General features: G+C 72.9%; 104 protein-coding genes and 4 pseudogenes (2 of these 108 only partly in view). 47 read left to right on the forward strand and 61 right to left on the reverse strand.

All coding sequences use genetic code 11. The annotated features are described in order from the left end of the window. Positions 1-884: the 5' portion of a threonine ammonia-lyase gene (ilvA, locus tag ACF07S_RS02130; RefSeq protein WP_391961598.1), read on the reverse strand. The gene continues 346 nt to the left of window position 1, outside the view; 884 of the gene's 1,230 nt are visible here — the first part of the coding sequence; the start codon lies at positions 882-884; its stop codon lies beyond the left edge, outside the window. A gap of 162 nt (positions 885-1,046) precedes the next feature. On the opposite strand from ilvA, the gene ACF07S_RS02135 reads away from it, so the two are divergent. Continuing rightward, a complete protein-coding gene (locus tag ACF07S_RS02135) occupies positions 1,047-1,568 on the forward strand; it encodes a MarR family winged helix-turn-helix transcriptional regulator (protein WP_391973328.1) in 522 nt (173 codons plus the stop codon). Between the two features lie 153 nt (positions 1,569-1,721). After that, positions 1,722-1,928 (forward strand): hypothetical protein, encoded by a 207-nt coding sequence (locus tag ACF07S_RS02140; protein ID WP_391973226.1) that lies wholly within the window; start codon positions 1,722-1,724, stop codon positions 1,926-1,928. A 57-nt stretch (positions 1,929-1,985) separates the two neighbouring features. On the opposite strand, the gene ACF07S_RS02145 is transcribed toward ACF07S_RS02140, so the two are convergent. Next, on the reverse strand, positions 1,986-3,143 hold the full coding sequence (locus ACF07S_RS02145; RefSeq protein ID WP_391961600.1) for a cystathionine gamma-synthase: 1,158 nt from the start codon (positions 3,141-3,143) through the stop codon (positions 1,986-1,988). Positions 3,144-3,250: 107 nt separating this feature from the next. Between ACF07S_RS02145 and ACF07S_RS02150 the strand changes: the two genes are divergently transcribed. Further along, positions 3,251-4,369 (forward strand): hypothetical protein, encoded by a 1,119-nt coding sequence (locus ACF07S_RS02150; RefSeq protein ID WP_391961601.1) that lies wholly within the window; start codon positions 3,251-3,253, stop codon positions 4,367-4,369. Between the two features lie 30 nt (positions 4,370-4,399). On the opposite strand, the gene ACF07S_RS02155 is transcribed toward ACF07S_RS02150, so the two are convergent. Next, entirely contained in the window at positions 4,400-5,440 is a 1,041-nt protein-coding gene (locus ACF07S_RS02155) for an NAD(P)-dependent alcohol dehydrogenase (RefSeq protein ID WP_391973227.1), read from the reverse strand. 174 nt (positions 5,441-5,614) lie between these two features. Here ACF07S_RS02155 and ACF07S_RS02160 point away from each other — a divergent pair, with 174 nt between their 5' ends. Further along, the gene (locus ACF07S_RS02160) at positions 5,615-6,532 is read left to right on the forward strand and encodes a helix-turn-helix transcriptional regulator (RefSeq protein ID WP_391961603.1); all 918 of its coding nucleotides are present in this window, start codon (positions 5,615-5,617) and stop codon (positions 6,530-6,532) included. A 136-nt stretch (positions 6,533-6,668) separates the two neighbouring features. Here ACF07S_RS02160 and ACF07S_RS02165 read toward each other — a convergent pair whose 3' ends face one another. From ACF07S_RS02165 to ACF07S_RS02180, 4 genes and pseudogenes are all read right to left on the reverse strand, one after another. After that, a complete protein-coding gene (locus tag ACF07S_RS02165; protein ID WP_391973228.1) occupies positions 6,669-9,944 on the reverse strand; it encodes a S8 family serine peptidase in 3,276 nt (1,091 codons plus the stop codon). A gap of 292 nt (positions 9,945-10,236) precedes the next feature. Next, positions 10,237-10,338: pseudogene (locus ACF07S_RS02170) on the reverse strand (ABC transporter ATP-binding protein); the annotation flags it as partial. A gap of 171 nt (positions 10,339-10,509) precedes the next feature. Next, positions 10,510-11,772, reverse strand: coding sequence for an Ig-like domain-containing protein (locus ACF07S_RS02175; protein WP_391961605.1), 1,263 nt, complete (start codon positions 11,770-11,772; stop codon positions 10,510-10,512). Positions 11,773-12,011: 239 nt separating this feature from the next. Continuing rightward, positions 12,012-12,368, reverse strand: coding sequence for a hypothetical protein (locus ACF07S_RS02180; protein ID WP_391961606.1), 357 nt, complete (start codon positions 12,366-12,368; stop codon positions 12,012-12,014). A gap of 109 nt (positions 12,369-12,477) precedes the next feature. Between ACF07S_RS02180 and ACF07S_RS02185 the strand changes: the two genes are divergently transcribed. Further along, the gene (locus ACF07S_RS02185) at positions 12,478-12,807 is read left to right on the forward strand and encodes an LAETG motif-containing sortase-dependent surface protein (RefSeq protein WP_391961607.1); all 330 of its coding nucleotides are present in this window, start codon (positions 12,478-12,480) and stop codon (positions 12,805-12,807) included. Positions 12,808-12,850: 43 nt separating this feature from the next. Here the strand turns inward: ACF07S_RS02185 and hutH are convergent, their stop codons facing one another. The 5 genes from hutH to ACF07S_RS02210 all read right to left on the reverse strand — a co-directional run bounded on the left by hutH (position 12,851) and on the right by ACF07S_RS02210 (position 18,925). After that, positions 12,851-14,416: a histidine ammonia-lyase gene (hutH, locus tag ACF07S_RS02190; protein WP_391961871.1), complete on the reverse strand. Its 1,566-nt coding sequence runs from the start codon at positions 14,414-14,416 to the stop codon at positions 12,851-12,853. Between the two features lie 76 nt (positions 14,417-14,492). Then, positions 14,493-15,644, reverse strand: coding sequence for a diguanylate cyclase domain-containing protein (locus tag ACF07S_RS02195; RefSeq protein WP_391973229.1), 1,152 nt, complete (start codon positions 15,642-15,644; stop codon positions 14,493-14,495). 68 nt (positions 15,645-15,712) lie between these two features. After that, complete coding sequence (locus ACF07S_RS02200) at positions 15,713-16,513, reverse strand: enoyl-CoA hydratase/isomerase family protein (protein ID WP_391961609.1); 801 nt, start codon at positions 16,511-16,513, stop codon at positions 15,713-15,715. A gap of 243 nt (positions 16,514-16,756) precedes the next feature. After that, positions 16,757-17,866: an adenylate/guanylate cyclase domain-containing protein gene (locus ACF07S_RS02205; protein WP_391961610.1), complete on the reverse strand. Its 1,110-nt coding sequence runs from the start codon at positions 17,864-17,866 to the stop codon at positions 16,757-16,759. 183 nt (positions 17,867-18,049) lie between these two features. Next, positions 18,050-18,925 (reverse strand): biotin--[acetyl-CoA-carboxylase] ligase, encoded by an 876-nt coding sequence (locus ACF07S_RS02210; RefSeq protein WP_391961611.1) that lies wholly within the window; start codon positions 18,923-18,925, stop codon positions 18,050-18,052. A gap of 109 nt (positions 18,926-19,034) precedes the next feature. Here ACF07S_RS02210 and ACF07S_RS02215 point away from each other — a divergent pair, with 109 nt between their 5' ends. From ACF07S_RS02215 to ACF07S_RS02230, 4 genes are all read left to right on the forward strand, one after another. After that, positions 19,035-20,624 (forward strand): acyl-CoA carboxylase subunit beta, encoded by a 1,590-nt coding sequence (locus ACF07S_RS02215; RefSeq protein ID WP_391961612.1) that lies wholly within the window; start codon positions 19,035-19,037, stop codon positions 20,622-20,624. Between the two features lie 9 nt (positions 20,625-20,633). Beyond that, positions 20,634-20,840 carry an acyl-CoA carboxylase epsilon subunit gene (locus ACF07S_RS02220; RefSeq protein WP_391961613.1) on the forward strand — a complete coding sequence of 69 codons (207 nt, stop codon included), beginning with the start codon at positions 20,634-20,636 and terminating at the stop codon, positions 20,838-20,840. Positions 20,841-20,949: 109 nt separating this feature from the next. Next, positions 20,950-21,078 (forward strand): morphogenic membrane protein MmpB, encoded by a 129-nt coding sequence (mmpB, locus tag ACF07S_RS02225; protein ID WP_391961614.1) that lies wholly within the window; start codon positions 20,950-20,952, stop codon positions 21,076-21,078. A 31-nt stretch (positions 21,079-21,109) separates the two neighbouring features. Then, positions 21,110-21,727 carry a Maf family protein gene (locus ACF07S_RS02230; RefSeq protein WP_391961615.1) on the forward strand — a complete coding sequence of 206 codons (618 nt, stop codon included), beginning with the start codon at positions 21,110-21,112 and terminating at the stop codon, positions 21,725-21,727. Here ACF07S_RS02230 and ACF07S_RS02235 read toward each other — a convergent pair. After that, complete coding sequence (locus ACF07S_RS02235) at positions 21,699-22,166, reverse strand: hypothetical protein (RefSeq protein WP_391973230.1); 468 nt, start codon at positions 22,164-22,166, stop codon at positions 21,699-21,701. The genes ACF07S_RS02230 and ACF07S_RS02235 overlap by 29 nt on opposite strands. A 396-nt stretch (positions 22,167-22,562) precedes the next feature. On the opposite strand from ACF07S_RS02235, the gene ACF07S_RS02240 reads away from it, so the two are divergent. Further along, on the forward strand, positions 22,563-24,335 hold the full coding sequence (locus ACF07S_RS02240) for an acetyl/propionyl/methylcrotonyl-CoA carboxylase subunit alpha (RefSeq protein ID WP_391961617.1): 1,773 nt from the start codon (positions 22,563-22,565) through the stop codon (positions 24,333-24,335). Between the two features lie 304 nt (positions 24,336-24,639). Here the strand turns inward: ACF07S_RS02240 and ACF07S_RS02245 are convergent, their stop codons facing one another. After that, on the reverse strand, positions 24,640-25,575 hold the full coding sequence (locus ACF07S_RS02245) for a DeoR/GlpR family DNA-binding transcription regulator (RefSeq protein WP_391973231.1): 936 nt from the start codon (positions 25,573-25,575) through the stop codon (positions 24,640-24,642). Between the two features lie 158 nt (positions 25,576-25,733). After that, entirely contained in the window at positions 25,734-27,182 is a 1,449-nt protein-coding gene (locus ACF07S_RS02250; RefSeq protein WP_391973232.1) for an NAD(P)H-quinone dehydrogenase, read from the reverse strand. Between the two features lie 96 nt (positions 27,183-27,278). Here ACF07S_RS02250 and ACF07S_RS02255 point away from each other — a divergent pair, with 96 nt between their 5' ends. The 3 genes from ACF07S_RS02255 (at position 27,279) to ACF07S_RS02265 (ending at position 30,728) form a co-directional block, all read left to right on the forward strand. Continuing rightward, positions 27,279-27,746, forward strand: coding sequence for a gamma-glutamylcyclotransferase (locus tag ACF07S_RS02255; protein ID WP_391961620.1), 468 nt, complete (start codon positions 27,279-27,281; stop codon positions 27,744-27,746). A gap of 101 nt (positions 27,747-27,847) precedes the next feature. Beyond that, on the forward strand, positions 27,848-28,672 hold the full coding sequence (locus ACF07S_RS02260) for a purine-nucleoside phosphorylase (RefSeq protein WP_391961621.1): 825 nt from the start codon (positions 27,848-27,850) through the stop codon (positions 28,670-28,672). Between the two features lie 424 nt (positions 28,673-29,096). Beyond that, positions 29,097-30,728 (forward strand): phospho-sugar mutase, encoded by a 1,632-nt coding sequence (locus ACF07S_RS02265; RefSeq protein ID WP_391973233.1) that lies wholly within the window; start codon positions 29,097-29,099, stop codon positions 30,726-30,728. Between the two features lie 61 nt (positions 30,729-30,789). Here ACF07S_RS02265 and ACF07S_RS02270 read toward each other — a convergent pair whose 3' ends face one another. After that, complete coding sequence (locus ACF07S_RS02270) at positions 30,790-31,524, reverse strand: PH domain-containing protein (protein WP_391961623.1); 735 nt, start codon at positions 31,522-31,524, stop codon at positions 30,790-30,792. A 112-nt stretch (positions 31,525-31,636) separates the two neighbouring features. Between ACF07S_RS02270 and deoC the strand changes: the two genes are divergently transcribed. The 3 genes from deoC to ACF07S_RS02285 are packed head-to-tail and all read left to right on the forward strand — an operon-like array spanning position 31,637 to position 34,966. Further along, entirely contained in the window at positions 31,637-32,590 is a 954-nt protein-coding gene (gene deoC / locus ACF07S_RS02275) for a deoxyribose-phosphate aldolase (RefSeq protein ID WP_391961872.1), read from the forward strand. 32 nt (positions 32,591-32,622) lie between these two features. Beyond that, the gene (locus ACF07S_RS02280) at positions 32,623-34,068 is read left to right on the forward strand and encodes an aldehyde dehydrogenase family protein (protein ID WP_391961873.1); all 1,446 of its coding nucleotides are present in this window, start codon (positions 32,623-32,625) and stop codon (positions 34,066-34,068) included. Continuing rightward, entirely contained in the window at positions 34,061-34,966 is a 906-nt protein-coding gene (locus tag ACF07S_RS02285) for an aldehyde dehydrogenase family protein (RefSeq protein ID WP_391973234.1), read from the forward strand. Before ACF07S_RS02280 ends, ACF07S_RS02285 begins: the two co-directional genes overlap by 8 nt. A 77-nt stretch (positions 34,967-35,043) precedes the next feature. Here the strand turns inward: ACF07S_RS02285 and ACF07S_RS02290 are convergent, their stop codons facing one another. Continuing rightward, positions 35,044-35,382: a hypothetical protein gene (locus ACF07S_RS02290; RefSeq protein WP_391961625.1), complete on the reverse strand. Its 339-nt coding sequence runs from the start codon at positions 35,380-35,382 to the stop codon at positions 35,044-35,046. 52 nt (positions 35,383-35,434) lie between these two features. On the opposite strand from ACF07S_RS02290, the gene ACF07S_RS02295 reads away from it, so the two are divergent. Continuing rightward, positions 35,435-36,151, forward strand: a complete 717-nt coding sequence (locus ACF07S_RS02295; RefSeq protein ID WP_391973235.1) for a uridine kinase — start codon at positions 35,435-35,437, stop codon at positions 36,149-36,151. 256 nt (positions 36,152-36,407) lie between these two features. Here the strand turns inward: ACF07S_RS02295 and ACF07S_RS02300 are convergent, their stop codons facing one another. Beyond that, positions 36,408-37,160 carry a SigE family RNA polymerase sigma factor gene (locus ACF07S_RS02300; RefSeq protein WP_391961627.1) on the reverse strand — a complete coding sequence of 251 codons (753 nt, stop codon included), beginning with the start codon at positions 37,158-37,160 and terminating at the stop codon, positions 36,408-36,410. Positions 37,161-37,403: 243 nt separating this feature from the next. Here ACF07S_RS02300 and afsQ1 point away from each other — a divergent pair, with 243 nt between their 5' ends. The 5 genes from afsQ1 (at position 37,404) to ACF07S_RS02325 (ending at position 41,385) form a co-directional block, all read left to right on the forward strand. Continuing rightward, positions 37,404-38,081: a two-component system response regulator AfsQ1 gene (gene afsQ1, locus ACF07S_RS02305; protein ID WP_006133375.1), complete on the forward strand. Its 678-nt coding sequence runs from the start codon at positions 37,404-37,406 to the stop codon at positions 38,079-38,081. Continuing rightward, entirely contained in the window at positions 38,078-39,685 is a 1,608-nt protein-coding gene (locus ACF07S_RS02310; RefSeq protein ID WP_391973236.1) for an ATP-binding protein, read from the forward strand. Before afsQ1 ends, ACF07S_RS02310 begins: the two co-directional genes overlap by 4 nt. Next, a complete protein-coding gene (locus ACF07S_RS02315; RefSeq protein ID WP_391961629.1) occupies positions 39,685-40,323 on the forward strand; it encodes a hypothetical protein in 639 nt (212 codons plus the stop codon). Before ACF07S_RS02310 ends, ACF07S_RS02315 begins: the two co-directional genes overlap by 1 nt. 220 nt (positions 40,324-40,543) lie before the next feature. After that, positions 40,544-41,125: a VanZ family protein gene (locus ACF07S_RS02320; protein WP_391961630.1), complete on the forward strand. Its 582-nt coding sequence runs from the start codon at positions 40,544-40,546 to the stop codon at positions 41,123-41,125. A gap of 59 nt (positions 41,126-41,184) precedes the next feature. Further along, positions 41,185-41,385, forward strand: coding sequence for a PspC domain-containing protein (locus ACF07S_RS02325; RefSeq protein ID WP_391961631.1), 201 nt, complete (start codon positions 41,185-41,187; stop codon positions 41,383-41,385). Positions 41,386-41,520: 135 nt separating this feature from the next. Here ACF07S_RS02325 and ACF07S_RS02330 read toward each other — a convergent pair whose 3' ends face one another. Continuing rightward, positions 41,521-41,868 carry an ATP-binding protein gene (locus ACF07S_RS02330; protein WP_391961632.1) on the reverse strand — a complete coding sequence of 116 codons (348 nt, stop codon included), beginning with the start codon at positions 41,866-41,868 and terminating at the stop codon, positions 41,521-41,523. 139 nt (positions 41,869-42,007) lie between these two features. Then, the gene (locus ACF07S_RS02335; protein WP_391961633.1) at positions 42,008-43,165 is read right to left on the reverse strand and encodes an adenosine deaminase; all 1,158 of its coding nucleotides are present in this window, start codon (positions 43,163-43,165) and stop codon (positions 42,008-42,010) included. Between the two features lie 113 nt (positions 43,166-43,278). On the opposite strand from ACF07S_RS02335, the gene ACF07S_RS02340 reads away from it, so the two are divergent. Further along, positions 43,279-44,040 carry an alpha/beta hydrolase gene (locus tag ACF07S_RS02340; protein ID WP_391961634.1) on the forward strand — a complete coding sequence of 254 codons (762 nt, stop codon included), beginning with the start codon at positions 43,279-43,281 and terminating at the stop codon, positions 44,038-44,040. A gap of 111 nt (positions 44,041-44,151) precedes the next feature. On the opposite strand, the gene ACF07S_RS02345 is transcribed toward ACF07S_RS02340, so the two are convergent. Beyond that, positions 44,152-45,114 (reverse strand): LysR family transcriptional regulator, encoded by a 963-nt coding sequence (locus ACF07S_RS02345; protein WP_391973237.1) that lies wholly within the window; start codon positions 45,112-45,114, stop codon positions 44,152-44,154. A gap of 63 nt (positions 45,115-45,177) precedes the next feature. Between ACF07S_RS02345 and ACF07S_RS02350 the strand changes: the two genes are divergently transcribed. Beyond that, entirely contained in the window at positions 45,178-46,458 is a 1,281-nt protein-coding gene (locus tag ACF07S_RS02350) for an MFS transporter (RefSeq protein ID WP_391961636.1), read from the forward strand. Positions 46,459-46,855: 397 nt separating this feature from the next. After that, complete coding sequence (locus ACF07S_RS02355; protein WP_391973238.1) at positions 46,856-47,893, forward strand: sigma-70 family RNA polymerase sigma factor; 1,038 nt, start codon at positions 46,856-46,858, stop codon at positions 47,891-47,893. 21 nt (positions 47,894-47,914) lie between these two features. Here ACF07S_RS02355 and ACF07S_RS02360 read toward each other — a convergent pair. Further along, positions 47,915-48,163, reverse strand: a pseudogene (locus ACF07S_RS02360) (hypothetical protein); the annotation flags it as partial. Between the two features lie 140 nt (positions 48,164-48,303). On the opposite strand from ACF07S_RS02360, the gene ACF07S_RS02365 reads away from it, so the two are divergent. Then, positions 48,304-49,224, forward strand: coding sequence for an AEC family transporter (locus ACF07S_RS02365; RefSeq protein WP_391973239.1), 921 nt, complete (start codon positions 48,304-48,306; stop codon positions 49,222-49,224). A 1-nt stretch (position 49,225) separates the two neighbouring features. On the opposite strand, the gene ACF07S_RS02370 is transcribed toward ACF07S_RS02365, so the two are convergent. The 13 genes from ACF07S_RS02370 to ACF07S_RS02430 form a co-directional block, all read right to left on the reverse strand. Next, positions 49,226-49,810 (reverse strand): Uma2 family endonuclease, encoded by a 585-nt coding sequence (locus ACF07S_RS02370; RefSeq protein WP_391973240.1) that lies wholly within the window; start codon positions 49,808-49,810, stop codon positions 49,226-49,228. Between the two features lie 95 nt (positions 49,811-49,905). Then, positions 49,906-51,183, reverse strand: a complete 1,278-nt coding sequence (locus ACF07S_RS02375; protein ID WP_391973329.1) for a thymidine phosphorylase — start codon at positions 51,181-51,183, stop codon at positions 49,906-49,908. An 89-nt stretch (positions 51,184-51,272) separates the two neighbouring features. Further along, positions 51,273-51,686, reverse strand: a complete 414-nt coding sequence (locus tag ACF07S_RS02380) for a cytidine deaminase (protein ID WP_391961640.1) — start codon at positions 51,684-51,686, stop codon at positions 51,273-51,275. Beyond that, positions 51,683-52,957: an ABC transporter permease gene (locus tag ACF07S_RS02385; protein WP_391973241.1), complete on the reverse strand. Its 1,275-nt coding sequence runs from the start codon at positions 52,955-52,957 to the stop codon at positions 51,683-51,685. The genes ACF07S_RS02380 and ACF07S_RS02385 overlap by 4 nt, the downstream gene beginning before the upstream one ends. Continuing rightward, entirely contained in the window at positions 52,954-54,078 is a 1,125-nt protein-coding gene (locus tag ACF07S_RS02390; RefSeq protein ID WP_391961642.1) for an ABC transporter permease, read from the reverse strand. The genes ACF07S_RS02385 and ACF07S_RS02390 overlap by 4 nt, the downstream gene beginning before the upstream one ends. Further along, a complete protein-coding gene (locus ACF07S_RS02395) occupies positions 54,078-55,637 on the reverse strand; it encodes an ABC transporter ATP-binding protein (RefSeq protein WP_391961643.1) in 1,560 nt (519 codons plus the stop codon). Before ACF07S_RS02395 ends, ACF07S_RS02390 begins: the two co-directional genes overlap by 1 nt. A gap of 195 nt (positions 55,638-55,832) precedes the next feature. Next, the gene (locus tag ACF07S_RS02400) at positions 55,833-56,882 is read right to left on the reverse strand and encodes a BMP family protein (RefSeq protein WP_391973242.1); all 1,050 of its coding nucleotides are present in this window, start codon (positions 56,880-56,882) and stop codon (positions 55,833-55,835) included. Positions 56,883-57,145: 263 nt separating this feature from the next. Next, a complete protein-coding gene (locus ACF07S_RS02405) occupies positions 57,146-58,192 on the reverse strand; it encodes a BMP family protein (RefSeq protein ID WP_391973243.1) in 1,047 nt (348 codons plus the stop codon). A gap of 271 nt (positions 58,193-58,463) precedes the next feature. Further along, complete coding sequence (locus ACF07S_RS02410; RefSeq protein ID WP_391961875.1) at positions 58,464-59,693, reverse strand: amidohydrolase; 1,230 nt, start codon at positions 59,691-59,693, stop codon at positions 58,464-58,466. Positions 59,694-60,143: 450 nt separating this feature from the next. Continuing rightward, complete coding sequence (locus ACF07S_RS02415; RefSeq protein ID WP_391961646.1) at positions 60,144-61,211, reverse strand: hypothetical protein; 1,068 nt, start codon at positions 61,209-61,211, stop codon at positions 60,144-60,146. 52 nt (positions 61,212-61,263) lie between these two features. Then, positions 61,264-62,199 (reverse strand): N-acetylneuraminate synthase family protein, encoded by a 936-nt coding sequence (locus ACF07S_RS02420; RefSeq protein WP_391961647.1) that lies wholly within the window; start codon positions 62,197-62,199, stop codon positions 61,264-61,266. 14 nt (positions 62,200-62,213) lie between these two features. Further along, positions 62,214-63,524 carry a cytidylyltransferase domain-containing protein gene (locus ACF07S_RS02425; RefSeq protein ID WP_391973244.1) on the reverse strand — a complete coding sequence of 437 codons (1,311 nt, stop codon included), beginning with the start codon at positions 63,522-63,524 and terminating at the stop codon, positions 62,214-62,216. Between the two features lie 32 nt (positions 63,525-63,556). Continuing rightward, on the reverse strand, positions 63,557-64,900 hold the full coding sequence (locus ACF07S_RS02430) for a DUF6716 putative glycosyltransferase (RefSeq protein ID WP_391961649.1): 1,344 nt from the start codon (positions 64,898-64,900) through the stop codon (positions 63,557-63,559). Positions 64,901-65,098: 198 nt separating this feature from the next. Between ACF07S_RS02430 and ACF07S_RS02435 the strand changes: the two genes are divergently transcribed. The 9 genes and pseudogenes from ACF07S_RS02435 to ACF07S_RS02475 all read left to right on the forward strand — a co-directional run. Then, a complete protein-coding gene (locus ACF07S_RS02435) occupies positions 65,099-66,085 on the forward strand; it encodes a glycosyltransferase family 2 protein (RefSeq protein ID WP_391961650.1) in 987 nt (328 codons plus the stop codon). Further along, positions 66,085-67,416: a polysialyltransferase family glycosyltransferase gene (locus ACF07S_RS02440; protein ID WP_391973245.1), complete on the forward strand. Its 1,332-nt coding sequence runs from the start codon at positions 66,085-66,087 to the stop codon at positions 67,414-67,416. The genes ACF07S_RS02435 and ACF07S_RS02440 overlap by 1 nt, the downstream gene beginning before the upstream one ends. Before the next feature lie 145 nt (positions 67,417-67,561). Beyond that, positions 67,562-68,818, forward strand: coding sequence for a hypothetical protein (locus ACF07S_RS02445; RefSeq protein ID WP_391961652.1), 1,257 nt, complete (start codon positions 67,562-67,564; stop codon positions 68,816-68,818). Beyond that, positions 68,815-71,040 (forward strand): polysaccharide pyruvyl transferase family protein, encoded by a 2,226-nt coding sequence (locus ACF07S_RS02450; protein ID WP_391973246.1) that lies wholly within the window; start codon positions 68,815-68,817, stop codon positions 71,038-71,040. Before ACF07S_RS02445 ends, ACF07S_RS02450 begins: the two co-directional genes overlap by 4 nt. Positions 71,041-71,088: 48 nt before the next feature. Continuing rightward, entirely contained in the window at positions 71,089-72,054 is a 966-nt protein-coding gene (locus ACF07S_RS02455) for a glycosyltransferase family 2 protein (protein ID WP_391961654.1), read from the forward strand. A gap of 3 nt (positions 72,055-72,057) precedes the next feature. After that, positions 72,058-73,413: a polysialyltransferase family glycosyltransferase gene (locus ACF07S_RS02460; protein ID WP_391961655.1), complete on the forward strand. Its 1,356-nt coding sequence runs from the start codon at positions 72,058-72,060 to the stop codon at positions 73,411-73,413. Between the two features lie 213 nt (positions 73,414-73,626). Continuing rightward, the gene (locus tag ACF07S_RS02465) at positions 73,627-74,718 is read left to right on the forward strand and encodes an acyltransferase (RefSeq protein ID WP_391973247.1); all 1,092 of its coding nucleotides are present in this window, start codon (positions 73,627-73,629) and stop codon (positions 74,716-74,718) included. 168 nt (positions 74,719-74,886) lie between these two features. After that, positions 74,887-75,813 (forward strand): class I SAM-dependent methyltransferase, encoded by a 927-nt coding sequence (locus ACF07S_RS02470; RefSeq protein ID WP_391961657.1) that lies wholly within the window; start codon positions 74,887-74,889, stop codon positions 75,811-75,813. 33 nt (positions 75,814-75,846) lie between these two features. Next, a pseudogene (locus tag ACF07S_RS02475) lies at positions 75,847-75,990 on the forward strand (hypothetical protein); the annotation flags it as partial. Between the two features lie 7 nt (positions 75,991-75,997). Here the strand turns inward: ACF07S_RS02475 and leuE are convergent. Together leuE and ACF07S_RS02485 are read right to left on the reverse strand one after the other, a co-directional pair. Further along, complete coding sequence (gene leuE / locus ACF07S_RS02480) at positions 75,998-76,648, reverse strand: leucine efflux protein LeuE (protein ID WP_391961658.1); 651 nt, start codon at positions 76,646-76,648, stop codon at positions 75,998-76,000. Between the two features lie 67 nt (positions 76,649-76,715). After that, the gene (locus ACF07S_RS02485; protein ID WP_391961659.1) at positions 76,716-78,296 is read right to left on the reverse strand and encodes a methylmalonyl-CoA mutase; all 1,581 of its coding nucleotides are present in this window, start codon (positions 78,294-78,296) and stop codon (positions 76,716-76,718) included. A gap of 322 nt (positions 78,297-78,618) precedes the next feature. Between ACF07S_RS02485 and ACF07S_RS02490 the strand changes: the two genes are divergently transcribed. Further along, a complete protein-coding gene (locus ACF07S_RS02490; RefSeq protein WP_391973248.1) occupies positions 78,619-79,467 on the forward strand; it encodes a L,D-transpeptidase family protein in 849 nt (282 codons plus the stop codon). A gap of 224 nt (positions 79,468-79,691) precedes the next feature. Here ACF07S_RS02490 and ACF07S_RS02495 read toward each other — a convergent pair whose 3' ends face one another. From ACF07S_RS02495 to ACF07S_RS02525, 7 genes are all read right to left on the reverse strand, one after another. Beyond that, complete coding sequence (locus ACF07S_RS02495; protein ID WP_391973249.1) at positions 79,692-80,726, reverse strand: hypothetical protein; 1,035 nt, start codon at positions 80,724-80,726, stop codon at positions 79,692-79,694. Further along, complete coding sequence (locus ACF07S_RS02500) at positions 80,726-81,400, reverse strand: RNA polymerase sigma factor (protein ID WP_391961662.1); 675 nt, start codon at positions 81,398-81,400, stop codon at positions 80,726-80,728. The genes ACF07S_RS02495 and ACF07S_RS02500 overlap by 1 nt, the downstream gene beginning before the upstream one ends. Before the next feature lie 415 nt (positions 81,401-81,815). Next, positions 81,816-82,913 (reverse strand): hypothetical protein, encoded by a 1,098-nt coding sequence (locus ACF07S_RS02505; protein ID WP_391973250.1) that lies wholly within the window; start codon positions 82,911-82,913, stop codon positions 81,816-81,818. A gap of 237 nt (positions 82,914-83,150) precedes the next feature. After that, positions 83,151-83,768, reverse strand: coding sequence for an RNA polymerase sigma factor (locus ACF07S_RS02510; RefSeq protein ID WP_391961664.1), 618 nt, complete (start codon positions 83,766-83,768; stop codon positions 83,151-83,153). Positions 83,769-83,976: 208 nt separating this feature from the next. Then, entirely contained in the window at positions 83,977-84,372 is a 396-nt protein-coding gene (locus tag ACF07S_RS02515) for a hypothetical protein (RefSeq protein ID WP_391973251.1), read from the reverse strand. A gap of 127 nt (positions 84,373-84,499) precedes the next feature. Beyond that, positions 84,500-85,060 (reverse strand): hypothetical protein, encoded by a 561-nt coding sequence (locus ACF07S_RS02520; RefSeq protein WP_391961666.1) that lies wholly within the window; start codon positions 85,058-85,060, stop codon positions 84,500-84,502. A 185-nt stretch (positions 85,061-85,245) separates the two neighbouring features. Then, entirely contained in the window at positions 85,246-86,838 is a 1,593-nt protein-coding gene (locus ACF07S_RS02525; protein ID WP_391961876.1) for a glycoside hydrolase family 20 protein, read from the reverse strand. A gap of 329 nt (positions 86,839-87,167) precedes the next feature. Between ACF07S_RS02525 and ACF07S_RS02530 the strand changes: the two genes are divergently transcribed. From ACF07S_RS02530 to ACF07S_RS02555, 6 genes are all read left to right on the forward strand, one after another. Further along, entirely contained in the window at positions 87,168-87,704 is a 537-nt protein-coding gene (locus ACF07S_RS02530) for a 2-oxo-4-hydroxy-4-carboxy-5-ureidoimidazoline decarboxylase (protein ID WP_391973330.1), read from the forward strand. Positions 87,705-87,903: 199 nt separating this feature from the next. Further along, complete coding sequence (gene sdhC, locus ACF07S_RS02535) at positions 87,904-88,284, forward strand: succinate dehydrogenase, cytochrome b556 subunit (RefSeq protein WP_391961667.1); 381 nt, start codon at positions 87,904-87,906, stop codon at positions 88,282-88,284. Positions 88,285-88,289: 5 nt separating this feature from the next. After that, on the forward strand, positions 88,290-88,772 hold the full coding sequence (locus ACF07S_RS02540; RefSeq protein ID WP_391961668.1) for a succinate dehydrogenase hydrophobic membrane anchor subunit: 483 nt from the start codon (positions 88,290-88,292) through the stop codon (positions 88,770-88,772). Positions 88,773-88,791: 19 nt separating this feature from the next. Then, positions 88,792-90,546, forward strand: coding sequence for a succinate dehydrogenase flavoprotein subunit (gene sdhA, locus ACF07S_RS02545; protein WP_391961669.1), 1,755 nt, complete (start codon positions 88,792-88,794; stop codon positions 90,544-90,546). After that, complete coding sequence (locus ACF07S_RS02550; RefSeq protein WP_391961670.1) at positions 90,546-91,325, forward strand: succinate dehydrogenase iron-sulfur subunit; 780 nt, start codon at positions 90,546-90,548, stop codon at positions 91,323-91,325. Before sdhA ends, ACF07S_RS02550 begins: the two co-directional genes overlap by 1 nt. Before the next feature lie 155 nt (positions 91,326-91,480). Beyond that, complete coding sequence (locus ACF07S_RS02555; protein WP_391961671.1) at positions 91,481-92,101, forward strand: Uma2 family endonuclease; 621 nt, start codon at positions 91,481-91,483, stop codon at positions 92,099-92,101. On the opposite strand, the pseudogene ACF07S_RS02560 reads toward ACF07S_RS02555, so the two are convergent. The 3 genes and pseudogenes from ACF07S_RS02560 to ACF07S_RS02570 form a co-directional block, all read right to left on the reverse strand. After that, positions 92,098-92,805 (reverse strand): annotated as a pseudogene (locus ACF07S_RS02560) (hypothetical protein); the annotation flags it as partial. The gene ACF07S_RS02555 and the pseudogene ACF07S_RS02560 overlap by 4 nt on opposite strands. A 134-nt stretch (positions 92,806-92,939) precedes the next feature. Next, positions 92,940-94,265, reverse strand: coding sequence for a metallophosphoesterase (locus ACF07S_RS02565; RefSeq protein WP_391961672.1), 1,326 nt, complete (start codon positions 94,263-94,265; stop codon positions 92,940-92,942). 24 nt (positions 94,266-94,289) lie between these two features. After that, a complete protein-coding gene (locus ACF07S_RS02570; protein ID WP_391961673.1) occupies positions 94,290-94,538 on the reverse strand; it encodes an SCO4848 family membrane protein in 249 nt (82 codons plus the stop codon). 91 nt (positions 94,539-94,629) lie between these two features. Here ACF07S_RS02570 and ACF07S_RS02575 point away from each other — a divergent pair, with 91 nt between their 5' ends. After that, the gene (locus ACF07S_RS02575) at positions 94,630-95,919 is read left to right on the forward strand and encodes a D-alanyl-D-alanine carboxypeptidase family protein (RefSeq protein WP_391973252.1); all 1,290 of its coding nucleotides are present in this window, start codon (positions 94,630-94,632) and stop codon (positions 95,917-95,919) included. Here ACF07S_RS02575 and ACF07S_RS02580 read toward each other — a convergent pair. The 4 genes from ACF07S_RS02580 to ACF07S_RS02595 are packed head-to-tail and all read right to left on the reverse strand — an operon-like array spanning position 95,867 to position 98,695. Continuing rightward, positions 95,867-96,796 carry a YihY/virulence factor BrkB family protein gene (locus tag ACF07S_RS02580; protein ID WP_391973253.1) on the reverse strand — a complete coding sequence of 310 codons (930 nt, stop codon included), beginning with the start codon at positions 96,794-96,796 and terminating at the stop codon, positions 95,867-95,869. The two genes, ACF07S_RS02575 and ACF07S_RS02580, sit on opposite strands and share 53 nt — an antisense overlap. After that, positions 96,784-97,221 (reverse strand): GtrA family protein, encoded by a 438-nt coding sequence (locus ACF07S_RS02585; RefSeq protein ID WP_391961676.1) that lies wholly within the window; start codon positions 97,219-97,221, stop codon positions 96,784-96,786. The genes ACF07S_RS02580 and ACF07S_RS02585 overlap by 13 nt, the downstream gene beginning before the upstream one ends. Then, on the reverse strand, positions 97,218-98,165 hold the full coding sequence (locus ACF07S_RS02590; RefSeq protein ID WP_391961677.1) for a decaprenyl-phosphate phosphoribosyltransferase: 948 nt from the start codon (positions 98,163-98,165) through the stop codon (positions 97,218-97,220). Before ACF07S_RS02590 ends, ACF07S_RS02585 begins: the two co-directional genes overlap by 4 nt. After that, positions 98,162-98,695 (reverse strand): phosphatase PAP2 family protein, encoded by a 534-nt coding sequence (locus ACF07S_RS02595; protein ID WP_391973254.1) that lies wholly within the window; start codon positions 98,693-98,695, stop codon positions 98,162-98,164. Before ACF07S_RS02595 ends, ACF07S_RS02590 begins: the two co-directional genes overlap by 4 nt. A 134-nt stretch (positions 98,696-98,829) precedes the next feature. On the opposite strand from ACF07S_RS02595, the gene ACF07S_RS02600 reads away from it, so the two are divergent. After that, positions 98,830-100,185 (forward strand): FAD-binding protein, encoded by a 1,356-nt coding sequence (locus ACF07S_RS02600; protein WP_391961679.1) that lies wholly within the window; start codon positions 98,830-98,832, stop codon positions 100,183-100,185. A gap of 33 nt (positions 100,186-100,218) precedes the next feature. Beyond that, on the forward strand, positions 100,219-100,974 hold the full coding sequence (locus ACF07S_RS02605; protein WP_391961680.1) for a decaprenylphospho-beta-D-erythro-pentofuranosid-2-ulose 2-reductase: 756 nt from the start codon (positions 100,219-100,221) through the stop codon (positions 100,972-100,974). Positions 100,975-100,995: 21 nt separating this feature from the next. Here ACF07S_RS02605 and ACF07S_RS02610 read toward each other — a convergent pair whose 3' ends face one another. The 6 genes from ACF07S_RS02610 to ACF07S_RS02635 all read right to left on the reverse strand — a co-directional run bounded on the left by ACF07S_RS02610 (position 100,996) and on the right by ACF07S_RS02635 (position 107,807). Next, positions 100,996-101,574 (reverse strand): 2'-5' RNA ligase family protein, encoded by a 579-nt coding sequence (locus ACF07S_RS02610; RefSeq protein WP_391961681.1) that lies wholly within the window; start codon positions 101,572-101,574, stop codon positions 100,996-100,998. Positions 101,575-101,774: 200 nt separating this feature from the next. Beyond that, positions 101,775-102,788: a tryptophan--tRNA ligase gene (gene trpS, locus ACF07S_RS02615; protein WP_391961682.1), complete on the reverse strand. Its 1,014-nt coding sequence runs from the start codon at positions 102,786-102,788 to the stop codon at positions 101,775-101,777. Positions 102,789-102,960: 172 nt separating this feature from the next. Next, positions 102,961-104,412 (reverse strand): glycine hydroxymethyltransferase, encoded by a 1,452-nt coding sequence (locus ACF07S_RS02620; protein WP_391973255.1) that lies wholly within the window; start codon positions 104,410-104,412, stop codon positions 102,961-102,963. A 284-nt stretch (positions 104,413-104,696) separates the two neighbouring features. Beyond that, the gene (locus tag ACF07S_RS02625) at positions 104,697-105,920 is read right to left on the reverse strand and encodes a glutathionylspermidine synthase family protein (RefSeq protein WP_391961684.1); all 1,224 of its coding nucleotides are present in this window, start codon (positions 105,918-105,920) and stop codon (positions 104,697-104,699) included. A 27-nt stretch (positions 105,921-105,947) separates the two neighbouring features. After that, positions 105,948-106,253: a hypothetical protein gene (locus tag ACF07S_RS02630; protein WP_391961685.1), complete on the reverse strand. Its 306-nt coding sequence runs from the start codon at positions 106,251-106,253 to the stop codon at positions 105,948-105,950. Between the two features lie 168 nt (positions 106,254-106,421). After that, a complete protein-coding gene (locus ACF07S_RS02635; RefSeq protein WP_391961686.1) occupies positions 106,422-107,807 on the reverse strand; it encodes a PLP-dependent aminotransferase family protein in 1,386 nt (461 codons plus the stop codon). A gap of 46 nt (positions 107,808-107,853) precedes the next feature. On the opposite strand from ACF07S_RS02635, the gene ACF07S_RS02640 reads away from it, so the two are divergent. Continuing rightward, on the forward strand, positions 107,854-108,390 hold the full coding sequence (locus tag ACF07S_RS02640) for a carboxymuconolactone decarboxylase family protein (protein WP_391973256.1): 537 nt from the start codon (positions 107,854-107,856) through the stop codon (positions 108,388-108,390). Between the two features lie 88 nt (positions 108,391-108,478). After that, the gene (locus tag ACF07S_RS02645; RefSeq protein WP_391973331.1) at positions 108,479-109,201 is read left to right on the forward strand and encodes an isocitrate lyase/phosphoenolpyruvate mutase family protein; all 723 of its coding nucleotides are present in this window, start codon (positions 108,479-108,481) and stop codon (positions 109,199-109,201) included. 3 nt (positions 109,202-109,204) lie between these two features. Here ACF07S_RS02645 and ACF07S_RS02650 read toward each other — a convergent pair whose 3' ends face one another. The 4 genes in view from ACF07S_RS02650 to ACF07S_RS02665 are tightly spaced (at most 1 nt apart) and all read right to left on the reverse strand, a layout consistent with a single transcriptional unit that may run on beyond the window. Next, complete coding sequence (locus tag ACF07S_RS02650) at positions 109,205-110,161, reverse strand: ABC transporter substrate-binding protein (protein WP_391973257.1); 957 nt, start codon at positions 110,159-110,161, stop codon at positions 109,205-109,207. Between the two features lies 1 nt (position 110,162). After that, positions 110,163-112,115: an ABC transporter permease gene (locus ACF07S_RS02655; protein ID WP_391973258.1), complete on the reverse strand. Its 1,953-nt coding sequence runs from the start codon at positions 112,113-112,115 to the stop codon at positions 110,163-110,165. Continuing rightward, a complete protein-coding gene (locus ACF07S_RS02660; RefSeq protein WP_391973259.1) occupies positions 112,112-113,323 on the reverse strand; it encodes a glycine betaine/L-proline ABC transporter ATP-binding protein in 1,212 nt (403 codons plus the stop codon). Before ACF07S_RS02660 ends, ACF07S_RS02655 begins: the two co-directional genes overlap by 4 nt. Continuing rightward, on the reverse strand, positions 113,323-113,672 hold the final stretch of the coding sequence (locus tag ACF07S_RS02665) for a GMC family oxidoreductase (RefSeq protein ID WP_391961691.1). The gene runs 1,192 nt beyond the window's last position; the window shows 350 of its 1,542 coding nt (coding positions 1,193-1,542); its start codon lies beyond the right edge, outside the window — the gene reads right to left on this strand; the stop codon is at positions 113,323-113,325. Before ACF07S_RS02665 ends, ACF07S_RS02660 begins: the two co-directional genes overlap by 1 nt.

A 113,672-nucleotide genomic window follows, 5' to 3' on the forward strand; every position in this document is an offset into this window, starting at 1 on the left:
AGCGCCGCGACCGGGCTGGCCCCGGCCGGTTCGACGACCAGCTTGGCCCGCTCAAGACACAGCAGCAGCGCGGCCGACAGCTCGTCCTCGGTGACCGTGCACACCTCGTCCACCAGCTCGCCCACGATCCCGAACGGCACGTCGCCGGGCCGGCCCACCCTGATGCCGTCGGCCATCGTCGCCGGGTTGCGCACCGGCACCGGACGCCCGGCCGCCAGCGAGGGCGGGTACGCCGCCGCGCCCGCCGCCTGCACGCCGACGATCCGCACATCGGGCCGCAGCGCCTTCACCGCGACCGCGATCCCGGCGGCCAGCCCGCCCCCGCCGACCCCGACGACGATCGTGCGCACCTCGGGGCACTGCTCCAGGATCTCCAGGCCCACCGTGCCCTGGCCCGCGATGACGTCCGGGTGGTCGAAGGGGTGGATGAACACCGCGCCCGTCTCGTGCGCGTACTCCGTCGCGGCGGCCAGCGTCTCGTCCACCACCTGACCGTGCAGGCGGACCTCGGCGCCGTACTCCCGGGTCGCGCTGATCTTCGGCAGCGGGGCGCCCTTCGGCATGAACACGGTGGAACGCACCCCGAGCAGCGACGACGCCAGTGCGACCCCCTGCGCGTGGTTGCCGGCGCTCGCCGCGACGACACCGGCGGCCCGCTCCTCGGGCAGCAGCCCGGCGATCCGCACGTACGCGCCGCGCAGCTTGAACGACCCCGTCCGCTGAAGGTTCTCGCACTTCAGGTGCACCGGGGCCGCCACCGTCCGGGACAGGTGCCTGCTGCCCTCCATCGCGGTCATCCGCGCCACGCCCGAGAGCATCTTCCGGGCGCCGCGCACGTCGTCGAGAGTGACGGTCCGCAGGGCTTCGGCCGTGCTGTAGCTCATGGCTCCAGCATCGCAGTTCGCGGACGGCGGCGGCCGGTGTGACCAACCCGCGGACTCGGCTTTGCGCAGCCCCGATACGACCTGCCTTCCATCCGCGTACCCTGTCCCCCAATGAGCAGCCCTCCACGAAGTGAGCCTCCGGCCATGCCCACAACACCTGAAATGTCGATGGACATGACGACGGACCTGTCGGCCGTCGGTGACACCGGTCTTCTCGACACGCTGCAGCACGAGGTGGCGTTGTTCGCCCGCCGCGCGGAACAGACGCGGCTCGGCGGGGTCGGCCAGGTGCGCAACTCGATGGACCGCGCCGCGTACCTGCTGCTCAACCGTCTCGACAAGGAAGGCCCGATGGGCGTCAAGGCGCTCGCCGCGAGCATGGGCATCGACTCCTCGACGGTCACCCGCCAGGTCGCCCCGCTCGTGGACACCGGCCTGGTCAAGCGGACCTCGCACCCCGAGGACGGGCGCGCGGTCGTGCTCCAGCTGTCCCCGCGCGGGCAGTCGCGTCTGGAGGAAGTGCGTTCCTCCCGGCGTCAGTTGATGGCCGAGCTGACACACGCCTGGGCGCCGGAGGAGCGCGAGGCGTTCTGCGCGCTCCTGACGCGCTTCAACAGCGCGCTGTCCGCGCGGATGTCGGTGCCGGGGGTCTCCGGCGGACCGGAGGAGCGGCCGGCCTCCTGAGCCGCGGCGTACGCGGGCCCGGTTCCGCGTGTCCGCGGCTCCTGACCGCGCGGTGCGCCCTGGCCTGACATGGGACCGGGTCCCCGTCGTACCCGGCCGGGACCGGCTCTCTCGTCTCCGGGGCGACGGAAGGCGCGGTTGCGGGAACGGCACGTGTCCCGGGACGTCCGCCGGGCCCGCGAGTTCGAGGCGTACGTCGCGGGCGCGGGCGGACGCCTGCTGCGCCGCGGGACGCTCGTCCGCCGCGCGATGTGGCTGCTGTTGCCCGTGGTGGCCGTGGCGTTGGTGGTGTGGACGCCGACGGCGCGCCCCCGGGGGGAGCCGCCCTCGCGGACGGCCCCGCCCCTGACGGTCCGGTGACCGGCCCCGGCCGGACCCGCCGGCCGCCACCCGCCCTCGTCCGGCCCCTGCCGGCTTTTACCGGCCGAGCGCCTGCTGGAGGTCTTCGAGCAGGTCGTCGACGTTCTCGATGCCCACCGACAGGCGCACCAGGTCGGCGGGGACCTCGAGCGCGGAGCCCGCCGCGGACGCGTGCGTCATCCGCCCCGGGTGCTCGATCAGCGACTCGACGCCGCCGAGCGACTCGCCGAGCGTGAACACCCGGGCCCGGTTGCAGACCTCGACGGCCGCCTCCTCGCCGCCCTCGACGCGGAAGGAGACCATGCCTCCGAAGGCCCGCATCTGCTTGGCGGCGACCTCGTGACCGGGGTGGTCGGGCAGCCCCGGGTACAGGACGTCCGTCACGCGCGCGTGGCGGGTCAGCATGTCGGCGATCCGCGTCGCGTTCGCGCTGTGCCGGTCCATGCGGACCGAGAGCGTCTTGGTGCCGCGCAGCACCAGCCAGGAGTCGAAGGGCCCGGCGACCGCGCCCATCGCGTTCTGGTGGAACGCCAGCTCCTCGCCGAGCTCGGCGTCACCGGTGATCAGCGCGCCGCCGACGACGTCGGAGTGGCCGCCCATGTACTTGGTCAGGGAGTGCACGACGACGTCCGCGCCGAGCGCGAGCGGCTGCTGCAGGTAGGGCGTGGCGAAGGTGTTGTCGACGACGAGGCGGGCGCCCGCGTCCCGGGCGACCTGCGCGACGGCGGCGATGTCGGTGATGCCGAGCAGCGGGTTGGAGGGGGTCTCCACCCACACGGCCTTGGTCCTCGGGGTGATCGCGGCCCGCACGGCGGCGGGGTCGCCGGTGTCGGCCACCGACCACTCCACGCCCCACCGGGCGACGACCTTGGCGAAGAGGCGGAACGTGCCGCCGTACGCGTCGTTCGGGATCACCACGTGGTCGCCGGGGCCGAGCAGCGTGCGCAGCAGGCAGTCCTCGGCCGCCAGTCCGGACGCGAACGCGAGGCCGCGGCGGCCGCCCTCCAGGGCGGCGAGGTTCTCCTCCAGCGCGGTCCTGGTCGGATTGGCGCTGCGGCTGTACTCGTAGCCGCCGCGCAGGCCGCCCACACCGTCCTGCTTGTAGGTGGACACCTGGTAGATCGGCGGGACGACCGCCCCCGTCAGGGGGTCGGCGGTGTTGCCCGCGTGAATCGCGAGCGTCTCGAAGTGCTGACTGATGTGCCTGTCGCTCATGGGCACCGAGGGTAGTGTGCGCGGGCCGCCGATGGCGGACCCGGAGTTTTCCACAGGTTCGGGGAGCGGGTTGGCCAATTGCCGGCGCGGTCTGGTTCGCTGGTGGCATGGAGATTCTCTGGGTGCTGATCGCGCTCGTCATGCTCGGCGTCGTGGTGTCGCCGTTCCTCAGGCGCCGGCGCGGCGCGGTCGGACTGGTCCCGCCCGGCCACCCGGACGCGGCGGACCCGGCGAACTACGGCTTCGCCCGCGAGGAGGAGCTGGACATCCGCGTGCCCGGCCCCGACCAGGACCTGCTGGACGTGCTGGAGGTGGTGCAGCGCACCCAGGACCACCGCGCGGCGCGGCAGCTGCTGGCCGGCACGGACGCGGCGGGCGAGCTGCGCTGGCAGCGCGTGCAGGCCTTCGCGGGCGCGGCCTCGCTGGAGCTGAGCCGGCGGCCCGGCAACGCGGGCGAGGCGCCCGGCGGACAGTGGCTGCGGGCGTGGCGGACCGAGGCGCCCAAGGACGCGGCGGGAGCCGCCGTGCACGCCGAGTTCCTGGTGCAGCAGGCGTGGCGGACCGCGGCGCCCGGGACGGACGAGTTCCGGATCATCATGGAGGAGGCGAAGGCGGCGTGCGGCGAGGCGGCTCTGTCGGCGCCCGGTGACCCGGTCCCGTACATCGTGGAGCTCTCGGTGGCCCGCGGGCTCGGTTACTCCCGGCAGGACTTCGAGCAGCTCTGGCTGAAGATCCTGGACCGCGCGCCGAACCACATGGGGGCGCACCTGGCGGCGCTGCACTACTGGTGCGAGAAGTGGCACGGCTCGCGGCAGCAGGCGTACTCGTTCGCGGAGGCCGCTGCGGCGCGGGCGCCCCGGGGCTCCCTGCTGACCGCCATGCCGCTGTTCGCGGTGTTCGAGCACCTGCCCGAGGTGAACCTGGTCACCGGCTTCTACCGGAGCGAGGTCGTCACCAAGGCGATCCACGGCGCGCTGCACGCGGTGCACTCCGCCCGCCCCGACGACCCGATGACGGCCCATGTGCGCCATCTGCTGGTCTTCTTCCTGGTGCGCGCCGAGCGCTGGGCGGAGGCCATGAGCCAGCTGATACACATCGACGGCCACGTCGGCGCCCTGCCGTGGAGCCTGTCCCCGGACCCCGCCGCAGAGTTCGCCGTCTACCGCGCCCTGGCGGTCGCCGGCTACGAGGCGAACGGCGGCAGCCCGGCGACCCTGCCGCACTGACGCCGGCGGGGCCGCCGGCCCGGTGGTGCGTCAGATCGTCGCCGTGTCGATCACGAAGCGGTAGCGGACGTCGCTGTTCAGGACCCGCTCGTACGCCTCGTTGATCTCCGCGGCGCCGATCAGCTCGATCTCCGCGCCGATGCCGTGCTCGGCGCAGAAGTCCAGCATCTCCTGGGTCTCCCGGATGCCGCCGATGCTCGACCCGGCGAGGGTCTTGCGGCCGCCGATCACCGAGAAGAGGTTGAGGGAGACGGGCTCCTCCGGGGCGCCCACGTTCACCAGCGCGCCGTCCGTCTTCAGCAGCGACAGGTACGCGCCGAGGTCGAGCGGGGCGGAGACGGTGGAGACGATCAGGTCGAGGCTGCCCCTGAGCTTCTCGAAGGTGGCCGGGTCGGCGGTGGCGTAGTAGTGGTCCGCGCCCAGCTTCAGGCCGTCGTCCTTCTTGCGCAGGGACTGCGACAGCACCGTCACCTCGGCGCCGAGCGCGTGCGCGATCTTCACGGCCATGTGGCCGAGACCGCCGAGGCCGACGATCGCGACCTTCTTGCCGGGGCCGGCGTTCCAGTGCCGCAGCGGGGAGTACGTGGTGATGCCCGCGCACAGCAGCGGGGCGGCCTCGTCGAGGGAGAGTCCGTCGGGCACGCGGACGACGTAGTTCTCGTCGACGACGATCTTCTGGGCGTAGCCGCCGTGGGTCGGCTCGCCGTCCCTGCCGATGCCGTTGTAGGTCATCGTGGCGCCGTTCAGGCAGTACTGCTCCAGGCCCGCCTCGCAGTTGTCGCACTCGCGGCAGGAGTCGACCATGCAGCCGACGCCCACGCGGTCACCGACCCGGAACTTCGTGACGCCGGGGCCGGCCTCGGACACCACGCCGGCGATCTCGTGGCCGGGGACCATCGGGAAGATCGCCTCGCCCCAGCCCTCACGGGCCTGGTGGATGTCGGAGTGGCAGATGCCGGCGAACTTGATGTCGATCAGGATGTCGTGTTCGCCGACCGCGCGCCGCTCGATGGTCGTGCGCTCCAGCGGAGCCTTGGCGGCGGGTGCGGCGTACGCGGCAACAGTGGTCATGCCGGGGTTCTCCTCGTGACGTCGTGCGCCCGGCTGCCCTGTGTCCGGCCGGGTGCGGATCCCAGCCTGCGACGGCGGCCGTACATCACCCAGCCCACGGCTTTGCCTACGTTGGCCGTGCGTACCACTGGCGGGGACAGGATGGTGGGCGTACGACCGGGGATACTGGGGAGCATGGACGAGCAGCACACCGATCCGGCCGCTCCTTCCGGCGGCGGCCTCGACCCGCGTGCGGAGCTGAGCGAGTTCCTGCGCACCCGGCGTGCCCGGCTGAAGCCGCAGGACGTGGGCCTGCCGGACTTCGGACGGCACCGCCGGGTGCCGGGCCTGCGCCGCGAGGAGCTGGCCCAGCTCGCCGGGGTGTCGGTGGCGTACTACACGCGCCTGGAGCAGGGCAACGGGCAGAACGTGTCGGCGGAGGTGCTGGACTCGATCGCGCACGCCCTGCGCCTGGACGACGCCGAGCGGACCCACCTCACGCATCTGGCGAAGCCCGGGCGCCACCGCAGGAAGCAGCCGGCCCGGGCCCAGCAGCCGCGCCCGGGGCTGCGGCATCTGCTGGAGTCGATGGAGACGGTCCCGGCGTACGTCGTGGGCCGGCGTTCGGAGATCCTCGCCTGGAACCGGATGGCGGCGGCGCTCTTCGGCGACTGGGGCCGGATGCCGGTGCAGGACCGGAACTGGGCCCGGCTGGTGTTCCTCGACCCGGACTGCCGTGACCTGTTCACCGAGTGGGACCAGAAGGCGGCCGACCTGGTCGCCTATCTCCGCATGGACGCGGGCCGCCGCCCGGACGACCCCCAGCTGTCCGCCCTGATCGGCGAACTCTCGGTCAAGAGCGAGGAGTTCCGGCGGCTGTGGGCGCACCACGACGTCAAGGAGAAGAGCCACGGCGTCAAGCGGGTGCGGCATCCCCTGGTGGGGGAGCTGACGCTGCTGTGGGAGTCGTTCCGCCCGGCCGGCGAGAACTCGGAGCAGTCGCTGGTCACCTACTTCGCCGAGCCGGGCTCGCCGTCGGCGGAGGCGCTGCGGCTGCTGGCCAGCTGGGGCACGGACGCGAGGCAGTCGGGAGCGGGAGCCTCGGCTCCCTGAGGCGGACGGGCCCCCGGTCCTGGGCGCCCGGGTCCTCCCGCACCGGCCCGCGCGTCGCCGGCAGCCGGGTCCCGGCCCGCTCGCAACGGAACGGCCCGCCGGAAGCACTGCTTCCGGCGGGCCGTCCGCTCAGGGTCTACTTGCCGTAGTAGGCGTTGTAGATCGAGATCGTGGACTTGTTGCCCTGCTTGTCGGCGATCTTGGCGTGGAAGGAGACGGCCTTCCCCTTCGCCGGGTTCTTGAAGGTGATCTTCCCCTTGGTGACCGTGGTCTTCTTCCAGGTCTTGCCGTAGTCGTAGGACACGTACACCGAGAGGGACTTGAGGTTCTTGCCCTTGGCGGTGCCCTCCACGGTGACCGGGACGGTGACCTTCTTGCCGGCCGTCACCTTGCTGTCCAGGCCCGTGGCCGCGTGGAAGCGGGCCGTGGAGGCGGGCAGCTGCTTGTGGCCGGTGGTCTTCTTGGAGCGGAAGGACCAGCTCGCGTCGATGCGCGTCGAGGCGGCGGCGACCTTGGCGCTCCGCTTGACCGAGGTGGTCAGCTTGTACGCGGCGTCCCCGGAGGGGACCTTGAACTCCTTCTCACCGAACAGCGGGTCGTCGTGCGAGCCGACCTTCTTGCCGTCGCGGTAGAGGCTGGTGGCGACCGAGGTGAACAGCGAGGACCCGACGTGACCCTTGCCGTCGGCGAACAGCGGGACGAGGCCGGAGATGCTGTTGCCGTCGCGGGAGAGACCGAACTCCCCGCCCAGACGCGGCCCGAAGACGGCCGTGTTCACGGTCTCCGCGTACGTCTTGCCGCCCTTGTAGGTCTTTTCGAAGCCGACCGTGTAACCGGCCTCGAAGATCGGCCAGCCGTCCGCGTCGACACCGCCCTGCTGCTCGAAGTCGAGGTCCCACTTGACCCCGTTCGCGGTGGACAGGTGCAGGGTGCGGGTGCCGGGCAGGGTCTGCGGGATGCCGATCGAGGAGGCTCCGCCGCTCGTCGGCAGCCACCCCACGGCGCTGACGGAACCCTTCTTGCCGCTGGCCGCCGCACCGAGGCCGACCTTCACCGTGGCCAGTTCGGCCGCCTTGTAGGCGCGGTTGTAACCGGTGGCGAGCTGCTTGACCTTGCCGCCGGCGACGGTGTCGTACTGCTCCTTGGCGCCCTTGCTCCAGTGGGCGTCCCACTGCTGGCTCAGCGAGCCGTCGGTGATCTGCGGACCGAGGTGGGCGGAGCGGAAGTTGTCGTACGAGTCCAGCCACCAGCCGAAGGCCTGGGCGGTGTTCTTCGTCTCGATGACGTAGTCGGCCGAGGCGAACTCCGGCTTGACACCCTTGGCGGGCACGGTGATCTTCACCGGCTTGGCCTTGCGGGCGTCCAGCGTGACCGTCGTGTTCCTGGTGACGCTCAGCTTCGGCTGGGCCAGCCAGTCGGCGCCCTCGTAGGTCTCCGGGTCGGAGCCGACGAAGATCCCGGTGTCCAGGACGTAACCGCCCTTGGGCACCCGGACGGTGACGGTGCCGTCGGCGTCGTAGGGCTGGTGCCACTGCCCGGCGCCCGGGCCGGAGAGGCCGGTGAGAGCGGCGACGTAGTTGCCGGCCGGCTTGCCCGCCCGGTCGAGGAACTTCAGCGTCACGTCGTAGGACTCGACCTCGCGCTGCACCGCGGCCGCCGTGCGCACGCTCTGCCCGTCGCCCGTCGCGACCACGTACGCGGAGTACGCGCCGTCGACGGTGCCGCCGAGCCGGGTGTCGACGGTCAGGCCGACGGAGGCCTTGCCGCCCGCGGGGACGGTGACCGTGGTGGCGTCCAGGGTGAAGAAGCCGGCCGGGGCCGCCTTGCCCCTGGGGTCGGTGGCGGTCGACGTCAGCTTCAGCGTGACGTCCTTGGTGCCGAGGTTGCGGTAGGTCAGCTCCTTGGTGGCCGGCTTGTCGTCGGCGTGCGGCCACTGCTGGACGCCGAAGCTCAGCGACACCGGGTCGGCGATCACGGTCTGCTGGACGGCCTTGTCGACCTGGATCCGCCCCGAACCCTGCTCGAACGGCGAGTACGTGCCGCCCTTCGTGGAGCCGGTGAGGGCGCCCTTCAGCTCCGCGTAGGTCCACTCCGGGTGCTGCTGCTTCAGGATCGCCGCGGCGCCCGCGACGTGCGGGGTCGCCATCGACGTGCCGGAGATGGTCATGTAGCCGGCCGGCTTCTCGCCGACCTCCTTGGCGATGTCGTTGCCCTTCGCCGAGGCGGCCGTGATGTCCACGCCGGGCGCGGTGACGTCCGGCTTGATGGCGCCGTCGCCGAGGCGGGGGCCGGTGGAGGAGAAGTCGGCGAGCGCGTCCTTGCCGTCGACGGCTCCGACGGTGAGCGCGGCGTCCGCGCTGCCGGGCGAACCGATCGACTGGGGGCCCTCGTTGCCGGCCGCGATGGCGAACAGGACGCCCTTCTCGGCGGACAGCTTGTTGACCGCCGCCTCCAGCGGGTCGATCTCGGCCGTGTCCATGCCGCCGAGGCTCATGTTGACGATGTCGGCGCCCTGCGCGGCCGCCCACTCCATGCCGGCGAGGATGCCGGAGTCGTCGCCGAAGCCGGAGTCGTCCAGGACCTTGCCGTTGAGGACCTTCGCGCCGGGCGCGACGCCCTTGTGCTTACCGCCCGACTTGGCGCCCGTGCCGGCCGCGATGGAGGCGACGTGGGTGCCGTGGCCGACCTTGTCGCCCGCGTCGGGCGCGGAGGTGAAGTTCTTGGACTCGGCCACCTGGCCCGTCAGGTCCGGGTGGGTGGCGTCGACACCGGTGTCCAGCACGGCGATCGTGACGCCCTTGCCGTCGTAGCCGGCGGCCCACGCCTTGGGGGTGCCGATCTGCGCGACGGACGTGTCGAGGCTGGCCCTGCGCACCCCGTCGAGCCAGACGTGGGCGACACCGGAGGCGGTCCGGTCGCCGTTGGTGACGGCGTCCCACAGCTCGGGCGCGTCCTCGTGCGGGGTCTGCACCGCGTCCGCGTTCAGGGACTTCAGGGTCCGGCGGACCGTGCCCGCGTCGCGGACCTCGGCCTTGGCGCCCGCCGCGCTGCCCTGGTAGCCGACGATGACCTTCAGGCCCCGCTTCTGGGAGCCGCGCGTCGTGGCCTTGCCGAGTTCGGTGATGTCGAAGAGCCGCTGGTCGAGCTTGCCGCTCGCGATCAGCCGGGAGACGTCCGCGGGCAGCACGAAGGTGTGACCGTCGGCCTTGCGTATCTGGACGGGTATGTTCTCCCGGCCCTCGGCCCGCTCCAGGCCGACGACGCGGCCCTTGGCGTCCACCGTGACCCGGTCACCGGTGATCAGCGTGATGTGGTGCGTGGCCTTGAGCGCGGACGCCTTCGAGGACGCCCCCGAAGACGTCTGCGAGCCGGCCGTCGAGCGCTCCCCGTTCGCCGACGCCGGACTGGTCATGCCCGCCGCGAGTGCCACGGCCGCTGCCGTGGCGACCGTGGCCGCACATGCTCTTTTCACTTGTCTGCGCAAGGTTCCCCCTAGCGAAGTCGCCGGGCGCACAACACGTCACCCGGCCGGGGGTGGTCTCGTACGCATGCGCGCACCCCCCGGAGCACGCAGTATGCCGAGGGGTGATCAAGGGTCTCAAGAGCGGTTCGGGGGCCTGCGGGAAAGGTGCGGAAGTCGACGGGTGGCTGTAACGCCACCGCCGGAACTTCGTTACCCAATCGCGCGGTTGACGTTTTTCGGGTCAGGTCCGGGTGTTCTCCCGCACGGTGATGCGCCCCTTGCGGATGGTCGCCGCGCGCGGTGCCCGCCGGGCGATGGCCGAGTCGTGGGTGACCATGACGAAGTCGAAGGACCGGAAGGTGAGGAACGTGGCGGCACGCTGGGGACGGTCCGTGAGGAAGCGCCGGGCACGGCTCAGGAGCGGCATAAGAAGACCGGTGCCGCCGTCCGCTCCTTCACGGAGCGGACGGCGGCACCGGCCGAGTGGGGTGAGGCTCTGCGTGCCCGTCGGGCGTCAGACCGCGGAGCCCGCCTTCCACTGCTCCCAGCTCATGTTCCAGCCGTTGAGGCCGTTGTCCGGGGCGATGGTCTTGTCGCCGGTGTTCTGCACGACGACCACGTCACCGATGATCGAGTTGTCGTAGAACCAGGCGCCCGGCGTGTTGGGGTCGTTCGCCCCCTTGGCGTCCTGCAGGCCCACGCAGCCGTGGCTGGTGTTGACGCTGCCGAAGATGGACTTGGCGCCCCAGTAGTTGCCGTGGATGAAGGTGCCGGAGGTGCTCAGGCGCATGGCGTGCGGCACGTCCTTGATGTCGTACTCGCCCTTGCCGTCGTCGTCGGTGAAGCCGACCGTCGCGCCGTTCATCCGGGTCTCCCTGAACTTCTCGGAGATCACCATCTCGCCCTCGTACGTCTTGTTCTCGGGCGACCCGGCGGAGATCGGGATGGTGCGGACGGTCTTGCCGTCCTGCGTGACCTTCATCTGCTTGGTCTTGGCGTCGACGTACGTGACCTGGTTGCGGCCGATCTTGAAGGTGACCGTCTTCTGCTGGACGCCGATGACGCCCTCGGCTCCCTCGACCCCGTCGAGCGCCAGCTTCAGGGTGACGGTGGCGCCCTCCTGCCAGTACTCGTCGGGCCGGCAGTCCATGCGGTTGGCGTTGAACCAGTGGCAGGCGACCTCCTGGCCACTGGTGGTGGAGACGGTGATGCCCTTCTGCACCTCGGTCTTGTTGGTGATCGCCTTGTCGAAGTTGATCGACACCGGCATGCCGACGCCGACGGTGGCACCGTCGTCCGGGGTGAAGGTGCCGATGAAGCTGTTGTCCGGGGCGACCGTGGTGAACGAGGCGTTCTCGTGGGCGGCGCGGCCCTCGGAGTCCTCGGCGGTGGCGCTCAGCTTGTAGGTGGTGGCGCGCTCCAGCTGGACGCTGGGCTTCCAGCTCGTCCTGTCCGCGGATATCTCACCGGAGACGGCGGTGCCGTCGGCGGTGGTCATCTTGACCTCGGTGAGCTTGCCCTTGCCCACGGTGACGGTGGCGGAGTTGTTGATCGAGGCGTTGTTCGAGCCGTCCTTCGGCGTGATCTTGATCTGCGCCTCGGAGGACTTCTTGGCCGCCGCCTCGTCGACCTGGGCCTGCGAGGTGTCGTTGCCGCCGTTGCCGCCGTCGCCGCCCGAGGCACTGTCGTCACCGCCGGAACAAGCCGAGAGCACCAGCACTCCGCCGAGCAGAGCGGACGCGGCCGCCAGACCCCTGCGCCGCTTACCGTCCGTCATCACACGCTTCTCCATCGTCGCCTAATCCCAACCCCACGAATCCCCGGCCGGAAGCCGAAGGACCTCGTCCACCACTTTCAACGCTACGACCGGGTGATCCGGTTCCCCACGGCCCATGGGTGTGGGACTCACCACGTCCGCCGGGGAGGACGGCGGGAACGCCGGCCCGTGCGCCGCGTGAGACGACGCGGCCCCGGGCGGCGGTTGCCTCCCGGGGCCGTGAATTTCCCGGGAACCCGTCAACCGGCCCTGTCCGCCCCGTCGTCGCCGTCGCAGGAGCCCTCGTCGTCCTCCTCGTCGAGGTCCCACTCCGGCGAGTCCGGGTCGTAGTCGATCCGTTCGCCGCTCCAGGATGCCTGCAGGAGCTCCACTCCCGGAACTTCGCCGACCAGAGCGAACGGATCCACGAGGTACGCGAGGGCTTCCGCGGCGTCCTCCGTCACGGCGCTCCGGGCGTGTACCCGTTCCGCGTCCGGCATATCGCCGTCGTCCGTGATTCTGCGCAGCGCGGCCCCGGTCACCGCGTCCTCGTCGCCGACTTCGAGAACGAGTTCCACGCGAAGCCGTACAAACCGTGATGTCTCCGGAGTGCTCATGCCCGGAGCGTACGGCCCCGCGCTCCCGCGGCTTTCCTGTGACCCGCGCCTTTCACTAACATCGCCCCACACGGCCAATTCGCCAGCGCCACAAGGGGATCGATATTCCGTGTCATCCGCGCTCCGTCCGTTGCTGACCGCCACCGCCGCGGGCACTCTGCTGTGCGCCCTGTGGTTCGTCCCGTCCGCGAACGCAACCTCGGTGGGAGAGGCGGGCCCGGCAAGCCCGGCAAGCCCGTCTCCGCAGGTCACGCAGCAGGCGAGAGGGGTGCCGAGCATCTCGTCGGCCTCACTGGAGGGCCCCGTCCAGGACGTCCGCCTCGCGGACACCGGCAGCTTCGACAGCACCCCGTACATCGTCGGCGGCACGGGGTGCCTCGTCCTCGGCGCCGGGTTCGTCGTCTACTCGGTGCGCCGGGAACGCCTCGGCCTGTACTGACCCTCCGGGGCCCCGCGCCGCCGCGGGGCCCCGGGCCGTCGGGTCAGCCCAGCGGTCCGGTGACCGCCTCCACGGCCGCGACCAGCCGCCCGTCCCGCACGAACGCCTCCGCCGCGGCGAGATCGGGCGCGAGGTAGCGGTCCGGTCCCGGGCCCTCCACCCCCGCTTTCCGCGCGGCCTCGATGACGGCCCGGGTCGCGGGCGCCGGGGTCAGTCCCTCCCGCAGCTCCACCGCGCGGGTGGCGGCGTACAGCTCGACGGCGATGACCCGGGTGAGGCAGTCGACGGCCGTACGCAGTTTGCGCGCCGCGGACCAGCCCATGGAGACGTGGTCCTCCTGCATCGCGGAGGACGGGATCGAGTCCGCCGACGCCGGTACGGCGAGCCGCTTCAGCTCACCGACCAGCGCGGCCTGCGTGTACTGGGCGATCATCAGCCCGGAGTCGACACCGGCGTCGTCGGCGAGGAACGGCGGCAGCCCGTGGCTGCGGTTCTTGTCCAGCAGCCGGTCGGTGCGGCGCTCGGCGATGGAACCGAGGTCGGCGACGGCGATGGCGAGGAAGTCCAGCACGTACGCCACCGGCGCACCGTGGAAGTTCCCGTTGGACTCGACCCTGCCTCCCGAGCCGGACTCCCCCGCGGTTCCCCCGGGCAGCACCACCGGATTGTCCACGGCGGCGGCGAGTTCGCGCTCGGCGACCAGCCGGGCGTGGGCCAGGGTGTCCCGTCCGGCGCCGGCGACCTGCGGGGCACAGCGCACCGAGTAGGCGTCCTGCACCCGGGGGGCGTCGCCCTGGTGATGCCCCGTCAGTCCAGAACCCCTCAGCACCGCGAGCATGTTGGCGGCGCTGGCGGCCTGTCCCGGGTGCGGGCGGACGGCGTGCAGTTCGGGGGCGAGCACCCGGTCGGTGCCGAGCAGCGCCTCCATGCTCAGGGCGGCCGTGACGTCGGCGCTCCGGTACAGCAGGTCGAGGTCGGCGAGGGCCATGATCAGCATGCCGAGCATGCCGTCGGTGCCGTTGAGGAGGGCGAGCCCCTCCTTCTCGCGCAGTTCGAGGGGCTGGATGCCGTGCTCGGCGAGCAGGTCGCCGGCCGGCCGCACGCGGCCGTCGGGGCCCTCCGCCTCCCCCTCGCCCATCAGGGTGAGGGCGCAGTGGGACAGCGGGGCCAGATCGCCGGAGCAGCCGAGGGAGCCGTACTCGTGCACCACCGGGGTGATTCCGGCGTTCAGCACGTCGGCCATCGTCCGGGCGACCTCGGGCCGGACGCCGGTGTACCCGGAGCAGACGGTCTTCAGCCGCAGGAACATCAGCGCGCGGACGACCTCCCGCTCCACCCGGGGCCCCATGCCGGCGGCGTGCGAGCGGACGATGTTGCGCTGCAGCTGAGCGCGCAGCTCCGGGCCGATGTGCCGGGTGGCCAGTGCGCCGAAGCCGGTGCTCACCCCGTACACGGGGTCCGGCTCGGCCGCCAGGGCGTCCACGATCTCGCGGGACGCGGCGAGTGCGGCCACCGCCTCCGCGGACAGGTCGATGCGGGCACCGCCGCGCGCCACGGCGAGCACGTCGGACGCGGTCACGCCGGAGGTCCCCACCACCACAGTGTGCATATCCATATTCAGGAGCGTACGCAGTGAATTCCACGGTGTCACCCCTGGAAGCGGGGTCCACCCCTTACCGAACACGTCACACCGGCCCCTGCCGCCCCCGGAACCGGCGCCGCTCCCCGCCCGGCGCCCGCGACGGCTCGTCGGCGAGCCGTACGACGGGATCGTCCGCCCCCTCCCGTCCGGCCACCACGGGACGGGCGGCCCGCTCGGCCTTGGCCCGGTACTGCGCCGCGTCGGCCAGCCGGAACAGCCGCCGGGCGGAGCGCACCGGTCCGACGGGATCCCCGGTGGACGCCACCCCGCAGGCCACCCCGTCCCCGATCCCCAGCTCCATGGCCCGGCGGCACACCTCGTCGGCCGCCTTGACGACCTCGTCGGCGGGCGGCCCCACCGCCAGCAGACAGAACTCGTCCCCGCCGAGCCGCGCCGCCAGGGCCCCCGGCAGCCGGGCCCCGCACAGCGACAGCACGCTCCCGAACCGCTCCAGGAGCCGGTCGCCCACGGCGTGCCCCAGCGTGTCGTTGACCCGCTTGAGCCCGTTCACGTCGCACACCACCAGGCTGACGACGGCCCCGTCCGCGCGATGCCGCTCGACCGCCTCGTCGAGTTGCGCGTCCACGGCCCGCCGGTTGGCCAGCCCGGTCAGGGCGTCCGTGTACGCCAGCCGCCGGGCCTCCTCCAGCCGCTCGGTCTGCGCGAGTCCGGCGGCCACCACGGCGGCCAGGACCGTCGCGAAGTCGGCGTCGCCCCGCCCGAAGACCGGCACCCCGGCCGGCCGGGCCACGTACAGCTCGCCCCACGCCCGCCCGTGCAGCACGATCGGGGCGACGACACAGCACCCGCGCCCCCGCCGCCTGAGCGCGGCGACCCGCTGATGGCAGTACCCGGCCCGCCCCGCCGAGGGCCCCTCGGCCGTCTCCACCCACGCGTCGGGCTCACCGCCCCCCGCCCACCGCTCGTGCAGGAACTCGGTGATCTCGGCGAACTGGTGCACCGGATAGGACTCGTCGTCCGGGAAGTCCTCCTCGCCCTCGGCGAGATCGCCGACGTTGACCAGCACCCGCAGCCGCCCGAGCTCCCGCTCCCACACCGACAGCGCCGCGAAGCTCCCGTCCAGAGCCCGGCGGGCCCCGCCGGCCGCGGCCCGCCAGGCCTCCCGCGAACTGTGTGCGGCTGCCATGCCCTGCGCGAGTGCCACCACGGCCGCCAGCCGGCTCTCCTCACCCATTCCCCCAGATTAGGTAGATTCTCCGCCATTCGGGACATCGAGGGCGTGAGTGCGGGAGGACCTTCCGGCTACTCCCCGGGCCACTCCGGCCTGCGCTTCTCGTTGAAGGCGGCGACCCCCTCCGCCCGGTCCCCCGAGAACGCCACCGACCGCCAGGCCGCGTCCTCGACCTCGAGCCCGGCGGCCAGATCCAGCCCGTGCCCGAGGCGCAGCGCCCGCTTGGCCGCCCGCAGCCCCACCGGCGAGTTCGCGGCGATCCGGGACGCCACGGCCAGGGCCTCCTCCCGGTCCCGCCCCTCCTCCACGAGCTCGTCGACCAGCCCCAGCTCCCGCGCCTCGACGGCCTCCACCCGCCGCGCCGTGAAGATCAGCTCGGCCGCCCGCGCCGCCCCCACCCGCCGGGGCAGCAGCTGCGTACCGCCCCCGCCCGGAATGACCCCGACGGACACCTCGGGCAGCCCCATGACCGCCGTACGGTCGGCCACGATCACATCGCACGACAGCGCCAGCTCGAACCCGCCCCCCAGCGCGAACCCGTGCACCGCCGCCACCGTGGGCACCGGCAGCTCGAGCACCCCGGTGTACGCCGCGCGCGCCACCGGCCGCTGACGCAGCAGGTCCGCGTCGCTGAAGGAGTTCCGCTCCTTCAGGTCCGCCCCCACGCAGAACGCCCGCTCGTGCGACGAGGTCAGCACCACCACGCGTACGTCACGGTCCCCCGCCAGCGCCGCGCAGGCATCGGCGACGCAGCGGGCCATCCCGGTCGACACGGCGTTCATGGCCTTGGGCCGGTCGAGGACGAGCTCCGCGACGTGCCCCCGCCCGTGCCGGCGCACCAGCACGAACTCCCCGAACCGTTCCTCACCCATGACAGCCTCCGGTTAACGCGGGTTAACACCACTCGCCCCGATCATCGCAGCCGACCACCCGCCCGGAAAAGAGGTGCCCGTCACCCCCCGCCCGCCCGTTCGAGTGACATCCCGCCGGCTTCGGCCACATCCCGCCGAGCCGGCCCCCGGCCCCCCACGCACCCCCGAGCGCCTCATCCCGTGCGTACCGGTCATCGGCCTGTGCGTGGACGACACTCAGACGCTCCCGGACGCAGGGCCGGGCTAAGCGGACGAGGACGCCCCGTTCCGGCGGGTGAGCAGCCAGGGCTCCACCACGCCGAGCCCGCGCACCGGCCGCTGCCACATCGGCTGGAGCGCGAACCGGTACGCCGGCGGTTCCTCGCCCTCCTTCTCCGCCGCGGCCACCGCCTCGGCCGCCGCCGCCTCGGAGGCGGGCGCGTCACCGGTGCGGATCAGCTCCTCGGCGAACGCGGTGTCGACGAGCACGGCGTCCCGTGGAGCTATGGAGGTCAGCCGGGAGGCGAGATTCACGGTCGTACCGAAGACATCGCCCATCCGGGTGGTCACCGTGCCGAACGCCATACCGACCCGCAGCTCCGGCATGGTCTCGTCGTGGGCCATGGTCTCGATCAGCCGTAGCGCGATCTCCGCGGCCGTGCCCGCGTCGTCGGCGGCGTAGAGCACCTCGTCGCCCAGCGTCTTGATGAGCCGCCCGCCCCGCGCGGCGACCAGATCGGCCGCGGTGGTCTCGAACGCCTCGACCAGCTCGCCGAGCTCCTCCTCCTCCATCCGCCGGGTCAGCCGCGTGAACCCCACGAGGTCCGCGAAGGCGACGGCGAGCCGCCGGTCGACCATCTCCTCGTCGTCGGCCCCCTGCACGACCCGCCCGGCCGAAGCGGCGAGCTGCCGCCGCCAGACGTACACGAGGAACTCCTCCAGCTCGGGCAGGAGCAGCTCGACGATCGGATACGTCACCTCGGTACGGGTCATCCCCGGCTCGGGCGGCTCGGTCAGCCCCTCCAGGAACGAGTCGATCTGCCACTCGGCCAGCCGCGCCGTGGTCTGCCCGGTGGACCGCGCCACCTGCACCGCCATGGCCTCGCTCAGCAGCCCCGCCTCCACCAGACCGGCCAGCCGGCGCAGCGCCAGTACGTCCGCCTCGGTCAGGGCCTTGGCCTGCCCGACGTCGGCGAAGCCCATGGCCCGCCAGAACCGCGTGGCCAGTTCCATGGTGACGCCCGCGCTGCGGGCCGCCTGGAACGGTGTGTAACGGCGCTCGGCGCCCAGAATGAGCTGTTCGAGGCGCAGAGCAAGCGGATCCTCGCCGGCGCCCTGCGCGTCCGTACCGGAACCGGAGTCGTCGACGGTCACGCGTTGCTGCCCTTCCGATCTGCCACGGTCATGTATCGACCGGCCACAACTCTACGGCAGGTGTGCGCCAGCTCACTCCGTCAGGCTGGGCCGTGGGGTGAGGCGACCGGCGTCCTCCCGGCACCCGCCGTCGGCGTGGACCGGGGGTGTTCCCGCAGCCGACACGGCACGGCCACCGGAGCGTCACGCACCCCCCGCGGCGCGCAAGTGCACGATGTCCCCCGCCCCCACCGGCGACTGCACGCCTTCCCCCGTCGCCAGCACCAACCGCCCGTCCCCGTCCACGGCGACCGCCTCCCCCACCAGCGCCCGGTCCCCCGGCAGCTCCGCCCGCACCACGCGCCCGAGCGTCGCGCACCCCGCCGCGTACGTCTCCTGCAGCCCGCACGCCCCCGCGTCCCCCCCGGCGGCCCGCCACCGCCCGTACCACTCCTCCAGCGCCCGCAGCACCCCCCGCAGCAGCGGGTCCCGGTCCGTACTCACCGCGCCCGCCAACGCCAGCGATCCCGCCGTCGGCACCGGCAGCTCATCCGCCCGCAGGCTCACATTGACCCCGACGCCCACGACGACACCCCCCGCCCCGGCCCCCTCCGCCAGGATCCCCCCGGCCTTGCGCTCCTCTCCCCCCACCGTCACGAGCACGTCGTTCGGCCACTTCAGCGCCGTATCGACCCCGGCGGCCCGCGACAGCCCCGTGGCCACCGCGACCCCCGTCAGCAACGGCAGCCACCCCCACCGGTCCACCGGCACCTCACGAGGCGTGAGCAGAACGGAGAAGAACAGCCCGGACCGGGCAGGCGCACTCCACTGCCGGTCGAGCCGTCCCCGCCCGGCGGTCTGCTCCTCCGCGACCAGCACCGTGCCCTCCCCGGCCGCCCCCGAGGCAGCCCGCGCCACCAGGTCGGAATTGGTCGACCCGGTCCGCTGCACCACGTCCACCTGCGACCACAGCGACCCCTCCCGCACCAGCCCCCGCCGCAACGCGCTCGCGTTGAGCGGCGGCCGGTCCAGGTCGGACCAGCGGTTCCCGTACGGATCTGATGCATCTCGCGGCGTCATGCAAGCCACCCTAGGTGTGGTAAACACCGCACTGCCGATCGGAAGGCCCCCCACTACGCTACGGATGAGTAACCGTCCCCCTTTTGAGCAGGCAGGGAGCCGCATCCCGATGTCCGAGCCGGAAGAGCAGCAGCCTGACATCCACACGACCGCGGGCAAGCTCGCGGATCTTCGACGGCGTATCGAAGAGGCGACGCACGCCGGCTCCGCACGCGCCGTGGAGAAGCAGCACGCCAAGGGCAAGCTGACGGCCCGTGAACGGATCGACCTCCTCCTCGACGAGGGTTCCTTCGTCGAGCTGGACGAGTTCGCCCGGCACCGCTCCACCCACTTCGGCCTCGACGCCAACCGTCCCTACGGCGACGGCGTCGTCACCGGCTACGGCACCGTCGACGGCCGCCCCGTCGCCGTCTTCTCCCAGGACTTCACCGTCTTCGGCGGGGCGCTGGGCGAGGTCTACGGCCAGAAGATCGTCAAGGTCATGGACTTCGCGCTGAAGACCGGCTGCCCGGTCATCGGCATCAACGACTCCGGCGGCGCCCGCATCCAGGAGGGCGTGGCCTCCCTCGGCGCGTACGGCGAGATCTTCCGCCGCAACACCCACGCCTCCGGCGTGATCCCGCAGATCAGCCTGGTCGTCGGCCCCTGCGCGGGCGGCGCGGTCTACTCCCCCGCGATCACCGACTTCACGGTCATGGTCGACCGGACCAGCCACATGTTCATCACCGGCCCCGACGTCATCAAGACGGTCACCGGCGAGGACGTCGGCTTCGAGGAACTGGGCGGCGCCCGCACCCACAACACCGCCTCCGGCGTCGCCCACCACATGGCCGGCGACGAGAAGGACGCCATCGACTACGTCAAGCAGCTGCTGTCCTACCTGCCGTCCAACAACCTCTCCGACCCCCCGGTCTTCCCGGAGGAGGCGGACCTGACGGTCACCGACGAGGACCGCGAACTCGACACCCTCGTACCGGACTCGGCGAACCAGCCCTACGACATGCACACCGTCGTCGAGCACATCCTCGACGACGCCGAGTTCTTCGAGACCCAGGCCCTCTTCGCCCCGAACATCCTCACCGGCTACGGCCGCGTCGAGGGCCACCCCGTCGGCATCGTCGCCAACCAGCCGATGCAGTTCGCCGGCTGTCTGGACATCACCGCCTCCGAGAAGGCGGCCCGCTTCGTGCGCACCTGCGACGCCTTCAACATCCCGGTCATCACCTTCGTCGACGTCCCCGGCTTCCTGCCCGGCGTCGGCCAGGAGCACGACGGCATCATCCGCCGCGGCGCCAAGCTGATCTACGCCTACGCCGAGGCCACCGTGCCCCTCATCACCGTCATCACCCGCAAGGCCTTCGGCGGCGCCTACGACGTCATGGGGTCCAAGCACCTGGGCGCCGACCTCAACCTGGCCTGGCCCACCGCCCAGATCGCCGTCATGGGCGCCCAGGGCGCGGTCAACATCCTGCACCGCCGCACCATCGCCGAGGCGGAGGACCCGGAGGAGACCCGCGCCCGGCTGATGCGGGAGTACGAGGACGCCCTCCTCAACCCCTACGTCGCGGCCGAACGCGGCTACGTCGACGCCGTCATCCTGCCCGCCGACACCCGCCGCCACATCGTCCGCGGCCTGCGCCAGCTGCGCACCAAACGAGCGTCCCTGCCTCCGAAGAAGCACGGCAACATCCCCCTGTAAGGAGCCGCTGTGATCAAGGTCGTACGAGGCAACCCGACCCCCGAGGAGCTGGCCGCCGCACTGGCGGTGGTCCGGGCCCGCGCCGCGGCGGCGTCCGCCGTGCCGTCCGGCGCGCCCGCCGTCCGCGACTCCTGGTCCGACCCGTCCCGCATCGCCGCCCACCGCCCGCCCCGGCCGGGACCGGCGTCCTGGGCCCGCACCTACTGGCCGAGCTGACGGCGGCCCGGCCCGGGCCGGGGAACCGCGCGGCGGGGGACGGCGCCGCGACCCGACTTGAGTACCCGTACTCAGGCGCCCTCCCCGGCCCCGGCCGCACGCTGGTGGCATGCTGTGGTCCGACCCCGAGAACGAGCCGCCCGAAGACCTGCGGGACACGCAGGAGATGCTGCGGCGGCTGGGTGTTCTCGTGGCGCTGGCCATGGTGCTCGCGATGCTCGTGATCGGCGTGAGGTGAGGCGTCCGGGCGACGTCGATACGCTGACCGCATGACAGATCAGCCGCGCCGCCGACTCGTGCTCGCCTCCCAGTCCCCCGCCCGGCTCGGGCTGCTCCGCCAGGCCGGGCTGGACCCCGAAGTGATCGTCAGCGGGGTCGACGAGGACGCCGTCACCGCCCCCACCCCCGCCGAACTGGCGCTCGCCCTGGCCGAGGCCAAGGCCTCCGTCGTCGCCGCGAAGCCCGAGGTCAAGGGCGCGCTGGTGATCGGCTGCGACTCGGTCCTGGAACTGGACGGCCAGGCCCTGGGCAAGCCGGCGGACGCCGGGGAGGCCACCGCCCGCTGGAAGGCGATGCGGGGCCGAGCGGGCACGCTGCAGACCGGCCACTGCGTCTACGACACCGTCAGCGGGCGGTACGCCTCCGCCACCGCCTCCACCGTCGTCCGTTTCGGTGATCCCACGGACGAGGAGGTCGCCGCCTACGTCGCCTCCGGCGAGCCCCTCCACGTCGCCGGGGCGTTCACCCTGGACGGCCGTTCGGCGCCGTTCATCGACGGCATCGACGGCGACCACGGCAATGTGATCGGCATCAGCCTGCCCCTGTTCCGGCGTCTGCTGGCCGAGCTGGGCGTCGGCATCACGGAGCTGTGGGCGCCGGAGGCGTGACCGGGGCGCCGGCGCCGCTCCCGGCGCCGGCGCCGGCAGGCTGTTCGGGACGGCCGTCGTACGTCATCAGCAGCAGCACGACGAGCCCGAGCACGACGACCATGCAGACGAACGCGGTCCGGCCGACCGGACCCCACGTCAAGGCGCCCAGCAGCCCGTGCACCACGGCCGCGCTGACCAGCAGCACCCGGCCGAAGCCGGCCGGCGCCCGGTCGCGCAGGGCGACCAGCAGGGCCACCAGGCCGCACAGCGCGAAGTAGAGCCCGAAGACGATCCCGCCGATCTTCGACGAGACCGACATCATGTGCGGGTCGAGGCCGGCCAGCGACATGTCCTGCCGGTCGACGACGAGGCCCAGGAACCAGTTCAGCGCGGCGATGCCGAACGCCTCGGCGAACAGTACGAGCGCCACGACCCACGCCACCGGTCTGCGCACCACCGGCCCCCACCCACTTTCGAGCACGACTGTGGTTACCCCGAGTATGTTCGGGCCGACGCGAACGCTACAGGGGGGTCCCCCCTGCTCGTGAAGAGCCCGGGGAAGAGCGGATCCGGGGACAGGAGTTCCGCGGAAGGCAAAGAATCACTGGGCCATTCGTAGGGACTCCACAAAGAAACGGAGTGGGCCGCAGCACGCTCTCACAGAGACCTTGACCACATGGGACGGCTAGGGTTTCCGGGAGGAGCCCTGCGTACCGAGGTGCGACAAGGGATTTCCCGGGACGAGCAAGCCCGGCATCACGCTCCGTGTGGGCAAGCTCACCAGTGGGGACGGGTCGAAGTGCCGTGTCGGCAGTCCCTAAACTCGGCTTGTTTCAAGGAGGGAGCCTCAATCGTGCGCAAGGTGCTCATCGCCAACCGTGGCGAAATCGCTGTCCGCGTTGCCCGGGCCTGCCGGGATGCCGGAATCGCGAGCGTTGCCGTCTATGCCGACCCGGACCGGGACGCTCTGCATGTCCGCGCCGCGGATGAGGCGTTCGCCCTGGGCGGTGACACTCCGGCCACCAGCTATCTCGACATCGAGAAGGTGCTGAGGGCCGCGAAGGAATCCGGCGCCGACGCGGTCCACCCCGGCTACGGCTTCCTCTCCGAGAACGCCGAGTTCGCCCAGGCGGTGCTGGACGCGGACCTGATCTGGATCGGCCCGCCGCCGCAGGCCATCCGCGACCTCGGCGACAAGGTCGCCGCCCGGCACATCGCCCAGCGCGCCGGCGCGCCGCTGGTCGCGGGCACCCCCGACCCGGTGTCCGGCGCGGACGAGGTCGTCGCCTTCGCCGAGGAGCACGGCCTGCCGATCGCCATCAAGGCGGCGTTCGGTGGTGGCGGGCGGGGCCTGAAGGTCGCCCGCACCCTCGAGGAGGTCCCGGAGCTGTACGACTCCGCGGTGCGTGAGGCGGTGGCCGCGTTCGGCCGCGGCGAGTGCTTCGTCGAGCGCTACCTGGACAAGCCGCGGCACGTGGAGACGCAGTGCCTGGCCGACCGGCACGGCAACGTGGTGGTCGTCTCCACCCGTGACTGCTCCCTGCAGCGCCGTCACCAGAAGCTGGTCGAGGAGGCTCCGGCGCCGTTCCTCTCCGAGGAGCAGCTCGCCGAGCTGTACCGCGCGTCCAAGGCGATCCTGAAGGAGGCCGGCTACGTCGGCGCCGGCACGGTGGAGTTCCTGGTCGGCGTGGACGGCACGATCTCGTTCCTGGAGGTCAACACCCGTCTGCAGGTGGAGCACCCGGTCACCGAGGAGGTCGCCGGCATCGACCTCGTGCGCGAGATGTTCCGCATCGCCGACGGCGAGGAACTCGGCTACGGCGACCCGGTGCTGCGCGGCCACTCCTTCGAGTTCCGCATCAACGGCGAGGACCCGGGCCGGGGCTTCCTCCCGGCCCCCGGCACCGTCACCCGTTTCGACGCGCCGTCGGGCCCGGGCGTGCGGCTGGACGCGGGTGTGGAGTCGGGCTCGGTCATCGGTCCGGCCTGGGACTCCCTGCTGGCCAAGCTGATCGTCACCGGCCGCACCCGCAAGGAGGCGCTGGAGCGGGCCTCCCGCGCCCTGGAGGAGTTCCGGGTCGAGGGCATGGCCACGGCCATCCCGTTCCACCGCGCGGTCGTGAGGGACCCGGCGTTCGCCCCCGAGCTGACCGGCTCCGCCGATCCGTTCACGGTGCACACCCGGTGGATCGAGACCGAGTTCGTCAACGAGATCCCGCCGTTCACCGCCGCGGTGGACGTGGACGCCGAGGAGGAGGCGGGCCGGGAGACGGTCGTCGTCGAGGTCGGCGGCAAGCGTCTGGAGGTGTCCCTGCCCGTCTCGCTCGGCATGTCCCTGGCCCGTACGGGTCTGGCGGCGGGTGCGAAGCCGAAGCGGCGGGCGGCGAAGAAGTCGGGCCCGGTGGCCTCGGGCGACACGCTCGCCTCTCCGATGCAGGGCACGATCGTCAAGCTCGCGGTGGAGGAGGGGCAGGAGGTCAAGGAGGGCGACCTGGTCGTCGTCCTGGAGGCCATGAAGATGGAGCAGCCCATCAACGCCCACCGGTCGGGCACGATCAAGGGACTGAGCGCGGAGGTGGGGGCTTCGGTCACCTCGGGCGCGGCGATCTGCGAGATCAAGGACTGAGCCGGACGCGATGCCCGTGGGCGCGACCGGGGCCCCGGTCGCACCCACGGGTGGTCCGGTGGGCCGGGGCCGGCACCAGCGGTCGGCCGCGGGCGGTCCGCGCCACCACGGCGGCCGGGCGGCCGGTCGCACCGCCTCCACCGCGGGCGGTCGTGCCGCAGGAGTGAGGGGGTCCCTGCTCGAGCGAGGTCGAGAGTTCGGGGAGGGCGGGCGCGGCGGCACCCCGGAAGCGCCGGACTGCGCAACGCCCCCGGCCCGCCCCGCACCGGGCCACCGGAGAACCTCACGCACGCCGCCTCAGGCGTCAGCGGCGCCGGAGATCCGCCACCCGCGCCCGCTGTTCGGCTCCCTGCCCCTGAGCCTGCTGCTCCGCCGCCCCCAGCCCCACGGCCGTACGCAGTCCCGGCCCCTGACGGCGCGGGCCCGGGAGGGAGACGTCCCGGCGCTGGCGTGCCGCCGGAGGACCCTCACCCGCCGACCCCCCGGGCGCCCCGGGCGCCCCGGCGGCAGTGATCTGCACACCCTGGTCGGCCAGCGCCTGAAGCTCCGTACCCGCACGATCGTCGTGCGCGGGCGGCTCGTCCGTCACCAGACGCGTGATCAGATCCGTCGGCACCGTCTGGAACATGGTGTCCGTACCGAGCTTGGTGTGATCGGCCAGGACCACCACCTCCGCCGCGGCCTGCACCAGTGCCCGGTCGACCGAGGCCGACAGCATGTTGGAGGTGGACAGCCCCCGCTCGGCGGTCAGTCCGCTCCCGGACAGGAAGGCCCGCGACACCCGCAGTCCCTGGAGGGACTGCTCGGCACCGCTGCCGACGAGGGCGTAGTTCGAACCGCGGAGCGTACCGCCGGTCATCACGACCTCCACCCGGTTGGCGTGGGCCAGCGCCTGGGCGACCAGCAGCGAGTTGGTGACGACGGTCAGCCCGGGCACCCGGGCCAGCCGGCGCGCCAGCTCCTGTGTGGTGGTACCCGCGCCGACCACGATGGCCTCGCCCTCTTCCACGAGACTGGCGGCGAGGTCGGCGATGGCGGTCTTCTCGGCGGTCGCGAGATGTGACTTCTGCGGAAAACCGGACTCGCGCGTGAAACCGCCCGGCAGTACCGCACCGCCGTGCCGGCGGTCGAGGAGTCCTTCTGCCTCCAGCGCGCGCACGTCCCGCCGTACGGTCACTTCGGAGGTCTGGACGACGCGGGCGAGCTCACGGAGCGACACGGCCCCGTTCGCTCGCACCATTTCGAGGATCAATTGGCGACGTTCTGCAGCGAACACGAAACTGACAGTAACGCCAGCGACCGTCTACTTTCAGCAGTTTGCGCTGAATAGCAGAAGCTGTTCGCACAGGCCCGCACCAAGTGGTATAAGCTCTCGAAGGACAGCCGTTCCGCCGGCCGTCAGGCCTCCCCGTCGGCCTTCCTCGTGTGCAACTGCCGTGCCACCTCGGCGATCGACCCCGACAGCGAGGGATACACGGTGAAGGCGTTCGCGATCTGTTCGACGGTCAGGTTGTTGTCGACCGCGATCGAGATGGGGTGGATGAGTTCCGACGCGCGCGGCGCCACGACCACGCCGCCCACCACGATTCCGGTGCCCGGCCGGCAGAAGATCTTGACGAAGCCGTCGCGGATGCCCTGCATCTTCGCGCGCGGGTTGCGCAGCAGCGGCAGCTTCACGGCCCGGGCGTCGATCTTGCCGGTGTCGACATCGGACTGGGAGTAGCCGACGGTGGCGATCTCGGGGTCGGTGAAGACGTTCGACGAGACGGTCTTCAGGTTCAGCGGGGCCACCGCGTCGCCGAGGAAGTGGTACATGGCGATGCGTCCCTGCATCGCCGCCACCGAGGCCAGCGCGAAGACACCCGTCACGTCACCGGCGGCGTACACGCCCGGAGCCGTCGTCCGGGAGACCTTGTCGGTCCAGATGTGGCCCGAGTCCCGCAGCCTGACCCCGGCCTCCTCCAGGCCCATGCCCTCGGAGTTCGGGACGGCGCCCACGGCCATCAGACAGTGCGACCCGGTGATGACCCGCCCGTCGGCGAGCGTCACCTCCACCCCGTCCCCGGCCCGCTTCGCGGACTGCGCCCGCGACCGCGCCATGACGTTCATGCCGCGCCGCCGGAAGACGTCCTCCAGCACGGCGGCGGCGTCCGGGTCCTCGCCCGGCAGCACACGGTCCCGCGACGAGACGAGCGTCACCTTCGAGCCCAGCGCCTGGTAGGCACCGGCGAACTCGGCGCCGGTGACACCCGATCCGACCACGATGAGTTCCTCGGGGAGCTCGTCGAGGTCGTACACCTGGGTCCAGTTCAGGATCCGCTCGCCGTCGGGCCGGGCGTCCGGCAGCTCGCGCGGGTGCCCGCCGGTGGCGATGAGCACCGCGTCCGCGACGAGCGTCTCCTCGCTGCCGTCCGCGGCCCGCACCACGACCTTGCGCGACCCGTCGAGCGCCTGCATGCCCTCCAGCCGGCCCCGCCCGCGCATGACCCGCGCGCCCGCCCTCGTCACCGACGCGGTGATGTCGTGCGACTGGGCCAGGGCGAGCCGCTTCACCCGTCGGTTGACCTTGCCCAGGTCCACGCCCACCACCCGGGCGGCCTGCTCCATGGGCGGGGTGTCGTCGGCGACGATGATGCCCAGTTCCTCGTACGAGGAGTCGAAGGTGGTCATCACCTCGGCCGTGGCGATCAGGGTCTTGGACGGCACGCAGTCGGTGAGCACCGACGCCCCGCCCAGGCCGTCGCGGTCGACGACGGTCACCTCCGCGCCGAGTTGTGCGGCGACCAGCGCCGCTTCGTATCCGCCGGGTCCGCCACCGATGATCACGATCCGAGTCACGTACTCCATTGTCCCGTACCCTCCGCCGTGCGACCGCCCGGGGGCCCCGGCCGTGGCTCCCCCGTTACCGGAGTGACCCCGTTCCGCCTGCCGTACCCTTCCCTCATGTCGCTCTACGCCGCGTACGCCGGCAACCTCGACGCGCGGCTGATGTCCCGCCGCGCCCCGCACTCGCCGCTGCGCGCCACCGGCTGGCTGAACGGGTGGCGGCTGACCTTCGGGGGCGAGCGGTGGGGGCCCGGGGCCGAGAGCCCGGGGGCGGGCTGGGAAGGCGCGCTCGCCACGCTCGTCGAGGACCCGATCTCACAGGTCTTCGTGGCCCTCTACGAGATCGCCCCGATGGACGAGGAACCCCTGGACCGCTGGGAGGGCGCGGGCGGCCTGGACCTCTACCGCCGCGCCCGCGTCCGCGCCCACACCCTGGACGGCGAGGAGCCGGCCTGGACCTACGTCCTGAACGGCTACGAGGGCGGCCTCCCGTCGGCCCGCCACCTGGGCGAGATCGCCGACGCGGCCGAGTCCGCGGGCGCGCCCCACGACTACGTGATGGAACTCCGCAAGCGCCCCTGCTGAGACCTCCGGCACCCGGTCCGCGGAAAACGACGGGACAACGATCACCAACGCGTCGCCCTCGACATCTACGCGCGTAGGCGAATACCGGCTACCCTCGTCGCGTGAACGCTTCTCTTCTTCCGGACGACATCCAGGGCGACCCCTACGCCGCAGCCGACGCCGCCGCCGCGCGCCTGCGCGAACTCACGGGCGCCGAGACCCACGACGTCGCCCTCGTGATGGGCTCCGGCTGGGCACCGGCCGTGGACGCCCTGGGTGCCCCCGAGGCCGAGTTCCAGGTCACCGAGCTGCCCGGGTTCCCGCCCCCGGCGGTCGAAGGGCACGGGGGCAAGATCCGCTCGTACCGCACCGGCGCCAAGCGTGCACTGGTCTTCCTGGGCCGCACCCACTACTACGAGGGCCGCGGGGTCGCCGCCGTCGCCCACGGCGTCCGCACCGCCGTGGCCGCCGGCGCCAAGACGATCGTCCTGACCAACGGCTGCGGCGGCCTGCGCGAGGGCATGCGCCCCGGCCAGCCGGTCCTGATCGGCGACCACATCAACCTCACCGCCACCTCCCCCATCGTCGGCGCCAACTTCGTCGACCTCACCGACCTCTACTCCCCCCGCCTGCGCGCCCTGTGCAAGGAGATCGACCCCACCCTGGAGGAGGGCGTCTACGCCCAGTTCCCGGGCCCGCACTACGAGACGCCGGCCGAGGTCCGCATGGCCCGCGTGATCGGCGCGGACCTGGTCGGCATGTCCACGGTCCTGGAGGCCATCGCCGCCCGTGAGGCCGGTGCCGAGATCCTGGGCATCTCCCTGGTCACCAACCTGGCCGCGGGCATGACGGGCGAGCCCCTCAACCACGAGGAGGTCCTCCGGGCGGGCCGCGACTCCGCGACGCGCATGGGCTCCCTGCTGGCCCAGGTCCTCGGCCGCCTGTAAGCCCGCGGGGCGGCGGCCCGGCACTGCCGGGCGGCCGCGCCCACCCGGCCGCCCTGCGACACGCCCCCCGGCGAGCGGCCCCGCGGCCGCCCACGAACGGCGGCACCGGCTCCACGGCCCTGACCGACGGTCCGCGACGGGCGACGCACGCCGCCCGCCCGCGGCCGCACCACGGCCCGCGGTGAGCGGCGTCTCCCGCCCGGGGCGCGAAGGGGACGGGCCGGGAGCGACCGCCCGCAGCGGCCGGCGCGTCGACGGGGAACACTTCCCGGTGACCGATCCCGACCGGACCGGGGACGGGCGCCCCCGCCCCGTCCCCCCCGACCCACCCGCCGGCCGCGGGCGCTGCCGCGGCCCCGCCGAACCGACAGCCGCGCCGCAGGACACACCGCGCGCACCCCACCGAACGAGAGGCTGACCGACCGTGCAAGACGCCCTCATCGCACAGGCCCGGACCTGGCTGGCCGAGGACCCCGACCCGGACACCCGTGAGGAACTCGCCCGCCTCATCGACGCCGAGGACCACGCCGAGCTCACCGCGCGCTTCGACGGCACCCTCCAGTTCGGCACCGCCGGCCTCCGCGGCGAACTCGGCGCCGGCCCCCGGCGCATGAACCGCTCCGTCGTCATCCGCGCGGCCGCCGGCCTCGCCGCGTACCTCAGGAAGCACGGGCACGCCGACGGCCTCGTCGTCATCGGCTACGACGCCCGCCACAAGTCCCTCGACTTCGCCCTGGACACCGCCGCCGTGATGACCGGCGCCGGCCTCCGCGCGGCCGTCCTCGACCGCCCCCTCCCCACCCCCGTCCTCGCCTTCGCCATAAGGCACCTCGGAGCCGTCGCCGGCGTCGAGGTCACCGCCAGCCACAACCCGCCCCGCGACAACGGCTACAAGGTGTACCTCGGCGACGGCTCCCAGATCGTCCCCCCGGCCGACGCGGAGATCGCCGCCGAGATCGGGGCCGTCGCCTCCCTCACCACGGTCCCCCGCCCCACCGAAGGCTGGGAGACCCTCGACGACACCGTCCTGAACGCCTACCTCGCCCGCACGGACGCCGTCCTGGCCGAGGGCTCCCCCCGTACCGCCCGCACCGTCTACACGGCGATGCACGGCGTCGGCAAGGACGTCCTCCTCGCCGCCTTCGCCCGAGCCGGCTTCCCGGAACCCGTCCTCGTCACCGAGCAGGCCGAACCCGACCCGGAGTTCCCCACCGTCGCGTTCCCCAACCCGGAGGAGCCCGGAGCGATGGACCTGGCCTTCGCCAGGGCCCGCGCCGCGGAACCCGACCTGGTCATCGCCAACGACCCGGACGCCGACCGCTGCGCCGCGGCCGTCAAGGACGGCGCCGACTGGCGCATGCTGCGCGGCGACGAGGTCGGCGCGCTGCTCGCCGCCCACCTGGTCCGCCGCGGAGCGACCGGCACGTTCGCCGAGTCGATCGTCTCCTCGAGCCTGCTCGGCCGTATCGCCGAGAAGGCCGGCCTGCCCTACGAGGAGACCCTGACCGGCTTCAAGTGGATCGCCAGGGTCGAGGGCCTGCGCTACGGCTACGAGGAGGCGCTGGGCTACTGCGTCGACCCCGACGGCGTCCGCGACAAGGACGGCATCACGGCGGCGCTCCTCCTCACGGAACTGGCCTCCGAGCTGAAGTCGGAGGGCCGCACCCTCCTGGACCTCCTCGACGACCTCGCCGTGGAGCACGGCCTGCACGCCACCGACCAGCTCTCGGTCCGGGTGCGGGACCTGTCCCTGATCTCCGCGGCGATGCACCGCCTGCGCACCGAACCGCCCACCGAGCTGGCCGGACTGGCCGTCACCGGCGCCGAGGACCTCACCGAGGGCACGGCGGCGCTCCCGCCCACGGACGGCCTCCGCTACACCCTGGACGGCGCCCGGGTGATCGTCCGCCCCAGCGGGACGGAACCGAAGCTGAAGTGCTACCTGGAGGCGGTCGTCCCGGTCGCCTCCAAGGCCGACCTCCCCGGGGCGCGCGCGCGGGCCGCGGCCCTGCTGGAGAACCTCAAGCGGGACCTCTCCGGGGCAGCGGGCATCTGAGGAGCCGGGGCGGGCGGGGAGAGCGCGGCACGTCCCCCGCCCGCCGCTCCGGCTCCCGCTCTCACCCCACGGCCAGGAGCACCGCCAGCAGCACCGCCCCGGCAACGGCGGGCCCCACGATCTCGTAGGCCCACCGCACGGTCACCTCGTCCTGCGCGGTCGCCCCGCCCCGCGCGGCCGGGGCGCCCTGCCGCAGCTCGTGCAGCTCCCGCATCTCGTCCATCGCCCGGTCGCTCTCGGCCCGCCGGGGCCCCGCGGGCACGTCCCCCGGACCTGCCGGGCCCACCGGATCCGCCGGCCCGGCGCCACCCCGGTTCCGTCCCCCCGCGTTCCCGCGCGCGGCCTGCGCCGCCGCCCGCGTCTCCTGCCGGGCGGCCCTGCTGCGGGCCCGCAGCGAGACCGGGAGCGCCCACAGCTGGTACTTCTCGCCGGAGTCGGCGAGGACCTCGTTGGAGAACCCCGACCGCAGCGAGGCCACCCGTGCCCACGGCAGCACGATCACGCGGAACGGGTTGCGGACGCGCAGCCGGTCGTCGTTGACGTAGACGGCGGGGCGCAGGGTGTAGGCGACGACCAGGGGCACGAGGAGGAGCATCGTGGCGAGGGCCAGCCACGGGGTGCGGCCCTCGCCGGCGACCACGGCGTCGATGCCGAGCCACCCGATGACGGCGAGCAGCAGCACCCCGCCGGCGAGCCCCGCGGGCGAGCGGTAGATCCGGTCCTGGTACTGGGTTGCCCCAGGCCCCGAGGGCTGCGAGGGCTCCGGGGCAGGCGACTGGGGCTCGGGGGTCGTCATGCTCCTGATTCTGCACGACGGCCGCGCGGACGTCGTACGCGGTGGACGCCCTCCTCGGCGGTGGGGAGGGCTGTACAGCCGCTACGCGCGTAGATATGCTCGTCTGGTGACCATGCCCACCACTGCACCACAGGCTCTCAGCGACGTCACCGCGTCCGGCAGCACGCTGCGCCGCTTCCTCCACGGGCTGCCCGGCGTCGACGCGGTCGGCCTGGAGGCGCGCGCCGCCTCCCTCGGCACCCGCTCGATCAAGACGACCGCGAAGGCGTACGCCATCGACCTCGCCATCTCGATGGTCGACCTGACGACGCTGGAAGGCGCGGACACCCCGGGCAAGGTCCGGGCGCTCGGCGCGAAGGCGGTCCGTCCCGACCCGACCGACCGCGCCACCCCGGCCACGGCCGCGGTCTGCGTCTACCCCGACATGGTGGCCACCGCCAAGGAGGCCGTCGCCGGCTCCGCCGTCAAGGTCGCCTCCGTCGCCACCGCCTTCCCGGCCGGCCGCGCCCCGCTCGCCGTCAAGCTGGCCGACGTCCGCGAGGCCGTCGCCGCCGGTGCGGACGAGATCGACATGGTCATCGACCGCGGGGCGTTCCTCGCGGGCGACTACCTGAAGGTGTACGACGAGATCACCGCCGTGAAGGAGACCTGCGGGACGAGCGCCCGCCTCAAGGTCATCTTCGAGACGGGCGAGCTGTCGACGTACGACAACATCCGGCGGGCGAGCTGGCTCGGCATGCTGGCCGGGGCGGACTTCATCAAGACCTCGACCGGCAAGGTCGCCGTCAACGCGACCCCCGCGAACACCCTCCTGATGCTGGAGGCGGTCCGCGACTTCCGCGCCCAGACCGGTGTCCAGGTCGGCGTGAAGCCGGCCGGCGGCATCCGCACGTCGAAGGACGCCATCAAGTTCCTGGTCCTGGTCAACGAGACCGCGGGCGAGGACTGGCTGGACAACCACTGGTTCCGCTTCGGCGCCTCCTCGCTGCTGAACGACCTGCTGATGCAGCGTCAGAAGCTGGCCACCGGCCGTTACTCCGGCCCCGACTACGTGACGGTGGACTGATCACCATGACCACGGAGAAGACCATGGAGACCATGGAAAAGCGGTCGTCCGCGTTCGAGTACGCACCGGCGCCCGAGTCCCGCTCGGTCGTCGACATCGCCCCGTCGTACGGCCTGTTCATCGACGGCGAGTTCACCGAGGCGGCCGACGGCAAGGTCTTCAAGACCGTCTCGCCCTCCACCGAGGAGGTCCTCTCCGAGGTCGCCGAGGCCGGCGAGGCGGACGTCGACCGCGCGGTGAAGGCCGCCCGCAAGGCCTTCGAGAAGTGGTCGGCGCTGCCGGGCTCCGAGCGCGCCAAGTACCTCTTCCGCATCGCCCGCATCATCCAGGAACGCAGCCGCGAGCTGGCCGTCCTGGAGACCCTCGACAACGGCAAGCCGATCAGGGAGACCCGCGACGCCGATCTCCCCCTGGTCGCCGCGCACTTCTTCTACTACGCGGGCTGGGCGGACAAGCTCGGCCACGCCGGCTTCGGCGCGAACCCGCGCCCCCTCGGCGTCGCGGGCCAGGTCATCCCGTGGAACTTCCCCCTGCTGATGCTGGCGTGGAAGATCGCCCCGGCGCTCGCGACCGGCAACACGGTCGTCCTCAAGCCCGCCGAGACGACCCCCCTCACCGCCCTCTTCTTCGCGGACATCTGCCGTCGGGCGGGCCTGCCCCGGGGCGTCGTCAACATCGTCACCGGTGACGGCCGCACCGGCGCAGCGCTGATCGCCCACCCCGACGTGAACAAGGTGGCCTTCACGGGTTCCACCGCCGTCGGCAAGGAGATCGCCCGCACGGTCGCGGGCAGCCGCAAGAAGCTGACCCTCGAACTCGGCGGCAAGGGCGCCAACATCGTCTTCGACGACGCACCCGTGGACCAGGCCGTCGAGGGCATCGTCAACGGCATCTTCTTCAACCAGGGCCAGGTCTGCTGCGCGGGCTCCCGCCTCCTGGTGCAGGAGTCGTTCCACGACGAGCTGCTGGACTCCCTCAAGCGCCGCCTCTCCACGCTCCGGCTGGGCGACCCGCTGGACAAGAACACCGACATCGGCGCGATCAACTCCGCCGAGCAGCTGGCCCGGATCACCGCGCTGGCCGACCGGGGCGAGGCGGAGGGCGCCGAGCGCTGGTCCCCGGCCTGCGACCTTCCGGAGAACGGCTACTGGTTCGCCCCGACGCTCTTCACGAACGTCACCCAGGCGCACACCGTCGCCCGCGACGAGATCTTCGGCCCGGTCCTGTCCGTCCTCACCTTCCGCACCCCGGACGAGGCCGTCGCCAAGGCCAACAACACCCCGTACGGCCTGTCGGCGGGCATCTGGACGGAGAAGGGCTCGCGCATCCTGGCGGTCGCGAACAAGCTCCGCGCGGGCGTGATCTGGTCCAACACGTTCAACAAGTTCGACCCGGCCTCGCCGTTCGGCGGGTACAAGGAGTCGGGCTTCGGCCGCGAGGGCGGCCGCCACGGCCTGGAGGCGTACCTCGATGTCTGAGAAGGAAAAGACCGGGCAGCGGCTGTCGGTCTTCAAGACCTACAAGCTGTACGTCGGCGGGAAGTTCCCGCGTTCCGAGAGCGGCCGGGTGTACGAGGTGACCGACTCCAAGGGCACGTGGCTGGCCAACGCCCCGCTCTCGTCCCGCAAGGACGCCCGGGACGCGGTGGTCGCCGCGCGCAAGGCGTTCGGCGGCTGGTCCGGCGCGACGGCGTACAACCGCGGCCAGATCCTGTACCGGATCGCGGAGATGCTCGAAGGCCGCCGCGACCAGTACGTCGCGGAGGTCGCGGACGCCGAGGGCCTGTCGAGGTCCGGGGCGGGCCTCCAGGTGGACGCGGCGATCGACCGCTGGGTCTGGTACGCGGGCTGGACCGACAAGATCGCCCAGGTGGTCGGCGGCGGCAACCCGGTCGCCGGCCCGTTCTTCAACCTCTCCTCGCCCGAACCGACGGGCGTGGTCGCCGTACTGGCCCCCCGGGAGTCGTCGTTCCTGGGCCTGGTCTCGGTGGTCGCCCCGGTGATCGCGACGGGCAACACGGCGGTCGTGGTGGCGTCCGAGAAGTCCCCGCTCCCCGCCCTCTCCCTCGGCGAGGTGCTGGCCACCTCCGACCTCCCCGGCGGTGTCGTCAACGTCCTGTCCGGCCGTACGGCGGAGATCGCCGCCCCGCTCGCCGCGCACCAGGACGTCAACGCGATCGACCTCGCGGGCGCCGACGGGGTGCTGGCGAAGGAGCTGGAGATCGCGGCCGCCGACAACCTGAAGCGCGTGCTTCGTCCACAGCCTGTGGACGACTGGTCGGCGGACCCCGGAACCGACCGCATGACGGCGTTCCTGGAGACCAAGACGGTCTGGCACCCGACGGGATCCCTGGGCGCCTCGGGCTCGGCCTACTGACCGGGTCCCGCACGGCCGGAGCGCCGTACCCCGCCACCGTCCGGGAGGGGTACGGCGCTCCGCCGTCGCCGTGCGGGTCAGCCGCGCAGCAGGTCCGTCGCCTCGCCGGCCCCCGGGACGCCGCCCACCGACGGCGCCTGGGCGACCGGTCCGGTCACCGCCCGGGAGTCCACCGGCCGGAAGTCGGCCACCTGTGTGCGGACGCCGTTGTCGAGCGGGTCCACTCCCGTGCCGGCGAGCGGATTGGGCTTGAGGTCCGCGACCGTGCCCACGACCTGACCGGCGCCCCCGGCGGGCGGCCCGGAGTCCGCGGCCGCCGCCGTGGTCGCGCCGGCTCCGAGCGCCGCTCCGGCGGTCGCGAGGACGGCCAGGGCGCGCCGCACGGCCGGCGTCCTGGGTGCGTTGTGTCGGGCCATCGCTGTGCCACCTGTCGCCTTCACTGGGTAATCGGTTCGACGCGCAGAGTAGTTGAGAGGTGACGTGCGCTCCAAAGCCGCACCGCGGGTCGTACACCGGCCGGAGGATGCCTCACACTGGTGTCCCGTGAGTTCCCAGTCCCCCATATCCGCGCGGGTCGTGCTGCTCTGCGGCCCCTCCGGCTCCGGCAAGTCCCTCCTCGCGGCCCGCTCCGGCCTCCCGGTGCTGCGCCTCGACGACTTCTACAAGGAGGGCGACGACCCCACCCTGCCGCTGGTGGCCGGCACCTCCGACATCGACTGGGACCACCCCGGCTCCTGGGACGCGAGCGCCGCCGTCGCCGCGATCGACCGGCTGTGCCGCACACGCCGTACCCGGGTCCCCGTCTACGACATCTCGCTCAGCGCGCGCACCGGCGAGGAGACCGTCGACATCGGCGGGACCCCGCTGTTCATCGCCGAGGGCATCTTCGCCGCGGAGATCGTCGCGCGCTGCCGGGAGCTGGGCCTGCTGGCGGACGCGCTGTGCCTGAACCGGGGGTCGGTGCGGACCTTCCGCCGGCGGTTCCTGCGGGACCTCAGGGAGGGCCGCAAGTCGGTGCCGTTCCTGCTGCGCCGCGGCTGGCGGCTGATGCGGCGGGAGCGGTCGATCATCGCCCGGCAGACGGCGCTGGGCGCGTACGCCTGCGACCGGGACGAGGCGCTGGGCCGGCTCGCGTCGGCCGCGGTCGCCGGGCGGGCCGCGACGGGTTCGGGGACGCCGGTGTAGCGGTGGCGTTCCGCGCCGGCGCGCATACGAAAGGCGGGACCGGACGGGCCCCCCGGCCCTCCAGTCCCGCTGTCCGCACTCCCCCGTGGTCCCCGTACCCCTGCGGTCCCCCCGGATCCGCAGAGGTCCCCCGTGGACCCCCTCGTGCTTCCCCCTCCGGTCCCCGCCGGTCACGGTGACGTCCCCCGACGCCCCCGCGGGTCCCCCGGGCCCCCGGGCCCCCGATCCCCCCGGGTCCCCGATTCCCCCCGAACCTTCAGGCGACCAGTTCGCCGAAGGCGTTCTCCTCGTCACGGCCGAAGCTGAGGACCTCGTCCTCGCGCAGCCGGCGGAGCGACCGCCAGATGCTGGACTTCACCGTGCCGACACTGATGCCGAGGATGTCCGCGATCTCCGGGTCCGTGCGGCCCTCGTAGTAGCGCAGGACCAGCATGGTGCGCTGGAGTTCGGGCAGCCGGGCCAGCGCCTGCCACAGGACCGCGCGCAGTTCGGTGCCGCGCATCGCGTCCGTGTCACCGGCCGTCTCCGGCAGTTCCTCGGTCGGGTACTCGTTCAGCTTGCGGCGGCGCCACGCGCTGATGTGCAGGTTGGTCATGGTGCGGCGGAGGTAGCCGCCGACCGCCGCCTTGTCGCTGATCCGGTCCCACGCCCGGTAGGTCGAGAACAGCGCGCTCTGCAGCAGGTCCTCGGCCTCGAAGCGGTCACCGGTCAGGTGGTAGGCGGTGGCGTACAGGGAGGCGCGGCGCTCCTGGACGTAGGCCGTGAACGCCGCTTCGGCGTCCGCCGCCCGCGCCGGGGAACGGCGCTCCCCCGGGTCCTCCCCGTACGCGTTTCCCCCGTTCGTCCCCCCCGTGGGCGCGTCGACCACCGTCATGATCGCGGTGTGCTGACGCCCGGTGCCGCGAGCGCACCCCCGCCCGCTCACCGCACCGGACTTCTCGGAACCCCGGTGCACGTCGTGCAGACGCGTGATCACTGCGCTGGTGCTGATGCCGTGCAGCGTGTTCATCTCGCGCCCCCCGTCGTGGACTTCCGGTGTTCGGTCCTGCTGCTGTGCTCGTGCCGAACAGCTTGCCGGGGTGACTTCATCGCCGTGTCCGCCGACTGTCACGGAGCTGTCACAGGGGACGGGCACCCCGGGGGCACAGATCCTTCACAGCCGTCGGTGCACGTAGCGCCACGTATGCGGGCCCAATGGGCATCTGTCGCCCACGGGTCGAACGGGGAGCCCTCCATGGGCCAGAATGAGCCCGTGCCTTCCCTGTTGCTGATCGAGGACGACGACGCCATCCGGACGGCCCTGGAGCTCTCGCTGACGCGCCAGGGCCACCGGGTGGCGACCGCTGCCAGTGGTGAGGACGGTCTGAAACTGCTGCGTGAGCAGCGGCCGGATCTGATCGTGCTGGACGTGATGCTGCCCGGCATCGACGGATTCGAGGTGTGCCGGCGCATCCGGCGCACGGACCAGTTGCCGATCATCCTGCTGACCGCGCGCAGCGACGACATCGACGTCGTGGTCGGTCTGGAGTCCGGCGCCGACGACTACGTGGTCAAGCCGGTGCAGGGCCGGGTGCTCGACGCCCGGATCCGGGCCGTGCTGCGTCGCGGGGAGCGGGAGTCCAGTGACTCGGCGACCTTCGGCAGCCTGGTCATCGACCGTGCGGCGATGACGGTGACGAAGAACGGCGAGGACCTCCAGCTGACGCCGACCGAGCTGCGGCTGCTGCTGGAGCTGAGCCGGCGGCCGGGCCAGGCGCTGTCCCGGCAGCAGTTGCTGCGGCTGGTGTGGGAGCACGACTACCTGGGCGACTCGCGTCTGGTGGACGCCTGTGTGCAGCGGCTGCGCGCCAAGGTCGAGGACGTGCCGTCGTCCCCGACGCTGATCCGTACCGTGCGCGGCGTCGGCTACCGGCTGGATCCGCCTCAGTGACACGGGAACACCGGGGGGAGGCCCGCGGCTGGTCCGCGGCGCGCAGGGGAGTCCGGTCACGGCTGCGGTTCACCAGCCTGCGGCTGCGGCTGGTCGTGGTGTTCGGACTGGTCGCGCTCACCGCCGCGGTGTCCGCGTCGGGCATCGCGTACTGGCTGAACCGCGAGTCCGTGCTGACCCGCGCGCAGGACGCGGTGCTGCGCGACTTCGAGCAGGAGATGCAGAACCGGGCCGGGGCGCTTCCCGAGCACCCGACGCAGGACGAGCTGCAGCGTACGGCGGGCCGGATGGCCAACAGCGGCCAGGGCTTCAGCGTGCTGCTGGTCGCCGACGACGCGGACGGACGGACGGTGTACGGCAGTTCGGGCGGGCTGAGCGGCTTCTCGCTGCGGGACGTGCCGGTCTCGCTGCGCGAGGCGGTGACCGAGCGGCAGAGGATCACGTCGAACAACAGGTACCCGCACCATCTGTACTGGCAGCGGATCGCGGACGGTGACGCCCCCTACCTGGTGGCGGGGACGCGGGTGATCGGCGGCGGGCCGACGGGCTACATGCTGAAGTCGCTGGAGCCGGAGGCCAAGGACCTCAACTCGCTGGCCTGGTCGCTGGGGATCGCCACCGGGCTCGCGCTGATAGGTTCCGCGCTGCTCGCGCACGCCGCCGCCACGACGGTGCTGAAGCCGGTGCAGCGGCTCGGGGCGGCCGCCCGGCGGCTCGGCGAGGGCAAGCTGGACACCCGGCTCAGGGTGTCGGGCACCGATGAACTGGCGGATCTGTCACGGACGTTCAACAAGGCGGCCGAGGCGCTGGAGAAGCGGGTGGCGGACATGGCCGCGCGCGACGAGGCCTCCCGCCGGTTCGTGGCGGACATGAGCCATGAGCTGCGTACCCCGCTGACCGCGATCACGGCGGTGACCGAGGTCCTGGAGGAGGAGCTGGAGTTCGAGGGCGGCGGCATCGATCCGATGATCGAGCCCGCCGTGCGGCTGGTGGTCAGCGAGACCCGGCGGCTGAACGACCTGGTCGAGAACCTGATGGAGGTCACCCGCTTCGACGCGGGCACCGCCCGGCTGGTCCTCGACGACGTCGACGTCGTCGACCAGATCACCGCCTGCATCGACGCGCGCGCCTGGCTGGACGCGGTCGACCTGGACGCCGAGCGCGGCATCCACGCCCGGATCGATCCGCGCCGGCTGGACGTGATCCTGGCCAACCTCATCGGCAACGCGCTCAAGCACGGCGGTTCGCCGGTGCGGGTGGCGGTGCGGGAGGAGGCCGCGGACGGGGACGGGGGCGCGGGGAAGGGAGGCACGGTGGTCATCGAGGTGCGGGACCACGGGCCGGGCATCCCCGAGGAGGTCCTGCCGCATGTCTTCGACCGCTTCTACAAGGCCAGCGCCTCCCGGCCGCGTTCGGAGGGCAGCGGCCTGGGCCTGTCCATCGCGCTGGAGAACGCCCACATCCACGGCGGTGAGATCACCGCGGCCAACTCCCCGGAGGGCGGCGCCGTGTTCACCCTGCGGCTGCCGCGGGACGTGTCCGCGCAGAGTCCCGCGGAGGAGACCGGGGACGCCGGGGACGAGGGCGCCGAGGGGGACGCCTGATGAACACGGGACGCGGGAGCGTGGGCCGGGGGGCCGGGCGGCGGACGGCGTTGCTGACGGCCGTCGGCGTGCTCGGCGGTCTGCTCGCCGGCTGCGGGATCCGGGCCACGGAGGTGCCGACCGACTTCGGTCCGGCGCCCTCGCGGGTGCGCTGTTCGCCGGCCGAGCCCGAGGTGTCCACGCAGGCCGGGCGGGGACTGCCGGTACGGGTGTTCCTGCTGTGCGGATCGTCGCTGGTGGCCCTCGACCGGACCGTACGGCTGCCGGACGGGACGGCGGACTCGCGGCGCGTGGTGGTGGCGCAGGGACTGCTGGACGAGTTGTCCCGGCAGCCGTCGGCGGCCGAGCAGGAGGCCGGGTACACCACGCGCGTGCCGGGTGGGACGAGTGTGAGCGGTCCGCGGCCCGGCGATCCGGAGGACACGCTGCGGCTGAGCACCGCGCCGGGCGGCCTCGCCTCCTCGGGCCTCGCGCAGATCGTGTGCACCTTCTCCGACTCGGCGGCGGCCGAGGGTGACGGCTCGGTGATCCTGGGCGGCCCCGACGACGGCCGGCCGCGCCGCTACGAGTGCACGGACGAGGTCCGCTCCCGCCCGGACGACGGGGAGCCGCCGTCCTCGGAGACCACCGGGAACTGAGCCGCACGGCGGTCCCGCGGGACGGGCACGCGCCGTGGGCACGCGGGGTGGGCACGCGGGGTGACCCGCACGGTGGGCACGCGGGGTGGCCCGCGCCGTGAGCGTGCGAGGGGGCCCGCGGGGCCGGCCCGCGCGGGGCGCCGTACTGTGGCGCATGCCTCATCCGCCGAACGGGTGACGTCCCGGAACCGATCGCGGGGGACGCCGCGTCTTGGGGGGCGTGCAGCGTCAAGGCTTCATCGTCGGCACCGCCGCGATCCGTATCCGTGTGACAGGAGGTCTCCTCCTGGCCGCGTATCTCGCGTTGGTCGCCTGGTTCACGCTGCGCCCGCTGGACGTCCCCTGGGTGATGCCCGCCAATCTGCGGCCCTTCGACGGCATCCGGGCCGGTTTCGCGCTGGGCTGGGTGGAAGGTCTGCGCCGGGTCGGCGAAGGGCTGGCGCTGCTCGCGCCGCTGGGTGTGCTGCTGCCGTTGGCCGGGGGCCGGCTGGTCGTCTCGCGGCTGGGTTCGCTGATCCGCACCATGGCCGCGACCGCCCTGGTGTCGCTGGCGGTCGAGATGCTGCAGACCGCGGTGCCGGGGCAGGTCGTGGACGTGGACTCGCTGCTCCTGAACACCGTGGGCGCGGGGCTCGCGCATGCCGCCATGGTGCCCGCGGGCCGCACCCGGCTGTGCCGCCGGGCCGTGGCGGAGTCCGTCACCGCCGTCTTCCCCGAGGAGCCGGCTCAGGGTAGGACCCCGACGATTGCCAGGGTCGGGATCGCCCCGTGGAGCGACGCTCTGCCCCCTTCGTCTCCGTAGCGTGGAGTGCACGGAGGCAGCCGGTCAGGCAGCCTCGCACCGCTCACGAAGGAGCCGTCATGAGCCGCCTCGCCCGTCCCACCGACGACCGCATGATCGGCGGAGTGTGCGCCGCGCTGGCCCGGCGCTTCGGCACCTCCGCGACCACGATGCGGGTGATCTTCCTGGCCTCGTGCCTGCTTCCGGGCCCGCAGTTCCTGCTGTACCTGGCGCTGTGGGTCCTGTTGCCCTCGGAAAGCAAGGCGCGAACGGCCTGGTAGGCCCGCGCGGCACCGTCTCCCCGAGTACCGAGCGGGGGCCGTCTCCCCGCCGAGCGGAAGTCGTCCCCCCAGTACGCCGATGGGGCGCACCCCGAGTCCGGGTGCGCCCCATCGGCGGGTTTCCGCCGGGGTGGATCAGGCGCCAAGCGGGACACCGTTGACGGTGAGGCCCTGGGTGGGCAGTCCCTGCAGCGGCAGGCCGCCGAGAAGGCCGGCGCCCGGGACCTCGGGGGCCAGCTGCCCGGCGGCCGGCCGCGCGGTCGCCATGCCGGTGCCCGCCAGTTCCTGGCCCGCCGCCAGTGCCTGGCCGGAGCCCGGCAGCGCACCCGACAGCTTCTCCGCCGGGACGGCCCGGGTGACGGTGTCCAGCGCCGGGGCGGCCTCCGGGGCGGCCGGGGCCGCGTTGGCGGCGCCCGCGCCGGCGGCGGCGAAGGCGGCACCGAGCACGGCGACACCGAGGGTCTTGGCAGCAGACTGCTTCATGAAATACGTCCTCGAAATGGGATACGGGGATGTGAGCGGTGCCGTGACGGTAAACATCAGGCCCCCTCCGCCGCAAACCCCGAAATGCGGACGGTTTGTGAATACCGCCCGTGTTTCCGATTCCCCCGGACGCTCCCGATCAGTCCTCCGTCACCACAGAATCGCTGGTGGGGAAGGTCTGCCGGAACAGCCATTCGGATTTCAGCTCCGCATATCCGGGCTTGATGACGTCATTGATCATGGCCAGACGTTCATCGAAAGGAATGAACGCTGATTTCATCGCATTGACGGAGAACCACTGCATGTCGTCGAGCGTGTAACCGAATGCGTCGACAAGGTGCTCGAATTCCCGGCTCATACTGGTGTGGGACATCAGGCGGTTGTCCGTGTTCACGGTGACCCGGAAGTGCAGCCGGCGCAGCAGCCCGATGGGGTGCTCGGCGTACGAGGCGGCCGCGCCGGTCTGGAGGTTGGAGCTCGGGCACAGCTCCAGCGGGATGCGCTTGTCCCGTACGTAGGAGGCGAGCCGGCCGAGTTCGACCGTGCCGTCGTCGCGGACCCGGATGTCGTCGATGATGCGCACCCCGTGTCCGAGCCGGTCGGCGCCGCACCACTGCAGGGCCTGCCAGATGGACGGCAGCCCGAACGCCTCGCCGGCGTGGATGGTGAAGTGGTTGTTCTCCCGCTTCAGGTACTCGAAGGCGTCGAGGTGCCGGGTGGGCGGGTGGCCGGCCTCGGCGCCGGCGATGTCGAAGCCGACGACACCCAGGTCCCGGTAGCGGTTGGCGAGTTCGGCGATCTCCAGGGAGCGGGCGGCGTGCCGCATCGCGGTGAGCAGGGAGCCGACCCGGATGCGGTGGCCGTTCTCCCTCGCGCGCCGCTCCCCCCGGCGGAAGCCCTCGCCGACCGCCTCGACGACCTCCTCCAGGGTCAGTCCGCCGTCCAGGTGCTGCTCGGGGGCGTAGCGCACCTCGGCGTAGACGACACCGTCCTCGGCGAGGTCCTCGGCACACTCGGCGGCCACCCGGACCAGGGCCTCCCGGGTCTGCATGACCCCGACGGTGTGCGAGAACGTCTCCAGGTACCGCTCCAGGGAACCGGAGTCGGCGGCCTCCCCGAACCACAGGGCGAGCTTGCCGGGGTCGGTCTCGGGGAGGTGGGGGTATCCGTTCTCACGGGCCAGCTCGACGACGGTGCCGGGGCGCAGTCCGCCGTCGAGGTGGTCGTGCAGCAGGACCTTGGGCGCCCGGCGGATCCGGTCCGTGTCCGGGATGTTCGCATTGGCCTGGCTCGTCATTTCCGCACCCTAACTCCTACGCGCGTAGATCGCCCGGCGCGCCCTGTCGTCGATACGCAACGGTGACCCCGCGGACGGGTGGTGTACACCCGTGCTTCTGACACTGTTCTGTCATGGCACAGCAAGCGACGCCGGTTCGCAGGGCCCGGCTGGGAAGGGCTCTCGGCCCCGGGCCGACGGCGGTGAGCGGTGTGGTCCTGCTGCTCCCCGGGGGCGAGGAGGTCTCCGGCCGCAGACCGACCCCCGTGGTGGCGGCCGCCTCCGTACGCGGACTGGGACGCCGTCTCACCCGCGCGGCCCGGGAGCACAGTCTCGCCACCCATGTCGTCCACTACCGCTACCGGGGCTGGAACGGCAGCGAGGCACACCTCGCCCGCGACGCCGCGTGGGCCGCCGACGAGGCGGTACGGCGCTACGGGGACGTCCCCGTGTGCCTGGCCGGTCTCGGCATGGGCGGCAGGGCCGCACTGCGCGCCGGGGGCCACGAGGCCGTCAACTCCGTGCTGGCGCTGGCCCCCTGGCTGCCGGAGGAGGACGTGGCGGCGCCACCCGAACCGGTGAAACAGCTCACCGGGCGGCGCGTGCTGATCGTGCACGGCACGAACGACGCGCGGACCGATCCGGAGCTGTCGTTCCGGCTGGCGGCGCGGGCGAAGAAGGCGAACCGGGAGGTGTGCCGGTTCGAGGTCCACGGGGACGGGCACGGGCTGAACCAGTACCGGGACGAAGTGCTGGCGCTGGCCGAGGACTTCGTGATGGGGGCGCTGTTCGGGCGGGCGTTCTCGCGGCCGGTGCGGGATGCCCTGGCGGCGCCTCCGCCGTTGGGGCTGCGGATGCCGCTGGCGGCCGGGTTCGGCACGTCCCTGCGGCGGTGACGCCGGCGGGGCCGGACGCCCTGCCGCGACCACGGGCCGCCGGCGGCCCGCCGCGCGGTTCCCCGCGTCCCCGGGGGCGCTGCCCCCGGGCCGGGAGCGAGCCGGCCCTCCTCACGCCGGGAGCAGGGTGCCCCTCTTGGAGAGCAGGAACTTCTTGAAGGCTGCCACCGGGGGCGTGTCCGGGCGGCCGGCGAGCCAGGCGACACCGATCTCCCTGGCCGCCCTCGGGGCCGTGACGGTCAGTTCCACCACTCCGGGGCGGGGGAAGGCCGGCGGGGGCAGGAGGGCCACGCCCAGGCCGGCGGCGACCAGGCCGCGCAGGGTCTCGGCCTCCTCGCCCTCGAAGGCGATACGGGGTCTGAAACCGGCCTGTGCGCAGAGGTCGTCGGTGATGCGGCGCAGCCCGTAGCCGGGTTCCAGGGTCACGAAGGTCTCGTCGGCGGCCTCGGCCAGACGGATGCGGCGGCGGCCGGCGAGGCGGTGGTCGGCGGGGACGACCAGGCGCAGCTTCTGCTCGTCGAGCCGGCGGGCGACGAGGTCGGGGGCGTCCGGCACCGGGGAGGTCAGGCACAGGTCGAGTTCGCCCGCGCGGAGGCGTTCCAGCATGGCCTCGCCGTAGTTCTGCACGAGGCTGAAGCGGATGCGGGGGTGGTCGGCCCGGAAGGCGTGCAGCAGGCCGGGCACGGTCTCGGCGCCCATGGTGTGCAGGAAGCCGAAGGCGACCTTGCCGGTGGCGGGGTCGGCGTCGGCGCGGACCTCGTCGGCGGCGCGTTCGACCTCGGCGAGGGCGCGTTCGACGGAGGTGAGGAAGGTGCGGCCGGCGGGGGTGAGCGAGACCGTGCGGCCGTGCCGGGCGAAGAGGTCGACCCCCAGGTCCTGTTCGAGGCGGACCATGGCCCGGGACAGGGTGGACTGCGGGACCTGCATCTCCTGGGCGGCACGCGTGACGTGCTCGGTGCGGGCGACTCCGGCGAAGTAGGCGAGGCGGGGTGCCAGCAGCCGCGCCATGTCCGCCGTGTCGTGTGTGTCACCGGTCCGTGACAGGCGACTGTGTGACCTGTGCTCATGCGCCATGGGAACGATTATGGCAATTCCGTGCATTGGACGGATGAGCGGGGGCGTCCGTAGCTTCGAAGCATGACTCCCGCCAGTACCGGGGCGTCCACCAGCGTGGACGCCGTCGCATCCGTGTCCCCCGCCCCGTCCCCCGCCGGGACCCGGATGTCTCCCGGCGGTCCCGGTTACCGCCGGATGAGTCTCGCCCTGTTCCTCGCGGGCGTCGCGACCTTCGCGCTGCTGTACTCCACCCAGGCCCTGCTGCCGATGATCTCCGCCGATTTCGCGGTGAGCGCGGGCGACGCGAGCTGGACGGTGGCGGCGGCGACCGGTGCCCTGGCGGTGTTCGTGCTCCCGATGAGCGCGCTGTCGGAGCGCTACGGGCGGCGTGCGGTCATGACGGCGTCCCTGGCCGTCGCGGTGACCGTCGGGCTGCTGGTGCCCCTCGCCCCGTCGCTGGGCTGGCTGGTGGCGCTGCGGGCGCTCCAGGGCGCGGCCCTGGCCGGACTGCCCGCGTCGGCGACGGCGTACCTCGCGGAGGAGGTCACGCCCAAGGCGCTGGTGACCGCGATCGGGCTGTTCGTGGCCGGCAACAGCGTCGGCGGGATGAGCGGCCGGGTGATCACCGGCTGGGTGGCGCAGGAGTGGGGCTGGCGGGTCGCCGTCGGGGTGATCGGCGTGGTGGCGGTGGCGTGCGCGGTGGCCTTCCGGCTGCTGCTGCCGGCGCCGAAGCACTTCCGGCCGGGCTCGCTGCGGCCGCGCGTCCTGGCGCGCACCGTCCGCGACCACCTCGCCAACCCGCTGCTGCGGCGGCTGTACGCGATCGGCGCGCTGTTCATGACGGTGTTCGGCGGCGTCTACACGGTCATCGGTTACCGACTGACCGAGGCGCCGTTCTCGCTCCCCCAGGGCATCGTCGGCTCGATCTTCCTCGTCTACCTGGTGGGCACGGTCTCGGCGTCGGCGGCGGGACGGCTGGTGGGGCGGCTGGGCCGCCGGGGCGCGCTGTACGCGGCCGGCGGAACCACCGCGGCCGGTCTGCTGCTGTCCCTGGCGGGCTCCCTGCCGCTGGTCCTGCTGGGCCTGGTGCTGATCACCGGGGGCTTCTTCGCGGGGCACGCGGTGGCGTCCTCGGCGGTCGGCAGGACCGCCACCGAGGGACGCGCCCAGGCCTCCGCCCTCTACCAGTCCGCCTACTACGTCGGCTCCAGCGCGGGCAGCACGGCGGGCGCGCTCGCCTTCCACGCGAGCGGCTGGGCCGGGACGGTCGGCGTCGGCCTGGTGGCGGTGGCCGGCGTCGCGGCGATCACGCTGGCCGGCACCCGGGCGGCCCGGGTGGAGCGGCGCCTCGCGACCGCGTGAAACCGGCCGGTCCAGAGGCCCTGCCCCCTGGCTCCCCGCTCCTCGGACGCCGGGAGGGCTGAATCGAGCCCGTCCGGCGTCCGAGGACGAGGCCGGTGCCGAGGCCGGTACCAAGTCTGACACCGAGGCCGGGGCCGAAGGCCGAAGGCCGACAGGGGGGTCCGGGACGAAACGCTTGGGGACGGGACGGGGGCGGGGAAGGACGGCGGGGCGAGGGGCTTCCCGGTGGCACCACCACGGCCGGTGGTCCCGTGCGGCGCGGGGGCGACGGTGCCGAACACCACCCTGACCTGTGCTTTCGCGCGGCCGAGGGGCCGTTGTCAGTGGGCTGGGGTAGCTTCCGAAGTGCCGGGTGCGATGGCGCGCCCCGATAGACGCCACATGGGGTGGGTGGACGATGACGAACGGCACGGCGACAGACGGCACGGCGACGACCGACCTGGACGCCAGGCTGGAGGCGCACCGCGTCGAGCTGACCGGGTACTGCTACCGGATGCTCGGCTCCTCCTTCGAGGCGGAGGACGCGGTGCAGGACACGCTGGTCCGCGCCTGGCGCAGCTACGACAGGTTCGAGGGCCGCTCCAGTCTGCGCTCCTGGCTCTACCGCATCGCGACCAACGTCTGTCTGGACATGCTGACGGCGGGCAACAAGCGCGCCCGGCCGATGGACCTGACGGACTCCACCCCGCTGGCGCGGGCGGCCCTGTCGCCCCGCCCCGACAACACCTGGCTGGAGCCGATGCCCGATTCCCGGGTGCTGCCCACCCCCGCCGACCCGGCGGAGGCCGCGGTCGCCAAGGAGTCGGTGCGGCTCGCCTTCATGGCCGCCCTGCAGCAGTTGCCGGCCAAGCAGCGGGCGGTGCTGATCCTGCGCGAGGTGCTGGCCTGGAAGGCGAGCGAGGTGGCCGAGTTGCTGGGCACCTCGGTCGCGTCGGTCAACAGCGCGCTGCAGCGGGCCCGGGCGACCCTCGCCGAGCGGCGGCAGCCGGGCGCCGACGCGTCCGTCTCCGACCCGCTGGACGAGGGGCAGCAGAAGCTGCTCGAGCGCTATGTGGCGGCGTTCGAGGGCTACGACATGTCCGCGCTGACCGCGCTGCTGGCCGAGGACGCCATCATGACGATGCCGCCGTTCGACCTGTGGCTGACCGGCAGCGAGGACATCACGGGCTTCATGACGACGCTGGGGGCCCCGTGCGCGGGCTCGCGGCTGGTGCCGGTGGAGGTCAACGGCCTGCCGGGGTTCGCGCAGTACAAGCCCGACCCGGAGACCGGCGGTTTCGTCCCGTGGGCGGTGCAGGCACTGGAGATCTCAGACGACCGGATCACCGGGTTCCACTGCTTCCTGGACACCCAGCGGTGGTTCCCGCTGTTCGGGCTGCCCCTCCGTCTCGAAGCGGAGGCCGATGAGACCGAGCAGGGCGCACAGGGCAGGTGAGGGATCGCGCAGCCGGATCCGTCCCCCCGCCCGCCGTGCCGTGAGCTGGAGCCGCGCGAGCAGGTCCACGGCGGCGAGCCCGGGTGGGCCGAGGCCGCCGACGTCGCACACGACCACCCCGCCCGATCCGCCGCCACCGCTGTCCAGCAGGGCCCGCAGCGCGTCGCAGGGCCCGCTCACCTCGTCCCGGGTGAGGGGGCCGCTGATCACGAGTACGGGCGGTGTCTTGGCGTCCACGACCGGTAGACCGGCCAGGAACGCGTAACTCATCGCGGCGCCGGTGCGGGCCGGCCGGCGCCGCGAGGATCACATTGACCTGGGCGCGTCCTTCCCCGGAGGGTTGGCTGTATGCGCCACAGATCTTCCCCGCCCCCGGTGTCCGGTGCCCCTCGCCGCCGCGAGGAGCCGCTGTGCAGGGGGTGCTGAGCGGCTTCCTGGTGATCGCCGTCGTCATCGGCGTCGGCTACGTCATCGGCCGGCGGGGACATCTCGGCGCGCAGGGCCGCGAGGTCCTCACCGGACTGGCGTTCCACGTGGCGTCCCCGGCCCTGCTGTTCACCACGCTCGCCCGGGCCGACCTGTCGGTGGTCTTCTCCGGCCGGCTGCTGGTGACCGCGCTGAGCACGGCGGCGGTGGCCGGCGTCTTCGCGGCGGTGGGCGTGGCCCGCGGCTGGGGAGTGGGCCGCACCACCATCGGCGCCCTGTGCTCCAGCTACGTCAACTCCGGCAACCTGGGCATCCCGATCGCGGTGTACGTCCTCGGGGACGCCTCCCTCGTGGCCCCGGTGCTGCTGTTCCAGCTGGTCGGGGTGACGCCGGTCGCGTTGACGATCCTCGACCTGTCGGCGTCGGGCGAGAAGCAGCCGTTGTGGCGGCGGATCCTGACGCCGCTGCGCAATCCGATCGCGGTGGGGTCGCTGGCGGGGGTGGCGGTGTCGGCTACCGGCATCGGGATACCGGGGCCCGTCTGGGACCCGGTGACCCTGATCGGCAACATGGCCGTCCCCGCCGTGCTCCTCGCCTTCGGCATCTCGCTGCGGGGCAGCGAGATGCCCCTGCGGGGCGGCGAGCGGGGACCGGTGCTGCTCGCCGTGGCGCTGAAGGCGGTGGGGCAGCCGCTGGTCGCCTGGGCACTGGCGGTGGGCGTCTTCGACCTGCGCGGGACGCACCTGCTGGACGTGGTGGTGACGTCGGCGCTGCCGGCCGCGCAGAACCTCTTCACGTACGCGAGCAGCTACCGCGTCGGCGAGAAGCTGGCCCGCGAGGCGATCCTGGTGTCGACGGTGCTGTCGGTGCCCGTGCTGGTGGTGGTCGCGGCGTTGCTGGGGTGACTCAGGTCTCGGGGAACTCCGCGGTGTCGATCACGAGGTCGAAGGGCGCGGGGAGCTTGATCGGCTCACCGAACTTCGCCGTGCTCAAGGGGCGGTAGACGTCACCCTGCGGTTCACCGTAGAGCGTCACGGCCGGGCCGTCGGGGGCCCAGCGGTCGACGAGGAGGTACAGCGGGATGCCCGCGCCGGCGTAGGCGGCGGGCTTGCCGACGCGGTCGTCACGGGCGTTGGACTTCGAGGTGACCTCGACGACCAGCTCGGCCAGGGCGGCGGGGATGTGGGTGTCCGACTCCGTGTGGTCGCGCCTTGGGGCCACCACAAGATCTGGGATGAGCATGCCCATGCGCGAGGGCACGGCGATCGCCAGCGTCTGGAAGATGCCCCAGTCCTCTGGCATCACCGAGTAAAGACGACGCTGAATACTTTCCGCGATCAAGTTGTGACGGTACGCGGGAGCAGGTGACACGGTGATGATCCCCTCGATGATCTCCACCTTGCTGCCCTCGGGCCAATCCATCTCCTCCCAGAACCGGACGAGGTCGTCCCAGCTCTGCTCGGGGTCCTGGCTCACGGTGAGTGCGCTCACGGCGGTCTCCAATCGTTGCGTCACCGAGTCCAGCATGCCGAACGGGACCAGTGGGGGTCCACCGGTCCCGTTCACCCGATCGGGGAAACTCCAGGTCAGGCGATACGTTCCAGCACCACCGGCGAGGCGGCGAACCCCGTGCCGGGGGCCGCGATGTCGTACGAACCCTCCACCGCCTGCAGGGCGTACGCGAAACGCTCGGGGGTGTCCGTGTGGAGGGTCAGGAGGGGCCGGCCCTCGGTGACCGTGTCGCCGGGCCTGGCGTGGAGTTCGACGCCGGCGCCCGCCTGGACCGGGTCCTCCTTGCGGGCGCGGCCCGCGCCGAGCCGCCAGGCGGCGACGCCGATGCCGTAGGCGTCCAGGCGGGTCAGGACGCCGGAGGACGGGGCCTTGACCACGTGCTGTTCGCGGGCCACCGGCAGTTCCGCGTCCGGGTCGCCGCCCTGCGCGGTGATCATGCGGCGCCAGACGTCCATGGCGGAGCCGTCAGCGAGGGCCTTCGCCGGGTCGGCGTCCTTGACGCCGGCCGCGTCGAGCATCTCGCGGGCCAGGGCCAGGGTCAGTTCGACGACGTCCGCCGGGCCGCCGCCGGCCAGGACCTCCACCGACTCGCGGACCTCGAGGGCGTTGCCGGCGGTCAGGCCGAGCGGGGTCGACATGTCGGTCAGCAGGGCGACCGTCCTCACTCCGGAGTCGGTGCCCAGGCCGACCATCGTCCGCGCCAGCTCGCGCGCGTCCTCGATCGTCTTCATGAAGGCGCCGGTGCCCACCTTCACGTCCAGGACCAGGGAGCCGGTGCCCTCGGCGATCTTCTTGGACATGATCGAGGAGGCGATGAGCGGGATCGCCTCGACCGTGCCGGTGACGTCGCGCAGGGCGTAGAGCTTCTTGTCGGCGGGGGCGAGGCCGTCGCCCGCCGCGCAGATCACCGCGCCGGTGGTGTCCAGGACGTGCAGCATCTCCTCGTTGGAGAGCAGGGCGCGCCAGCCGGGGATCGACTCCAGCTTGTCCAGGGTGCCGCCGGTGTGGCCGAGGCCACGGCCCGACAGCTGCGGGACGGCCGCGCCGCAGGCCGCCACCAGGGGGGCCAGCGGGAGGGTGATCTTGTCGCCGACGCCGCCCGTGGAGTGCTTGTCGGCGGTCGGGCGGGACAGCGAGGAGAAGTCCATGCGCTCGCCGGAGGCGATCATCGCGGCGGTCCAGCGGGCGATCTCGCCCCGGTTCATGCCGTTGAGCAGGATCGCCATGGCGAGGGCCGACATCTGCTCGTCGGCCACCTCCCCGCGGGTGTACGCGTCGATGACCCAGTCGATCTGCTCGTCGCTGAGTTCGCCGCGGTCCCGCTTGGTGCGGATGACGGAGATGGCGTCCATGGCCATGACTGGCGTTCCTTCCGGGGTGCGAAGGGTGCGGCCCCCGCGGACGACGGTAACGGCGGTCGCTCGCGGGGGCCGTACGGGAATCACTTGGTGAGGTACTGCGGGCCGAAGGCCTGCGGCAGCATCTCCGACAGCGGCAGGATGCCCGCCGGGGTCTCGAGGAGCAGTCCGGGGCCGCCGAACTCGTACAGCAGCTGGCGGCAGCGGCCGCACGGGACGAGGATCTCGCCCGCGCCGTCCACGCAGGTGAAGTGCGTGAGCCGGCCGCCCCCGGTGCGCTGGAGCTCGGAGACCAGTCCGCACTCGGCGCACAGGCCGAGGCCGTACGACGCGTTCTCGACGTTGCAGCCGGAGACCGTGCGCCCGTCGTCGACCAGAGCCGCGACACCGACCGGGTAGTCCGAGTAGGGGGCGTAGGCGTGGGACATGGCGTCCCGCGCCACCGCGCGCAGCGCCTCCCAGTCGACGCCGGCGGCGGTGGGCCCGGACGCGGTCACTTGCCCTGCCCCTTCCGGTACGGCATGCCGTTGGCCCGGGGCATCCGCAGCCGCTGCGCGGACAGGGCGAGGACGATCAGGGTGATGACGTACGGCGTGGCGGAGACGACCTGGTTGGGGACCTCGTTGGTGCCGGCGTACCAGGCGAAGACGAGGGCGCCGATGACCAGGGTGATCACCGCCTGGACGTACTTCTTGCGGATCACCAGCCAGATCGCGCCGATGAGCAGCAGCAGCGCGCCGAGCAGCAGCAGCGCGTGCACGTTGGCGGAGCCGCCGCGCAGGTTGAGGCTGTCGGTGTAGCCGAAGAGGCCGGCGCCGATGGCGAGGCCGCCCGGCATCCAGTTGCCGAAGATCATCGCCGCGAGGCCGATGTAGCCGCGGCCGCTGACCTGGCCCTCCAGGTAGAAGGGGTTGGCCACGATGGAGAGGAAGACACCGCCGAGGCCGGCCAGACCACCGGAGATGATCACTGCCAGGTACTTGTACTTGTAGACGTTGACGCCGAGGGACTCGGCCGCGACCGGGTTCTCGCCGCAGGAACGCAGCCTGAGGCCGAAGGCGGTGCGCCACAGGATCCACCAGGTCGCGGGGACGAGCGCGACGGCGATCAGGGTCAGCCAGGAGACGCCGGTGACCAGTCCGCCGAGCAGGCCCGCGATGTCGGAGACGAAGAACCAGCCCTTGTCGTTGAGATCCCGCAACCCGTCGGACAGGCCCGGCACGGTGAAGTGGCCGAGGGACTCGACCGCCGGGGACTGCTTGGCGGAGCCGCCCTGCCGGCCCTCGAAGGCGAGCGGGGCGAGGTAGCGGGTGGCGCCGAGGGCGAGGATGTTGATGGCCACACCGGAGACGATGTGGTTGACGTTGAAGGTGACGGTGACGATCGCGTGCAGCAGGCCGCCGATCGCGCCGCCGATGATGCCGACCAGGACGCCGGTCCACGGGCCCCACTGGAATCCGGCCCAGGCACCGAACCAGGTGCCCATGATCATCATGCCTTCGAGGCCGATGTTGACGACGCCCGCCCGCTCGGCCCACAGACCGCCGAGGCCGGCGAGGCCGATCGGGACGGCGAGCTGGAGGGCGGTGGACATCTGGCTGACGTTGGTGATGCCGTCGGCGCCGGTGATGATGCGGACGATCGAGGTCAGCGCCAGGGCTCCGGCGATGACCAGGAGCAGCACGGGCCACGACAGACGGCGGCCGGTCGGTGCCGTGGGCTGCAGCGAGGGCTGGTTGACGTCGGTCGCTGTGGTCGGGGCGGTCATCGGCCGGCCACCTCCTTCGTGGTGTTGTTGTCGGCGCCCAGGACGTGTCCCGCGGCGAGCTCCGCGCCGACCCGGCGCTGCTGGCGGCGCAGGCCCCACTCGCGGACGGCCTCGTAGGAGACGACGACCGAGAGGACGATCAGGCCCTGCATGATGACCGCGATCTCCTTGTCGTAGCCGTGGAAGTCCAGCTCGGGGGAGGCCTTGTCGAGCCAGGCCCACAGCAGGGCGGCGAAGGCGATGCCGACCGGGCTGTTGCGGCCGAGCAGGGCGATGCCGATGCCGAGGAAGCCGATGCCGGTGGGGAAGTTGAGGCTGTAGGTGTGGGTGTCGCCGAGCAGGATCGGCAGGCCGGCGAGTCCGGCGACGCCGCCGGAGATGAGCATGGCGGTGAGCACCATGCGCTTGGGGTCGACACCGCTGGCCGCGGCGGCGGACTCCGAGGCACCGGAGGCGCGCAGGTCGAAGCCGAAGCGGGTGCGGTTGAGGACGACCCAGTAGCCGATGCCGAGCAGCACGGCGAGGATCACCAGGCCGTAGATCTCGCCCGCCTCGCCCATGTCGAGGCCGGGGACCCAGCCCGACTCGTGCATCTCGCCGGTGGTGTTGTTGTTGCCGACCTTGACGCCGAAGACGGTGGGCAGCCACAGGTAGCCGATGACGGAGGTGGCGATCGCGTTGAGCATGATCGTGGCGACGACCTCGCTGACCCCGCGGGTGATCTTGAGGACGCCGGCGATGCCGGACCAGAAGGCACCGGTGAGCACGGCGGTCAGGAGCAGCAGCGGGATCTGCAGGGCGGCCGGCAGTCCGGCGTGGGCGCCGACGACGGCGGCCATCATGGCGGCGAGCTGGTACTGGCCGTCGACGCCGATGTTGAACAGGTTCATCCGGAAGCCGATGGCCACCGCGAGGGCCGCGATGTAGTACATCGAGGCCTGGTTGACGATCAGGACCTGGATGTCGGAGAACCCGGCCTGCTCGAACATCAGGGCGAACGGCTCGACCGGGTTCTTGCCGGAGGCGAGCAGCACGATCGCGCTGAGGGCGAAGGCCACGGCGAGCGCGATGACCGGACCGGCCACCGCGAGGAGCACACGCTCCCTGTCGAACTTCTTCATCAGCGGGCCTCGTCTTCCGCACCCCGGCCGCCGTCGGCCGGGGTCTCTTCGTGCTCCAGGTGGCCGGAGGCGGCACCGGTCATGGCGGTACCCAGTTCCTCCGGGGTGATGGTGGCCGGATCGGCGTCCGCGACCAGCCTGCCGTCGTAGATCACCCGGAGGGTGTCGGACAGGCCGATGAGCTCGTCCAGGTCGGCGGAGATCAGCAGCACGGCCAGGCCCTCGCGGCGGGCCTCGCGGATGTGGTCCCAGATGGCGGCCTGCGCGCCCACGTCCACACCGCGGGTGGGGTGGGCCGCGATCAGGAAGCGCGGCTCGTGGCTCATCTCGCGGCCGACGATCAGCTTCTGCTGGTTGCCGCCGGACAGGGAGGCGGCGGTGACGTCGATGCCGGGGGTCCGCACGTCGTACTCCCGGACGATCCTGCGGGTGTCCTCCTGGGAGGCCTTCGCGTCCAGCCAGACGCCCTTGGCGTTGGGCCGCTCGGTGACGTGACCGAGGATGCGGTTCTCCCAGAGGGGGGCCTCCAGGAGCAGGCCGTGGCGGTGGCGGTCCTCGGGGATGTAGCCGATGCCCTCCTCGCGGCGCCTGCGGGTGGGCCAGGCGGTGATCTCCTGGTCGGCCAGCCGGATGACGCCGGAGTCGGCGTGCCTGAGGCCGATGAGGGCGTCCACCAGCTCGGTCTGGCCGTTGCCCTCCACACCGGCGATGCCCAGGACCTCGCCCGCGTGGATGGTGAAGGTGATGTCGTCGAGCAGGGCCTTGCCGCCGGGGGCCGCCAGGCGCAGCTTGTCGACGGTGACGACCGGGCGGTCGGTGACCGTGGACTCGGCCGTCTCCGGGGTGGGCAGCTGGCTGCCGACCATCAGCTCGGCGAGCTGGCGCGGGGTGGTCTCGGCGGGGACGGCGGTGCCGACCGTGGTGCCGCGGCGGATGACGGTGATGTCGTCGGCGACCGAGAGGACCTCGCCCAGCTTGTGGGAGATGAAGATGACCGACAGGCCCTCGGCCTTCAGCTCGCGCAGGTTGTCGAAGAGCGCGTCGACCTCCTGCGGGACGAGGACGGCGGTGGGCTCGTCGAGGATCAGGGTGGTGGCGCCGCGGTAGAGGACCTTGAGGATCTCCACGCGCTGGCGGGCGGCGACGCCGAGCTCCTCGACCAGGACGTCGTGACGTACGCCGAGGCCGTAGCGGTCGGAGAGTTCCTTGATCTTGCGGCGGGCCCGGCCGCCGATGCCGTGGAGCTTCTCGCTGCCGAGGACGACGTTCTCGAGGACGGTGAGGTTGTCGGCGAGCATGAAGTGCTGGTGCACCATGCCGATGCCGCGGGCGATGGCGTCGGCGGGCGAGGAGAAGCTCACCTGTTCGCCGTGGATCGCGATGGTGCCCTCGTCCGGCTTCTGCATGCCGTAGAGGATCTTCATCAGGGTCGACTTGCCGGCGCCGTTCTCGCCGACGAGCGCGTGGACAGTGCCCTTGCGAACGGTGAGGTGGATGTCGTGGTTGGCCACGACACCCGGGAAGCGCTTCGTGATCCCGGCGAGCTCGACGGCGGTCACCGATTCGTTGACCGCCGCTCCGGCCGGAGGGCTGCTGGACGCGTTGATGGCGCACTCTCCTGGGGACGGGGGCCGTCTACGCGCGTAGTGCCCCTATGGCATGCAAAGGGGTGGCGCACCGAACCGACGGGGCACGGGGAGCCGGGCTCCCCGTGCCCCGTCGAGCGGACGCGACCCCGCGGTTACTCAGGGTTGTCAGCTCGACTTGACCTTGATCTCGCCGCTGATGATCTTCTCCTTGGCCGTCTCGATGGCCTCCTGGAGCTCGGCGTCGTCCGCGAACTTCGGGTTGGAGTTCGACAGGCTCACCTCACCCGTCTTCAGATCGCCCCTGACGATACCGGTCTCGGGCTTGCCGTCCTCGACCGACTTCGCCAGGTTGTGGACCGCCTTGGCGACGTCCTTCATCGCCGAGGTGAGGATCGAGTCCTTGTACCGGGCGAGGGCTTCCTGCCGGTACTGGTCGGAGTCGACGCCGATCGCCCACACCTCGTTGGCGGCGGCGGCCTCGATGACACCCTGACCGGACAGCCCCGCCGCCGCGTAGACGACGTCGGCCTTCTTCTCGATCTGGCCCTCGGCGGCCGTCCTGCCCTTGTCCGGGCTGGAGAAGCCGCCCTCCTCCGCGGTCTGCGTCAGGTACTGCGAGATCACCCTGACCTTGGAGTCGGTGTCCTTCACGCCCTGCTCGAAGCCGGCCTGGAACTTGTGGATCAGCGGAATGTCCACACCGCCCACGAAGCCCACGGTCCCGGTCCTGGTGGCCTTGGCGGCGGCGACACCGGCCAGGTAGGACGCCTGCTCCTCGGAGAAGACCAGGTCGGCCACGTTCTCCGCCTCGATCGTGGCGTCGTCCACGATGCCGAAGGTGGTGTCCGGGAACTTCTCCGCGGCGCCCTTCACGGCGGCGGCGTAGGCGTAGCCCACACCGATGACCGGGTTGTAGCCCTGCTTGGCCAGCGACGCCAGGCGCTGCTCCTTGTCGGCGTCCGTCTCGCCCTCGGTGGGCTCGACGTCGGCCGTCTCGTAGCCGAACTCCTTCTTCGCCCGCTCCAGGCCCGCGTAGGCGGCGTCGTTGAAGGACTGGTCACCCTTGCCGCCGACGTCGTAGGCGATGGCGAGGCCCTTGTCGCCCTTCGACTCCGAGGAGCTCGAGGAGGTCGACGTCCCGCCGCAGGCGGTCAGGGCGAGGGCCAGGGAGGCGGTCGCTGCGCCTGCGACCGTGATCCGGGAAATCCGGCGCATGAGTGGTGCTCCTAGAGTCGTACAAGCGCCGGGGACAGGTCGGCTACGGCGCTGGCTTCGCCGCAGATTAACGCGCGTAGACCTGCCTGAAAACCCCTTCTGTCCACCTTGTTATCCGCCCGTGGCCAACCCGGCTCCGAGCCATGGGCCCGACGTTGCCGATCGCGAACGGGGCGTGGCGGTGGGTGAGCGGACACCGGTACGACGAAGCGGGCGGAGCCGTGGGGCGCCCGCCCGCCTTCCGTTCGTCCGGCCGCTGCCGCCTACTCGGTCCTGACCTTGACGGAGCCGTCGATGATGCCTTCCTTGGCCTTGGCCACGGCGTCCGACAGGCCCGCGACCTCGGCCATCTTCGGGTTGCTCTCCGACAGGCCGACGCCGTTCACCTTCAGGTCGAAGACCTGGGTGCCGGTCAGCGGCTTGTCGTCGTGGACCGACTCGGCCAGGGTGTACACCGCGCCGCCGACGTCCTTCAGGGCGGAGGTGAGGATGTGGTCCTTGTACGCGGCCAGGGCTTCCTGCCGGTACTGGTCGGAGTCGACGCCGATCGCCCAGACCTTCGCCTTGGCGGCGGCCTCGATGACGCCCTGACCGGACAGCCCCGCCGCCGCGTAGACGACGTCGACCTTCTTCTCGATCTGGCCCTCGGCGGCCGCCTTGCCCTTGTCCGGGCTGGAGAAGCCGCCCTCCTCCGCGGTCTGCGTCAGGTACTGCGGGATCACCCTGACCTTGGAGTCGGTGTCCTTCACGCCCTGCTCGAAGCCGGCCTGGAACTTGCGGATCAGCGGAACGTCCACACCGCCCACGAAGCCCACGGTCCCGGTCCTGGTGGCCTTGGCGGCGGCGACACCGGCCAGGTAGGACGCCTGCTCCTCGGCGAAGACCAGGGAGGCGACGTTGTCGCCCTCGACCACGGAGTCGACGATGCCGAAGGTGGTGTCCGGGTACTTCGCGGCGACGGCCTTCATCGCGGGGCCGTAGGCGAAGCCGACGCCGATGACCGGGTTGTAGCCCTGGCGGGCCAGCGAGGCGAGCCGCTGCTCCTTGTCCGCGTCGGTCTCGCCCTCGGTGGGCTCGACGTCGGCGGTCTTGTAGCCGTACTCGTCCTTGGCCTTGGTCAGGCCCGCGTAGGCGGCGTCGTTGAAGGACTGGTCACCCTTGCCGCCGATGTCGTAGGCGATGGCGAGACCGAGGTCCTCCTTGGAGCCGCTGTCGCCGTTGTCACTGCTGGTGCCGCCGCAGGCGGTGGCGGCGAGTGCGAGCGAGGCGACCCCCACCGCGACGCGGGTCAGTTTCGGTATCCGACGCATCTGAAGTTCCCCATTCCACAAAGCCCCGCAGTGGGTGCTCGGTTCGGCGCACATTAACGCGCGTAGACACTCCTGGGAACGGGGTACCCCGGGGCCGTTACCCATTCGTGCCGATGGCCGGTTACGCCCTTGTGAACCAGGGACCCGTAGCGGACGGAAGAGGACGGTCGGCCGACGCGCGTGCCCAGGGCGGCACGCGACTTACGCTGCCCCTCCCCCGCCCGGCGCGCAAGCGGAGCGGACGGGGAAGGAGGGTGCGGCTGTGGCGGCACTAGCGCAGGGCGTCCAGCAGGGCTGCGGCGGTGAAGAGCTCCACGCCCACGGTGATGGCGTGCTCGTCGACGTCGAAGTCGCCCTGGTGCAGGTCGCGCACGGTGTGCTCGCCCGGGGTGCGGACGCCGAGGCGGGCCATGGCGCCCGGGACGCGCTCCAGGTACCAGGAGAAGTCCTCGCCGCCGAGACTCTGCTCGGTGCCCTCGACCGACTCCACTCCGCGCCGGGCGATCATGGCGTCGCGCAGCAGCTCGGTGGCACCGGCCTCGTTGACGACCGGCGGGACGCCGCGGACGTAGTTGATCTCCGACTTGGCGCGGTGCAGATTGGCCACCTCGTCGATGGCCGCGACCACCAGGTCGGGGGCCTGCCGCCAGGTCTCCAGGTCCAGGCAGCGCACGGTGCCGGACAGCTCGGCGTGCTGCGGGATCACGTTGGGCGCGTGGCCGGACTCGATCCTGCCCCAGGTCACGGCGAGTCCGGCGCGGGTGTCGACGCGCCGGCCGACCAGGGCGGGCACGTCGGTGACCACGCGCGCGGCGGCGGTGACGAGGTCGGTGGTCAGGTGCGGGCGGGCGGTGTGGCCGCCGGGGCCGTCGAGGGCGATCTCCAGCCGGTCGCAGGCGGAGGTGATGGCCCCCTGGCGCAGCCCGATCTTGCCGGCGTCGACGCGGGGGTCGCAGTGCACGGCCAGGATCCGGCCGATGCCGTCGAGCGCGCCGTCCGCGATGGCGTCGGCGGCGCCGCCGGGCAGCACCTCCTCGGCGGGCTGGAAGACCAGCCGCACCGGGCGGGGCAGCAGACCCTGCCGGTGCAGCTCGGCGAGGACGAGGCCGGTGCCGAGCACCACGGTGGTGTGCACGTCGTGACCGCAGGCGTGGGCGCGGTCGGGCACGGTGGAGCGGTAGGGGCACCCGGTCTTCATGTCGGGGATGGGCAGGCCGTCGATGTCGGCGCGCAGGGCGAGCATCGCCGAGTCCGTGCCGGCCTCGCCGTCGGTTCCGATGTCACAGATCACGCCGGTGCCGCTGGAGAGCACGCGTGGCCTCAGGCCGGCCCGCTCCAGTCGTTCCTTGATCGCGGCGGTGGTGCGGAACTCCTGGTTGCCGAGCTCCGGGTGCATGTGCAGGTCGCGGCGGAACGCGACGAGCTCGGCACGCAGGGCCTCGGGCAACGCGCCGGGGAGCACTGCTCCCCCGGGGAGGTCGACCTCGGTCTCCAGTGACATCAGTGGTTTCACCCTTTGAAGGGTAGGGCGCCAAAGCCCCCGACCGACCCCCGATCAAGAAAAAATCATCCTGTCAGACGAAGAAAGATGGCGTCCCTACGCATAGCTGTCGACTCGGCTGGGTAAACTCGCCCGCCTTTCCGGCCGAGCCGATCACGCGATCCACCGGGAGTGACACCGCCCGCTCACCGGCACCCGTCCTTTCCCCACGGATACCACGCGACGCCCGCTCCACGCGTCCGGGTCCACCTGCCGGACGCGCCGGGGCGGGACCAACCGGCGTCGGCCGTCGAGGAGTTCCCGCGCGGCGTCGAGGAGTTCCCGCGCGGCACGCGGTCCCGGTGAGGACGTGCAGGAGGGCGTCGCGCAGGGTGTGCGGGTGCGGTGGGCCGAAGAGGTGAGAAGAGGTGACGGGACCACCGGGCGGGCGGGGCGTCCGGGGCGGCGCCGCTACCCCGCGGCCGCCACCGCCGAGAGCCGGTGGATGTCGCGCGCCGACTGCGTCACACCGGACAGGAAGCCCTGGGCGCGGGGGGAGGCGTTCCTGGTCAGCCAGGCGGGGTCTATGTCGCAGACCGCGACGCGGACCTCCGTACCGGCGAGGGCCAGCGGGAGGGTGTGGACGACCGTGGAGGGGAAGCTGAGGACGGTACGGCCGATGGGGCCGCGGCGGGCGATCAGTTCCAGGGGCAGTTCGGGGCGGACGATCTCCAGTCCCGTCTCGACCGCGAGCCGGTGGAGTTTCTCCGTGCTCTCGCGGCGGTGCGCGAAGTAGCGCTTCGCCCCGTGCTTGCCGACCAGGGCGCGTACGGCCTCCACGTAGGCGTCGACGTCCACCACGCCGGTCTCCACCAGGGACGTGCCGACCATGTCGGCGCCCTGGATGATCCGGGGCGGGCCGAAGCGCTCCCGGGTCCAGGCGAAGTCGTGGGCGGCGACGGTGACTCCGGAGGGGGTGTCCTTCATCGGCATCGAGGTGAAGACCTCCACCGTGCGCTTGCCGCCCGGGGTGAGCCGGCGGCGGGCGACGGCGGAGACGGGCGCCATCACCAGGTCACGGGGGCCCGGGCGGCCGCCCTTGCGGTGCCAGCGCACCAGGCGCTCGCCCCGGGCCAGCTGGCCGACGAACTCCATGGTCGCCGTGCCGTCGTCGACGACGACGACCTCGCGGGCCCGGGTGATCGTCAGCAGCAGCTGCACGTACCGCGAGAAGGGGTCGCCGAGGACGACCCGGGCGGCCCGGCGGAGCGGGACCGCCAGTCCGCCGACCGTCTGCAGCGGAGCGCCCGCTCCCCCGCGCGCCTCCTCCCAGCGGACCTCGTGTCCCTCCTCCCGGGCCAGCTCGGCCATCCGGCGCAGCTGCCCCCGGGTCATCGGGTCGACCGGGGACAGCACCACGAGGGTGAGCCCCACGCCGGGCGCGTGCGCGTGCGCCCACTCCAGCACGTTCAGCAGCTGTACCGGGCTCTCGACGAAGGCGAGAGTGTGGGGGCCGGGCTTCCCGGCGCGGGGGCTCATCGACGTACGACCGTTCCCGTCGTCGTAAGGGAGGGTGGAGGGTGACGTGCGCTCAGACCGACAGCGGCTCGCCGGCCGCCGCGGCGATCTCCGCCTCGGCGACGGCACCGGGGACGCGGCGCAGCTTCTTCATCGGGCCCAGCTCGGACTCGTAGACCTTCTTGACGCCGTCGCCGAGGGAGGCCTCGATGGTGCGGATGTCGCGGACCAGGCGGGACAGGCCCCCCGGCTCGACGGAGGCGGCCTGGTCGGAGCCCCACATGGCGCGGTCGAGGGTGATGTGGCGCTCGACGAAGACGGCGCCGAGGGCGACGGCGGCGAGGGTGGTCTGCAGGCCGGTCTCGTGGCCGGAGTAGCCGATCGGGACGTTCGGGTACTCCTGCTGCAGGGTGTTGATGACCCGCAGGTTCAGCTCCTCGGCCTTGGCCGGGTAGGTGGAGGTGGCGTGGCAGAGCAGGATGTTGTCGCTGCCCAGGACCTCGACCGCGTGGCGGATCTGCTTCGGGGTGGACATGCCGGTGGAGAGGATGATCGTGCGGCCGGTGGCGCGCAGGGCGCGCAGCAGCTCGTCGTCGGTGAGGGAGGCGGAGGCCACCTTGTGGGCGGGGACGTCGAACTTCTCCAGGAAGGCGACGGCCTCGGTGTCCCACGGGGAGGCGAACCAGTCGATGTTCTTGCTCTTGCAGTACTCGTCGATCCGGCGGTACTCGTCCTCGCCGAACTCCACGCGGTGGCGGTAGTCGATGTACGTCATCCGGCCCCAGGGGGTGTCGCGCTCGATGTCCCACTGGTCGCGCGGGGTGCAGATCTCCGGCGTGCGCTTCTGGAACTTGACCGCGTCGCAGCCGGCCTCGGCGGCGGCGTCGATCAGCTTGAAGGCGTTCTCGATGTCGCCGTTGTGGTTGATGCCGATCTCGCCGGTGACGTAGACGGGACGGCCGGGGCCGGCTTCGCGGGAACCGAGGGTGCGGATGCGGGAGTTGCTCATGACAGGGGGTTTCCTTACTTGGGGAGGGAATCGAGAGAGGGACCGAGGATCCAGCCGGCGATCTCCCGGATCGCGCCGTCGCCACCGGGCAGGGTGGTGACCGCGCGTGCGGCGCCGCGCACGACGTCGTGGGCGCTCGCGACCGCCACGGGCCAGCCCACGAGGGCGAAGCACGGGAGGTCGTTGACGTCGTTGCCGACGTAGAGCACGCGCTCGGGCGCGATGCCCTGCTCCTCGCACCACTGCTTGAGTGCGAGGTCCTTGCGGTCGATGCCGTGCAGCACGGGGAGCTTGAGCTTGCGTGCGCGGGCGGCGACGACCGGGTTCTGTTCCGTGGACAGGACCAGCAGCTTCAGTCCGCTCCTGCGCAGGGCGGCGATGCCGAGGCCGTCACCGCGGTGCACGGCGACGAACTCCTGTCCGGTGGAGTCGATCAGCACCCGGTCGTCGGTCTGGGTGCCGTCGAAGTCGAGGACGACCGCGTCGATGTCCTGCGCGGTCGGGAGGGCGCCGGGCCGCTCCGCGTCGAAGAGCGGCGCGAGGGCGCGGGCCCGGGCGAGGTCGTGCGGGTCGTCGATCTCCAGGACGCGGGCCGGGTCGGTGCGCACGAGCTCGGTGCGGCCGAAGAAGCGGTGCCCGTGCTCGCGGAAGCCGGCCGCGTCCATGGCGTAGGCGGCGCCGGTCTCCAGGAAGTCCTGGGGGCGGTCCTGGCGGCGCGGGCGGAAGGACTTGTCGTGGTTGACGCCGTGACCGCCGCCGGTTCCGGCCGGGCCGGCGCCGTCGGTGCCGTCGGTGCCGTCGGTGCCGTCGGTGCCGTCGCGCCAGACGAAGCCGTGGAAGGGGGCGACGGTGACCGCGGTGTCGGCGCCCTGCTCGACGACCGCGCCGGCCACCCCGTCGATGTCCTCGCGGACCAGGAAGGGGCTGGTGCACTGCACGAGCAGCACCACGTCCACCGGGGCGCCGTGCAGGGCCTCGTGGGACTCCATGGCGTGCAGGACGGCGGCCTCGGAGGTGGCGGTGTCGCCGGCGATGGCGGCGGGCCGCAGCACGACCTCGGCGCCGGCCTGCCGGGCGGCGGCCGCGATGGCCTGGTCGTCGGTGGAGACCACGACGTCCGTGATGTGGCGCGCGGCCCGGCACTCGCGCACGGCGCGCGCCACCAGGGGTACGCCGCCGACCGGCGCGAGGTTCTTCGCGGGGACGCCCTTGGAGCCGCCGCGGGCGGGGATCACCGCGAGCACCCGGTGCTCCCGCGGGCTGTCGGCCGCGCTCGGGCGGGGGGTGTTCCCACCGGCGGCCCGGCCGGCTTGCGGATCGGACATGGAATCAGCTCCTCGGGCGGAGTTCGGGACGGTCACAGCTCGCCCATCCGGCGGATCACCGGGGCCACGCGCTGCACGCCGTGCCGGTAGGCGCCGCGCGCCGCCCGGCGCACGATCTGCCGGACCGGTCCGGGCTCCCTGTCGGCGGCGGGGGCGCCGGGCAGCGGGGTGCCGTCCGGGCCGAGGTGGTGGCGGGCGAGGAGGCCGGGCAGATAGCCGGGCGCGGTGACGGGCGTGTAGTACGGGGTCAGCGGGTGCAGTCCGCCGGGGCGCCGGAGCAGCTCGGTGATGCGGTCGCGGGCCGCGTCGAAGGCCGTCTCGTACGAGCCGTCGGCGGCGACGCCCTGCCGCGCCACCCACTCCTCGTCGGGGTCGGGACGGTGCCCGGCGTCGAGCTGGTCCCAGGAGGCGAGGCAGCCGGAGCCGACGAAGTGGTGGTTGCCGAGCGCCTCGCGCACCCCGAGGTCGGTGAGGACCACGGTGGGGATGCGGCGGTGCAGCGACTCCAGGGCGGCCGTGGAGCTGACCGTGACGAGCAGGTCGGTGCGGTCGAGGACCTCGCCCATGTGCCCGTAGACCAGGCGGAAGTTGGGCGGGAGGTCGAGCCGCTGGGACAGCTTCTGGTAGGGCAGTTCCTCGATGTGCGTGGTGTGTTCGCCGGGCTTGGAGCGCAGCTTGAGCAGCACCTCGCGCTCGGGGTGCAGGCGGGCGTGCTGCACCAGCCGGTTCAGCAGGTACGTACGGTCCTTGCGGCTCTCCGGGACGGAGGGCTGGGCGGCGAAGACCACCGTGCAGGGGTCGTGTTCGCCGGTGTAGGCCGCCCCGCCGAGGAAGGGCAGCGCCACCTCGGTGACCGAGCCGGAGTCGGCGCCCACGCCGTCGTACACGGCGCGGAAACGGTCCGCGTCCTGGCGGGAGTTGGCCAGCACCAGGTCGGCGCCGTGGCGCAGCAGCAGGCCGTCGGCGAGCTTCTCGTAGACGACACCGACGTATCCGGTGACGACGACGGGCCGCTGCGGCCGGTCCTCCCAGATCCGCTTGAGGCCGTGCAGCATCGCCTGCACCCCGCCGCCGACCAGGGCGAGCACGAGGAGGTCGTAGGACTCCTCGCGCATGGCGCGCAGGAACTCGACCGCCGTGACCTCGCGGAGCGAGTCCGCGCGGACGCCGACCTCGCCGAGCTGACGGGCGGTGGGGGTGGCGCGGCCGCGCAGCAGATACCCGTCCAGGCGGATGTCGCCGCCGTCCGCCGTGTCCCCCGGATTCCCGGGAGCGGACGGCGCGATGCGGTTCGCGGTGAGCGCGCCCCATTTCCATCGGGTGTCGGAATCCGCGAGGACCGCCACCCTGAGGGGCTTCGTAGCACTTGCTGGCACGTCCAAGACGCTAGGAAGCGAATTCTAGGTACGGCCCAACCGTGAATCAACGAGAAGTTAACAACACCCCACCGAGAGCCGAACTGGCCCGCGGAAACAGGGGAAGTACACGTGGTGCACCGTACCGACACATGGAGTTCACCCTCTGTACGGTCACCGGAAAGTTGCCGAGCCGGGCGGCCTCCTAGTGTTTTGCGAGTGCCAAAGCTTTCCGTGATCGTCCCGTTCTACAACGTCCGGCAATACGCCCCGGACGCGCTGCGAAGTCTTCGCGCGAACGCCCGGCCGGACTTCGAGTTCATTCTGGTCGACGACCATTCCGAGGACGGAACGCAGGCGATTGTCGAGCGCGCGGCCGAGGAACTCTCCGATGTCGCCGAGGTGCGCCACGTCCGCCGTGGGGCGAACGGCGGGATCGCCACCGCGCGCAACACCGGGCTGGACGCGGCGCGGGGCGAGTACCTGACCTTCCTGGACGGCGACGACTGGCTGGCCCCGGGCCATCTGTCCCGTCTGGTGGCGGCCGTCGAGGAGCTGGGCTGCGACTTCGTGCGCACGGACCACGTACGGGTGAGCGACCGCGCCCGGTCCGTGCGCCGGGTCCCGGTCGGCAGGCGGAACGAGGTGCTCGACCCGCGGGAGGCGATCCTGCCGGCCGACCGGACGACCGCGGTGGACTACGCGTACGCCTGGGCCGGTGTCTACCACCGGCGGCTGCTGGAGCGCGGGCTGCTGCACTTCACCGACGGGCTGTGCACGGCCGAGGACCGGCCGTGGATCTGGAAGCTGCACCGCGAGGCGGAGTCGTTCGCCGTGGTCGGTCTGCTGGGCGCGTTCTACCGGCGGGGGGTCGCCTCGTCCCTCACCCGGACCGGCGACGTCCGCCAGCTCGACTTCATCCGTGCCTTCGACCAGGTGATCGAGGAGACGGCGGCGGACCGTGACGCCGGCCGGCTGCTGCCCAAGGCGGTGCGGACGTACTGCGCGGTCATCGCGAACCACCTGGCCGACGACGGCAAGTGGGAACCGGCCGTGGCCGGGCGGCTGCGGGCGATGAGCGCGGCGGCGGTGCGGCGCATGCCGCAGGACGTGCTCGACGAGGTACTGGAGACCATGGACATGGACCGTTCGGCCAGGCTGCGGCGGTTGCGGCGCCGGATCACCACGGCGAAGGGGGCCGCGTGATGCCCCGTACCACCCAGATCTTCTGCGCCTCGTCGCTGTACGGCCTCGCCACGCTGGCGGCCGCGATCGAGTCCGACTGCTTCGCGGAGGCGGCGCGGCGGGTGCTGCTGGTCTGCAACGACGCGGCGGCCCCGGAGGCCGCGCCGGACCTGGGCGAGCTGCCGGGTTTCGCGCCGCTGCGCGACCACTTCGACGACGTGCTCTCCTGGAACGAGACCATCCGTCCCTTCCATCCGGTGGCCTGGACGCCGCGCCCGGAGGACGTCCCGCTGCTGGAGCGGCATCTGCGGCTGCTGTGGGGGCTGGGCGAGGACCGGGTGGAGCTGGTCGTGGAGTCGCTCCAGGCTCCGCCGGCCCTGACGGTGGCCCAGTTGTTCACCGGCGCCCCGGTCCACGTCTACGCCGGCGGACTGTCGGGTTACGGCCCCACGCACCGCAAGCTCGACCCGCTGGTGGGCACACGGGTCCGGCAGCTGCTGCACCTGGACCTGGTGCCGGGGCTCACGCCGGTGCTGCTGTCCGAGTTCGGCGTGCCGGCGCGGGTGGTGCCGACGGGCGCCTTCCTGAAGGCGGTGGAGGAACTGGCGGAGTCGGCGGGCGAGCTGCCGGCGCTGCCGCGGGACGCGGCGCTGCTGGTCGGCCAGAACCTGTCCGCGCCCGGCGCCCTCTCCCCCGCGGAGGAGGCGGATCTGCACCTGCGGATGGTGCGGGCGGCGGCCGGACGCGGCCATCGCACCCTCGTCCTCACGCCGCACTCCTCCGCCCCGGCCCACCGCGGCCGCGCGCTGGCGACCGAGGCCGGGAAACTCGGCGTGGACCTCACCGTGGTGGACGTCCCCGTCCCCGCCGAGGTGCTCTTCGCGCGGATCCGGCCCGCGCTGGTCGTCGGCTGCTCCTCCACGGCGCTGTTCACGGCGTCCGCGTTCTACGGCCTGCCGGTGGCGCGCGTCGGCACCGAGCGGCTGCTGGAGCGGCTGACGCCGTACCAGCACGGCCACCGGATACCGGCCGTGCTGGCCGACGCGCTGCTGCCGGACCCGGCCCCCGGCGGGGACGGGGACGCGCTTCCCGCCGGCGAGCTGAACGACCTGGTCGCCGCGCTCTGCTTCACCATGCGGCCGCAGGTGTACCCGCCGCTGCGCCCGGTGGCGGAGCGCTACCTCGCACGGCACCTCGGCCCGCGCACCCGGCGCTACTTCAGGCGCAAGCGGCTCACCTCGCTGGGGCTGCCCGGCGGCATCCCCCGGCGGCTGGCGTTCCTGCCGCGCAACTCCACCGCGCGCCGGGTGGTGCGACGCGCGCGGGCGCTGAAGAAGGCCGTGCGGGGCTGAGGACCGCCCCCGGAGCCGGGCTCCCGCGACCTGCCGTTCGATCAGCCGTTGGAGGCGGAGTGTTCACCCACTGTCCATCAGGAGGCCACCGGCGGACCGTCGCGCTGGGGCACATTCGGCCTCCGATCCAAGGACGGTGGAACGGATGACGAACCCCCTGGCGGGACTGTTCAAGGCACGGCAGAAGGAGGCCGCCAGGCCGGCTCTGTTCGCCCGGGGCATGCGCCTGTGCGGTGAGTACCTCGCGGCGCAGGGCGACCGCTCCACCGCTCCGGACCCCCGCCTCACCCGGGCGATCGGCGCCTTCGCCGCCTCCCTCGACACCCCCTCGGCCGACCCCTTCGACGCCCTGCTCCAGGTCGGCGAGCGCGCGCTGGAGGCCGGCGGGGACGACGGGCCGGGCCTGGCCCTGGGCGTCGCCGAGACCTCGACGGCGATCCGGCAGCGGTCCAAGGGGGCGTGGCGGCTGCGCGGCCGGGCCCTGGACCGGCTCGGCCGCGACGCCGAGGCGCTGGAGTGCTACGACCGCTACCTCACGCTGCTGGGGAACGGCGACGCGGCCGAGGGCGTCGCCCGCAGGATCGACACGCTGAAGCGCCGGCGGACGTGCCTGGAGGAGGCCGCCGCCCTCTTCCCCGGTCCCGGCTCCGCCCTCGCTGCGCAGGCGGGACGGCCGACCCCGGTCACGGCACCGGAGTTCGCCGCGTACGTGCGGGCGCGGGTGGCCGAGCACGGTCCGGGCGACCCGGCCGTGCGCCGCCTGCTGGAGCTGCACGGCGCCTACCGGCGGCTCCTGGAGCGGTCCGGGATGCCGGACCCGCTGCTCGGCGGGAGCACGCCGGTCGACGTCGCGGGGCTGCGCAACCTGGTCGCGGGGCGGACGGTGTGCCTGGTCTCGGGCGCCGGGGAGGTCGCCGGGAGCGCGCTGGGTGCGGAGATCGACGGCTACGACCTGGTGGTGCGCTGCGACGCCTTCCGCATCCGCGCGGAGGGGACCGGCGGGCGCACCGGGCTGCACGCCGTCTCGCTGCGCGGCGACGCCCCGTGGGAGGGGCCCCTGTGGACGCAGCGGGCGGACGTCCGGCTGGTGTTCGGCGATCCGGCCGGGGCCTGGCGCCGCGCCGTGCGGCAGCGGCTGGTGGCCGGGGCGCAGGAGCACGTCGGTGACGCCTCCCTGCGCCGTCCCCTGGGCGACCCGGCGCTGCTGGGCGAGGACGGCTGGGAGCCGGGGACCACCACCGCCTTCACCGTGCTGCGGCTGCTGGACTTCCTGGATGTCAGCCCCCGCCTGGACCTCATCGGCTTCGACCGGCCCGGCCGGCTGCGGCCGAGGGAGACCGAGTGGGTCATGGACCGTGCGACGCGCGTCGACGACAGCAAGATGAGGATCGCCCTGCGATGACCCACTCCTCCGCGGACGACCGGAGCACCGTCACCGGCAGACGCCGGATCGCCTTCGCCGTCCACACCGACTCCGGCCGCCTGCCCGGCCTCCCCACGCTGCTGCGCAGCCTGGCGCTCACCAACCCGGGCGTGTGCGAGGACGTCGTGGTGCTGCACCCCGGGCTGCCCGACTCCTCGTTCGACGCGCTGCGCCGGCTGCACCCGCGGGTCGTCACCCGCCGCGCCGGGAGCCGCCTGGACGTCTTCCGGCTGCCGGGCTACGACACCGTCATCGCGCTCAGCCCGGCCATGGTGGTGCTGGGGGACATCGGCGAACTGCTGCGGATGCGCCGTGGTGTGGGCGCCGTGCCGCAGCCGTGGTGCGACGGGGAGGGCCGCGAGGGGCGCGCCGTCCGGGCGGACGGGCTGCTGGTCGTGCAGCGCGCCGACGTGGACGAGGCGACGGCGGCCCGGCTCGCCGCCGCTGGCGACGGCGGCTGGGAGACGGCGCTCGAGGGCGTCCTGCGCCCGCTCGACGCGCGCTACGACTTCCTCAGCCGCCGGCTGCACGACGACACGCCGGTGCCGGACCATGTCGCCGTCCTGCACTTCACCGGCCCGTTCGACGAAGCCGGGTACGGTCCGGCCGCCGGGGCGCGGCGCCGGTTCGAGATGGGCGACGAGGAGTTCCGGGCCGCGTACTGCGCCCTGCCCGGGGAGAAGCACCCCGATCTCCTGGCGCACCTCGCGCCGCCCCTGCTGGAGGCGCGTCCCTCCCTCGACCTGGCCCGTACGGTCGCCGACGGGTACCGCCGGCAGGGCCGCTACGACGAGGCCGTCGACGTCCTCGCCCCGGTCGTCGGCGACCGGCTGGACGCGCCGCGCTGCCAGGAGACCCTCGGCGTCTGCCTGATGGCGCTGTCCCGCTACGACGAGGCCGAGGCGCGGCTGCTGCTGGCCGCCGCGTCCCCCGATGTCGCGCCGCGTGCCTTCGCCCAGCTCGCCCGGCTGGCCTGGCTGTGCGGCCGGGAGGAGGACGCGCACGCCTACGCCCGCGACGGTCTGGAGGCCGACCCGACCGACTCCGGGTGCCACGCCTGGTACGTCCGCACCCGCCCGGAGGGTGCGCGGGAGCGGCCGGAGCCGGTCGCCGCCGGGGACCAGCTGGCGCATGTGGCGCTGTTCGCCGAGGGCCGGGAGAACGCGGGCGACAAGGTGCTGCCCGAGGCCGTGCGCATGTGCTTCGACACCGACACCGGTCCGGCCCGCTGGTACGGGCAGCCGGTGCACCGGCTGGTCGACGAGGCGGCGCTGGAGCGGCTGAACGCGCGGCGCGGGGTGATCGTGGGCGGCGGCGGGCTGTTCCTGCCGGACACCTCGCCCAACGGCAACAGCCACTGGCAGTGGAACGTGCCGGACGGCCTGCTGGCCCGGCTGACCGCGCCGCTGGCGGTGTTCGCGGTCGGCTACAACGTGTTCGACGGGCAGCTCTACCGCCGCGGCCGGTTCGCCGAGAGCCTGCGGGTCCTGGTCGAGCGGTCGGCGTTCTTCGGGCTGCGCAACCACGGCTCGATCGAGCGGGTCCGCGAGCTGCTCCCCGTCGGGCTGCGCGACCGGGTGCGCTACCAGCCCTGCCCGACCACGGTGGCCCGCCACCTCCTCCCGGGCTGGCTCGACCCGGTGGAGCGGACCGACACCGTCCTGGTGAACTGCGCGTACGACCGCGCGGGGCTGCGCTTCGGGCACGACTACGCCGACTTCCTCGCCCAGCTGGCCACCGCGCTGCGGGGCCTGCGGGAGCGGGCCGACGTGCGGTACGCGGCCCACATGCCCGCCGACGAGAGGTTCGTGCACGACCTGCGCCGGGAGCACGGCCTGAGCCTGCCCGTGGAGCCGCTGTACGACCTGACGAACGACGGGATCCGCGACCTGTACCGCCGGTCGCGGCTGGTGATCGGGATGCGCGGCCACGCGGGGATGATCCCGTTCGGCTGCGGCACCCCGATCCTCAGCCTCGTCTCCCATCCCAAGCTCGCCTACTTCCTGTCCGACATCGGCCGCGAGGAGTGGGGGTTGTCGGTGCACGACCGGGACCTCGGCCCCCGGCTGCTCGAGCGGGCGGCGGCGGTGCTCGACGACCATCCGGCCGCCGTGGCGGACGTGCACGGCGCGCAGGAGTTCCTGTGGGAGACCACGCGGTCCAACCTCGGGGAACTCCGGGAGACCTTCGGCCGGGCATGAGCCATCGAGAACCCACCGCTGTACGGCTGTACCGAAAGAGAGGCCCACGTGCCGAAACTGTCCGTCGTCGTCCCCATGCACAACGTGGAAGCGTTCGCCGAGAGCACGCTGCGCAGCCTCGCCCACAACGCGGACCCGGACTTCGAGTTCCTGCTCGTCGACGACTGCTCCACGGACGCCACGCCCTGGGTGATCGACCGCTGGGCGGAGCGGCACCCCGGCGTCAGGGTGATCCGGCACGAGACGAACATGGGCATCGCCCAGGCCCGTAACAGCGGTATCGACGCGGCCGAGGGCGAGTACGTCACGTTCCTCGACGGCGACGACTGGTACGCCCCCGGCCACCTGGCCGAACTGGTGCGTGCCGTGGAGGAGCTGGGCTGTGACTTCGCCCGCACCGACCATGTGCAGGCCACCGGGACCGAACGGGTGATCCGGCGGCCCCCGGCCCGGACCCGGGGCGCCGTGATGGATCCGCGGGACGGCATCGCGCCCGCCGACACGGAGACGATGGTCGACTACCCGTTCGTCTGGGCGGGGATCTACCGCCGGCACCTCTTCGCCGACGGCGGCATGCGCTTCGCGACCGAACTGCGCACGGCCGAGGACCGGTTGTGGATCTGGCGGCTGCACCTGAAGGCCAGGACGTACGCGTCCCTCGGTCTGCACGGGGTGTTCTACCGGCGGGGCGTGGCGACCTCGCTCACCCAGATCAAGGACTCCCGCCAGCTGGACTTCATCCCGGCGTACGACGCGCTGCTGCGGGACGTGCAGGAGGACGAGGAGACCGACCGTTTCCTGCTCAAGGCCGTACGCACCTACTGCGCCATGATCGCGTTCCACATCGGCAAGGCGAACGAGTACGAGTCCTCGGCGGCCCAGCGGCTGCGGCGGGAGGCGAGGGCCGCTCTCCACCGCATGCCCGAGCACGCGCTCGAGGAGACCCTGCGAACCATCGACAGCACCCGGAGCAGGTTGCTCAGCCGCCTGCGCGACGGGCGGAAGGCTGCCTGACCCATGCCCCACAAGACCCAGATCTTCCAGGTCTCGACGCTCTACGGAGCGGCCACCCTCGCCGCGGCGCTGGACGCGGGCCTGTACGGACCGCGTGAGGGGGCCCGGCGCGTCCTGCTGGTCTCCAACAACGCCGCCGTGCCGGAGACCGCCCTGCGCCTGGACGAGATGCACGGCTACGCGCCGATGGCCGACCGGTTCGACTCGGTGGTCAGCTGGAACGAGGCGATCGCCCCGTACCACCCGAGCACCTGGGGCCCGCGGGGCAACGACACGGTGCTGTGGCAGCGGGCGTTCCGCCTCCTGTGGGGCATCGGCGAGCGGGAGAGGATCGAGCTCGCCGTCGAGTCGATCCAGGTCAACCCGGCCCGCGCGCTGGCGGCGATCTTCTCCGAGGCCACCGTCGACGTGTACGCCGACGGCCTGATGAGCTACGGACCGACCCGGGAGAAACTGCCGCTGACCATCGCGCGCCGCATCCGGCGGCTGCTCCACCTCGACCTGATCCCCGGTCTGCGGCCGCTGCTGCTGTCCGAGTACGGCGTCGAACCCGTGGTCGTCCCGGACGAGGCGTTCCGCGGCGTGCTGGACGAGATCTCGGTGGACGCGGCGGACGATCCGCGGCTGGCGCCGGTGCTGGCCGAGAAGCCGACGGCCGTGCTCCTCGGCCAGTACCTGGCCGCGATCAACATCCTGAGCGCGCGGGAGGAGGAGGACCTGCACGTCCGCATGCTCACCGGGGCCGTGCGCGCCGGGCACCGGTCCATCGTCTTCAAGCCCCATCCGACGGCCCCGGCCGGCTACTCGGCGGCGCTGGGCAAGGCGGCGGCGGACGCGGGCGTGAAGCTCACCGTGCTGGACGCGCCGCTGCTCGCCGAGACGCTGTACCACCACTGCCGTCCGGCGCTCGTCGCCGGCTGTTTCTCCACGGCGATGGTCACCGCCTCCGCCTACTACGGCGTGCCCGTCGCCCGGGTCGGGACCGCGCTGGTGATGGAGCGTCTCAAGCCCTACCCGAACAGCAACCGGGTGCCGCTGGCCGTGGTCGACCACCTGGTGCCCGACCTGGAGCGCGGGGAGACCCCGGCGCTCGTCGGTCCGGCCCCCGGGACGCTGTCGCCGCTGGTCCGGGCGATCGGCTTCTGCATGCAGCCCAAGACGTACGCGGCGCTGCGGGAGCCGACGGCGGACTGGCTGCGCGCCCACCTGGCCGGCAGCCCCGGCTACTACTTCCCCGAACTGCGGCTGGCCGAGCTGGGCCTGCCCGGCAGCCGGCCGCGGTCGCGCGCCCGGGTCCGGGTGGGCCGGGCCAAGCGCGTGGTGGGCCGGGCGGTACGGCGCGGCACCCGGAAGGGATGAACCCGGCGGGACGGGGAAAGAAGCGGGAGGGGGAAGGGGACGGCCGGTGAAGCCGGCCGGCCCTCCGGCGCGGCCGGACGTCCTCACCGTCACCGGACGTCCTCACCGTGACCGGCTCCCCGCCCGCCCCCGGCGGTCAACCGAGACCCACCGGCCACGGTGGTGCCATCCGCTCTTCAACTCCCGTACACCGGGCCCACTGAGAGTTGCGCGGTGCCGACCGACATCGCCGTACGCCTGCCGCAGCAAAAGGGCAGCGCCAGCGCCTCCTCCGGACAGACCGCCGCGCCGCGGGAACACCGCTTCGACATCGACCTGATGCGGCTGATCTGCTCCGCCACCATCATGCTGGGGCACGTGGGGGCCCAGTTCATCCACTCCACCGGCAACGACCCGGCGAACGGGTCGGGGACGTACTGGGCGGGGCATGTGGCCGAGGCGCTCAACCCGTTCGCCGTGCCCGTGTACTTCGCCGTCGCCGGCTGGGCGGTGCTGGTCGGCGCGCCCCCGCGGGACAGCGCCCGGATGTGGCAGCGGATCGTCCGCAACACCGTCCCGCTCTTCGCCTGGACGGCGGTCTACCTGGTCTGGGCCTGGCTGCGGGACCGCAACGACCGCCCCATGACCGAGCTGGCGACGAACTCCCTGTTCGGCTCCGTGCAGCCCGCGTACCACCTGTGGTTCATGTACACCTACATCCCGATCATCGCGCTGCTCGCGTTCGCGATGCTGATCAAGGCGGGGAAGCGGCCCTGGGGACTGGGCGCGGCGCTGCTGGGCATCGCGGTCCTGCCGAGCGTCCTGACCACGGTCACCGAGCTCACGGGGCGCGAAACGCCGCCCGTGGCCTGGGGCTTCACCACCTATTCGCTGGTGTACGCGGTCGGCGGTGCGCTGCTGCTCGCCCTGCCGGCCGGGGTGGTGCGGCGGCGGTGGCCGCTGTTCGCGCTGCTGCTCCTCACCATGGCCGGGGCCCTCTGGTACAACACGCGGATCCACTACGTGATGCCCAACGCGCACCTGTTCGTCGCCGCGATGAGCATCTGCGTACTGCTGCTGGTCTCGCGGGCGCGGGTGCCGGAGAGGTGGCGGCCGCGGGTGCGGACGCTGGCCAATGCCGCGCTCGGCGCGTACATGGTGCACGTGCTGTTCGTGGAGGAGCTCGTCCCCCGCTCCGTGTCGCCGGACCTGAGCGGGCCCGTGGCGGGGCTGCTGCTGGCCGGTCTGCTGGTCACGGTGATGGCGCTGTCGTTCGCCACCAGTCTGCTGTGGGGGAAGCTGAACCTGCGGCGGCTGCTCGGCTGACCGGGGCGGCGCACCGGCGCCGCGTGGTCTCCACACGGAGTTCGCCGGTTGTCCGCGCGTCGCTCGGCTTCGCATCCCCCGCCCGGCGGCGCCGCGCGCCCAGCCCGTCCCCACCCGCGAGCCACCCCACTCACCCCGAGCTTCCGACGGATCGAGGTCTCCGGATCCATGAATCCCCGCTCCCTGCTCACCAGTTCGGCATCCCGGCGGCTGCTGCGCCCGATCGCCGACCTCATCGACCAGCGCATCGACCGGCGGCTCCGCGCGGCCGCCGCCGCGGACGCGGCGGTCAGGGAGGAGCAGCGGGAGACCGCCGAGACGGTGAAGCGCCAGCAGCTCACGCTCGACCTGCTGCTCGGCTCGCCCGGGCGCGGCCTCTCCCGGATCGTGAGCCCCGGCCCGCTGAACCGGCTGCAGTCCGAGGTGGCGGAGCTGGCCGGGGACCGGGACGCCGCCCTCCGCAACATCGCGACGGCGTACCGGCTGCTGATCGGGCTGGAGTCGCTCGGGGTCGGCCGGATCGCCGGCGGCACCATGAACATCTGCGGCAAGCTCGGCACGATCCCCCTGCTCGACCCGCCGAACGACGAGATCCTCGAGATCGGCACGCTGTACGGCATGTTCTCCGCCGGACTGATCCGGATGATGGAGCGTGACGGCCGCAGCCCCCGCGTGACGATCGTCGACCCGTTCGCCGGTGTGCAGCTCCAGCCCGGCACCCCGCGGCGCCCGGACCCCTCCGGCGCCCCGGTCGACGAGCTCGCCGTGCGCACCAACCTCGCCCTGGCCGGTCCGGCGGGCGTGGCCGCCCGGATCCGGCGGGGCTTCTCCGAGGACCCCGAGACCCGCGCGGCCGTCTCGGACCGGCGTTACGGAGTGATCGTCGTCGACGGCGACCACTCCGCCGAGGGCGTCGCCGAGGACCTGCGGTGGGCGGAGGAGATCGCCGCCCCGGGCGGGATCGTCGTCCTGGACGACTTCGGCGACCCCAAGTGGCCGGGCATCGAGCAGGCGCTGGACGAGCACCTCACGGGCGACACCCGCTTCACCTACCTCGGCAAGGCCTCCCTCTCGGCCTTCCTGCGGGCTGCCTGAACCCGGCCCGCCGCCCTGCGCGCCGGGGCGTACGAGGCGGTCCGGGTGGTGTCCGCACCGGCCCCCGAGCGCTACGGCGCGGGGCTGTTCCTCGTCCGCCCCGACGGTTACGTCGGCTGGGCCGGGGAGACGGCGGCCGGGCTGCCGGAGTACCTGGCCCGGTTCGGCGCGCGTTGACGGGCCGTCAGCCGCCGGCCAGCGACAGCTTGGCCGCGAAGCCCAGGAACAGGGCGCCTGCCGCCGAGGTCGCGCCCGCCGAGAGCCGGCGGCGGCGGCGGAAGGCCGCGGCGAGACGGGTGCCGCCGAAGATCAGGGCGCTGAGGTAGAGCACGCTGGCGATCTGGGCGAGGGTGCCCAGGACGACGAAGGAGAGCGCCGGGTAGGCGTAGCCCGGGTCGACGAACTGCACGAAGAAGGCGACGAAGAACAGGATCGCCTTGGGGTTGAGGAGGCTGACGGCCAGGGCCCGGCGGTAGGGACGCTCACCGGGCCCGGGCCCGGCCGGGGTCTCGACGAGGTCCCGGTCCCGCCGTGCCCGCCACAGGCCCCAGGCGGCGCGCAGCATGCCGACGGCGAGCCACGTCAGATAGCCGGCGCCCGCGTACCTGACGATCCCGAACAGCACGGCGTTCGCCTGGAGCAGCGAGGCGACGCCGGCGGCCGACAGCGTCATCAGCACGGTGTCCCCGCACAGCACTCCGGCCGCGGCCCGGTACCCGTCCCGCACTCCGCGGCGGGCGGCGACGGAGAGGACGTACAGCGAGTTGGGCCCGGGCAGCAGGACGATGAGGATCAGGCCCGCGAGGTAGGTGGGAAGGTCGACGACACCGAACATGGAGGGAGTGTCGCACGACGGTACGGCACCCGGCGTCGTGTTCCGGCCGTCGGGCGCCCCTCCCGGGTCAGAAGGCGTCGGAGGGGACGTACGTGCCCCACACCTCGCGGAGCGCGTTGCAGACCTCGCCGACGGTGGCGCGGGCGCGGAGGGCCTCCTTCATCGGGTAGAGGACGTTGTCGTCGCCCTCGGCGGCCTTCTTCAGGGCGGCCAGGGCGGTGTCGACGGCCGCCTGGTCGCGTCGTGCGCGCAGGCCGGCCAGGCGCTCGGCCTGCTGGGCCTCGATGGCGGGGTCGACGCGCAGGGGCTCGTAGGGTTCCTCCTCCTGGAGCTGGAAGCGGTTGACGCCGACCACGACGCGTTCGCCGGCGTCGGTCTCCTGCGCGATGCGGTAGGCGGAGCGCTCGATCTCGTTCTTCTGGAAGCCGTGCTCGATGGCGCTGACCGCGCCGCCGAGGTCCTCGACCTTGCGCATCAGCTCCAGCGCGGCCGCCTCGACGTCGTCGGTCATCTTCTCGACGACGTAGGAGCCGGCGAAGGGGTCGACCGTCGCCGTCACGTCCGTCTCGTAGGCCAGGACCTGCTGGGTGCGCAGGGCCAGGCGGGCCGACTTGTCCGTCGGCAGGGCGATCGCCTCGTCGAAGGAGTTGGTGTGCAGCGACTGCGTGCCGCCCAGCACCGCCGCCAGCCCCTGGACGGCGACGCGCACCAGGTTGACCTCCGGCTGCTGCGCCGTCAGCGCCACCCCGGCCGTCTGCGTGTGGAAGCGCAGCATCATCGACTTGGGGTTCCTCGCGCCGAACTCCTCGCGCATCACCCGCGCCCAGATCCTGCGCGCCGCGCGGAACTTGGCGACCTCCTCCAGGATCGTCGTCCGCGCCACGAAGAAGAACGACAGCCGCGGCGCGAAGTCGTCCACGTCCATGCCGGCCGCCACCGCCGTGCGCACGTACTCGATGCCGTCCGCGAGGGTGAACGCGATCTCCTGCGCCGGCGAGGCGCCCGCCTCCGCCATGTGGTAGCCGGAGATCGAGATCGTGTTCCACTTCGGGATCTCGGCCCGGCAGTACTTGAAGATGTCCGCGATCAGCCGCAGCGACGGCTTCGGCGGGAAGATGTAGGTGCCGCGGGCGATGTACTCCTTCAGCACGTCGTTCTGGATCGTGCCGGTGAGCTTGTCGGCGGGCACGCCCTGCTCCTCGGCCACCAGTTGGTAGAGCAGGAGCAGCAGCGCCGCCGGGGCGTTGATCGTCATCGACGTGGACACCTTGTCCAGCGGGATCCCGTCGAACAGCACCCGCATGTCCTCGACCGAGTCGATCGCCACCCCGACCTTGCCGACCTCGCCGTGCGCGATCGGCGCGTCGGAGTCGTGGCCCATCTGGGTCGGCAGGTCGAAGGCGACCGACAGCCCCATCGTGCCGTTCGCGATCAACTGCTGGTAACGGGCGTTCGACTCCGTCGCCGTGCCGAAACCCGCGTACTGGCGCATCGTCCAGGGGCGGCCCGTGTACATCGACGGGTACACGCCGCGGGTGAACGGGTACGCCCCCGGTTCACCCAGTTTCTCCGCCGGGTCCCACCCCCGGAGGGACTCCGGCCCGTACACCGGCTCGATGGGCAGTCCGGACTCCGACTCGCGCGCCATGCTGTGATGCCTCCCGCTGAGCAGCGTTGCTCGACTTGCCCGCCCGTCGCCCGCCACGTGTCCGGCAGTACAGGCCGACTTTCGACGGACTGTAGCGGTGCGCGTGCGGCCCGGTGGAGGGGACCCCGCTGGGACCTTCCTCACAGCGTCGGCGGGATCCCGCTCACAGTGCCCGCTCCGGTGGTGGCCGTCCCGTCACCCACCACGATGCCCCGTTGTTCGGGAGCCGTCACCTCCTGGGTACATCGGAGGTGGGAACCGGGCGCGGCCGGTGGGACGACAGGGGGCCGGTGTGGGGAGCAGGGGCATGGGGAGGAAGGGCATGGGGAGGAAGGGTGTCGCCGCCCTCGCGGCGCTCGCCGCCCTGACGGGCGGTGCGGCGGGCTGCACGGTGCAGCCCGCCGGCGCGGGCGGGAGCGGCGGCGGGCCGCCGGTGCGCGTGGAGGTGCCGGGCCGGAGCCCGTCCCCGCCGTCGTCACGGGCTCCCGACGGCGGCGGGAGCCCGTCCGCTCCCGGTGCTCCGTCGACGCGGCGGCCACCGCGCGTGCTGTGGTCCCCCGGAGCCTCCGGTCGCGCCGTACGCGAACTGCAGGCCCGGCTGCGCCAGGTCGCCTGGATCTTCCACGGGCCGACGGGGACGTACGACGAGCCGACGGCGAAGGCGGTCCGGGGCTTCCAGGGCAGGCGCGGACTGCCGGTGACCGGGGTGACCGACACCGTCACCTGGCAGCGGCTGCTCGCCATGACGCGCGAACCGGGCCGGTGGGAGCTGTACCTGATGGGCGGCCAGCCGGCCGACGCGCCCGACGCGCGCTGCCGGACGGGCCGGGTGCTGTGCATCAGCAAGTCGAGCCGCACCCTGCGGTGGATGATCGACGGGCGCACGGTGTCGACGATGCCGGTCCGTTTCGGTTCCGAGTACACCCCGACCCGCGAAGGCGTCTTCCACGTCTACTGGAAGTCCCGGCACCACGTGTCCACGCTCTACGACTCGCCCATGCCGTACGCCATGTTCTTCAGCGGCGGCCAGGCCGTGCACTTCTCGGCCGACTTCGCCGCACGGGGGTACGCCGGTTCCTCGCACGGTTGCGTCAACGTAGGGGACGAGGGGGCCGTCGCCCGGCTGTACGGGCAGGTGCGGGACGGCGACAAGGTGGTCGTGCACTGGTGAAGTCGTGCACGGGGAAGGGGCGATGGGGCGCGGGCGGGACCGGGGGAACGAGTCCCGCCCGCGCCGTGGTGCACGAGCCGTGGGTACGGGGGGAACCCCGGCTCCGTGCGACGGCCGATGACCAGTCGGCTCACTCATTACTGCGTCACGACGGCCAAAAATGTCACACCTGTCGACGGAAAAGTTTCACTGGTTGATAAATGCGCAGGTCAGGAGGCGGTCGATCAGGCTTTCCCTCCCTGCTTCCCCTGCCCCTGGTTCCCTTGGCCGCCCGCGTTCCCCTGGTTCCCCCGGCTCCCCTGATTCCCCTGGCTGCTTCCCTGGGCGCCCTTGTCGCTGTTGTTGTTCCCGCCGCCGTTGCCGCTCGCGCCGGTGCCGTTGCCGTTCCCGCTGCTGTTGCCGGTGCCGCCGCCATTGCCGTTGCCCGGGGAGGCTCCCTCGTCCGTGTCCGTACCGGCCGTGGAACCGGTGCCGGCCGTGTCGCCCGCGGCCGGCACGCCCGCGCAGTAGTCGGCGACGCGGGAGGGGCCGCCGGCCGCGTCCTCGAGGAGACGCCTGCGTTCGCCGTGCGGTCCCTCGCCGTCGCGCCACGCGCGGCAGGCCGAGGCCAGCTGCTTCCCGCGTCCGGAACGGGTCGCGGGGTCGCCCCCGTCCGCGCCCGCGTCCCCCCCGTCCCGGCTTCCCGCCGTACCGGCGGCACCCTCCGGGTGCCGGTCCCCGGGGGCCGCGCCGGTCGTCGGCGAGGGCGACAGCGGCGGACGTTCGGGGTGCGTACCGGTGGCCGTGACGGAGGCGGCCGGGTCGGAGCGGGAGCCGTCGGACGGCATCGGCAGGACCCCGGTTCCGGCCAGGACCGCCACGCCACCGGCCATGCCGACGGCCAGCGCCGCGGCCAGGCCGAGATGCAGGGGGCGCATCCGGCGCGGGCCGCCCCCGTCGCCGGAACGATCACCGCCCGGGGCGCCGATACGGACCGGTCCGAGCTCCGGGGGCCGCGTTCCGGCGTGGTGGCCGGCGCCCGTGTCCCCGGCGGCCGGTCCGTCCCGCTCCTCGCGCAGCTTGCGGAAGGCGGCCAGCGCGGCGGCTTCCCCGGGGAGTTCCCCGCCGTCCGCCGACAACGGGGAGGAGAGCGCGCGCAGGGTCGCGGCGAGCCGTCGGGCCTGGTCACGGGCGACGGGTTCGGCAGCTTCGGGAGGCTCTCCGCCCAGCAGACGCTCCGCTGTTTCGCGGTCCAGCCACCTGTACTGCTCGTCGGCCATCACATGTCCTTCTGCGTCCGCGTTCGCACCTGCGTCACACTCGCGGACCTCACCGTACGACGGCGTGGTCCCCTCTGGGGTGGAAGGGCACCGAGCGCCCCGGCGGGTTCCGCACGTGCTTCCGGATCGTCACCGAGCAGTTCCGCCAGCCGTTTCAGGCCCCGGTGCGCGGCCGTCCGTACGGCGCCGGGACGCTTGCCCAGCGTCTCGGCGGCGGTCTTGGCGTCGAGGCCCACCACCACGCGCAGGACGACGGCCTCCGCCTGGTCCTGCGGCAGCCGGGCGATGAGGGAGAACGCGCCGTCGGTGGCCAGCGCCTCGATGGCCTCGCCGGCGGTGTCGGACTCGGCGGCCCGTCCCGTGAGCTCGGTCTCGTCGCCGCCGATCGCGGGGCGCCGCCCGCGCATGCGGATGTGGTCCAGCGCGCGGTTGCGGGCGATACGGGCGGCCCAGCCGCGGAAGCGGTCCGCGTCACCGGTGAACCGCTCCAGGTCACGGGCGATCTGCAGCCAGGCCTCGGACGTCACGTCCTCGGCGTCGGGCTCGCCGACCAGTGTCCTCACGTATCCCAGCAGCCGCGGCTGCACCGCGCGGTACACGGTCCGGAACGCGGTCTCGTCCCCGTCCTGTGCCGCTCGTACCGCGGTGGTCAGCTCCGCGTCGTCCCCCAGCACCGCGTGCCTCTCTGCGCCTCAGCCGGCGCCGCTCTCGCGGACCGGGTCGCTCGCCCTCGTCGTTGCCGAAAATGGTGGTTGCGGCCTCGAGACCGCTGGTGGCTGTTGTGGTCGTTTGTCCTGGCGGCTCGGCGCGAAAGGCACGTTACGACCTGATACCTCTCCCCGTCCATGTCCGTCCAAGATGCAACCGACCCGTGACACAGGAGGGTGTGACAGAAAACGCACTCATGGCGCTGTAGAAAGTACGGGCCGCCGCGCGGCCCGTGCCGCGCGACGGCCGGGGCCTCTCCTGTGGGGGGTGGCGGCCTCGGCCGTTGCCACGGCGGCAGCCGTGCGGGCGCGTGCGCGAACCCGGGACCCCGCGTCCCGGCTGATCACCGGCTTCCGGGCAGGACAGGCGTCGAGCGGTGGGTCACCGGTCCCTGGCGCCCGGCCCGGCGGCCGTCTCCCCGGCGTCGGACGCGGTACCGGCCGCACTGCCGGCCGCACTGCCGGTGAAGTCGCTCACCGCACCGGCGGCCGCCCCGTCGCCCGTGACACTGCCCGTACCCGCGGCCGACCCACCGCCCACGCCACCCGAGGCGCCGGCGCCCGCGGCCGACCCATCGCCCACGCCGCCCGTGACACTGCCCGCACCCGCGGCCGACCCACCGCCCACGCCACCCGAGGCGCCGGCGCCCGCGGCCGACCCACTGCCCACGTCACCCGTGACACTGCCCGCACCCGCGGCCGACCCACCGCCCACGCCACCCGAGGCGCCGGCGCCCACGGTGCCCGCGGAACCGCGTCCGGTCCGGCCCGGCTGCCCGGTGTCCTCCGTCCCCGGGGCCGCGGTGTCCCCGGGACGTGCCTCGGCCGTGGCCCGTTCCAGCCGCTCGGCACAGTAGGCGTCGACCTTCGCCGCACCGCCCGCGACCTGGATCAGCCGCTTCCAGGCCGTCGCGTCCAGCGCCTCGCCGCGCCCCTCGGCCTGCTCGTAGGCACGGCACTGGGCCGTGGTGTCGCCGGCGGTGCCGGGAGGGTGCGCCTGGCCGGGGCCCGCGCCGATGGGCGCCCGGGACGACGGAGCGGTGCCGCGGGAGGGGACCTGCGAGGGGACGTGCGAGGGCTTGTCGTCCTTCGCCGGGCCGTCCGAGGACGAGCCCGCCACTCCCATGCCGGCGACCGCGACCCCGCTCAGGGTGAGTCCGGCGAACACCATGGAGAGCGTCGCCCTCAGCGAGTGGCCGCCGAGCCGCCGGCGGGCCCGCCAGTCGTCCCGGCACCTGGTGCGCGCCCGGTGCGCGGCCTCCTCCCGGGCGGCCAGGAACGCGGCGACGGCCCGCTGCTCGGCCCCGGCGTCCACGCCGTCGCGGATCAACGCGGCGGCGAGCAGCGCCTCCAGGCCGGCGGCGTCGACGACGCGGCGCCCGCCGGGGACGGAACCCGGGCCGCTCCGCAGGGGCGGCGCGCCCTCAGGGTGCGCACGCCGACGGCCGGCCGGCCCGTCGTCGTTCTGCCGTTCGCCCATGCCCGTTCCCGTCCCTGCTCGATTCACCTGATGCCCACGGTCCGCCGCGCCCGCGCGTCCCTCCGCCCGAGCGGCACCGCCCGGACCGACGGATACGTTCGGTTGCATTCCGCATGTCCGGCCTGTTCGGCCACCGGCCCGAAGGAGCCGCCGTGGACCGTCGTGGGCCGCCGGATGCGGCCGGCCCGCGTCGGACGCCGCCGTACCGCCCGGCGTGTACGCCGTCCCGGCCGGCCTTCATGTCGACTCACCCAGCGTCCGCGACGCCTCATCCGTCACACCCTCGGCGCCGAGCTGCCGGGCCAGGCGCTTCAGGCCCCGGTACGCGGCCGTCCGCACCGCGCCCGGCCGCTTGCCCAGGACGCGGGCGGCGGCCGGGCCGTCCAGTCCGACGACCACGCGCAGCAGCACGGCCTCGGCCTGGTCCCGGGGCAGCCCGCCGACCAGCTCCAGGGCGTACTCGGTGGACATGGCCTCCATGGCCTGGTCGTAGGTGCTCTGGGGCCCGGGGAGGTCCAGTACGTCCTGTTCCAGCACCGACGGCCGGGGCCGCACCCGTTGCCGGCGCAGATGGTCCAGCGCCCGGTGCCGGGCTATGGTCGCCGTCCAGCCCCGGAACCCGGCCCCGTCGCCCTTGAACCTGTTCAGGTCCCGGGCTATCTCCAGCCAGGCGTCCGACATCACGTCCTCGGCGTCGTCCCCGACCAGCCCGCGCACATAGGTGAGCAGTCCCGGCTGCACGAGCCGGTAGGCCACGGCGAAGGCGGCCTCGTCCCCCTTCTGGGCCCGCGCGACGGCCGTCCCCAGTTCCCCGTCGTACGCCTGTGCGCGGCGGGGTTCCCCTCCGTGGCCCAAGAACTGTCCTCGTCCGTACAGAGCGCGTGGCGCATGGCTCTCGCTTGGCGTGAGCACGTCCAATGGCGTCCACGCCCCCATGGTCATCAGCGTTCCGCGCCACGAAAATGTCACAGGTCCTCACCCGCGCCGTGCGGCACGTCCGAGCGGGCCGCCCCGCGCGGGAGCGGGTGACTCACGGATCCGGTCGCGGCGGGGCGGCATCGGGTCAGGCCCGGGCCGCCCCGCCGGACGCGTCCCGGCACAGCAGGCGCAGGGACCCGTCGCCCGAGTAGCAGCGCCGGGCCTCCTCGATGGGGTCCCAGAGCCGGCCGTCGGGGGTGCGGACCCAGTGGTCGCCGCCGGAGGACCACCACTCACCGCCGGCCTGACGGGCGATCACCTCGCCCGCGTAGGCGCCGAACCCGCGCAGCACCAGCTCGACGGCCTCGTAGGGGGCCGCCTCCTGGCGTATCTCCTCGATCATCCGGTCGACGCTCCACAGACTGCGCGCCGAGTAGTCGAGGCGCAGCCGTGCCCCCTCACGCATCGCCGCCACCGCGTCCGCCGCCCAGCGGACCGGCTTCGCCGACGCCGAGGGCCTGGTCTCCTGCTGTGTCGTCACAGTAGTCACACTCTGAAGAGCGCTCCGGCGAAGCGTTTCGTCACCCGCGGCCGGGGCGTTCCCGCAACCGGCGCAGGACCCCCGCAGGACGGTCACAGGTCCCACCCGGTCCGGGCGGCCCCGTTTCTCAGCCGGCCCTGCGGCTGCGGCGGGACACGACGGCGCGGAGCACCCGTCGCCCCTCCGTGGACACCTCCAGCGCTCCGCGCAGTCCCGCCGGGCCGTGGGCGGACAGCAGTTCCAGGACCGCGATCTGGCGGCGCAGTTCGGCGGCGAGCAGCGGCGAGAGGCCCTCCGCACGGCCCGCGCGGCGGGCGTCGTCGAGGTCCGCCGCGTCGGCGGCGGCGCCGTCCAGCAGCCGGTGGATCCGCAGCGCGGCGACCGAGCAGCCGTCGGCCCACGTCCGCAGAGCGGCGGCGGACCACCGGGCGGGGGCGGCGTCCAGCATCCGCCGTGCGAGCGCCGCGGCCTCGCCCCCGCCGTCGGCCGCCGCGTCCAGCGTGCCGCGCGTCCGCTCCAGCCGCGGCGCCCAGTCGCCGGCCGCGGCGTCCTCCGCGAGGCTCGCCCACAGCGGCCGCAGCACCTCGTCGTCGCCGCCCAGCAAGGGCACGCACCGATCCAAACAAGCCAGCCCGCTGACGGCCAGTCCGCGTTCGTCGGCCTCTGCGATCAGTTCCACCAGGCTCATCCACGCCTCCTCCGCGGGCCGTCCCGGGCCCCCGATGAGGCCGTTCCCCGGACGCCATCCCTGACGGGACCCGCATTTCCCCTTACTGCGTGCGAGAGCCCGGGAGTGTCACCCGGGCATCACGCCGAGCCGGCCCGGGAGGCGGAAGAGGGTGAGGTTTTCGGCCAGAGGGCCGGGGGCGGCGTTCAGTCCAGCTCGCCCGCCAGGGCGCGGAACTCCGCCCAGGACAGCCCGGGCCGCTCCGGATTCCACAGCTTCTGCACGGTGGCCCGCAGCGGCAGCCGGATCCCGGCGGCGACCTGGTCCTGGGTCTGGGAGCCGGCCAGATCGCACCAGACGGCGAAGGAGCCGCCGAGGATCCGGTCGTCGTACCGCTCGGGGACGGGGGTGGTGCCGCGCAGCACCAGCGGCGTCCACTGCTCGTAGATCCGCCGCCCCGTCGGATAGACGAAGGTCTGCGGCTCCCCGAGCACGTAGTAGAGGAACTCGTCGTTGTAGTTGACGACCTCGCGGCCCTCGGCCAGGTACTCGGCGGGCTGCCGCGCGCCGATCTCCTTGCCGGTCCAGTAGGCGGCCCGGATGTCCTTCGCGGCCCGCACCGACGTGTCGCGGAAGAAGCCGTCGTTCCAGGCGCGGAGGGTGCGGTCGTGGGCGCGGACGGTGGCGGCCCGGTCGTTGAGCCAGCCCGTGGTCAGGTCCTCCACGGTCGCGCCGGGGCCGTACTTCCGCCGCGCGGCGGCGGCCAGGCCCGGGAACGACGCCTCGGGGTCGGACACCACCAGCGCCTGGTACTCGTCGCCGCCGAGGTGCCACTGCGTGCCGGGGAACAGCCCGGCGTACTCGTCGAGCAGATCGTCGACGATCTCGGCGGCCCCGGCCCGGGAGATGTCGATCGCGCCGCGCACCGCGCCACCGCTCGCGTTGCGCAACTGCAGCTCCGGGTGGGCGGCGATGACCGCGCCGAGGTGCCCGGGCGAGTCGATCTCGGGGACGACGGTGATGTGCCGGCTCTCCGCGAGATCGACGATCTTCCTGACCTCGGCCTTGGTCAGGTGGTCCGCCGACACGATCTCCGGGTGCGAGTCGGACTCGATGCGAAAGCCCTGGTCGTCGGAGAAGTGCAGGCCGATCTCGTTGAACTTCAGGTCCCCGAGCTCGCGTATCCGGTCCTCGATCCAGCCCGCGGTGAAGTGCTTGCGCGCCGTGTCCAGCATGAACCCGCGCCGCTGCTTGGCGGGCTCGTCGCGCACCACGCCCTCGGGGGCGGCCCCGTCCGCGCGTACGGCCTGCTTGAGCGTGCGGGTGCCGTAGAACACGCCCGCCTCGCCGGGCGCGCCGACGGTCACCCGGCCGCCCCGCACGGTCATCGTGTACGACTCGGGGCCGGCGCCCGCGTCGCGGTCCAGCTCCAGCCGCAGGTCCCCGGCGCGCCGGTCGTCCTTCTCCCCCGCGTACGCCAGCCCCAGCTCGCCGGCGATCAGCCGCCCCTCGTCGGCCAGCGCCGGATCGGCCACGACCACCCGGTGGGCCCGCCGGGGGCGCCAGCCCGGGCCGCGCTCGGCGGTGTGCTCGCGGACGGCGGGTATGGTGCGCGGCGCCTTCGAGAGGGGGTGGGAGCGGGTGGGGCCCGGTGCCGTACCGGCGGCCTCGTCCGGACCGGCGGGGTCCGCCGCGGAGGACGCCGTCGAGCTCTTGGAGTCGTCCTCCGAGGCCGCCCAGAGTCCGAGGCTCACGCCGGACACGGCCGCCAGCGCGCCCGCGACGACGGCCACGACCAGCACCCGCCGCCGCCTCGCCGTCCGCGCCGCCCGACGCCTGTGCTGCCTGTGCTGTCCGCCGCGGTGCCTGTGCTGTCCGTGCCGCCCGCCGCGGTGCCTGTGCTGACTCACCCCGCCACCGTACGACCCGTTCGGGTGAAGGGCGTCGACGAGCCATTCCCAAACTCTGCCGTCCGAGTGAATGTGGGGTACCGAACGGACAGGTCTCGGCCTCACTCGATAACGTGGCGTCAGAACTCTCACAGCTTCTTCCACCGGCACACACGCGACGTCCACGAGGAACCACGCTGCCTGCGCACCGTTTACCCGACCTCCCCGACCGAGTGGCCATACCCGGGCAGTCCCGCGGCGCGCCCGGCACCCCCTCCGCGCTGGAGCGGTTCAACACCGCTCCCGCACCGGAGGCCGAGCGCGCCCTTCTGGCATGCCTGCACAGCGCGCGGTGGGCCCTGCTCGTCGCCGGCCACCGCCCCTACCCCGACCTGGCCTCCCTCCTGGCGGCCTCCGACGAGGCGGCGTACGACCTGTCCCCCGAGGAACTCGCCGGAGCCCTGGCGGCGGAGGCCCTGCCCGCCATCCCGGCGGACACCTACTCGGCGGCCCACACGGCCCTGAACGCGGCCCACACGGCCTACGAGACGAGATTCGGACACTCGTTCGTCATCTGTCTCGGCGGCGTGCCTCCCGAGGAGACCCTGGACCGCATCCTCGAGGACATCCGGTCACGATTGGCGAACGATCCGGACGAGGAACGCGCGGTCGCGGCCGAGGAACTCCGCCGGCTGGCGAAGGAACGGCTGGCGGACATGGCCGAGGGCGCGGGGAGCTGCGCGAACCGCCGCAACGGCACCGCACCCGGCGGGTAGCCGCACGCCCCGCCCCGGTGGCCGCGATAGCCCGTCCGTACCCCTTTCCATGCCAGTTCGATCACGCCTGCCCGACCCCGCCGAGGGCCGGCGCCGGCACCTCGCTACGATGCTGGGGGCCGGTGGACCGTACCCGGCCGGGCCCGACCGACAAGGAAAGCCGGCGCGGCCCCGAACCCCGCTCCCGGAGGAAACTTCCGTGCCGGCTGGAACGCTGTACCGCGGCCGGGAAGGAATGTGGTCCTGGGTGGCTCACCGAGTCACCGGCGTCCTCATCTTCTTCTTCCTGTTCGTCCACGTGCTGGACACCGCCCTCGTGCGCGTGTCCCCCGAGGCCTACGACACCGTCGTGGCCACGTACAAGACGCCGATCGTCGCGCTGCTGGAGTACGGCCTCGTCGCCGCCATCCTCTTCCACGCGCTCAACGGCCTGCGTGTCATCGCCGTCGACTTCTGGATCAAGGGTTCCCGGTACCAGAAGCAGATGCTCTGGGCCGTCGTCGCCCTGTGGGCCGTGCTGATGATCGGGGCCGTCTACCCCGTGCTCGGCCACGCCGCTCGTGAACTGTTCGGGAGCTGACGCCAATGTCCACGACTGAAACCTCCGCCTCGGGCGTCGGCCCCGTCGAGGGCGACTCCCTCTACTCCGTCGACAACCCGGCACCGGTCATCGAGCCCCCGCGCAAGCGGACCAGGAAGACCCCGAAGAGCACCCGGGGCAACTTCGAGCTCGTCGCCTGGCTGTTCATGCGCCTGTCCGGCATCGTCCTGGTCGTGCTGGTCATCGGCCACCTGCTGATCCAGCTCGTCCTCGACGGCGGCGTCTCCAAGATCGGCTTCGCCTTCGTGGCCGGCCGCTGGGCCTCCCCGTTCTGGCAGGTCTGGGACCTGCTGATGCTGTGGCTGGCGATGCTGCACGGCGCGAACGGCCTGCGCACGGTCATCAACGACTACGCGGAGCGCCCGAACACGCGCCTGTGGCTCAAGGGCCTGCTGTACACCGCCACGGTGTTCACCATCCTGCTGGGCACGCTGGTGATCTTCACCTTCGACCCGAACATCCGCTAGGCACGGGGCTGCGAGAATCATGAAGATCCACAAGTACGACACCGTCATCGTCGGCGCCGGCGGCGCGGGCATGCGCGCGGCCATCGAGTCGACGAAGCGCAGCCGCACCGCCGTGCTGACCAAGCTCTACCCCACCCGCTCCCACACGGGCGCCGCGCAGGGCGGCATGGCCGCCGCGCTGGCCAACGTGGAGGAGGACAACTGGGAGTGGCACACCTTCGACACGGTCAAGGGCGGTGACTACCTGGTCGACCAAGACGCCGCCGAGATCCTGGCGAAGGAGGCCATCGACTCCGTCCTCGACCTGGAGAAGATGGGCCTGCCGTTCAACCGCACCCCGGACGGCACCATCGACCAGCGCCGCTTCGGCGGTCACAGCCGCAACCACGGCGAGGCCCCGGTCCGCCGTTCCTGCTACGCGGCCGACCGCACCGGCCATATGATCCTCCAGACGCTGTACCAGAACTGCGTCAAGGAGGGCGTGGAGTTCTTCAACGAGTTCTACGTCCTGGACCAGCTGATCTCCGAGGTCGACGGCGTCAAGAAGTCCGCCGGTGTGGTGGCCTACGAGCTGGCCACCGGCGAGATCCACGTCTTCCAGGCGAAGGCCGTGATCTACGCGTCCGGCGGCACCGGCAAGTTCTTCAAGGTGACGTCGAACGCGCACACGCTGACCGGCGACGGCCAGGCGGCCGTGTACCGGCGCGGGCTGCCGCTGGAGGACATGGAGTTCTTCCAGTTCCACCCGACCGGCATCTGGCGCATGGGCATCCTGCTGACGGAGGGCGCCCGTGGTGAGGGCGGCATCCTGCGCAACAAGGACGGCGAGCGCTTCATGGAGAAGTACGCGCCGGTCATGAAGGACCTCGCCTCGCGTGACGTCGTCTCGCGCTCCATCTACACGGAGATCCGCGAGGGCCGCGGCTGCGGTCCCGAGGGCGACCACGTCTACCTGGACCTGACCCACCTCCCGCCGGAGCAGCTGGACGCCAAGCTGCCCGACATCACCGAGTTCGCGCGGACCTACCTCGGCATCGAGCCCTACACGGACCCGATCCCGATCCAGCCGACCGCGCACTACGCGATGGGCGGCATCCCGACCAACGTCGAGGGCGAGGTCCTGGCGGACAACACCACCGTCGTCCCGGGCCTGTACGCGGCCGGCGAGGTCGCCTGTGTCTCCGTGCACGGCGCCAACCGCCTGGGCACCAACTCGCTGCTGGACATCAACGTGTTCGGCAAGCGGGCCGGTATCGCGGCGGCGGAGTACTCCCAGAAGGCCGACTTCGTCGAGCTGCCGGAGAACCCGGAGTCCCTCGTGGTCGAGCAGATCGAGCGGCTGCGGTCCTCCACCGGCAACGAACGGGTCGCCACGATCCGCCGTGAGCTGCAGGAGACCATGGACGCCAACGTCATGGTGTTCCGCACCGAGCAGACGATCAAGACGGCGGTCGAGAAGATCGCCGAGCTGCGCGAGCGCTACCGGAACGTCGCCATCCAGGACAAGGGCAAGCGGTTCAACACCGACCTCCTCGAGGCCGTCGAGCTGGGCAACCTGCTCGACCTGGCCGAGGTCATGGCCGTCTCCGCGCTGGCCCGCAAGGAGTCCCGCGGCGGGCACTACCGCGAGGACTACCCGAACCGCGACGACGTCAACTTCATGCGCCACACGATGGCGTACCGCGAGGTCGGCGCCGACGGCTCCGAGACCGTCCGTCTGGACTACAAGCCGGTCGTCCAGACCCGCTACCAGCCGATGGAGCGTAAGTACTGATGGCTACCCCTGTTCTGGACAAGGCGGACGCGGCCGGATCCCCCGAGCCCGGTTTCGCCGACTCCCCCTACATCACCGTCACGATGCGGATCCGCCGGTTCAACCCGGAGATCTCGGCCGAGGCGACCTGGGAAGACTTCCAGCTGGAGATCGACCCCAAGGAGCGCGTCCTGGACGCGCTGCACAAGATCAAGTGGGATCTGGACGGCACGCTGACGTTCCGCCGCTCCTGCGCCCACGGCATCTGCGGCTCCGACGCCATGCGGATCAACGGCAAGAACCGCCTGGCGTGCAAGACGCTGATCAAGGACATCAACCCCGAGAAGCCGATCACGGTCGAGGCCATCAAGGGCCTGACGGTCCTGAAGGACCTGGTCGTGGACATGGAGCCGTTCTTCCAGGCGTACCGGGACGTGATGCCCTTCCTGATCACGAAGGACACCAACGAGCCGACGCGCGAGCGGCTGCAGAGCGCCGAGGACCGCGAGCGCTTCGACGACACGACGAAGTGCATCCTGTGCGCCGCCTGCACCACGTCGTGCCCGGTGTTCTGGAACGACGGGCAGTACTTCGGCCCGGCGGCCATCGTCAACGCGCACCGCTTCATCTTCGACTCGCGTGACGAGGCCGGCGAGCAGCGCCTGGAGATCCTCAACGACCGCGACGGCGTGTGGCGCTGCCGCACGACCTTCAACTGCACGGACGCCTGTCCGCGCGGTATCGAGGTCACCAAGGCGATCGCCGAGGTGAAGCGTGCGCTGATCACGCGCCGCTTCTGACGTCCGTCGCCGTACGTCCGCGAGGGCCCCGTCTCCGCCGGAGAAGGGGCCCTCTGGCATATGCCACACCTTCGGGTGAACGCGGCCGGGACGGACGTGAGGGCGTCTCCCGCCCTACGATGATGGTCTCGACACCAGCCCCTAGGAGGCACGCGATGTCCGCAGCATCCGTCGAGCGGCCCCACGACGAGCGTCCGCTGATCGCGGAGGCGAACCGTCTCATGGACCGTCTTCCGGGCTACCGCGTCGAGATCATCGGAGGCCAGCTCCTCGTGACCCCGCCACCGGACGTCCCGCACGCCCGCGCCCTGACCACGCTCATGCTCCCCTTCGTCACAGCCGGGCTGCACGGCGGGGAAACCGAAGTACTCCAAGGCATCGGCCTCTGGCTGCCCACCGACACCGAGGACTACGCCGTCCCCGACCTCGCGGTGGTGGACGCCGACGTCGACGACCACCTCATCGAGAACAACTCCTACGACCCGGTCTGCTTCCGCCTCGTGCTGGAGGTCACCTCCAGCAACTGGAAGAACGACCTGAAGACCAAGGTCGCCGCCTACGCCGAGGCCAAGGTCCCCGTCTACGTCGTCGTCGACCGTAAGCACCAGCGCGTCCACGTCCTGACCGACCCGGTCGAGAGCGAGTACGCCACCCACCGCTTCCACTCCCCCGGCCAGTCGGTCACCCTCCCCGACTCCATCGGCGCCAAGGTCACCCTGGACGTGGCCGAGATCCTCGAGGCCGGCCGTGCGAAGCGGACGCCTGATCAGAGCTAGAGCTGACTCAGGATCGTCGGGTCCGTGATGGCCGTGTCGTCGGCCAGCAGCATCGCCTTGCCGAGGATCACCGCCGGCGTCCGGTCGCCCTCGTAGGGCAGGTAACCGGCCCCCGTGGTCGCCGGGTCGGGCTTCGGGACGACGCACAGGTACCGGTCGTCCGGCGTCATGAGGATGTTGCCCGAGCCGAGGTGGATCTTGCAGGTGTGGCGTTCGCCCCGCACGTGCAGGAAGCGGCCCTCAAGGGCGCACCGGTCGGCTATCGCCAGCCGGGGGACCAGCCGCTCCAGCAGGGCCCGGCGGGTCCGCGCGCCCTGGTTCAGCTCGCCGAAGCCGTACGACGTCCAGTACTCCCGGAATCGGCCCCCGGGGCCGCCGTCCTGCCAGGTGGGATCGTTGCCGACGCTGGCCACGCCGACGAACAGGCCGACGTCGCGCAGCACCTCGGAGAGGACCAGGGGCGGGACCTCCTCCAGGGGGACCGGCTCCACCGGGTCCCGGCCGTCGCGCAGCCCCATGCGGTACTCGCCGCCCGAGCAGTGCGCCCGGTTCTCGGGGGCGTCGATCGGGTAGAAGCGGACCTGGCCGGTGCGCAGGCGCAGATAGCTGCCCGACCCGGTGGTGTCGACGCCGTACTCCCGGCCGTCGCCCTCGATCCAGTACTCGGCGCGCAGGCCCCAGGCGGGCAGGGCGCGGGTGGCCGGCCCTGAGCTCCTTCAGCTCCTGGGGCACGTGGAGGGCGGCCCGGTCTCCGACGCGGCCGGACCACAGGGCCCGGTGCCGTCCGCGCGGGCGGGGCACGGCCGGAACCGGCCGTGCCCCGCGGCCGGAACCGGCCTCACGCCTGCCGTGACGCCAGTTCGATCACCGTGATGTCCGACGGGGCGCCCACCCGGGTCGGCGGTCCCCAGGCGCCGGCGCCCCGGCTGACGTAGAGCTGGGTGTCGCCGTAGCGGTCCAGGCCGGCGAGGGTCGGGTTGACGGCGCCCGCGATCAGGTTGCCGGGCCAGAGCTGACCGCCGTGGGTGTGGCCGGAGAGCTGGAGGTCGACGCCGTGTTCGACGGCGTCGTGGATCATGACCGGCTGGTGGGCGAGGAGCACGCAGGCGCGACTCCGGTCGCGGTCGCCCAGGGCCTTCGCGTAGTCGGGGCCCTGGCCCCGGTCCTCGCCGGAGATGTCGTTGACTCCCGCCAGGTCGAAGTGCGCCAGCTCCGTGCGGTCGTTCTCCAGGGGACGCAGGCCGAGCCGGCGTACCTCCTCGACCCACTGCTCGGCGCCGGAGAAGTACTCGTGGTTGCCGGTGACGAAGAAGGATCCGTGACGCGCCGTCAGCTGCGCCAGGGGGGCGGCGGCCGGGCCGAGGTCCTTCACGCTGCCGTCCACCAGGTCGCCCACGACCGCGATCAGGTCGGGCTGGGTGGAGTTGACCGTGTCGACGACCTTCTGCGCGAAGCCCCTGCCGAGGACCGGGCCGAGGTGGATGTCGCTGACCACCGCGATGCGGTAACCGTGCGCCGCGCGGGGGAGCTTGGCGAGCGGCACGGTGATCCGCTTCACCCGCGGCCCGCTCAGCACGCCGTACGTCCCGTAGCCGACCGTTCCCACGGCCGCCGCGGCGGCGGCCCCGCCGACGACGCGGGAGACGAAGAGGCGGCGGGAGGGCGCGGCGGGCGTCCCGCGTCCGTCGGCGGCACCGCCGCCGGGGTCTTCGCCGGCGGCGGTCCCGGGGTGGTCGCCGGCGGATTCGGCGCGGGACGCGGGAGCCGGGACGCGGTCCGCGCCCTGCCCGGCCGGTATCGGTTCCGGCGTCGCCGGGACGGTCACCGCCTTGGCCGTCCTCGCCCGCCGCTCGAGGATCCGGCGCAGCACCGGGCGCAGCAGTTCACCGGCGAGCACCGCCAGCAGCAGGTACAGGGACAGGGCGAGCCACAGGAAGCCGGGCCAGGCCAGGACCTGCTGGAGCCGGAAGGGCGCCCCGGAGCGTTCGGCGACGAAAGCGCCGACGGCCAGCGCCCAGCCTCCGGCGATCACCACCGCGCCCGCGCGGCGCGCCGCGCCCGGGCCCCGTGTGGTGTCCCGGAACAGTCGCCGCCACACATACCAGTTGCCCGTCACCAGGACGGCCACGACCAGCAGTGCGATGAGTACGAAAACGATGGCCACGGTGCGGAGTTCCCCTGCTTCCCGTCAGGACGTCCGTGACGTCCGGCTCAGTGCGCGCAGCCCGCGCAACCCGATGCCGCCGATGACCGTCCCCCATACGAAGGACACCACGGCGAGCGTCAGATGAACGAAGAAGTACGCCGTGGGGTGCCCGTCCTCGAACGCGAGTCCACTGCCGTCCTTGACCAGGTTGTTGACGAAAGTGATCCAGATGACCCAGCTCCAGACCCCGAAGACGAGCAGGAACCAGGAGACGGGGCGGCTGAGCTTCATGCGTCCAGTATCACCGGCCGGTGACCGGTTCCTTGCCCCGGGTGGGGACCGGGGCGGGACTTCGCCGGAGAGGGCATGTACGTTTCCGACCGTGCCCGCACCCAAGAACGTTCTGTGGCGATCACTGTTGATCGCTTCCGCCGTCCTGTTGTCCACCGCGCTGACCGCACCCGTCGCGCCGGCGGCGCCCAGGCCGTCGCCGAGTCCGTCGGCCACTCCGCCGGCGGACATGTCGATCGTGGGCGGCGCCCGGCTCGGCCGGCCGGGCACCCAGGTCAATCTGGCCGCCGGGGTGCCGGTGCTGCCGAAGGACGTCTCGGCCCGGTCCTGGATCGTCGCCGACGCCGAGTCCGGCGAGGTGCTCGCCGCGCACAACGCGCACTGGCGGCTGGCCCCGGCGAGCACGCTGAAGATGCTGTTCGCCGACACGCTGCTGCCGAAGTGGCCCGGGACGACGGAGCACAGGGTCCAGCCGTCCGACCTGGCCGGCATCGGGTCCGGTTCCAGCATGGTCGGCGTCAAGGAGGACGAGACGTACACCGTCCACGACCTGTGGCTGGGCGTGTTCCTCCGCTCCGGCAACGACGCCGTGCACGTGCTGGCCGCCATGAACGGCGGTGTCAGGAAGACCGTGGACGAGATGAACGAGCACGCCGAGGAGCTCCAGGCCCTCGACACGTACGCGGTCAGCCCGGACGGCTACGACGCCGAGCGGCAGGTGTCCTCCGCCTACGATCTGACGCTGATCGCCCGCTCCGGGCTGCAGAAGAAGGACTTCCGGGAGTACGCCTCCACGGTGACCGCGAAGTTCCCGGGCGAGACGAGGAAGAACAAGAAGGGCGAGAAGGTCCGCGGGTCCTTCGAGATCCAGAGCACCAACCGGCTGCTGGCCGGCGACTACGACGTGCCCGTCTACCAGGGCATCGCGGGCGTGAAGAACGGCAGCACCACCAACGCCGGCGCCACCTTCACCGGGGTCGCCGAGCGGAACGGCAAGGTGCTCCTGGTCACCGTGATGAACCCGCAGGAGGACGAGCACAACCAGGTCTACAAGGAGACCGCGAGGCTCCTCGACTGGGGGTTCGAGGCGGCCGGGAAGGTCGAGCCGGTGGGCGAGCTGGTGCCGCCGAGGGGCGCCGTGCGGGCCGGTGCCCGGCCGGGTCCGTCGGCCTCTCCCGGGGAGGCCGGGGGCACCGGGGACGGCGTCACCGCGGCCGGGCCGAAGGCGGTGGCGAGCGCCACGGCGGGCAGCGGCACCGACGGCGCCGGCGTCGCGCTGGGCATCGCCGGCGGGGTGCTGGCGCTGCTGGCGGGCGGCGCGTTCCTGGTCAACCGGCGCTGGCCGCTGCCGGACCTGGTGCGCCGCCGCCCGCGTCCGTGACCCCGGTCCCCGCCCCCGCCCCCTCCTGCTCCTTGCTCCGCGTCGCCGTCCAGGCGGCGCAGAACACCACCAGCTTCACGGTGAAGTTGATCCACAGCAGCAAAGCGACGGGGACACCGAAAGCGCCGTACATGCTCTTCGCGGCCACGCCCTGCATATAGCCGCTGAGCAGCAGTTTCAGCAGTTCGAAGCCGATCGCTCCGGTGAGCGCGGCGACGATCAGGCGGCGCCGGGAGGGTTCGACGCCGGGCAGCAGGGTGAGGACGTACAGCAGGAGCAGGAAGTCGGCGCCCACGGCGACGGAGAACGCGGCGACGTGCAGCACCACCCCGCCCCAGCCGCCCTCCTCGAGGCCGATGGCGTCGCTGATCCGGCCCACCAGCGCGGAGGCGACGGCGGAGGCGACCAGGGTGACCAGGACCGCGCCGCCCAGCCCGACGAGGATGCCGGCGTCCTTGCCCTTGCGCAGCAGCGGGTTCTCCTCCTCGTCGGGCAGCTCCCACACCGCGCGCAGGCACTCGCGCAGCGAACCGGCCCAGGTGATGCCGGTGAACAGCAGGGCGGCACCGGCGATGAGGCCGACGGTGCCGGCGTTCTGCACCAGGCCCTCGATGTCCAGCTGCTCGGAGATGCCGGGCACCTGGTCGCTGATCCTGTCCTGGAGGGCGTCCTGCTGTTCCTGGCCGAGCGTGGCGGCGCCGACCGCGGCGGCCACGGTGAGCAGCGGGAACAGCGCGACGAAACTCGTGAAGGTCATGGCCGCGGCCAGTCGCGTCCAGTGCACGCGCTCCATCCGCTCGTACGACCGCCACGCGTGCGTGAGCATCAGCCGCGCCATCCACGGTCCGACGACCGGGAGCTTTCTCAGCCAGTCCATGAACCGACTCTGCCCCCGTTGCGGAAGACCAATGTCCTGGTGCCCCAGAAACGGACCCCGGTGGCCAGCGCCATGCCGACCACCGCGCCGGAGACGGTGTCCGCGCGCTGCGAGGTGAGGCCGAGCCCGTAGTGGCTGACGGCCAGGCACAGCAGCTGTACGGCGGCGCCGGCGAGGTTCACCGCGAAGAAGAGGGCGCAGGAGCGCGGGCCGCGCACGCGCGTGGCGCGATAGGTGCCGTGCGCGTTGCCCGCGTAGGCGACCGCGCAGCCCGCGAGGAAGGAGAGCGCCTTGGCGGTGAGCGGCCCGAGCCCTGCGGGGCCGCGCAGGAGGGTGAAGAGGGCGAGGTCGACGGCGTAGGCGAGCAGGCCGGCGGCGGCGAAGCCGAACAGTTCGCGCCGGTGCCGCAGCAGACGGCCTCTCACCAGTCCGCCACCGCCGCGGCGTACATCGCCGCCCACACCAGGCCGATGACGGCGAGCGCGCGGTCGCCCAGCACCACGTCCTCCGGTTCGCCGGCGGTCCCCCGGTCGGCGAAGACGGCGTACCGCAGGACGGCGAGGACGAAGGCGACCACCGACAGCTGCCGCCAGGGCAGCACGCTGGTGTGCGGGACCCCGCCCTCCTCCAGGGCCCACAGGCAGTAGCCGAGGACCGCGACGCCGGCCGCGAGCTGCCAGACGAAGCGGAGGTAGCCGGTGCTGTACTCGGTGAGCAGCGTGCGCGTGGCGCCCGCCGAACCGGCCGTCTGCACCGCCTCGGAGTAGCGCTTGGCCGAGACCATGAACAGCGCGCCGAACCCGGTGGTGATCAGGAACCAGCGCGACAGCGGGATGCCGAGGGCGAGACCGCCGATCACCGCCCGCATCACGAAGCCCGTGGTGACGACGAGGAGGTCGACGACGAGGACGTGCTTGAGGCTGACGCAGTACGCCAGTTGCATGCCGAGGTAGGCGATCAGCAGCGCGGCGGCCTCCGGCGGGCACAGCCTCACCGCGGCGACGGGCGCGAGGACGCCGAGGGCGGCCCCGGCGGCGTAGGCGACCGGCACGGGGACCTGGCCGGCGGCGACCGGGCGGCGGCACTTGACGGGGTGGGCGCGGTCGGCCTCGGCGTCGCGCGCGTCGTTGACGAGGTAGACGGCGGCGGCGCAGGCGGTGAACAGGACGAAGACCAGCGCGAGCCGGGTCAGGGTGGGGACGGAGAACAGTTCGCCGGCGGCGGCCGGGGCGGCGATCACCAGGACGTTCTTGACCCACTGCTTGGGCCGCGCGGTCCTGAGCAGGCCCAGGAGGAGGCCGCCCCGGGGAAGCGGTCCCGCCGGCCCGGGGCGGCCGGCGTGGTCGCTCACCAGGGCGGTGCCGGTCACGCGGGGCTTCCCGTCATCCAGCGGGCGCCGAGCCGGGCCGTCAGCGCGCCCAGGGCGGCGCCGGCCGCCACGTCGGAGGGGTAGTGGACGCCGGCCACCAGGCGGGACAGGCACACGGCGGCGGCGAGCGGGGGCACCGCGCGGGACCCGAGCGCGCCGAAGGCGACGGCGGCGGCCGCCGCGGAGGTCGCGTGCGCACTGGGGAAGGAGTGCCGGCCGGCCGTGCCGACCAGGGGGGTGACATGGGTGGGGCGCGGGCGGCGCACGACGCGCTTCACCCCCATGCCGACGACGTGGGCGCCCGCGGTCAGCGCGGTGCCGCGCAGCCAGGCGGCGCGCCGCGGACGGTCCACGACGGCTCCGGCGAGCCCGGACGCGAGCCAGAGCGCGCCGTGCTCCCCCGCCCAGGACAGGGCGCGCGCGGCACCGGCCACGCGCGGGTCCGCAGCGCGGGCTCTGAGGACCGAGACGATCCGGTGGTCCATGCCGTGGAGACCGCGGGGGTGGCGGGGGTCGTGGTGGTCGTCCATGGGGGACCACTGTTCACGTCCGGACGGCCCGGAACTCCCTCACACTCGAGCGACATACCATTAATCACCCGTTCCGGCGACGCGAGTGACGTTTCGCACACAATCAGTCACATCCGGGCGATACGGTCATCGGCATGTCTGCCGACACCGTTTGCGTCACGGGATGGGGCCGCACCGCTCCCACCGCCGCCCGGCTGATCCGCCCGCGGACGTACCAGGAGGCGGCGCTGGCCGTCCGGGACTGCGGGGCGCGCGGCGGCATCGCCCGGGGCCTGGGACGGGCGTACGGGGACGCGGCGCAGAACGCGGGGGGTGCCGTGCTCGACATGACGGGCCTGGACCGCGTCCACGCGATCGACGCCGACGGCGGCACCGTGCGCTGCGACGCGGGCGTCTCCCTGCACCGGCTGATGGAGGTGCTGCTGCCGCTCGGCTGGTTCGTGCCGGTCACGCCGGGCACGCGCTACGTGACCGTCGGCGGGGCGATCGGCGCGGACATCCACGGCAAGAACCACCACGTCTGCGGGTCCTTCTCCCGCCACGTCCTCTCCCTGGACCTGCTCACCGCCGACGGACGGGTCCGTACGGCCGTGCCGGGCACGCCGCTGTTCGACGCGACCGCCGGCGGCATGGGCCTGACCGGGGTGATCCTCACCGCGACGGTCCGGCTCCAGCCGGTGGAGACCTCGCTGATGCGCGTCGACACCGAGCGCGCGAGCGACCTCGACGACCTGATGGCCCGCCTGGCCGGCGCCGACCACCGCTACCGCTACTCGGTCGCCTGGATCGATCTGCTGGCCCGGGGCGGCGCCACCGGCCGCGCGGTGCTCACCCGCGGCGACCACGCGCCCCTGGACGCACTGCCCCGGCGCATCCGCGCGCGCGGGGGGCCGCTCTCCTTCCGCGCCTCCCGCCTCCCGGCCGCCCCCTCCCGCGTCCCCGAGGGCCTGCTCAACCGCACCACCGTGGGGCTGTTCAACGCGCTCTGGTACCGCAAGGCGCCCCGCGCGCGGACGGGGCAGCTCCAGCGGATCCCCGCGTTCTTCCACCCCCTGGACGGCCTGCCCCACTGGAACCGGGTCTACGGCCGCGGCGGCTTCGTGCAGTACCAGTTCGTCGTCGGTCACGGCCGGGAGGACGCCCTGCGCCGGATCGTGCGCCGGATCTCGCGGCGCCGCTGCCCGTCCTTCCTCGCCGTCCTCAAGCGCTTCGGCGAGGCCGACCCGGGCTGGCTGTCCTTCCCCGTGCCGGGCTGGACCCTGGCCCTGGACATCCCGGCGTCGCTGCCCGGCCTCGGCGGTTTCCTCGACGCACTCGACGAGGAGGTGGCGGACGCCGGCGGGCGCGTCTACCTCGCCAAGGACTCCCGGCTGCGCCCGGAACTGCTCGCCGCCATGTACCCCCGTCTGGACGACTTCCGCGCGCTGCGCGCCGAACTGGACCCGCGCGGGGTGTTCACCTCCGACCTGTCCCGCCGGCTCCACCTCTGAGAAACCGCCGCCCCCTCCTCCCAAGGAGCTGCCGTGAAGGACGCCTTCGGCCTCCCCCAGTCCCTGCTCGTCCTCGGCGGTACGTCCGAGATCGCGCTGGCCACCGCGCGGCGGCTGATCGCCCGCCGCACCCGCGCGGTGTGGCTGGCCGGCCGCCCCTCCCCCGCGCTGGAGCGGGCCGCCGGAGACCTGCGCGGCCTCGGCGCCGAGGTGCGCACCGTCGCCTTCGACGCGCTCGACCCCGCCGCCCACGAGGACGCGCTCGGCAAGGTCTTCGCCGACGGCGACATCGACATGGTGCTGCTGGCCTTCGGAACCCTGGGCGACCAGGCGCACGACGAGCGGGACCCGCGGGCCGCGGTGCGGGTCGCCCAGACCAACTACACCGGCGCGGTCTCCTCGGGCCTGGTGTGCGCGGGCGCGCTCCAGGCGCAGGGGCACGGCTCCCTGGTGGTGCTGTCCTCCGTCGCGGGCGAACGCGCCCGGCGCGCGAACTTCATCTACGGCTCCAGCAAGGCCGGCCTGGACACCTTCGCCCAGGGCCTCGGCGACGCCCTGTACGGCACGGGCGTGCACGTCATGGTCGTACGCCCCGGGTTCGTGCGGACCCGGATGACCGCCGGGCTGCCCGAGGCGCCGCTGGCGACCACGCCGGAGGCGGTCGCGGCCGCCGTCGAACTGGGGCTGCGGCGCCGCTCGGAGACGGTGTGGGTGCCGGGCGCGCTGCGCGTGGTGATGTCGGCGCTGCGGCATCTGCCGCGCGCGGTGTTCCGGCGCCTGCCGGTCTGACGCCGGCCGGGCGGCGCGGCCTCAGCGGGCGGAGACGGAGCCCCGGTCGGCGGGGCCGCCCTGCGGGGGCACCACCACGGTCCCGAAGGGGAACTCGCGCAGCTTGCGCCACACCCCGTCGGCACCCTGCTCGTAGAGCGCGAAGCCGGTGCAGGGCCACTCGGCCTCGTAGCCGGCGAGCTCCTCGAAGGCGCGGTCCATGGCCGCCTCCTCGATGCCGTGCGCCACGGTGACGTGCGGGTGGTACGGGAACTGCAGTTCGCGGGCGAGGGGGCCGGAGGCGTCGCGGACGTGCTGCTGCAGCCGGGCGCAGGCCTCGTCGCCCTCGACGATCCGGACGAAGACCACCGGCGACAGCGGCCGGAAGGTGCCGGTGCCCGACAGCCGCATGGGGAACGGCCGGCCGGCCGCGGCGACCTCGTCCAGGTGCGCCTCGACGGCCGCCAGGTCGGCGGCGTCGACCTGGGTCGGGGGCAGCAGGGTGACGTGCGTGGGGATGCCGTGCGCCGCGGCGTCGCCGAAGCCCGCGCGCAGCTGCTGAAGCCGGCTGCCGTGAGGCTCCGGGACCGCGATCGACACACCGATCGTTACGGTCCCCACGTCGTCTCCTGTCGTTGTGGTGGTGAAGCGCGGTGGTGAAGCGTGCTGACGAAGCTGCGGTGAGCACCGGGTGACCGCCGGAACGGTCACCCTGTTGTCGACTGTACGACCACGACCCGGAGGTGGGCAGGCGCAACCGGAGTGATGTGCAGCGCTGTCGGTGGTGCGGACCGAGGCCGGGGGCGGCCCGGTGCGCCGGCTCAGTGTTTGGCGGGCAGGAAGCCCACCCTGCCGTACGCCTGGGAGAGCGTCTCCGCGGCGACGGCACGCGCCTTCTCCGCGCCCTTGGCGAGGATCGAGTCGAGCGTCTCGGGGTCGTCCAGGTACTGCTGGGTGCGCTCCCTGAACGGGGTCGCGAACTCGACCATGACCTCGGCGAGGTCCGTCTTGAGCGCGCCGTAGCCCTTGCCGGCGTACCTCTCCTCCAGTTCGGGGATGCCCGCCCCGGTGAGCGTCGAGTAGATCGTGAGGAGATTGCTCACGCCGGGCTTCTCCACGACGTCGTAGCGGATCACCGTGTCGGTGTCGGTGACCGCGCTCTTCACCTTCTTGGCGGTGGCCTTCGGCTCGTCGAGGAGGTTGATGAGGCCCTTCGGCGTGGACGCCGACTTGCTCATCTTGATCGCCGGGTCCTGGAGGTCGTAGATCTTCGCCGTCTCCTTGAGGATGTACGGCTTCGGGACGGTGAAGGTCGGTCCGAACCGGCCGTTGAAGCGCTCGGCGAGGTCGCGGGTGAGCTCGATGTGCTGGCGCTGGTCCTCGCCGACGGGGACCTCGTTGGCCTGGTAGAGCAGGATGTCCGCGACCTGGAGGACCGGGTACGTGAACAGTCCGACGGAGGCGCGGTCGGCGCCCTGCTTGGCGGACTTGTCCTTGAACTGGGTCATGCGGGAGGCCTCGCCGAAGCCGGTGAGGCAGTTCATGACCCAGGCGAGCTGCGCGTGCTCGGGGACGTGGCTCTGGACGAAGAGCGTGCAGCGGTCCGGGTCCAGACCGGCGGCCAGCAGCTGGGCGGCGGCCAGGCGGGTGTTGGCGCGCAGCGCCCCGGGGTCCTGCGGGATCGTGATCGCGTGCAGGTCGACGACCATGTAGAACGCGTCGTGGCTCTCCTGCAGGGCCACCCACTGACGGACGGCGCCGAGGTAGTTGCCGAGGTGGAACGAGCCTGCGGTGGGCTGGATTCCGGAGAGCACGCGGGGTCGGTCAGTCGCCATGCCCACCATTCTCTCAGGCTGCGGGGGACGATCGGGCCCGGGTCCGGAACAGGCGGGGCCGGTCCGTCCCCGGGGCTGTGACGGGGGAGGGCCGCGGCGGCCCGGCGCGGTGCCGGGCCGCCGCGCGGGGGGCCGCGTCAGGAGCCGACCGGCCCCCGAGGCCGTACGGGCGTCAGCCGAGGTCGATCTCCGGGTAGAGCGGGAAGCCGGCGACCAGGTCGGTGGCGCGGCGGGAGATCTCGTCGGCGACCTTCGCGTCGAGGACGTGCTGGGCCTTGGACGGGGCGCCCTTGCCGGTGGTGCCCGGCTCCGTGGTGGTCAGGACGCGGTCGATGAGGCCGGCCACCTCGTCCATCTCGGCGGTGCCCAGGCCGCGCGTGGTCAGCGCGGGGGTGCCGACGCGGATGCCGGAGGTGTACCAGGCGCCGTTGGGGTCGGCCGGGATGGCGTTGCGGTTGGTGACGATGCCCGACTCGAGCAGGGCGGCCTCGGCCTGCCGGCCGGTGAGGCCGTAGGAGGCGGCGACGTCGATCAGGTTGAGGTGGTTGTCGGTGCCGCCGGTGACGAGGGTGGCGCCGCGGCGCATCAGTCCCTCGGCGAGCGCGCGGGAGTTGTCGACGATGCGCCGGGCGTAGTCGCGGAAGGACTCCTGGCGGGCCTCCGCGAGGGCGACCGCCTTGGCGGCCATGACGTGCGGGAGGGGGCCGCCGAGGACCATCGGGCAGCCGCGGTCGACCTGGTCCTTGAGGGAGTCGTCGCACAGCACCATGCCGCCGCGCGGGCCGCGCAGCGACTTGTGGGTGGTGGTGGTGACGATCTGGGCGTGCGGGACCGGGTCGAAGTCGCCGGTGAGGACCTTGCCGGCGACGAGGCCGGCGAAGTGGGCCATGTCGACCATGAGCGTGGCGCCGACCTCGTCGGCGATCTCGCGCATGATCCGGAAGTTCACCAGGCGGGGGTAGGCGGAGTAGCCGGCGACGAGGATCAGCGGCTTGAACGCGCGGGCGGAGGCGCGCAGCGCCTCGTAGTCGATCAGGCCGGTGGCCGGGTCGGTGCCGTAGGAACGCTGGTCGAACATCTTTCCGGAGATGTTCGGGCGGAAGCCGTGGGTGAGGTGACCGCCGGCGTCCAGGGACATGCCGAGCATGCGCTGGTTGCCGAAGGCCTGGCGGAGCTCGGCCCAGTCGGCCTCGGAGAGGTCGTTGACCTGGCGGACGCCGGTCTTCGCCAGGAAGGGGGCCTCGACGCGGTCGGCGAGGACGGACCAGAAGGCCACCAGGTTGGCGTCGATGCCGGAGTGCGGCTGGACGTAGGCGTGGCGGGCGCCGAAGAGCTCCTTGGCGTGCTCGGCGGCGAGCGACTCGACGGTGTCGACGTTGCGGCAGCCGGCGTAGAAGCGGCGCCCGACGGTGCCCTCGGCGTACTTGTCGCTGAACCAGTTGCCCATCGCGAGGAGGGTGGCCGGGGAGGCGTAGTTCTCGGAGGCGATCAGCTTGAGCATCTCGCGCTGGTCGGCGACCTCCTGGCCGATGGCGTCGGCGACGCGCGGCTCGACGGCGCGGATCACGTCGAGGGCGGAGCGGAAGGCGGTGGAAGCGGTGGTGAGGGGCTGCTCGGCTGACACGGGGACCTCCGGACGTGGCGTTCGGCGTTCACGGTACGGCCCAGGCGCACGGCACATGTTCCGGACCCGCGGGGTCCGGGGGCCGCTTCCCGATGGTCGGTCCCATCCCAGCACGCCAGTCACGGCCTCGCGGCCACCCTAGCGGGCGGCGTCCGCGTTCCGGCGCCGGCGTCCACCATGCGGGCGACGTCGTCCGCCTGGTGGCCGCCGGTGGCCGTCCGCGGGCGGGGGGTGGCCGGGGCGCGCGGTTCCCCGCGCCCCGGAGCGGCCCCTCGCGGGGCCCCTCACAGGATCACGTGCGGCAGGAAGCGGGCGTACCCGTCGGTCACCAGGCCGGAGGACTCCCGGATGCCCAGACCCGCCGACTCGTCCTCCACCACCCAGGCACCGAGGACGACGTGGTTGCCGTCGAAGGCGGGCAGGGGGGCGAGTTGCTGGTAGCAGCAGGGTTCGTCGCGGACGGCGGGCGCGGCGCCGGGCTCGTGGATCGTCACGCCGGCGCCCTCGCGGCCCAGCAGGGGCTTGGCGACGTAGCCGGTGGTGTCCGCCAGGTCGCGGGGGCCGTCGACGTAGGCCGGGAGGAGGTTGGGGTGGTCCGGGTAGAGCTCCCAGAGGATCGCCAGCAGGGCCTTGTTGCTCAGCAGCATCTTCCAGGCGGGCTCGATCCACAGGGTGGAGCCGGTGCCGCCGCCGTTGTCGAGGGTGTCCAGGACGTGGCCGGCGAAGCGGTCGGTGGTGAGCCACTCCCAGGGGTAGAGCTTGAAGATGCTGCGGATGAACCGCAGCTTGTTGTCGACGAAGCGGCCGGAGAGGCGGTCCCAGCCGATCTCCTCCACCGAGATCCAGTCGGTGTCGAGGCCGGCCTGTTCGGCGGTCTCCTTGAGGTAGGCGACGGTCATGAGGTCCTCGCCGAGCTCGTCGGCGGTGGAGTGCGCGAAGTACAGGGGGTTGCCCGGCGGGAGGAGGGCGGCCTGTTTCCGCCAGGCGTCGACGAGGCGCTCGTGGAGGGAGTTCCACTGGTCGGCGCCGGGGAAGCGCTCCTCCATCCAGAACCACTGGGGTGAGGCGGCCTCCACCAGGGAGGTGGGGGTGTCGGCGTTGTACTCCAGCAGTTTGGCGGGGCCGGTGCCGTCGTAGCGGAGGTCGAAACGGCCGTAGACGGAGGGGAGTTCGGCGCGCCGCCGCCAGGACTCGGCGACCGCGCGGGCGACGCGCGGGTCGGTGATGCCGAGATCGGCGAAGCGGCCCGCGGTGACGATGTGGTCGGCGGCCGCCAGGCACATGCGGTGCAGCTCCTCGACGACCTCCTCCAGCGCCTCGACCTCCTCCAGGGAGAACACGTAGTGGGCGCTCTCGTCCCAGTAGGGGACCCAGGCGTCGCCGGGGACGGGCTTCCCCGCCGCTCTGAGGGGCTCCAGGGCCTTGGGGAGGGTGAGGGGGTAGATGAGCCCCTGCTCCTCCACGGTCTGCTGCCAGCCGGGCCGGGGCTCGATGGTGCGGCGCTCCACGGGGGTGTCCTTCGCTCGGCGGGGCGCTCAGCCGCCGCTGCCGGAGCCCGAGCAGCCGAGGCCGCCCCGGTCGACGGCCTCGCTGCGGCTGAAGGTGCCGTCGTCGGCGTAGCCGCCGCTGACGTCGGCGTCGTAGTACCAGTCGGCGTCGCCGCTGCTGCGCTTGCAGTTCTTGTCGGCGACGATCCGGTAGCCGTTGAGGTAGTCGTAGCTGTCCCGGTCCACGCAGCGCCGGTCGGGATCCGATCCGCACGCCGACAGGGCCGTCGCCAGGACGCCCATGCCGCCGAGCACCACCGTGCTGGACCGCAGCCGTCGCCGTGTCCGTGCCATGTGTTCCACTCCCCCTTGTGTTGCGTGTGGCCGCCGCCGGGCGTCTGCTCCCCGGCTCGCGGCGGACAGCCTAGAGACCGGCCGGACGGCGTGTGCGGGAACCCCCCGCCGAGGGCGCCCCGCCGCCGTCCATTTGCGCCCCTTGGCGCGGTATGCCGACTTGGCGCCTCACGGAAGCGCCTTGCACAGGGCCTCCAGGGTGCTCGCCCAGGCGTGGTCCGGTGGGGTCGCGTAGCCGACGACCAGGGCGTCCGCGGGGGCGGCCTCGGCGGCGGGGTGCCGGAAGCGGGACAGGCCGTGCACGGCGAGGCCCTGCCAGGCCGCGGCCTGGACCACGGACCGCTCGGTGCCGGGCGGGAGCCGCAGGACGGCGTGCAGACCCGCCGCGATGCCGGTGACCCGCACCTCGGGCGCCCGGACGGCGAGGGCCCCGACCAGCGCGTCGCGACGGCGCCGGTAGCGCAGCCGGGCGGCGCGGACGTGGCGGTCGTAGGCGCCGGAGGTGAGGAACTCGGCCAGGGTGAGCTGTTCGAGGACGCCGACGGAGCGGCCGGCGCCCTGGGCGACGACCTCCGGCAGCAGGGGCTCCGGCAGGACCATCCAGCCCAGGCGGAGTCCCGGGGCGAGGGACTTGCTGGCCGTGCCGAGGTAGACCACGTGGTCCGGGTCGAGGTCCTGGAGCGCGCCGACGGGCTGGCGGTCGTAGCGGAACTCGCCGTCGTAGTCGTCCTCCAGGATCAGTCCGCCGGTGCGGCGCGCCCAGTCGACCGCCTCGGCGCGGCGTCCGGGGACCAGGGCGCCGCCCAGCGGGAACTGGTGCGCCGGGTTGAGCAGCACCGCGCCGGCGTCGCCGGCGTCCCGGGTGCGCGGGCCCGCGTCGTCGACGGGGAGCGGGACGGTGCGCAGTCCGGTGCGCTCGATCAGGTCCCAGTGGACGTCCAGGCCGTAGGGCTCCACGGCCAGCGTCCGGGCGCCGCGGGCGCGCAGGGCCGTGCAGAGCAGGCGCAGGCCCTCCGCGAACCCGGCGCACACGACGAGGCGTCCGGGATCGGCGCGCACGCCCCGCACCCGGGCGAGGTAGGCCGCGAGCGCCGTGCGCAGTTCGGGCCGGCCGCGTGGATCGCCGTAGCCGAGCGCGTCGTTGGGGGCGGCGGTCAGGGCGCGGCGGGCGGCCTTGAGCCATGCGGCGCGCGGGAAGGAGGCGAGGTCGGGGGTGCCGGGGACGAGGTCGTACGGCAGCCGGCCGGGGGCGCGCGACGGCGCTGCGGGCCGGGCCGGCGGCGGTGACACGGCGCGGTCGGCGACCCGGGTGCCGGAACCCTGGCGTGCGGTGAGCCTGCCCTCGGCGACCAGGTCGGCGTAGGCGTCGGCGACGGTGTTGCGGGCGATGCCCAGGTCGGCGGCGAGGGAGCGGGAGGAGGGCAGCCGGGTCCCCGGGGCGAGCCGGCCGGTGCGGACGGCCTCGCGCAGGGCGTCGGTCAGGCCGCGGCGCAGGCCGGCACCGGTCGGTTCCAGGTGCAGGTCGATGCCGAAAGTGGCCCAGCGTTCCGCCATGGAAGTGGACCATACCCCTGGGTCGCCCGGTCCCTAGGGTCGAGGCATGACGAACATCCACACGACGAACAGCGACACGACGACCGCAGACAGGACGGCCACGACCCCGTACGCCGCCGAGCCGCCCGTCCGCCTGGAGTGGGCCGAGCACGCCCCCGAGGTCTACAAGGCGATGGTCCGGCTGGACGCCGCCGCCCGTAAGGGCCTCGACCCGAGGCTGCTGGAACTGGTGAAGATCCGCGCCTCCCAGCTCAACCACTGCGCGTTCTGCCTGGACATGCACACCAAGGACGCGCTCGCGGCGGGCGAGAGCGTCGAGCGGATCATCCAGCTCGGCGCCTGGGAGGAGTCGCGGCACTTCTACACGGAGAGGGAGCTGGCGGCGGTCGAGCTGACGGAGGCCGTGACGGTGCTGACCGACGGCTTCGTGCCCGACGAGGTGTACGAGCGGGCCGCCGAGCACTTCGGGCAGGCGGAGCTGGCGCAGCTGATCGCCGCGATCACGGTGATCAACGCGTGGAACCGGTTCGGCGTGACCTGCCGGAAGACCCCGGGCCACTACCGGCCGGGACAGCACGCGTGACGGCTCGTACGATCCCCCTCGACGCCGGCGTCCGCACCGCCCCGCGGGAGACGGCCGGCCGGCGGGTTCCTCCGGGGAGCACCGCGTGGTGAACGGGACCGAGACCTTCCGCGCCCTGCACCGTCACCGTGCCCCCGGCGATCCCCTGGTCCTGCCCGGCCCCTGGGACGCGGCGAGCGCCCGGGTGTTCGCCGAGGCCGGGTTCCCGGCGCTCGCGACGCCCAGCGCCGGGGTCGCCGCCTCCCTCGGCCATGAGGACGGGCGGACCCCCGCGGACGAGATGTTCGCGGCGGTCGCGCGGATCACCCGCGCGGTGGACGTGCCGGTGTCGGCGGACATCGAGGGAGGGTACGGGCTGGCGCCCGAGGAACTGGTGGAGCGGCTGCTGGAGGCGGGCGCCGTGGGCTGCAACCTGGAGGACTCCGAGGGCGGGGTGCTCCAGGACCCGCACCGGCACGCCGACCGGCTGGCCGGGGTGCGGGCGGCGGCCGGGGACCGGCTGTTCCTCAACGCCCGGATCGACACCTTCGTCAGGGGGGTCACCGATCCCGAACGGGCCATCGAGCGCGCCGCGTTGTACGTGGCCGCGGGCGCCGACTGCGTGTATCCGATCGGCGCCCCGGCCGGCGTACTGCCGTTGCTGCGCTCGGGGATACAGGGGCCGCTGAACGTGAACGCGCTGCCCGGGGAGGGCCCCTCGCCCGCCGAGCTGGGCGGACTCGGGGCCACCCGGGTCACGTTCGGGCCGGGTCTCCAACGGCGCGCCACGCGGGCACTGCGGGAGATCGCGGCGGGGCTGCTGACGAAGTGAACGTCAGGGCAGCCACTTCCTCCAGACGGACTCGTGGCCGTCCACCCACTTCTTCGCCGCCTCCCCGGGCGGGAGCTTCTGCTCGGCGATCATCAGGGAGACCTCGTTCTGGTCCTCGGTGGTCCACCGGAACTTCTTCAGGAAGTCCGCCGCGTCGCCGCCCTTCCTCGCGAAGTCCGCGTTGAGGTACTTCTGCAACGGCGTGACCGGGTAGGCGCAGGCGACCTTCGCCGGGTCGGCGTCGCAGCCCTCCTCGTACGCGGGCAGCTTCACCTCGGTCATGGGCACCTTCTCGAACAGCCACTGGGGCGTGTACCAGTAGGTGAGGAAGGGCTTCCGCTCCTCGGCGAACTGCTCGATCTGGGTGATCTGCGCGGCCTCGGAACCGGCGAACACCACCCGGTAGTCCAGCTTCAGGTTCTTCACCAGCGCCTCGTCGTTGGTGACGTAGGAGGGGGAGCCGTCCATCAGCTGGCCCTTGCCGCCGCTCTCCGGGGTGCGGAACCGCTCGGCGTACTTGTCGAGGTTCTTCCAGTCGGTGACGTCGGGGTGCCGCTTCGCGAAGTACGTGGGGACGAACCAGCCGATGTGTCCGGTGACGCCGAGGTCGCCGCCGGGCGCGATCGTCTTCTTCTCCCCGACGTAGCGCTGCTCCTGCTCGGGGTGGCCCCAGTCCTCCAGGATGGCGTCGACCCGGCCCTGGCTGAGCGCGTCCCAGGCGGGCACCTCGTCGACCTGGACGGTGTCGACGCGGTAGCCGAGTTCGCGCTCCAGCAGGTACCGGGCGACGGCCACGTTGGCCTGCGCGCCCACCCAGGACTGCACGGACAGGGTGACCGTGCGGGCGCCCCGGGCGTTCGCGAAGGGGGACGTCTGCCGGGTCATGTCGGCGGCGCCGCAGCCGGTGAGCAGCACGAGCGCGGAGACACCCGCCATCATGGTCGTCGTACGGCGTCGCATGTCACGCTCCCTTCGTCGCGGGGCGTTCGGCCGGCTGGGTCACCCGGTCGAGCATCAGGCCCAGGCAGACGATCGCGGCCCCGGCCACCAGACCGGTCGCCAGATCGCCCTGGGCGAGGCCGAAGACGACGTCGTAGCCGAGGGCGCCGCCGCCGACCAGGCCGCCGATGACGACGACGGCGAGGACCAGCACCACGCCCTGGTTGACGGCGAGCAGCAGGGCCGGGCGGGCCAGCGGGAGCTGGACCTGGCGCAGTTGCTGGCCGCCGGTCGCGCCGAGGGAGCGGGCGGACTCCAGGGCGGCCGGGTCGACCTGGCGCAGGCCCTGGGCGGTGATGCGGACGACGGCCGGGAGGGCGTAGACGATCGCGGCGGCGACGGCCGGGGCGCGGCCGACGCCGAACAGGGCGACGACCGGGATCAGGTACACGAACTGCGGCATTGTCTGGAACACGTCCAGGACGGGGCGCAGCAGCCGTTCGAAGCGGTCGCTGCGGGCTGCCGCGATCCCGGTCGCGAAGCCGATGACGAGGGTGACGGCGACGGCCGCGAGGACCTGCGCGAGGGTGTCCAGGGACGGCTTCCACACGCCGAGCACCCCGGTCGCGGCCATGGCGAGGACGGCGGTGAGCGCGGTGCGCCAGGTGCCGATCAGCCAGGCCGGGAGGGCGACGATCAGGAGCACCGCCCACCAGGGGAGCCACTGCAGGCCGTCCCGGAGCGGGTCGAGCACCCAGGCGGTGAAGTGGCCCGCCCAGTCGGCGGTGCCGCCGACGACGGGGACGCCCGAGTACAGGTGGGCGGTCATCCAGTCGACGGCGCGGTTGACCGGCCCGGCGATGCCGACGACCCATCCGCCGGGCCACTCCGGGCGGCCCGCGAGGCGTCCGGCGACCGCGACGGCCACGGCGGCGACGAGGGCGTACGCCCACAACGCGCGGGCGTTCGGCGCGGGCGCCCGCCCGAGCCGCGCGCCGGCCGCGCCGGTCACCCGGTCCAGGACGACGGCGAGCAGCACGATGGGGATGCCGGCGGCGAGCGCGGCACCCACGTCGACCGAGGCCAGCGCCTGGTAGACGCGGTCACCGAGACCGCCGGCGCCGATCACCGAGGCGATGACGGCCATGGACAGCGCCATCATGATCGTCTGGTTGAGGCCGAGGAGCAGTTCCCTGCGGGCCAGCGGGACACGGGCGGTCAGCAGGCGCTGGCGGGCGGTGGCCCCGAGCGACTCGACCGCCTCCAGCACCTCCTTGTCGGCGCCGCGCAGTCCGAGCGCGGTGAGGCGGGCCATGGGCGGGGCGGCGTAGACGACGGTGGCCAGGACGGCGGCGGGGACGCCGATGCCGAAGACCAGGACGACGGGCAGGAGGTAGGCGAAGGCGGGGAGCACCTGCATGGTGTCCAGGACCGGGCGCAGCACGCGGTTCATCCGGTCGGACAGTCCGGCGGCGAACCCGAGCAGGACGCCGACGGCGACGGACACGGCGACCGCGACGGCCATCAGGGCGAGCGTCTGCATGGTCGGCACCCACATGCCGAGCAGTCCGCAGGCGAGGAACGCGGCGGCGGTCCCGAGCGCGAGCCGGATGCCCGCGACCCGCCAGGCGACGAGCGCGGCGATCCCGGTCGCCCCCGCCCAGCCGACGGCGAGGAGGGCGAGGTAGACGGCGCGTACGGCGATGACGACGGCGTTGCTGACGTGGCCGAGGAAGTGGAGGAAGAGCGGGTGGCTGTCGCGGTTGTCGATGATCCAGTCGCCGGCCCTGCCGAGGGGTCCGGAGAGGTCGACGGTGAGGGCGGCGGGCCAGGTGCCGTTGGTCCAGCGGGTGGCGGCGAGGGGGACGAGGACCGCGGCGATCACGGCGAGTGCGAGGAGCTTGCGCACGGCCGGGCCGGTCCGTGTGCCCGGCGGGGCCGTCTTCCGGGCCGTTGCGGTGAGCGTCGCCGTCACACCCCCTCCTCGCCGGTGGTGGCGGTGGGGGATGTCGGCCCGCGGCGCCCGGCCGGTGCCCTCCCCGCTCCCGGCTCCGCTCCGGCGGGCACACCCCCTTCAGCGGCACGGGCGGGCGCGGCGAGGCGGGGTGCGGCGGCCACGCCGCCTGCCACCACGTCCAGCAGGACGTCCGAGTCGACGACTCCCACGCAGCGGCCCCGGTCCAGGACGCGGGCCGAGGTGCCGGCGCGGGCCACCGCCTCGATGGCTTCCGACACCGTGGCGTCCGGGCGGATCGCCGGTCCCGTGCCGGCCTCGTCCGCGGAGGCGGCGGGGCGCATGACCGTGCGGACGGTCAGCACCTGCTCGCGCGGGACGTCGCGGACGAACGCGCGGACGTAGTCGTCGGCGGGCGAGCCCACGATGTCCTCGGGCGTGCCGAGCTGGACCACGCGGCCGTCGCGCATCAGGGCGATGCGGTCACCGAGCTTCAGGGCCTCCTGGAGGTCATGGGTGATGAAGACCATCGTGCGGCCCTCCTCGCGGTGCAGCCGGACCACCTCCTCCTGCATGTCGCGCCGGATGAGCGGGTCGAGCGCGCTGAACGGCTCGTCGAAGAGGAGCACCTCGGGGTCGACGGCCAGCGCGCGGGCCAGTCCGACGCGCTGGCGCTGGCCGCCCGACAGCTGGGCGGGCCTGCGCTGTTCCATGCCTTCCAGACCGACCTTGGCGACGACTTCGGCGGCCCGTTCCCGGCGCTCCGCCCGGCCCATGCCCTGGATCTCCAGGCCGTAGGCGACGTTGTCGAGGACGGTGCGGTGCGGCAGCAGGCCGAAGTGCTGGAAGACCATGGCGGCGCGGTGTCTGCGCAGGGCGCGCAGCCGTGCCCGGTCCATGGCGCGGACGTCCTCGCCGTCGATGGCGATGGTGCCCGCGGTCGGCTCGACCAGCCGGGTCAGACAGCGCACCAGGGTGGACTTGCCGGAGCCGGACAGCCCCATGACGACGAAGACCTCGCCCTTGCGGACGTCGAAGGAGACGTCCCGGACGGCGGCCGTGCAGCCGGTGCGGGAGCGCAGCCTGGCCGGGTCGAGGGCGGCCAGCTCCGGGTCGCCGGGGATCCGGCCGGCCTTCGGGCCGAAGACCTTCCACAGCCCCCGGACGGAGAAGACGGGGGCGGCGGGGGCCCGGTCCGCGACGCCGGTGGACGGGGTGGCGGTGGTCATCACGCACCACCGCCGATCAGGTCGACGGCGCGTTCCCCGACCATCAGCACCGCGATCATCGGGTTGACGGCGGTCATGGCCGGGAAGACGGAGGCGTCCGCGATGCGGATGCCCTCCAGACCACGGATCCGCAACTCGGGGTCGACGACGGCCAGTTCGTCGTCCGCGGCACCCATCCGGCAGGTGCCCGCCGGATGGTAGACGGTGTGCGCGGCCTTGCGGGCGTACTCGCTCAGCTCCTCGTCGCCGGTGACGTCCGGGCCGGGGGCCACCTCGCGCTTCAGCCAGCCGGCCAGCGGTTCGGTCTTCGCGATCTCGCGGGCGATGCGGATGCCGTCGACGAGGGTGC

This window comes from Streptomyces sp. NPDC016640 (genome assembly GCF_043076215.1).
Taxonomy (GTDB): domain Bacteria; phylum Actinomycetota; class Actinomycetes; order Streptomycetales; family Streptomycetaceae; genus Streptomyces.

Coding starts and splice junctions, on each gene's coding strand:
- ACF07S_RS02165 (WP_391973228.1), bottom strand. CDS start 9,944: ATGACCAGTCCGGCGTCGGCGAACGGGGAGCGCTCGACGGCCGGCTCG.
- ACF07S_RS02145 (WP_391961600.1), bottom strand. CDS start 3,143: ATGAGCGACAGGCACATCAGTCAGCACTTCGAGACGCTCGCGATTCAC.
- ACF07S_RS02200 (WP_391961609.1), bottom strand. CDS start 16,513: ATGGGTGAGGAACGGTTCGGGGAGTTCGTGCTGGTGCGCCGGCACGGG.
- ACF07S_RS02405 (WP_391973243.1), bottom strand. CDS start 58,192: ATGCGTCGGATACCGAAACTGACCCGCGTCGCGGTGGGGGTCGCCTCG.
- ACF07S_RS02425 (WP_391973244.1), bottom strand. CDS start 63,524: ATGTCCGATCCGCAAGCCGGCCGGGCCGCCGGTGGGAACACCCCCCGC.
- ACF07S_RS02390 (WP_391961642.1), bottom strand. CDS start 54,078: ATGAAGAAGTTCGACAGGGAGCGTGTGCTCCTCGCGGTGGCCGGTCCG.
- trpS (WP_391961682.1), bottom strand. CDS start 102,788: ATGGCGACTGACCGACCCCGCGTGCTCTCCGGAATCCAGCCCACCGCA.
- ACF07S_RS02470 (WP_391961657.1), top strand. CDS start 74,887: ATGAATCCCCGCTCCCTGCTCACCAGTTCGGCATCCCGGCGGCTGCTG.
- ACF07S_RS02485 (WP_391961659.1), bottom strand. CDS start 78,296: ATGGCGCGCGAGTCGGAGTCCGGACTGCCCATCGAGCCGGTGTACGGG.
- ACF07S_RS02660 (WP_391973259.1), bottom strand. CDS start 113,323: ATGACCACCGCCACCCCGTCCACCGGCGTCGCGGACCGGGCCCCCGCC.
- ACF07S_RS02415 (WP_391961646.1), bottom strand. CDS start 61,211: ATGAGCCCCCGCGCCGGGAAGCCCGGCCCCCACACTCTCGCCTTCGTC.
- ACF07S_RS02330 (WP_391961632.1), bottom strand. CDS start 41,868: ATGAAGCAGTCTGCTGCCAAGACCCTCGGTGTCGCCGTGCTCGGTGCC.
- ACF07S_RS02355 (WP_391973238.1), top strand. CDS start 46,856: ATGACGAACGGCACGGCGACAGACGGCACGGCGACGACCGACCTGGAC.
- ACF07S_RS02490 (WP_391973248.1), top strand. CDS start 78,619: ATGGGGAGGAAGGGTGTCGCCGCCCTCGCGGCGCTCGCCGCCCTGACG.
- ACF07S_RS02250 (WP_391973232.1), bottom strand. CDS start 27,182: ATGGAGTACGTGACTCGGATCGTGATCATCGGTGGCGGACCCGGCGGA.
- ACF07S_RS02155 (WP_391973227.1), bottom strand. CDS start 5,440: ATGACCACTGTTGCCGCGTACGCCGCACCCGCCGCCAAGGCTCCGCTG.
- ACF07S_RS02325 (WP_391961631.1), top strand. CDS start 41,185: ATGAGCCGCCTCGCCCGTCCCACCGACGACCGCATGATCGGCGGAGTG.
- deoC (WP_391961872.1), top strand. CDS start 31,637: ATGCCCACCACTGCACCACAGGCTCTCAGCGACGTCACCGCGTCCGGC.
- ACF07S_RS02345 (WP_391973237.1), bottom strand. CDS start 45,114: ATGGCGCATGAGCACAGGTCACACAGTCGCCTGTCACGGACCGGTGAC.
- ACF07S_RS02400 (WP_391973242.1), bottom strand. CDS start 56,882: ATGCGCCGGATTTCCCGGATCACGGTCGCAGGCGCAGCGACCGCCTCC.
- ACF07S_RS02210 (WP_391961611.1), bottom strand. CDS start 18,925: ATGACGCCGCGAGATGCATCAGATCCGTACGGGAACCGCTGGTCCGAC.
- ACF07S_RS02245 (WP_391973231.1), bottom strand. CDS start 25,575: ATGGTGCGAGCGAACGGGGCCGTGTCGCTCCGTGAGCTCGCCCGCGTC.
- ACF07S_RS02135 (WP_391973328.1), top strand. CDS start 1,047: ATGTCGATGGACATGACGACGGACCTGTCGGCCGTCGGTGACACCGGT.
- ACF07S_RS02595 (WP_391973254.1), bottom strand. CDS start 98,695: ATGGACGACCACCACGACCCCCGCCACCCCCGCGGTCTCCACGGCATG.
- ACF07S_RS02440 (WP_391973245.1), top strand. CDS start 66,085: ATGCCCCGTACCACCCAGATCTTCTGCGCCTCGTCGCTGTACGGCCTC.
- ACF07S_RS02630 (WP_391961685.1), bottom strand. CDS start 106,253: ATGGCACGGACACGGCGACGGCTGCGGTCCAGCACGGTGGTGCTCGGC.
- ACF07S_RS02445 (WP_391961652.1), top strand. CDS start 67,562: ATGACGAACCCCCTGGCGGGACTGTTCAAGGCACGGCAGAAGGAGGCC.
- ACF07S_RS02340 (WP_391961634.1), top strand. CDS start 43,279: ATGGCACAGCAAGCGACGCCGGTTCGCAGGGCCCGGCTGGGAAGGGCT.
- ACF07S_RS02180 (WP_391961606.1), bottom strand. CDS start 12,368: ATGAGCACTCCGGAGACATCACGGTTTGTACGGCTTCGCGTGGAACTC.
- ACF07S_RS02175 (WP_391961605.1), bottom strand. CDS start 11,772: ATGACGGACGGTAAGCGGCGCAGGGGTCTGGCGGCCGCGTCCGCTCTG.
- ACF07S_RS02450 (WP_391973246.1), top strand. CDS start 68,815: ATGACCCACTCCTCCGCGGACGACCGGAGCACCGTCACCGGCAGACGC.
- ACF07S_RS02350 (WP_391961636.1), top strand. CDS start 45,178: ATGACTCCCGCCAGTACCGGGGCGTCCACCAGCGTGGACGCCGTCGCA.
- hutH (WP_391961871.1), bottom strand. CDS start 14,416: ATGCACACTGTGGTGGTGGGGACCTCCGGCGTGACCGCGTCCGACGTG.
- leuE (WP_391961658.1), bottom strand. CDS start 76,648: ATGTTCGGTGTCGTCGACCTTCCCACCTACCTCGCGGGCCTGATCCTC.
- ACF07S_RS02255 (WP_391961620.1), top strand. CDS start 27,279: ATGTCGCTCTACGCCGCGTACGCCGGCAACCTCGACGCGCGGCTGATG.
- sdhA (WP_391961669.1), top strand. CDS start 88,792: ATGAAGATCCACAAGTACGACACCGTCATCGTCGGCGCCGGCGGCGCG.
- ACF07S_RS02540 (WP_391961668.1), top strand. CDS start 88,290: ATGTCCACGACTGAAACCTCCGCCTCGGGCGTCGGCCCCGTCGAGGGC.
- ACF07S_RS02495 (WP_391973249.1), bottom strand. CDS start 80,726: ATGGCCGACGAGCAGTACAGGTGGCTGGACCGCGAAACAGCGGAGCGT.
- ACF07S_RS02505 (WP_391973250.1), bottom strand. CDS start 82,913: ATGGGCGAACGGCAGAACGACGACGGGCCGGCCGGCCGTCGGCGTGCG.
- ACF07S_RS02315 (WP_391961629.1), top strand. CDS start 39,685: ATGAACACGGGACGCGGGAGCGTGGGCCGGGGGGCCGGGCGGCGGACG.
- ACF07S_RS02375 (WP_391973329.1), bottom strand. CDS start 51,183: ATGGACGCCATCTCCGTCATCCGCACCAAGCGGGACCGCGGCGAACTC.
- ACF07S_RS02290 (WP_391961625.1), bottom strand. CDS start 35,382: ATGGCCCGACACAACGCACCCAGGACGCCGGCCGTGCGGCGCGCCCTG.
- mmpB (WP_391961614.1), top strand. CDS start 20,950: ATGCTGTGGTCCGACCCCGAGAACGAGCCGCCCGAAGACCTGCGGGAC.
- ACF07S_RS02285 (WP_391973234.1), top strand. CDS start 34,061: ATGTCTGAGAAGGAAAAGACCGGGCAGCGGCTGTCGGTCTTCAAGACC.
- ACF07S_RS02150 (WP_391961601.1), top strand. CDS start 3,251: ATGGAGATTCTCTGGGTGCTGATCGCGCTCGTCATGCTCGGCGTCGTG.
- ACF07S_RS02580 (WP_391973253.1), bottom strand. CDS start 96,796: ATGGACTGGCTGAGAAAGCTCCCGGTCGTCGGACCGTGGATGGCGCGG.
- ACF07S_RS02270 (WP_391961623.1), bottom strand. CDS start 31,524: ATGACGACCCCCGAGCCCCAGTCGCCTGCCCCGGAGCCCTCGCAGCCC.
- ACF07S_RS02550 (WP_391961670.1), top strand. CDS start 90,546: ATGGCTACCCCTGTTCTGGACAAGGCGGACGCGGCCGGATCCCCCGAG.
- ACF07S_RS02160 (WP_391961603.1), top strand. CDS start 5,615: ATGGACGAGCAGCACACCGATCCGGCCGCTCCTTCCGGCGGCGGCCTC.
- ACF07S_RS02640 (WP_391973256.1), top strand. CDS start 107,854: ATGACGAACATCCACACGACGAACAGCGACACGACGACCGCAGACAGG.
- ACF07S_RS02420 (WP_391961647.1), bottom strand. CDS start 62,199: ATGAGCAACTCCCGCATCCGCACCCTCGGTTCCCGCGAAGCCGGCCCC.
- ACF07S_RS02460 (WP_391961655.1), top strand. CDS start 72,058: ATGCCCCACAAGACCCAGATCTTCCAGGTCTCGACGCTCTACGGAGCG.
- ACF07S_RS02410 (WP_391961875.1), bottom strand. CDS start 59,693: ATGTCACTGGAGACCGAGGTCGACCTCCCCGGGGGAGCAGTGCTCCCC.
- ACF07S_RS02335 (WP_391961633.1), bottom strand. CDS start 43,165: ATGACGAGCCAGGCCAATGCGAACATCCCGGACACGGACCGGATCCGC.
- ACF07S_RS02570 (WP_391961673.1), bottom strand. CDS start 94,538: ATGAAGCTCAGCCGCCCCGTCTCCTGGTTCCTGCTCGTCTTCGGGGTC.
- ACF07S_RS02230 (WP_391961615.1), top strand. CDS start 21,110: ATGACAGATCAGCCGCGCCGCCGACTCGTGCTCGCCTCCCAGTCCCCC.
- ACF07S_RS02280 (WP_391961873.1), top strand. CDS start 32,623: ATGGAAAAGCGGTCGTCCGCGTTCGAGTACGCACCGGCGCCCGAGTCC.
- ACF07S_RS02385 (WP_391973241.1), bottom strand. CDS start 52,957: ATGACCGCCCCGACCACAGCGACCGACGTCAACCAGCCCTCGCTGCAG.
- ACF07S_RS02215 (WP_391961612.1), top strand. CDS start 19,035: ATGTCCGAGCCGGAAGAGCAGCAGCCTGACATCCACACGACCGCGGGC.
- ACF07S_RS02635 (WP_391961686.1), bottom strand. CDS start 107,807: ATGGCGGAACGCTGGGCCACTTTCGGCATCGACCTGCACCTGGAACCG.
- ACF07S_RS02555 (WP_391961671.1), top strand. CDS start 91,481: ATGTCCGCAGCATCCGTCGAGCGGCCCCACGACGAGCGTCCGCTGATC.
- ACF07S_RS02520 (WP_391961666.1), bottom strand. CDS start 85,060: ATGAGCCTGGTGGAACTGATCGCAGAGGCCGACGAACGCGGACTGGCC.
- ACF07S_RS02195 (WP_391973229.1), bottom strand. CDS start 15,644: ATGGGTGAGGAGAGCCGGCTGGCGGCCGTGGTGGCACTCGCGCAGGGC.
- ACF07S_RS02600 (WP_391961679.1), top strand. CDS start 98,830: ATGTCTGCCGACACCGTTTGCGTCACGGGATGGGGCCGCACCGCTCCC.
- ACF07S_RS02300 (WP_391961627.1), bottom strand. CDS start 37,160: ATGAACACGCTGCACGGCATCAGCACCAGCGCAGTGATCACGCGTCTG.
- ACF07S_RS02650 (WP_391973257.1), bottom strand. CDS start 110,161: ATGCGACGCCGTACGACGACCATGATGGCGGGTGTCTCCGCGCTCGTG.